Genomic DNA, 115,343 nt, shown 5'->3' with positions numbered 1-115,343 from the left:
ATTCCATTAACACGCTTAAATGAAACAGAATCAGAACGTCTGTTGAACTTAGAAGACACATTGCATAAACGTGTCATCGGTCAAAAAGATGCTGTGACATCTATCAGTAAAGCAGTACGTCGTGCACGTGCAGGCTTGAAAGACCCTAAACGTCCAATCGGAAGCTTTATCTTCTTAGGACCAACAGGTGTAGGTAAAACAGAATTAGCACGCGCATTAGCTGAATCAATGTTCGGCGATGAAGATGCGATGATTCGTGTAGACATGAGTGAGTTCATGGAAAAACACGCAGTGAGCCGTTTAGTCGGAGCGCCTCCAGGCTATGTAGGTCATGATGACGGTGGTCAATTGACTGAAAAAGTAAGACGTAAACCTTACTCAGTTATTCTATTCGACGAAGTAGAAAAAGCACATCCTGATGTCTTCAACATTATGTTGCAAGTCTTAGATGATGGTTTCTTAACTGATACAAAAGGTCGTCGTGTAGACTTCCGTAACACAGTCATTATCATGACTTCAAACGTCGGTGCACAAGAATTACAAGATCAACGCTTTGCTGGTTTCGGCGGCGGCAGCGACGAAGGTGCAGATTACGAAACAATTCGCAGTACAATGATGAAAGAATTGAAAAATGCATTCCGTCCTGAATTCTTAAACCGTGTTGATGATATTATTGTCTTCCACAAATTGGATAAAGCTGAATTGAAAGAAATCGTAACAAAAATGGTCAGCAACCTTACTGATCGTCTATCTGAACAAGATATTAATATCGAAGTGACAGAAGCTGCGAAAGAAAAAATCGCAGAAGAAGGTTACGATCCTCAATATGGTGCACGTCCACTTATCAGAGCAATTCAAAAAACAGTTGAGGATAACTTAAGTGAGTTAATCCTAGACGGTAACCAATTAGAAGGTAAAGACGTAGTTGTGGATCACAATGGCGACAAATTTGAATACAAAATCAATGATCGCCAAACAAAAGAAACTGAAGAAACAAAAACAAAAGCGTAATAAACGTAATGGTTAAACCAGATAAATAGATCAAGACTCCTTTTTAAGCAGTATTTATAACATGGCTGCTTAAAAGGAGTCTTTTTATATATTGTGATTTTGATATTTTAAAGAGAATATAATATGTAGTTTTAAAGAAATTTGGTATGATGTGGTTAAAGATGAGAGTTAGATGATTGTATGAAATGTGTTTTCAGGTTTAGAATAAGAAAGAATCAATGATAGCTTTTAAACCCTAGAGGGTGTAAAATAGATATGTTTTTCACGAAAAAATAGGTGGTGTAAATTTGGCAAAAAAGAAAGTGACATTTGAATGTATGGCATGTGGTTATCAATCACCGAAATGGATGGGGAAATGTCCGAATTGTGGTGCTTGGAACCAAATGGAAGAAGTTATGACGCAAAAAGAAGCTCCAAGTGGTAGAGGGATGCGTACAAGAGAACAAACAGCTAAAGTAACAAAGTTAAATGATGTCCAACATGAATCTACACCGCGTATCCATACAAGTTCGAGAGAATTTGATCGTGTCTTAGGTGGCGGTATTGTCCAAGGTTCGCTTGTGTTAATCGGTGGGGACCCTGGTATTGGTAAATCGACATTATTACTTCAAATTTGTTCTGCGTTATCTCAAAATAAAAAAGTACTTTATATTACAGGTGAGGAATCACTGAATCAAACGAAATTGCGAGCAGATCGTTTAGAAGAAGATTCAAGTCAATTAAACGTGTTTGCGGAAACAGATTTAGAAGTTATTAAAGAAGCTGTTAAACAAACACAACCAGACTTAGTGGTGGTAGACTCGATTCAAACAGTGTATCATCCGGAAATCAGTTCAGCGCCTGGTTCTGTCTCACAAGTACGAGAAAGTACGCAAATTCTGATGGGGATTGCGAAACAAATGAATATCGCAACCTTTATCGTCGGTCATGTGACGAAAGAAGGACAAATTGCAGGTCCACGTTTATTAGAACATATGGTAGATACGGTACTATATTTCGAAGGGGACGAACACCATGCATATAGAATTCTGCGTGCAGTGAAGAACCGTTTCGGTTCAACGAATGAAATGGGAATCTTCGAAATGAAACATAGCGGTTTGAAAGGAGTTAAGAACCCTTCAGAGATGTTCTTAGAAGAACGTTCAACGAATGTAGCTGGCTCTACAATTGTTCCGACAATGGAAGGTACACGTCCTTTATTAATTGAAGTGCAAGCATTAGTGACACCGACAACATTTAATAACCCAAGACGTATGGCGACTGGTATCGATCATAACCGCTTAAATTTATTAATGGCAGTGTTAGAGAAGAAAGAAAGTTACTTGCTACAGCAACAAGATGCTTATGTCAAAGTTGCAGGCGGCGTGCGTTTAACAGAACCAGCTGTTGATTTAGCAATTATCGCAGCGGTTGCTTCTAGTTTTAAAGACCAACCTATCAACGGCATGGATTGTTTCGTCGGTGAAGTAGGTCTGACAGGAGAAGTACGACGTGTCTCACGTATTGAACAACGTGTTCAAGAAGCAGCGAAATTAGGTTTCAAACGTGTGATTATTCCTAAAACCAATATAGGAGGTTGGGACTTCCCAGATAATATTCAAGTTATCGGTGTAACCAGTGTGCATGAAGCACTGAACTTTGCATTGATGAAAAGCTGATACCACAGAGAGAAAGGAGGCTATCAGATGAATATTGTAAAGACAATTGTCATCATCAGTTATATGATTTTAGGTATCAGTTTGGGGATATTAATCATACCTGATATTGCGCGCGATACAGGTTTTGCAGATACTTATGTATGGCTGACTAATAAATATATTGCTGGCATCATTGGTATGATTATATTCTTTGTTTTATTTGGTTTGTTGATTCCTAAAATCACCAGAGCTTTGCGTAAATTAGAAGGTTTTATTATGCGACACAGCGCAATTGAAATCCTCTTTGCAGCCATAGGTTTGATTATGGGACTTTTTATTTCTGTAATGATCGCATTTATTTTAAATATTATCGGATCATCTTTATTCCTTCATGTTCTTCCTATTATCATTACAGTATTCTTAAGTTATTTAGGTTTTCAATTTGGTTTGAAGAAACGTGATGAAATGTTGGCTTTCTTACCAGAGAAAATGGCACGTTCTGCCTCAACCAATGCTTTACGTGCGAACCCTAAAATTTTAGATACGAGCGCAGTCATTGACGGTCGGATTTTAGAGATAATCAAATGCGGCTTTCTAGATGGAGAGATTTTGATTCCACAAGGTGTAATCAATGAACTGCAAGTGGTCGCAGACTCGACAGATAGTGTGAAAAGAGAAAAAGGACAACGTGGCTTGGATATTTTAAACCAAATTCATGATGCAGATCATCCTTCTCGCATTGTCCATCCGCAGAAGTCTTATAATCATATCGATGCGCTATTGATTAAACTTGCGCATAAATATAAAGCTGATTTAATTACGACCGATTTCAACTTGAATAAGATTTCACGTGTACAAGGTATTAAAGTGTTGAATGTGAATGATTTGTCTGAAGCGGTAAAACCAGCTGTGCGCCAAGGCGACCATATGAATTTATTAATTACTAAGATGGGTAAAGAACCTGGACAAGGTGTCGGCTATTTAGAAGATGGCACTATGGTAGTCATTGATGATGCGAAATCCTTAGTTGGCCAACATGTCAAAATTGAAATTACTAGTATTTTACAAACATCATCTGGACGAATTGTCTTTGCGAAATTAATTCAACAGTGAGCATCCCTTGTTTCACATGGAACAGAAGGGTAAACAGAGTTGATTCGTGTAAGCAAATGGGCTTACCAAATAAGGCTTGTAATGCTACAATAAGTAAGAATGGGTACAGAACTGCCTGGCTATTTATGTCAGTCAAACAGATAGGTCTTATCACTGCTTTTGACCTTGGTTTATCATGAATAATCAAGCACATTCTGAAGTATCACTGTCTCTGAATTATTAGAGATAGTTGAGTTCTCGAACTTTCTTTAATCAATAATCTAAAAATACAGGAGTGAACGAAATAATGAGTGAACGCGTAAGAGTCAGATATGCACCTAGTCCGACTGGTTATTTGCATATCGGAAACGCTAGAACAGCACTATTCAACTATTTATTTGCTAAACACTATGATGGGGACTTTGTCGTACGTATTGAGGATACGGATAAGAAACGTAACTTAGAAGACGGCGAATCTTCTCAATTCAGCAACCTGAAATGGTTAGGTCTTGATTGGGATGAATCTGTAGATAAAGACGGAGGTTATGGTCCGTATCGTCAATCTGAACGTGGTAAATTCTATGATCCTTTAGTAGAACAATTATTAGCAGAAGATAAAGCGTATAAATGTTACATGACTGAAGAAGAATTAGAAGCAGAACGTGAAGGTCAAATCGCACGTGGTGAAACACCTCGTTATGGTGGTAAACACGCACATTTAACAAAAGAAGAACAAGAAGCGTTTGAAGCAGAAGGACGCAAACCTTCAATTCGTTTCCGTGTGCCTAAAGGCAAAGTGTATAAATTTGATGACATGGTTAAAGGTGAAGTGTCATTCGAATCTGATAACATCGGCGACTGGGTTATTGTGAAAAAAGACGGTGTACCGACTTATAACTTTGCGGTAGCTGCAGATGACCATTATATGGAAATCTCAGATGTTATCCGTGGTGATGACCATGTATCAAATACACCAAAACAATTAATGATTTATGAAGCATTCGGTTGGGAACCTCCACGTTTCGGACATATTTCATTGATTGTCAACGAACAACGTAAAAAATTAAGTAAACGTGATGGCCAAATCTTACAATTCATCGAGCAATACCGTGACTTAGGTTACTTGCCAGAAGCATTGTTCAACTTCATCACATTACTTGGTTGGTCACCAGAAGGTGAAGAAGAAATCTTCTCTAAAGAAGAATTCATTAAATTATTCGATGAAAATCGTTTACAAAAATCACCAGCATTCTTCGATAAGAAAAAACTAGCTTGGGTAAACAACCAATATATGAAACAAAAAGACTCAGAAACTGTCTTTGAATTAGCGTTACCTCACTTAATCAATGCAGGGTTGATTCCAGAATCACCTTCAGAAGAAGATTTAGATTGGGGTCGCAAGTTAATTGGTTTATACCAAAAAGAAATGAGTTATGCCGGTGAAATCGTACCGCTTTCTGAAATTTTCTTCAGAGATGAAGTTGCATTAAATGAAGAAGAACAAGAAGTCATCAATGGGGAACAAGTACCAGAATTAATGGAACACTTATATGGCAAACTAGAAGAATTAGAGCCATTTGAAGCGGCTGAAATTAAGAAAACAATTAAAGCTGTACAAAAAGAAACAGGTATCAAAGGTAAACAATTATTTATGCCGATTCGTGTTGCGGTAACAGGCGAAATGCATGGACCGGAATTACCGAATACAATGGAAGTATTAGGTAAAGAAAAGGTATTAAAACGTTTGAAAAAATATCTATAATTTTAGTGGGTAACCTTGCTTGAATTTTCAGCATAAACCACCTATTATTAAAAGTAATTACTACTAAGGATTAGTAGATAATGGTTCAAGTCCAGAGAGTGTGCGGTTGCTGTGAGCACATCTTGAACATTATTGAATGCACCTTGGTTCAGACAATGATAAATACGGGATTTGAGAGAGTATATAAAAATAGTTTTTTGTATGCTGAAGAAGAGTGGAACCGTGCGAAGCACCTCTGACATTAAGTTGTTAGAGGTGCTTTCGTTATAAATAGGAGGGGAATAACTTGTTTAAAAGAATGAGAGACGATATAAAAATGGTATTCGAACAAGATCCTGCAGCTAAGACATCATTTGAGGTAGTAACAACGTATGCAGGATTGCATGCAGTATGGAATCACTTGCTTGCACATAAACTTTATAATAAAAAGCACTACGTGGCTGCACGTATTATTTCGCAAATATCACGCTTTTTCACTGGTATTGAAATTCATCCAGGTGCTAAAATCGGCAAACGTTTATTTATCGATCACGGCATGGGTGTGGTCATTGGTGAAACTTGTACGATTGGCGATAACGTTACAATTTATCAAGGTGTCACACTTGGCGGTACTGGCAAAGAAAAAGGTAAACGTCACCCTGACATTGGCGATAATGTCTTAATTGCGGCAGGTTCAAAGATTTTAGGTAATATCAAAGTAGACTCTAATGTCAATATTGGTGCGAACTCAGTTGTATTAACTAATGTACCAAGCTATTCTACAGTTGTCGGTATTCCTGGCCATATTGTGAAACAACATGGTAAACGTATCGGTAAAAACTTTGATCATCTCAACTTACCAGACCCGATTTACGAACAAATGAAACAATTAGAAAAGCAACTAGAGCAAGTGAAGAATGGAGAGATTCAAGATGATTACATTATATAATACATTGACGAGACAGAAAGAACCGTTTAAGCCGATAGAAGAAGGCAAGGTTAAGATGTATGTCTGCGGTCCAACAGTTTATAACTATATTCATATCGGTAATGCACGTCCAGCTATCAACTATGATGTTGTACGTCGTTATTTTGAATATAAAGGTTATGACGTTAATTATGTATCTAACTTTACGGACGTGGATGATAAATTAATCAAACGTTCAAAAGAGTTGAATGAAAGTGTGCAAGAAATCGCTGACCGTTACATTCAAGCTTTCTATGAAGATACAGGTGCGTTGAATGTCAAAAAAGCAACATCTAATCCACGTGTTATGAACCATATGGATGATATCATCGCATTTATCCAAAACCTAGTAGAACAAGGTTATGCTTATGAAAGTGAAGGCGATGTTTATTTCAGAACACGTAAGTTTGAAGGATATGGTAAATTAAGTCATCAATCTATTGATGATTTAAAAGTCGGTGCACGTATTGAATCAGGCGAACAAAAAGAAGATGCATTAGACTTCACGTTATGGAAAAAAGCGAAACCTGGAGAAATCAGCTGGGACAGCCCATTCGGCAAAGGACGTCCAGGCTGGCATATCGAGTGCTCAGTGATGGCATATCATGAATTAGGTGAAACGATTGATATCCACGCAGGCGGCAGTGACTTACAATTCCCACACCATGAAAACGAAATTGCACAATCAGAAGCGCATAACCATGCGACATTTGCGAATTACTGGATGCATAATGGTTTCATTAATATCAATAATGAAAAAATGAGTAAGTCATTAGGCAACTTCGTACTTGTACATGACATTATTAAAGAAGTAGACCCTGATGTATTACGTTTCTTTATGATCAGCGTACACTACCGCAGTCCAATCAACTACAACATGGAATTAGTCGAATCTGCGAAAGCCGGTTTAGAACGTATCCGTAATAGTTATCAAGCGATTGAAGAAAGAGAAGCGATTGCTTCAGATATCGAAGATCAATCAGATTATATTGAACAAATTGATGCATTGTTAAAACAATTTGAAACGGTTATGGATGATGACTTCAATACTGCTAATGCGATTACAACTTGGTATGATTTAGCGAAACTTGCGAATAAATATGTGATGGAAAACACAACATCTAAAAAAGTGATTGAACGCTTTAAAGAAGTATTCCAAATCTTCAGCGACGTTTTAGGAGTTCCATTAAAAGGCAAACAACATGATGAATTGTTAGATGAAGACATTGAAGCCTTGATTGAAGAGCGTAATCAAGCGCGTAAAAATAAAGATTATGCACGTGCGGATGAAATCCGTGATGAATTAAAAGCACAAAATATTATCCTTGAAGATACACCGCAAGGCGTGAGATTCAAACGTGGATAATCAAGAAAATATCAAACTGCTGAACCCATTATCTTTAGCATATATGGGGGATGCAGTTTTAGATCAATATGTCAGAACGCATATCATTTTGAAATTGCGTGCAAAACCGAATCGTCTGCATCAACAAGCAAAACGTTTTGTGTCTGCGAAAAGCCAGGCTATTACGTTGGAAAGTTTGATGCAGTCGGATTGGTTTACAGAAGAAGAATTAGAAATTGTGCGCAGAGGGCGTAATGCGAAAAGCCATACAAAAGCGAAAAATACTGACATTCAGACGTATCGTAAAAGCTCTGGTTTGGAAGCGGTGATTGGTTTCTTATATTTAGATCATCAATCAGACCGATTGGAATCATTGCTTGAGCGTATTGTGACTGAAGTCGAAGAAAGGGAGTGAGGATGTGGAAGATTCAGTAATTGTAGGGAGACATGCCGTGAAAGAAGCAATTACTTCTGGGCATCCCATCAACAAGATTTTGATTCAAGATGGCGTGAAAAAGCAACAACTTGATGAAATCTTAAAAAATGCAAAAAAGCAAAAATTGATTGTGCAGACCGTCCCAAAAACGAAATTAGACGGATTAGCTGAAGCACCGCACCAAGGTGTCACAGCGTTGGTTGCGCCATATGAATATGTAGAGCTAGATGATTTGCTTGCGAAACTTAAAGCACAAGATCATTTACCAACATTAATGTTACTGGATGGTCTAGAAGACCCGCACAACCTAGGTTCCATTTTGAGAACTGCGGATGCAGCAGGTGTAGATGGTGTCATTATACCGAAACGTCGTTCTGTTGCTTTAACACAAACAGTTGCTAAAGCGTCTGCAGGTGCGATTCAACACATTCCGGTAACACGTGTAACAAACTTATCTCAAACGATGGATAAGTTAAAAGAAGAAGGTTATTGGATTGCAGGGACTGCAGCTGATAACGCAACAGATTACCGTCAAATGAGTGCAGATATGCCACTTGCCATTGTTATCGGTAACGAAGGACATGGTATGAGCCGACTTGTTAAAGAGAAGTGTGATTTTTATATAAAAATCCCTATGGTCGGTCATATTAACAGTTTGAATGCATCTGTTGCCGCAAGCTTAATGATGTATGAAATTTATCGAAAACGTCACCCGGTTGGAGAATAAGCTATGAAGCACAAGGATCGGTATTTAATCATCGACGGTTACAATATGATTGGTCATAGTCGTGCTTTATCAGAATTGGCTAAAGAGAATTTAGAAGAAGCCAGAGAAAAGTTGTTGCTGGCTATCGGCAACTATAAAGCAACTGTGGCAGACGATGTGATATGTGTGTTTGACGCTTATGAACAAGAAGGTAATGAAAGTGAATTTTATTACCACGGGGTACGAACGATTTTCACAAAAGAACATGAAACAGCTGACAGCTTTATAGAACGATTTGTATATGGGTTATATGACAAACATACAACCCATATTGCTGTTGTTACGAGTGATATGAGTGAACAGCACGCTATCTTCGGTACGGGTGCTTATCGTATTTCGTCTCGAGAAATGTGGCAGAACATTAAGTTGAATGAAGCGAGTGTTGAGTCATCAATGAAAACGTTCAATAATAATAAACCTCGAACACGTATCCAACTCACAGATGAAGTATTATCAGAATTTGAAAAAATCAGAAGAGGCGACCAAGAAAAATAAGATTTCTGTACATTGCTTATTTCATCAGCATTCCGCTATGATAAGTTCACTTTTATGAAAGGATCGAACTTACGTAATGCAGAAAACTTCCATACCTCAAGATATTGTCTCTCTTATACATCTTGCACAAATGCATGACGATCACGCGATGCATCAATTACTAGAAGTGTTGCAGCCGTTTATACGCAGTCGGCTGATTCATCCTTCGATTGCACCGCATGATTGTGATGACTTGATACAAGACATCTCCTTAAGAATCAGCAGAAATATTTATCATTTTAAAACGATAGAAACGATTCCGTTTGAACATTATTTCAATCGCTTAGTCAGCACTTCTAAATACGATTATTACAGAAGACAGAAGCGGCTGAGATTACAACAAGATTGTCTTGTTCAAGAAGCGGAGTGTAGTTATCGTACGCAATTGCCATCTGTCGAAGCACAACTCATTTTAAAAGAACGTTCGGAAATTCTGCTTAATTGTTGTAAGAAATTAAGCAAATTAGAGCGAGAAGTAGTACAATATATATTGGATGATTATTCCCCAAGTGAAACAGCACAAGCGATGGATTTAAGTGAAAAGGCGGTTTATAATGCCCTTCATCGTAGTAAAGTGAAGTTACGTAAAATGCAGGAATTATTGGATGCATAATTGCGTTTCGTTACACTTATAGATACAACTTACAATTCACTAGACGTTTGACAATTTGAGGGTTTCTTATGTATAGTTAGTGAGTATTTAATATAGGTAAGGTGAAGGTATTATGAAGAAAGTCCCGCTTAACTGTGAAATTTGCGGCAATAGAAACTATACCGTACCAAAGAACAGCAACCTTGCAGAAAGACTCGTGTTGAAGAAGTATTGCAAAAAGTGCAATGCGCATACAGTACACAAGGAATCGAAGTAATTGCTAAAGGCCAAGATGAAATTATTGATTAATTGGAGGTACGACAATGGCTGAAGATAAAAACAAAAAATCAAAAGCACCAAAAGAGAGTTTCTTCAAAGGCGTTATATCTGAGATGGAGAAAACGAGCTGGCCGACTGGTCAAGAACTCGTGAAATACACAACAATTGTAATTGTTACAGTGTTATTTTTCTTAATCTTCTTCTATGCCTTAGATTTGGGAATCGGTAGATTAATAGAATTAATTAGTTAATGAGGAGTGACAGCATGTCTGAAGAAGTTGGAGCAAAGCGTTGGTATGCCGTGCATACTTACTCTGGCTATGAAAATAAAGTTAAGAAAAATTTAGAAAAACGTGTTGAATCAATGAATATGACAGAACAGATTTTCAGAGTTGTCATACCTGAAGAAGAGGAAACACAAGTTAAAGACGGTAAAGCGAAGAAAATCACGAAAAAAACTTTCCCTGGCTATGTCTTGGTAGAGTTAGTCATGACAGATGAGTCATGGTATGTAGTACGTAATACACCAGGTGTAACAGGATTTGTTGGTTCAGCAGGTGCTGGATCAAAACCTAACCCGCTGTTGCCGGATGAAGTCCGCTTTATTTTAAAACAAATGGGAATGAAAGAAAAAACAATTGATGTTGAAGTCGAAGTTGGAGAACAAGTTCGTATCAAGTCTGGCCCATTTGCCAACCAAGTCGGTGAAGTACAAGAAATCGAAGCAGATAAATTCAAGCTTACAGTATTAGTAGATATGTTTGGCAGAGAAACTCCGGTTGAAGTTGAGTTTGATCAAATCGAAAAATTGTAATTCGAATAGGTGTTGATTTTACAATTTTTCAATGATATAATACTATGGTCGTCCTTTGGAAGAAGGAGGCCATTTCGTCACGAAATGTTTTAAGAGTGGGAGGGCAAAATTGAGCCCTGTGACCACATCACGATATCAAGGAGGTGCACATCGTGGCTAAAAAAGTAGAAAAAGTAGTTAAATTGCAAATTCCTGCAGGTAAAGCGAACCCAGCACCACCAGTTGGTCCAGCATTAGGTCAAGCAGGTGTGAACATTATGGGATTCTGTAAAGAATTCAACGCGAGAACACAAGAACAAGCAGGTTTAATCATTCCGGTAGAAATCAGTGTGTATGAGGATCGCTCATTTACATTCATCACTAAAACTCCACCGGCTCCAGTACTACTTAAAAAAGCAGCTGGCGTTGACAAAGGTTCTGGTGAACCTAACAAAAACAAAGTTGCTACAGTAACTAAAGATCAAGTACGTGAAATCGCTGAAACTAAAATGCCTGATTTAAACGCAGCAGACATCGAAGCAGCAATGCGTATTGTTGAAGGTACTGCTCGTAGTATGGGTATCACTGTAGAATAATAGCGTAAAGATGAGTTTGCTCATCTAACGAAACGAATAACAATCAGAAACGTGAAACAAACATGGCAGATGACAGTAAAGTTAATCCAATGAATAAAAATTGCGAACAGCTCACAAGGTCATCTGCTCTTAACTTGCATAAGCAAGTAATGTGGGAGGACATTCCGCTAAAACCACTAAAGGAGGAAATATAAATGGCTAAAAAAGGTAAAAAGTATCTAGATGCTGCTAAAAAAGTTGACCGTAATACTTATTACGCTGTTGAAGAAGCAATCAGCTTAGCTAAAGAAACTAGCGTTGCAAACTTCGACGCTTCTGTAGAAGTAGCATTCCGTTTAGGTATCGATACTCGTAAAAATGACCAGCAAATCCGTGGTGCAGTAGTATTACCACACGGTACTGGTAAAACACAACGTGTATTAGTATTCGCGAAAGGTGACAAAGCTGCTGAAGCAGAAGCAGCTGGCGCTGATTACGTAGGCGAATCAGAATACGCTAACAAAATCCAACAAGGCTGGTTCGACTTCGATGTAGTTGTAGCTACACCGGACATGATGGGCGAAGTTGGTAAATTAGGTCGTGTATTAGGACCTAAAGGTTTAATGCCTAACCCTAAAACTGGCACAGTAACTATGGATGTTAAAAAAGCGGTTGAAGAAATCAAAGCAGGTAAAGTAGAATACCGTGCTGAGAAAGCTGGTATCGTCCACGCTTCAATCGGTAAAGTATCATTCAGTACTGAGGATTTAGTTGATAACTTCAACACTATCCAAGATGTATTAGCAAAAGCTAAACCAGCTTCAGCTAAAGGTACTTACTTCAAGTCTGTTGCAGTTTCAACTACAATGGGTCCTGGTGTTAAAGTAGATACTTCAAACTTCAAACTATAATATAAATGAAATTTAAGAACTAGAGAAAATGTAAAAGTTGCAAAGTGCCAATCGTATCGATTCATATCTGAGACAGCTGAAAATATTTTCTCTAGTTTTTTAATTACTTATTGACATATCACATTGAAACAGTTATATTGATAAATGTGATTATTTTACCTAAGACAGTAGGAGTTAGAGATAACTTAAAACTTGATCCTACCGAGGCTAAAATTGACTTGAACGTGAACTATGAAACTTTCAAGCACTTTTTGCCGTAGGGTGAAAGTGCTTTTTTTATTGGGTAAAGCTCAAAAAAAGCACCGAACAAAATATGTATGGAGGTGTCTAAATGTCTGGAATTATTGAAGCGAAAAAACAATTAGTTGAACAAATCGCTGATCAACTTAAAAATTCTGTTTCAACAGTAATCGTAGATTACCGTGGTTTAACAGTAGAAGAAGTAACAGAATTACGTAAACAATTACGTGAAGCTGGTGTTGAGTACAAAGTTTACAAAAACACTATGTTACGTCGTGCTGCTGAACAAGCGGGAATCGAAGGTCTTGACGAATTCTTAACAGGTCCAACAGCTGTTGCAACAACTACTGATGATGTAGTTGCTCCTGCAAAAGTTATCGCTGGATTTGCTAAAGATCACGAAGCTTTAGAAATTAAAACAGGCGTAATGGAAGGTAGCGTTATCTCAGCAGAAGAAGTTAAAACTGTTGGTTCATTACCATCACACGACGGTCTTGTTTCTATGTTACTTTCTGTATTACAAGCTCCTGTACGCAACTTCGCTTATGCGGTTAAAGCAGTTGGAGAATCTAAAGAAGAAGAAAGTGCTGAATAATCAGTACACACAATTAATTATTTAAAAAATGGAGGAAATATATAATGGCTAATCAAGAACAAATCATTGAAGCAATTAAAGAAATGTCAGTATTAGAATTAAATGACTTAGTAAAAGCAATCGAAGAAGAATTTGGTGTAACTGCAGCAGCTCCAGTAGCAGCAGCAGGTGCAGCAGGCGGCGGAGACGCAGCAGCAGAAAAAACTGAATTTGACGTTGAGTTAACTTCAGCTGGTTCATCTAAAATCAAAGTTGTTAAAGCTGTTAAAGACGCAACTGGTTTAGGATTGAAAGACGCTAAAGAATTAGTAGACAACGCTCCTAAAGTAATCAAAGAAGCTTTACCTAAAGAAGAAGCTGAAAAACTTAAAGAAACATTAGAAGAAGTTGGCGCAACTGTAGAATTAAAATAATTCTATTGCCACAGCCAATAACTAAATGAAAAGAGAACGAGGCTAATAACCATTGTTAATGTGTGAAACTTAGTTTCACAGCCTGAATTCTTTGAGAAATGAAAACCCCGTTATTGAGTTAACGGGGTTTTTCTAATGAGTACAACTCATTTTAGAACGAAAGGTATTTATAGCAAATGACTGATGAAATGTGTATCCTTAAAGTAAAGGGTAGACTTGTCTTTGTTGAAATGGAAGAGTATACTCGAACAGCTTCTAATGTAAAGTAATGAGGTGTAAGCATGAGTCATTATTATGACAAAGATCCTAAAGTTGAAAGTCATAAAGAGACATTTAAATACCATTATCATCAAAATGAATTGAATCTAGTGACTGATGCAGGTGTATTTTCTAAAGGGAAAATAGACTTTGGCTCAGATTTATTAGTTCGTACATTTTTAAAAGAACATCCACCAGGACCTAAGAAGACGATTGTTGATGTGGGTTGCGGTTATGGACCGATTGGTTTGATGATTGCGAAAGTATCTCCGCATCACCATGTTATTATGTTGGATGTGAACCACCGAGCACTAGATTTAGCAAAAGAAAATAGTGAGAAAAACCATATTGAAAATGTCACTGTAAAAGAGAGTGATGGTTTAGCTGAAGTTCCGGATAATTCTTGTGACATGATCGTGACGAACCCGCCAATCAGGGCAGGGAAGTCAGTGGTTCATGGCATTTTAGAAGACGCACATGAGAAGTTGAGAGCTGAAGGTGAATTATACGTTGTAATTCAGAAAAAGCAAGGTATGCCTTCGGCGAAAAAGAAGATGGAAGCTGTTTTTGGTAATGTAGAAACCTTAACCAAAGAGAAAGGGTATTACATTTTGAAAAGCAAGCGTTAACCATTGACAACCATATTAATTTCTGATATAGTTATAGAATGTAAAAATTTATGTTCAAGAAGTGTGTACTTTTACGTATAAAATAACAAAGTAAATCTTTAATAACGCAGAATAGAAAATGGTGTCATCGGGTGTGCTGCCGTTTTCTTTTTGTCTTGTTACCGTTTTGTTTATTTTAATATGTAAGAGACATTCGAACAATTTTTGAGGGGTGAATCTGTTTGGCAGGTAAATTTGTCCAATATGGAAGACATCGTAAACGTAGAAATTACGCGAGAATTTCTGAGGTTTTAGAATTACCAAACCTTATTGAAATTCAAACTAAATCTTATGAATGGTTCTTAAAAGAAGGCTTATTAGAAATGTTCCGTGACATTTCTCCAATCGAAGACTTCACAGGCAACCTTTCTTTAGAATTTGTAGATTATAGATTGGGTGAACCGAAATACGATTTAGAGGAATCTAAGAACCGCGACGCAACTTATGCTGCACCTCTTCGTGTCAAAGTGCGTCTTATTAACAAAGAAACAGGAGAAGTGAAAGACCAAGAAGTCTTCATGGGTGATTTCCCATTAATGACTGATACAGGTACTTTCGTGATCAATGGTGCTGAGCGTGTTATTGTATCACAATTAGTTCGTTCTCCATCCGTATACTTCAATGAAAAAATCGATAAAAATGGTCGTGAAAACTATGATGCGACAGTAATTCCTAACCGTGGTGCTTGGTTAGAATTCGAAACTGATGCGAAAGACATCGTTTATGTTCGTATCGATAGAACAAGAAAATTACCATTAACTGTATTATTACGTGCTTTAGGTTATTCAACTGATCAATCAATTATTGATTTATTAGGTGACAACGAATACCTACGTAACACTTTAGAAAAAGATGGTACTGAAAATACAGATCAAGCACTATTAGAAATTTATGAACGTTTACGCCCTGGCGAACCACCTACAGTAGAAAACGCGAAAAGCTTGCTTTACTCTCGTTTCTTCGATCCGAAACGTTATGACTTAGCAAGTGTTGGTCGCTATAAAATGAACAAAAAACTTCATTTGAAACATCGTTTATTCAAACAAAAATTGGCTGAACCGATTGTTAATACTGAAACAGGTGAAATTGTTGCTGAAGAAGGCACAGTTTTAGACCGTCGTAAACTAGACGAAATTATGGATGTTTTAGAATCTAACGCAAACATCGAAGTGGATGAGTTAGATGACAGCATCGTAAACGAACCTGTTGAAACACAATCAATTAAAATTTATGTACCAAATGATGAAGAAGGCCGTACAACAACAGTTATCGGTAATGCATTCCCTGATTCAGAAGTGAAATGTATTACACCAGCTGACATTGTTGCGTCAATGTCTTACTTCTTCAACTTATTGTATGGTGTAGGTCAAACAGATGATATTGACCACTTAGGTAACCGTCGTTTACGTTCAGTAGGCGAATTACTTCAAAACCAATTCAGAATCGGTTTATCAAGAATGGAACGTGTCGTTCGTGAAAGAATGTCTATTCAAGATACAGATTCTATTACACCACAACAACTTATCAACATTCGTCCAGTGATTGCATCTATCAAAGAATTCTTTGGTAGCTCTCAATTATCACAATTCATGGACCAAGCGAACCCATTAGCAGAGTTGACACATAAACGTCGTCTATCTGCACTTGGACCTGGTGGTTTAACACGTGAACGTGCACAAATGGAAGTACGTGACGTGCATTACTCTCACTATGGCCGTATGTGTCCAATCGAGACACCAGAGGGTCCGAACATCGGTTTAATCAACTCATTATCAAGTTATGCGCGTGTTAATGAATTTGGTTTCATTGAAACACCATATCGTAAAGTTGACCATGAGAAAAATGCGGTAACAGATCAAATCGATTACCTTACTGCAGACGAAGAAGACAGCTATGTTGTTGCGCAAGCGAACTCACGTTTAGATGACGAAGGTCGTTTTTTAGACGAAGAAATCGTTTGTCGTTTCCGTGGTAACAACACAACTATGGATAGAGAGAAAATGGACTATATGGACGTTTCTCCTAAACAAGTTGTATCTGCAGCGACAGCATGTATCCCATTCTTAGAAAACGATGACTCTAACCGTGCGTTAATGGGTGCGAACATGCAACGTCAAGCAGTACCATTGATGAACCCTGAATCTCCATTCGTAGGTACAGGTATGGAACATGTGGCTGCACGTGACTCAGGTGCTGCTGTAATCAACAAGCATTTTGGTCGTGTAGAACATGTAGAATCTAATGAAATTAAAGTACGTCGTATTATTGAAGAAGATGGTCAAGAATACGAAGGCGAAGTAGATGCGTATAGATTAGCTAAATTTAAACGTTCTAACTCAGGTACTTGTTACAACCAACGCCCAATTGTTAAAGTCGGCGACGTTGTATCTCAAGGTGAAATCTTAGCAGATGGTCCTTCAATGGAACTTGGTGAGATGGCACTTGGACGTAACGTAGTAGTCGGATTCATGACTTGGGACGGTTATAACTATGAGGATGCTGTTATCATGAGTGAACGTCTTGTTAAAGATGACGTTTATACTTCTATTCATATTGAAGAATATGAATCTGAAGCACGTGATACAAAACTTGGACCTGAAGAAATTACACGTGACATTCCTAACGTTGCTGAAAGCGCACTTAAAAACTTAGATGAACGCGGTATCGTTTATGTAGGTGCAGAAGTGAAAGATGGCGACATCTTAGTTGGTAAAGTAACACCTAAAGGTGTAACTGAATTAACTGCTGAGGAACGTTTATTACACGCAATCTTCGGTGAAAAAGCACGTGAAGTTCGTGATACGTCATTACGTGTACCACATGGTGCAGGCGGTATCGTACTAGATGTCAAAGTCTTCAATCGTGAAGATGGCGATGATTCATTATCTCCAGGTGTAAACCAATTAGTACGTGTTTACATCGTTCAAAAACGTAAAATCCACGTTGGGGATAAAATGTGCGGTCGTCACGGTAACAAAGGGGTTATCTCTAAGATTGTTCCTGAAGAAGATATGCCTTACTTACCAGACGGCACACCAATCGATATCATGTTAAACCCACTAGGTGTACCATCACGTATGAACATCGGACAAGTACTTGAATTACACTTAGGTATGGCGGCTAAAAACTTAGGAATCCATGTAGCTTCACCAGTATTCGATGGTGCCAACGATGATGATGTATGGTCTACGATCGAAGAAGCAGGTATGGCAAGAGATGGTAAAACTGTATTATATGATGGACGTACAGGTGAACCATTCGATAACCGTATCTCTGTTGGTGTAATGTACATGTTGAAACTTGCACACATGGTTGACGACAAATTACATGCGCGTTCAACTGGACCATACTCACTTGTTACACAACAACCACTTGGTGGTAAAGCACAATTCGGTGGACAACGTTTCGGTGAGATGGAGGTATGGGCACTTGAAGCTTATGGTGCTGCATACACATTGCAAGAAATCCTAACTTATAAATCTGATGACACTGTAGGTCGTGTAAAAACTTATGAAGCGATCGTTAAAGGTGAAAACATCTCTAGACCAAGTGTTCCGGAATCATTCCGCGTATTGATGAAAGAATTACAAAGTTTAGGTCTTGATGTTAAAGTCATGGATGAAAATGATAAAGAAATTGAAATGTCAGATATGGATGAAGACGATGTGCACGATCATAAAGTAAACATCCAACAATCTTCAATTCCTGAATCACAAAAAGAAACAACTGACTAATTCATTTCGGTGTTCAATAAGCAAATAGCGTAATGTTAAAAATTCAAATATTGTAAGGCTGCATTAGGCAATGTACTGCATTGCCTTTATGCACCTTTAATATTTTTCAATTTATTGATCATTTATCAATCAAATAGCACAGCTAATCTAAATTGAAGGAGGTAGGCTCCTTGATTGATGTAAATAATTTCCATTATATGAAAATCGGCCTTGCTTCACCTGAAAAGATTCGTTCATGGTCATACGGTGAAGTTAAGAAACCTGAAACAATCAACTATCGTACTTTGAAACCTGAAAAAGATGGTTTATTCTGTGAAAGAATTTTCGGACCTACAAAAGACTGGGAATGTAGTTGCGGTAAGTACAAACGTGTACGTTATAAAGGCATGGTTTGTGACCGTTGCGGCGTTGAAGTAACGAAATCAAAAGTACGTCGTGAAAGAATGGGCCACATTGAACTTGCGGCACCAGTTTCACACATTTGGTACTTCAAAGGTATCCCAAGTCGTATGGGTCTACTATTAGATATGTCTCCAAGATCACTTGAAGAAGTTATCTACTTCGCATCATATGTTGTGGTTGATCCAGGCCCAACAGGTCTTGAGAAAAAATCATTACTTTCTGAAGCAGAATTCAGAGACTATTATGATAAATTCCCTGGTCAATTCGTAGCGAAAATGGGTGCTGAAGGTATTAAAGACCTATTATCTGAAATTGACTTAGATGAAGAGTTGAAAGACTTACGTACTGAATTAGAATCAGCAACTGGACAAAGATTGACTCGTGCAATCAAACGTTTAGAAGTTGTTGAATCATTCAGAAACTCTGGTAACGAACCTTCATGGATGATTTTGGATGTACTTCCAATTATCCCACCAGAAATCCGTCCGATGGTTCAATTAGACGGCGGACGTTTTGCGACAAGTGACTTGAACGACTTATACCGTCGTGTTATCAACCGTAATAACCGTTTGAAACGTTTATTAGACTTAGGTGCGCCTGGTATTATCGTTCAAAACGAAAAACGTATGTTGCAAGAAGCAGTAGACGCATTAATCGATAATGGTCGTCGTGGCCGTCCAGTAACTGGTCCAGGTAACCGTCCATTAAAATCACTTTCACATATGTTGAAAGGTAAACAAGGTCGTTTCCGTCAAAACTTATTAGGTAAACGTGTTGACTACTCTGGTCGTTCTGTTATCGCAGTAGGTCCAGGACTTAAAATGTATCAATGTGGTCTACCTAAAGAAATGGCGTTAGAATTATTCAAACCTTTCGTAATGAAAGAATTAGTTCAACGCGAAATTGCGACAAACATCAAAAATGCGAAAAGCAAAATTGAACGTATGGAAGATGAAGTATGGGATGTTTTAGAAGACGTTATCAAAGAACATCCAGTACTCCTTAACCGTGCTCCAACATTGCACAGACTAGGTATCCAAGCGTTCGAACCAACATTAGTTGAAGGCCGTGCGATTCGTTTACATCCATTGGTAACAACAGCTTATAACGCTGACTTCGATGGTGACCAAATGGCCGTTCACGTACCTTTATCTAAAGAAGCACAAGCAGAAGCACGTATGTTAATGCTTGCAGCTCAAAACATCTTGAACCCTAAAGATGGTAAACCAGTTGTTACACCATCACAAGATATGGTACTTGGTAACTATTACCTTACTTTAGAACGTAAAGATGCAGTGAATACAGGTGCAATCTTTAACGATGCAAATGAAGTATTGAAAGCATACCAAAATGGTTATGTACACTTGCATACACGTATTGGTGTACATGCAGGTTCATTCAATAACCCTACATTCACTGAAGAACAAAATCGTAAGATCTTGACGACAACTGTCGGTAAAGTAATCTTTAACGAAATCATTCCGGATTCATTTGCTTATATTAATGAACCGTCTCAAACAAACTTAGAAGATAAAACACCTGATAAATACTTCGTCAGCGCAAGCGAATTAGGCGAAGGCGGCTTAAAAGCATACTTTGAAGACCAAGAACTTGTTGAACCATTCAACAAAAAATTCTTAGGAAATATCATTGCAGAAGTGTTCAATCGCTTCAGCATTACTGATACATCAATGATGCTTGACCGTATGAAAGATTTAGGTTTCAAATACTCTTCTAAAGCAGGTATCACTGTTGGTGTATCTGACATCGTGGTATTACCTGATAAACAAGAAATCTTAGATGAACACGAAAAATTAGTTGAACGTGTTCAAAAACAATATAACCGTGGTTTAATCACTGAAGAAGAACGTTACAATGCTGTCGTTGAAATTTGGACAGATGCTAAGGATGAAATTCAAGGTAAATTGATGAAATCCCTAGAAAAAACGAACCCAATCTTCATGATGAGTGACTCTGGTGCCCGTGGTAACGCATCTAACTTTACTCAGTTAGCTGGTATGCGTGGTCTGATGGCCGCACCATCTGGTAAAATCATCGAGTTACCAATCACATCTTCATTCCGTGAAGGTTTAACAGTGTTAGAGTACTTCATCTCTACTCACGGTGCGCGTAAAGGTCTTGCCGATACAGCACTTAAAACTGCCGATTCAGGTTACCTTACTCGTCGTCTTGTTGACGTTGCGCAAGATGTTATCGTTCGTGAAGAAGATTGCGGAACTGACCGTGGTCTACTTGTATCTGACATCAAAGAAGGTACAGAAATGATCGAACCATTCATCGAACGTATTGAAGGCCGTTACTCTAAAGAAACGGTACGTCATCCAGAAACTGATGAAGTTCTTGTGAAACCAGATCAATTGATTACACCAGAAATCGCAAAACGCATCACTGATGCAGGCATTGAACAAATGTACATCCGTTCAGCATTTACATGTAATACACGTCATGGTGTATGTGAAAAATGTTACGGTAAAAACCTTGCGACTGGTGAAAAAGTTGAAGTGGGTGAAGCGGTTGGTACAATCGCAGCACAATCTATCGGTGAACCAGGTACACAGCTTACAATGCGTACCTTCCATACAGGTGGGGTAGCCGGAAGCGATATCACTCAAGGTCTTCCACGTATCCAAGAGATCTTCGAAGCACGTAACCCTAAAGGTCAAGCAGTTATTACTGACATTGAAGGTACAGTCGAAGACATCAAACTTGCGAAAGACCGTCAACAAGAAATCGTGATCAAAGGTGCTAACGAAACAAGATCTTATCTTGCTTCAGGTACTTCACGTCTTAAAGTTGAAAAAGGCCAACACGTTGAACGCGGTGAAGTCTTAACTGAAGGTTCTATCGAACCTAAGAACTACTTATCAGTAGCAGGCTTAAATGCGACAGAAAGCTACTTGCTTAAAGAAGTTCAAAAAGTTTACCGTATGCAAGGTGTAGAAATCGACGATAAACACGTTGAGGTTATGGTTCGTCAAATGTTACGTAAAGTACGTATCATTGAAGCTGGTGATACAAAACTATTACCAGGTTCATTAGTAGACATCCACAACTTTACAGATGCAAACAGAGAAGCATTCAAAGACCGCAAACGTCCAGCAACTGCAAAACCAGTATTGCTTGGTATTACGAAAGCGTCTCTTGAAACAGAAAGCTTCTTATCAGCAGCATCATTCCAAGAAACAACTCGTGTCCTTACAGATGCAGCTATCAAAGGTAAACGCGATGACTTACTTGGTCTTAAAGAGAACGTTATTATCGGTAAATTGATTCCTGCAGGTACAGGTATGAGACGTTATAGCGAAGCTAAATACGAAAAACATATCGATCCTCAAGTGAAAGAAGCAGTTGAGGAACTTGCAGCGGATACAAATACACCGCAATAATAAACTTTAGATTATAAATCAGCCAATACCACTTTCTGAATTAGAAAGCCGGTATTGGCTTTTCTATTCTTTGAAATACAGAGAGGATTAAGGATATCTGTTGAAATTTTCACCGAATTTGTTATCATTAAAAAAGTCAGCATTATATTAAATAATTGTGTTGACGCAACCTATGGAAAGTGTTACTATTATAAAGGTTGATGCAAGCAGAACTTTGGAGGATAATCAATGTCTAATGAAAAAGTTGCACGCTTAAACAAACACCATAAGGTTGTTGGTTTGAAAGAGACGCTCAAAGCACTCAAGAAGAACCAAGTTACATCATTGATTATTGCTCAAGACGTTGAAGTTTATTTGCTGTCAGACGTGTTAAGTAAGATCAATCATAGCGATATTCCTGTTTCATTTTTCGAAAGTAAAAAAGCTTTAGGAGAATATGCAGGTATCAACGTAGATGCAGCAGTCGTTGCTCTATTGAAATGAGAATTAGTAAGTAATTGCGCTTACTAAATTTTATTTAACCTAAAAATGAACCACCTGGATGTGTGGGATTATAAAACAGGAGAGGAGGACATCTTAAATGCCTACTATTAACCAATTAGTACGTAAACCAAGAAAAAGCAAAGCTAAGAAATCAGATTCACCAGCTTTGAACAAAGGTTTTAACAGTATGAGAAAACAATTTACTGACTTGAACTCACCACAAAAACGTGGCGTATGTACTCGTGTTGGTACAATGACACCTAAAAAACCTAACTCAGCGTTACGTAAATATGCTCGTGTTCGTTTATCAAACAACATCGAAGTAAACGCATATATCCCTGGTATCGGCCATAACTTACAAGAACACAGTGTTGTACTTGTACGTGGAGGTCGTGTTAAAGACTTACCTGGTGTGCGTTACCATATCGTTCGTGGTGCACTTGATACTTCAGGTGTAGAAGGTCGTATGCAAAGCCGTTCATTATACGGTACAAAACGTCCTAAAAAATAAGTTTAAGATTACGTAAATTTTCGAGATAAATTTTGAGATTATACTATAATATGAAGGGAGGACTCTGATTATGCCTCGTAAAGGATCAGTACCAAAAAGAGACGTCTTACCAGATCCAATTCACAACTCTAAGTTAGTGACTAAATTGATTAACAAAATCATGTTAGATGGTAAGCGCGGAACAGCTCAAAGAATTCTTTATTCAGCATTTGACCTTGTACAAGAACGCAGTGGTCGTGATGCAATGGAAGTATTCGATGAAGCAATTAACAATATCATGCCAGTATTAGAAGTTAAAGCACGCCGTGTAGGTGGCTCTAACTATCAAGTACCTGTAGAAGTACGTCCAGAGCGTCGTACGACTTTAGGTTTACGTTGGTTAGTTAACTATTCACGTCTTCGTGGTGAAAAAACTATGGAAGAACGTTTAGCTAACGAAATCTTAGATGCAGCTAACAATACAGGTGGCGCAGTTAAGAAACGTGAAGATGTACACAAAATGGCTGAAGCGAACAAAGCATTCGCTCATTACCGCTGGTAAGATTCAAGGTTTAACCCTGAGCGTGTTCAAATGGTATATTCCAAGGCATGCTTAGGGCATCGCCATATTCAAAGTATTTACTCAAGTAATTACTGGAAGGAGAAAAAATACAATGGCTAGAGACTTTTCTTTGGAAAAAACTCGTAACATTGGTATCATGGCCCACATTGACGCTGGTAAAACAACTACAACTGAACGTATCTTGTTTTACACAGGTCGTATCCACAAAATTGGTGAAACTCACGATGGTGGGGCACAAATGGACTGGATGGAACAAGAACAAGACCGTGGTATCACAATCACATCAGCAGCAACAACTGCACAATGGCATGATTACCGTGTCAACATTATCGATACACCAGGACACGTAGACTTCACAGTTGAGGTTGAACGTTCATTACGTGTACTTGACGGTGCGGTTACAGTACTTGATGCTCAATCAGGTGTTGAACCACAAACTGAAACAGTTTGGCGTCAAGCTACAACTTATGGAGTTCCTCGTATCGTATTCGTAAACAAAATGGACAAAATCGGTGCGAACTTCGAATACGCAGTAAGCACTTTACATGATCGTTTGGATGCAAACGCTCAAGCTGTTCAATTACCAATCGGTGCTGAAGACGAATTCGAAGCAATCATTGACTTAGTTACAATGAAATGTTTCCAATACAATGGTGAATTCGGTGAAGAAGTCGTAGAAATCGAAATTCCAGAAGACTACAAAGCGAAAGCAGCTGAAGCTCGCGAAACATTAATCGAATCAGTTGCAGAAGTTAACGAAGACTTAATGGAAAAATATCTTGAAGGTGAAGAAATTTCAGTTGACGAATTGAAAGCAGCAATCCGTCAAGCTACTTTAGATATCGAATTCTACCCAGTACTTTGCGGTACTGCATTCAAAAACAAAGGTGTTCAATTAATGCTTGACGCTGTAATTGATTACCTACCATCACCATTAGATGTTAAACCAATCATTGGTCACCGTGCTAGCAATCCTGATGAAGAAATCGTTGCTAGAGCAGATGATGATGCAGAATTCGCTGCATTAGCATTCAAAGTTATGACTGACCCTTACGTTGGTAAATTAACATTCTTCCGTGTGTACTCAGGTACTATGAACTCTGGTTCATACGTGAAAAACTCTACTAAAGACAAACGTGAACGTGTAGGTCGTTTACTACAAATGCACGCGAACACTCGTAAAGAAATCAGCACAGTTTACTCAGGCGATATCGCAGCTGCGGTAGGTCTTAAAGAAACTGGTACTGGTGACACTTTATGTGGTGAGAAAAATGACATTATCTTGGAATCAATGGAATTCCCAGAACCTGTTATTCACTTGTCAGTAGAACCAAAATCTAAAGCTGACCAAGATAAAATGACTCAAGCTTTAGTTAAATTACAAGAAGAAGACCCAACATTCCATGCACACACTGATGAAGAAACTGGACAAGTTATCATCGGCGGTATGGGTGAGCTTCACTTAGACATTCTTGTAGACCGTATGAAAAAAGAATTTAACGTTGAAGCTAACGTTGGTGCGCCAATGGTTTCATACCGTGAAACATTCAAAACACCAGCTAAAGTTCAAGGTAAATTCTCTCGTCAATCTGGTGGTCGTGGTCAATACGGTGATGTTCACATTGAATTCACACCAAACGAAGTTGGCGCAGGATTCGAATTCGAAAACGCTATCGTTGGTGGTGTAGTTCCACGTGAATACATTCCATCAGTTGAAGCTGGTCTTAAAGATGCTATGGAAAACGGTGTATTAGCTGGTTATCCATTAATCGACGTTAAAGCTAAACTTTACGATGGTTCTTACCATGATGTCGATTCATCTGAAATGGCCTTCAAAATCGCTGCTTCATTAGCACTTAAAGAAGCTGCTAAAGTTGCAGATCCAGTAATCTTAGAACCAATGATGAAAGTTGAAATCTTAATGCCTGAAGAATACATGGGTGACATCATGGGTGACGTAACAGCTCGTCGTGGACGTGTTGATGGTATGGAACCTCGTGGTAACGCTCAAATGGTTCGTGCATTCGTACCACTTTCAGAAATGTTCGGTTACGCAACTTCATTACGTTCTAACACTCAAGGTCGCGGTACTTACACTATGTACTTCGATCACTATGAAGAAGTACCTAAATCAATTTCTGAAGAAATCATCAAGAAAAATAAAGGTGAATAATTAAATTCCCTTTAGGAACTTGCACAAGAACTGACTTGACAGGTCTCCTGAATTGATTTTTTGCGGAAAATGCTTTATAAAGGAATTAGTCCTTTATACAACTTAACAATAAAGCTCTCATGATGGTGAGAAACTATCATGAGAGATAATTTAAATAACTTTTTAACAAGAAGAGGAGAGATTTCATAATGGCTAAAGAAAAATTCGATCGCTCAAAAGAACATGCCAATATTGGTACTATCGGTCACGTTGACCATGGTAAAACAACATTAACAGCTGCAATCGCAACTGTATTAGCAAAAAATGGTGACACTGTAGCACAATCATACGACATGATTGACAACGCTCCAGAAGAAAAAGAACGTGGTATTACAATCAATACTTCACACATCGAGTATCAAACTGACAAACGTCACTATGCTCACGTTGACTGCCCAGGACACGCTGACTATGTTAAAAACATGATCACTGGTGCTGCTCAAATGGACGGCGGTATCTTAGTAGTATCTGCTGCAGATGGTCCAATGCCACAAACTCGTGAACACATCTTATTATCACGTAACGTTGGTGTACCAGCTTTAGTTGTATTCTTAAACAAAGCTGACATGGTTGACGACGAAGAATTATTAGAATTAGTTGAAATGGAAGTTCGTGACTTATTATCTGAATACGACTTCCCTGGTGACGATGTACCAGTTATCGTTGGTTCTGCATTAAAAGCTTTAGAAGGCGACCCAGAATACGAACAAAAAATCTTAGACTTAATGCAAGCTGTAGATGACTACATCCCAACTCCAGAACGTGACTCTGATAAACCATTCATGATGCCAGTTGAGGACGTATTCTCAATCACTGGTCGTGGTACTGTAGCAACAGGCCGTGTTGAACGTGGTCAAATCAAAGTCGGTGAAGAAGTTGAAATCATCGGTATCACTGAAGAAAGCAAGAAAACAACAGTTACAGGTGTAGAAATGTTCCGTAAATTATTAGACTACGCTGAAGCTGGTGACAACATCGGTGCTTTATTACGTGGTGTTGCACGTGAAGACGTACAACGTGGACAAGTATTAGCAGCTCCTGGCTCTATTACTCCACACACAAAATTCAAAGCTGATGTTTACGTTTTATCTAAAGAAGAAGGTGGACGTCATACTCCATTCTTCACTAACTACCGCCCACAATTCTACTTCCGTACTACTGACGTAACTGGCGTTGTTCACTTACCAGAAGGTACTGAAATGGTTATGCCTGGCGATAACGTAGAAATGACTGTTGAATTAATCGCTCCAATCGCGATTGAAGACGGTACTCGTTTCTCTATCCGTGAAGGTGGACGTACTGTAGGATCAGGCGTTGTTACTGAAATCCAAGCATAATTTCGACTTAACTTAAGTTGATTTTTAATAGAGAGCTCCTCTTGTGAGGGGCTCTTTTTTTACATATTTTTCTATTGATACGCTCAGTCGTGTGTTGTTTAACATAAAAAATGCGTACACATCATTTCTACATGTGTACGCATTTTTGTTTTGATTTAAAGACGTTCAGAAGATAAAACATTTTCTAATTCTAATATTTTTAAGAACTCGGCAGCTGCGTATTTCAATGCAGCTTCATCAATATCAAAGTAAGGATTATGGTGAGGGTAGTCTGTACCTTTTTGCGCATTACCACATCCTGTTAGAAAGAAAGCGCCAGGTCTCACACGTTGATAAGCTGAGAAATCTTCGCCCACCATCATCATATCTGCTTCAGTAAAGCGTAAATTCATATCATGAGCGGCTTGCTTAACTGTTTCATAAGCTTGTTCATTATTATGCACAGGGACATAGCCACGTTCATAATCCATTGTGTATTCAATATCATTCGCAAGCGCAAGCCCTTGTAGAAGCTTATCAAGTTTATTCATGATATGTGTTTGGAGCTCAGAATCAAATGTGCGCACTGTACCGCGACACATCGCAGAGTCGGGGATCACACTATCTGATGAACCGGCTTGAATCATTCCGAAAGTAACTACAGCTTGTTTAATCGGATCGACCGTACGTGAAACGATTTTTTGTGCGCTTAGAATAAATTCAGCTAATATCACAATCGGGTCAATCGTTTCATGCGGTTTAGCACCGTGACCGCCTTGACCTTGAATGGTAACGGTAAATTCATCAGGTGAAGCCATCATGGCGCCTGGACGTGAATAAATGATGCCTGTGGGATAACCACTCCATAGGTGGTTGCCGTAAACACTGTCTACACCTTCTAAAGCACCATCATCAATCATTTGTTGGGCGCCGCCAGGAACAATTTCTTCACCATATTGAAAGATTAATACAACGTTGCCTTTTAAATGTGCTAAATGTTCATTAATAATTTGAGCAACGCCTAAGAGAATCGCAGTATGGCCATCGTGACCACACGCATGCATACACCCTTCATTTTTAGAACGATAAGGTTTGTCGTTCAGTTCAGTAATTGGAAGGGCATCGAAGTCAGCACGTAAGGCGACTGTCGGGCCTTCGCCTTGGCCTTTAAATGTTGCGACAATACCGTTTTTTCCTACAGGTCTACGAATCGTACAGTCTAATTGTTCGAGCTGATTAACAATATAGTCGTGGGTGTTATGTTCTTCAAATGATAACTCAGGATATTGATGGAGATGTCTTCTGAGTTGAATCATAGTTTTTTCTTTATCGTGCGCAAGTTGATACCAATTCAACATGGTATTCACCTCTTCTGTAATTAATATAGATGTCCTTATTATAGCACGCGTTCCACAGAATAAACTTAAAACGTTCATGTTAAAATAACGCGTCATTTCGACCTTTTAATATACAAAATTTTGTTTTTTCAAAATAACTAATCAGTGTTAACTTTTCTATTATAATAAAATACGTTATGATATATGTAATCTAACACAAGGGGGATAATCAACCAATGGTTCAATCATTACATGGTTTTTTAGACGAAAACATTCAATATTTAAAGGATAATGGATTATACAACGAGATTGATATTGTCGAAGGGGCAAATGGACCGGAAATTACAATCAACGGCGAAAAGTATATCAATCTTTCTTCAAACAACTACTTAGGTTTAGCAACAGACGAAGACTTGAAAAAAGTTGCGAAAGAAGCAATCAATCATTATGGTGTCGGTGCAGGTGCAGTACGTACAATCAACGGTACACTAGATGTTCATGAAACTTTAGAAAACACATTAGCTGAATTTAAAGGAACAGAAGCAGCGATTGCATATCAATCTGGTTTTAATTGTAATATGGCAGCGATTTCTGCGGTTATGAATAAAAATGATGCGATTCTTTCAGATGAGTTAAACCATGCCTCTATTATCGATGGTTGCCGCTTATCTAAAGCTAAAATTATTCGCGTAAATCATTCAGATATGGACGACTTACGTCAAAAAGCGAAAGAAGCTGTAGAATCAGGTCAATACAATAAAGTGATGTATATCACTGATGGTGTGTTCAGTATGGATGGTGACGTAGCGAAGTTACCTGAAATCGTTGAGATTGCGGAAGAGTTTGACTTAATCACTTATGTCGATGATGCGCACGGATCAGGTGTTATGGGTAAAGGTGCTGGCACAGTAAAACACTTCGGTTTACAAGATAAAATCGATTTCCAAATCGGTACATTATCTAAAGCAATTGGTGTGGTCGGCGGTTATGTCGCTGGGACACAAGAGTTAATCGACTGGTTGAAAGTACAATCACGTCCATTCTTATTTTCAACATCTTTAACACCAGAATCTTCAGCAGCGATTACTGCCGCTGTACGTAAACTTATGGATTCTACAGAACTGCATGACAAACTTTGGGAAAATGCGAATTATCTTAAAGACGGCTTAAAAGAACTAGGTTATGATATTGGTGAATCAGAAACACCAATCACACCTGTAATTATTGGTGATGAAAAACAAACACAAGAATTCAGTAAACGTCTAAAAGACGAAGGAGTTTATGTGAAATCTATCGTCTTCCCAACAGTACCACGTGGTACAGGACGTGTACGTAATATGCCTACAGCTGCACATACTAAAGAAATGTTAGATGAAGCACTTAAGGCGTATAAAAAAGTAGGTAAAGAACTAGGCGTAATCTAAGTAGCTTTATAGAAACAATGAAGCGGAACTGTTCAGTTAATTGAACGGTTCCGCTTTTATTTTAGAAATCAGTGTATTAGATACTTAGCTGAGTCATTTCTTTTATTGTTTAAGTGATATATCTATGATCAAGATAAAACTTCTCTAATGGTTCGTTATCTTTGATACATTGTTCAATACGTTCTAATGATTCTTCAAGTGTCATTTGTCTCAAAAACATTCTGCCTGGTGGTTCTCCAAATTTTTTCTCATAAGCTTTTTCAGCAGCTTCATAGGCATCAATCAATTTGTCATCATACATAGTTTTTCATTCCTTTGTGGTTGATTCAGAGGTGTCGTATATATTCATTTTATCCGTTGAGTGAATACATGAACGTACTTAACTCAAGTAGTGATTATCTAAATAAAACTTTTCCAATGGTTCGTTATCTTTCACACAGTCTTTCATAAGTTCCAAAGCATCTTCAGCAGGCATACCCCGTAAAAGCATTCTACTAGGAGCTTCTTTAAACTTTTTAGTATAAGCACATACAGCAGCTTGATACTCTTTTTTAAATTGTTCATCATACATATTAATCTACTCCTTCATCATGGTGTGAATCGTGTTGTGACAGGGTGATATCTTTTAAATTTAATTGTGGCTTAATTTCATATGTTTTCTCTTCTTTTGAATCTAGTAAGACGTCTGTCAGTTGAATCGTATAAATATCTGAGCTGTTATAGTCTTTATAATAATACGTTAAGTGTTCACAATCGAGTATACATTGATATTGCGTATAATGAGGCTGCCCTTCGTGGAGTACGATGCCTCTCGGAATACTGACAGTGTCTAATAATTTGAATAGGTTATTTAAGCGCATCGTGTCGTCTACAGTATCTTCAATCATTTGACGGAAATAAGCAGTTTTAACGAAACGTGCTGGCGAGGTATAACCTCCAGGCAATATTTCAGTATTTGTTTCGACATGAATTGGATCTACTTGTTTATCACCAAGTGTGATGGATACTGATGAATCAGTATTAAAAGCTGTGTACTGTTGTAAATTCTGGTAGTGCCATTCTAAATCAGGGTGATTAGTCAGAACTTGTACCGGATTATCTTTCAAAATCAGTTTACCACCATTTGGTACAAGAACAATACTTTGACCTGTTTGATCAGTGACGATGAAATGAAAGGCAGGTGTTTTACCAAGTACAGGGTTTTGTTCATCAATCAACCTCACATTACCAATCGTTTCTTTTAAATGTGAAATGGATGCGTTCGAACCTAAAAGCCACATAATGAATGATTCTGGACCTAAATTAATATGATGTGAAGCGGGTGCAGGCTTATATGTCGCAAAGCCATTGTTGTTTAAAATTGCGATAGAAAGGCCTTTTTCATTGATGCCATCTGCGAACATCACATCGTCTATTTTCATCGCACTGCCCACAAAACCATAGTCAAAAGTGAAGGTTTGTCCATAAGTTGTTTCCCACTGATAGTTTTTTGGGATAACTTTAGGAAAAGCTTTCAGTTCAAACGCAAAGTCCATGGTCCGTGCTAAGTAAGTTGTGTTGTATTGTGAAGTAAAGGTAAAGCTCGTACACATATGTATCAGCCCCTTAATACCATTAAAAGTTATAATCAAATTGATAATACCATATGGATATAGAAAAAACGGAGCAGCTTCTCTATGTGCTTCTCCGTTTAGTTCTATTTACTGATGGTCTGAAGATTCTTCAGTTAAATCAATCAGATTTAATTTAGGTTTTACTGTATAAGTAATCGCATCACTTGCGTTTAAAATCTCATCAGTTAGTTTGATTTGATATACATCTGAACCGTTATAGTCTTTAAAGTAATAAGTGAGATGGTGTGTATCGACGATAGCTTGGTATTGTGTGTAATAAATCGTACCTTCGTCTAAAACGACACCTCTTGGAATACTGACAGTATCGAGTAATTTAAATAAGTTGTTGAGTCGTTTATTCTCATCTTCCGCATCTTCGATAAATTGACGGAAATAAGCCATTTTAATGAAACGAGATGGGGAAGTATAACCGCCCGGCAGAACTTCAGTACCAGATTCAACACCAAAGGGTTTTACACTCTCAATGCCTAAGAGTGACGGTGAGGGCGCTTCGATATTGAAGTGTGTATACTGTCTGACATTTTGATAATGCCATTCTAAGTTAGGGTTATTCGTTAATACACGAATGGGATTCTCTTTAATAATCAGTTGACCGTCTGAAGGAATCACAACGATACTTTGACCAGATTGATCTGTAATCATAAAGTGTAGTGGTGGAACGCTGTCTAATGCGGGATTTACTTGTTTAAGTAAACGAACATTATCTGCTTGTTCTTTAAAGTCTCTGATAGATTCATTCATGCCTAAAAACCACATAATGAATTCTTCAGGTTCTAGATTGATATTGTCATTAGAAGTAGAAGTCGCATAAGAAGCTTCTCCTTGATAATATAACACAGCAATGGATAATCCTTTTTCGTTTATGCCATCTCCGAATACCACACCATTGACTGTCATTGCAGTTCCTACAAAGCCGTAATTTAATTTAAAGTCACGACCATTGTTGCTTGTCCATTCATAATTTCTAGGAATAGCTTTCGGGAAAGAATTCAAACTAAATGAGAAATCCATGGTGCGTGCTAAATAGTTCGCATCATATTGAGATGTAAATGCAAAACTCGTACACATAAATGTGCCTCCTTAAAAACAGTAATCAGTACAAAAAAACGTTACAATAATCATAACATGACGCAAGTCAAGACTTCGAATAAAGTAATGCCAATAAGGTGTTGAGAGTGAGGGATACTGTTGGAAATTAAAATATGTGAGGATGCAGCTTTATTAGCACGTTTAAATCAAACTGTCCATGACATACATCATCAAGCCTACCCAGATATTTTTAAGCCTTATCATTATTTGGATACGCTAGATCTATTTCAAAAGCTCATGCATCAACCTGAGCATTATTTATTAGTCATTGAAACGGATAAAGGAGTAGCTGCTGGGTACTTGTGGGCGCAATTGGTAACGTTATATGAAACGCCATTTCGTTATGGGCAGAAGACGTTGTATATTCATCAAATCAGTATTGAACCAGAATTTCAGCATAAAGGTTATGGGCATGCACTCATGCAGTATATAGAAGAGGTAGCAGAAAAAGAGCGGTGTGACACAGTAGAATTGGATTATTGGGGGAAAAATAACGCGGCTGTTGATTTCTATGAGAAAGAAGGTTATGAATTTCTTCAAAAGCATTGCCGTAAAAATATTTGATGGTTTTTCTAAATGATGCGTCTTTGAAATAAATAGAAAAGTATAATTTTGCTCTTTTCAAATGTAAGCGCTTTACTTATTTTTGTACGTATGGTATATACATTAATAAGCATTTATAAAAATATAGTGTTAAATAACAAGAGAATGTACACCTCAGAAATACTACAGTTCTTTAGCGCACTTTTCAAAGGGGAGAGAGAAATATGAAAAGAATTATGATTACTGGCGCACTAGGGCAAATCGGGACTGAACTTGTATTAAAATGTCGTGAGATTTATGGAACAGATAATGTTTTAGCAACGGATATTAGAGAACCAGAAGCGGATTCTCTAATCAAAGACGGACCGTTTGCGATATTAGATGTAACAGATGCAGCACGCATGAATGAGGTTGTAGAGGAATTTCAACCAGATGCTTTAATGCATATGGCCGCATTATTGTCTGCGACAGCTGAGAAAGATCCAATGCTGGCATGGAATATTAATATGGGTGGTTTAGTCAATGCGTTAGAAGCGGCACGCCATCATAATGTACAGTTCTTTACACCAAGTTCTATCGGGGCATTCGGGCCAACAACACCTAAACGTGATACACCTGCGTTAACGATTCAACGACCAACATCTATGTACGGTGTAAACAAAGTATCAGGTGAGTTATTATGCGAGTATTACCATACTAAGTTTGGTGTAGATACACGAAGCGTACGTTTCCCTGGCTTAATTTCATTTGTGAAAGAACCAGGCGGCGGTACAACAGATTACGCTTGTGAGATTTATTTTGAGGCGGTACGTAAAGGTGAGTATACAAGCTTTATCGGTAAAGATACTTACATGGATATGATGTTTATGGATGATGCGATCGACGCAATTATTAAATTGATGGAAGCACCAGAAGAAAATATTGAAAATCGTTGTGCCTTTAACTTAAGCGGTATGAGTTTCGAGCCAGAAGAAATTGCCGCATCTATTCGTAAACAAATTCCAGAATTCAAAATGCACTATGAAGTAGATCCAGTCAGACAAGGTATTGCAGATAGCTGGCCAGATGCGATTGATACAAGTTGTGCAAGAAATGAATGGGGCTTCTCACCTAAATATGATTTAGACAAGATGACAGAAGCTATGTTGCAAGGGGTTAGAGAGAAAGAAGCAGCAACACAAAAATAATATAAGTATATGAATTAAATCAACAGGGCTGAATGTTTTCTAGGACCTATAGAAAATGTTCGTCCTGTTAATTATTATGTATAACGGCAGTAGACTAATGTTAAGTGGGTGACGATTAGATGACAACATCATCAAGAGATAGAAGCGTTATGGTTAAAAATTTTGCGAGAACAAAACCTAGAACATAAAATTGTCATCGCTAATAGCAGCTTTGGCCATAATGAACCAAAGTGTATCTTGCCATATGGAGTCAGTGCGACATTAGATGCTGATAAAGGAAGTTTTGAAATTAATGAAAGCGGATGTTCTTAATGAATAGAACGTCCATGCAAAGTGAAAATGAGATTGCTCACAGTTGCATTCAGAAATAGACTGTACAATAATGGAAGTGTAAGGAATATAGCAACTTTTAATTTGTATCAATGTGGAAATGTTAAAGAGAGATATAAATAACTGTGTTCAATAGAGGATTTGATTAGGGGCGTATTTTTTAAATTTTCTAAAAACTCATTGAATACACAGGCTTAGATTGCTATAATTTTAGTATTATCTTATTTATAAGCACAATTTTAGGAGGCAGAAATCATGTCAGAAAATGTTAAATTCGAGAAACGTGAAGAGCTTAAACAAAAACCAGATCCAAGTAACTTAGGGTTCGGTCAACACTTCACTGATTACATGTTAAGTTATGACTACGATGAAGATAAAGGTGGTTGGCATGATTTGAAGATTACTCCTTATGCACCGATCGAACTTGATCCCGCTGCACAAGGACTTCATTATGGCCAAGCAGTCTTTGAAGGATTAAAAGCATACAAACATAATGGAGAGGTTGATTTATTCAGACCTGACCAAAACTTCAAACGTATTAATCAATCATTAGCACGCTTAGAAATGCCGCAAATTGATGAAGAGTTATTATTAGAAGGATTAAAAGAACTTGTGAATGTTGAACGTGACTGGGTACCTGAAGGGGAAGGTCAATCATTATACATTCGTCCATTCGTCTTTGCGACTGAAGCAGGTTTAGGTGTGCATCCAGCATCTCACTACAAATTATTAATTATCTTATCTCCTTCTGGTTCATACTATGGCGGAGACGCATTAAAACCAACACGTATTTATGTAGAAGATAAATACGTTCGTGCCGTACGTGGTGGTGTTGGATTTGCGAAAGTAGCTGGTAACTACGCAGCAAGCTTATTAGCACAATCTAACGCAAACAAAGAAGGTTATGACCAAGTATTATGGTTAGACGGTGTAGAACAAAAATACATCGAAGAAGTCGGAAGCATGAACATCTTCTTCGTTGAAAATGGTACACTTGTTACACCTGAATTAAACGGTAGTATCTTACCAGGTATTACACGTAAAACAGTAATCGAATTAGCTAAAGAACTTGGCTATAAAGTAGAAGAACGTCGTGTATCTGTAGATGAATTATTCGAAGCGTATGATAAAGGTGAATTAGATGAAGTCTTCGGTACAGGTACAGCTGCAGTTATTTCACCTGTAGGTGTCTTAAAATACGAAGACCGCGAAATCGTTATCAATAATAACGAAACAGGTAAAATCACTCAACACTTATATGACCAATATACTGGTATCCAAAGTGGTAAATTAGAAGACAAACACGGCTGGAGAGTTGTAGTTCCTAAAAAATAATTCGAATAAGAATTATAAATAGTGAAAAAACAGGTCAGAAGCACAGATAACAGTGTGTTTCTGACCTGTTTTGTCATTAATATAATTAAAGGTTTTTGCCGAGTGCTTTATAACTTCATATGTAAAATAGGATAATTTCTACCTTGGGCGTCTGTTTGAGAGGTTTTATAAACTTCAAAGCCATTTTTAAGATAGAATTCTATTGCGCGTTCATTATCCTTGTTAACATCCACATAACTTACTTTTCCTTGCTGGATTAAATATTGCAAGATTTCTGAACCATAACCTTGATTAAAGTGTTTTGGGTCTATAAAAAGCATTTCTAAGTTGTGATCGTGGGTTCCAGAAAAGCCGATCGCTTCTTGTTCATCAAACCACAAATAGGCTTCAACTTGTTGGAAGTAAGTAGGAATCTCTTGTTTTAAAGTGATTCTATCTTCTTCTTTTAAAAAGTTATGTGTCGCGATGACAGAGCTTTCCCAAATATCTAATGCTTTTGGAAAGTTGGCTTCTTGAAGCTTCATTTTATGTAATCTCATATAGGTTTCTCCTTAAGATTTTGACATACAAACTATCCTACAGAAAGTGCTAACTAAACTCAAGGTAGATAAAAGTAATAAGCAAACATATTATTGTTTACTAGTCTGTATTCTATTGTATAATTGAAAATGATTATCGGTAGAGGTGCTTTTATGAGATATATTTTAATTACGATAGGTTTAATTTCAGCTATCGTTGGTTTTATAGGAATCGTTGTACCTTTGTTGCCAACTACACCTTTTTTACTTTTAGCAGCTGTTTGTTTTTCAAGAAGTTCTGAAAGATTTAATCGTTGGTTAGTGAGTACAAAGGTTTACGGTGAATATGTGGAAAGCTTCAAAAGAGATAGAGGCTTTACTTTAAAGAAGAAGTTCAAAATTTTATTGAGTTTATATATTGTTATCGCATTTTCGCTTTATATGCTAGATAACTTCTATATCAGAATTGGTTTATTGATTATGGTGACCTTCCAAACGATTGTATTGTTTACGTTAGTCAAGACGTTACCAGAACCATCAAAGGACCGTCAAAACTGTGAGAAAGATTAATCGTTGATGCATTTTGTGCTTACATCCAATATAAAGGGTGTAAGCCTTTTTTAATTTCCTTCTTAATTCATAAATTGATAAAATGAAATAAAAGTATAAAGAAAGAAGCGTGGAAACTGATGACAATTAAATGGATCTTATTTGATAAAGATGGCACACTCATTGATTTTGATATGAGTTGGATGAAGATTGGTATTCAAATGGTAGATCAGTTTGTGGAACGTTTTATTTCAGAAGAAGATCAAGCACATGCTTACCAGACTTTAGGTGTGAATAAAGAAAAGAATCAAATAGAACCTGGTACACCGATGGCCTGTGGTTCGCTAGATGAAATTATTCAGAATTTCAATGCGTTAGCTGGAGAAGATGTGGGCGAGTGGACACGCAAGACGAGTCAATATCTCATTGACCATAGAGTTCCTGAAATTAAATGGATTGATGGGATGGTGGAAGCGTTAGAAACATTAAAGGCAGATGGATATCATATTGGAATTATTACGAGTGATACGAAGAAAGGCACAGATCAATTTATTGAATCTACAGATACAGAAGCGTTCTTTGATTTAGTCATCTCTACTGAATCTAATGCGGCTGAAAAGCCAGACCCAGCTGTATTAAAGCCGCTCTTTGCGCAAGAGAAGGGGCTTAAAGCGGAAGAAATCGCAATTGTAGGCGATACACCTAATGATATACAAACCGCTGTTAACGCTGGCTTAGGACTGTCTGTAGCTGTATTGACGGGCGTAGGTCAAGCACATGAATTTAAACATGCGGATTATGTCGTAGAGAAAGCTCCAGAAATTGTTTCTATTTTAAAGGGTGAAGATACAGAATCCTAAGTTATCGTCACACATTAAATGAGGTGAAAATCATGAAAGAACAACATACAGTATTAGATGGACGTTATGCAGAATATCAAGGAGAAGTGTTTCGCGTCTTAAATGACTTTGGCAAGACTTTGCATTTGGTCACAGAGGATGCCGGAGCGAAGTCTTTAGGTTTTGAAGCGAAAACAACAAAATATTCGAGCCATACATTGTTTTATAAAGACGTCAAACGTCAAGAAGTCGATGCATTATATGATTTGAAACATGAAGCACGTTATGGCGGTACGCTCTTTGATTTGTTTTTTGATGCGAAAGGTCAAAGTTATATTGGCACAAGTGAAGCGGATAAGGCCGAAGCCTTTGGTTTAAAAGAAACAGATGAAGGTTATTATAGTAAAGCTATCAATGATGACGATTATGAACCTGTGATTTACCGCGAAGAGTTAGAATTATAACCAAAGTTGGAGGGATGATATGATGCGTCAATTAATTTTATTTGATTTTGACGAAACGTATTATAAGCATCAAACCACGAAAGAAGATATTCCTGAACTACGTGAACTTGAATCGACACTGAAACAAGCTGAAGAAAAGCACCAAGTGATTACTGCAGTGTTATCAGGCAGTATCTTTGAAAGTATTATGGAGAAAATGAAACATGCGGAAATGGAATATAAACCAGACTTTATCTTTTCTGACTTATGTTCCAAATTATTTGAACTAGATGATAAAGGCGAATATCAACGTTCTAAAGATTATGAAGAAGCTGTTTCAGAAACAACGTTCACTAAAGAAAAAGTTGATGAAATTATCGACAGCTTCGAGTCAGAACACCAAGTTGAACTTCATCCGCAAAGAGAATTCAGAGATGAAGAAACATTGTATGAATATTACTATTATGCACAAGGCGATGAAGAAAAAGACGAGCAGAATTTAAAAGATTTACAAGATAAAGCAGCGGCTTATGACTATGCGGTACATTATAATAAAACGAATCCTAAAGCAGGTGACCCTGAAGATGCGTATGATGTACATTTTACACCTAAAAACGCTGGCAAGTTATTCGCTGTGCGCTACCTGTTAGATATGTATGATCTTGATTCAGAAGGTGTACTAGGTTTCGGTGACAGTGGTAATGATGAGATTTATTTAAGTCATATCGGTCATCCGTTTGTGATGCATAATAGCACAGATGATGATATGAAAGATAAATTCCCAGTTACACGTTATGATTACTATAAAGGTTTGAATGATGAAATAAAACGTTTCTTTGATAAATAACTTCATACAAGTTTATTCAGAGTAAAAGAAAATCATGTATCTCGCTCAGTTAAGAGCAGAGATACATGATTTTTTGTTTGCTTATTATTTTCTAGTATCTACATTACGATAGACATCAATCACATGCGCAATTTTATCTAACACTGGATCTAGTGTGTCTAAACTTTCATGCAGATCATATTCATTAATGTTCACGCGTACGACAGGGCAGGCATTGAAGCTTGAAATCCATTCTTCGTAACGACGGAATAATTTTTTCCAGTATTCTGGATCTGTATCAATTTCCATTTGGCGACCGCGTTGTTTGATGCGCTCAATCACTTCATCGTAATCACATTCTAAATAAATTAAAACGTCTGGTTTTGGGAAGTAAGGTGTCATGACCATCGCTTCAAATAATTCTGAGTATGTTTTGAAGTCTTCAGGTGTCATCGTCCCTTGTTCTTCATGCATTTTTGCGAAGATATCAACGTCTTCATAAATAGAACGGTCTTGGATAAAGCCCCCGCCATATTCAAACATGCGTTTTTGTTCTTTAAAGCGTTCCGCAAGGAAATAGATTTGAAGGTGGAAACTCCAACGTTCAAAGTTATCATAGAATTTATCTAGATAAGGATTATGGTCCACATTCTCGAAAGAAGTGCGGAAGTTTAATTTTTTAGCTAAGGCACGTGTTAAGCTCGATTTACCGACGCCTACAGTACCTGCGATTGTAATCACCGCATCTTGAGGGATACCGTAATTATTCATGCGTGTTGCCTCCTATCATTGATTGTACAATGTTTAATAGATACTCGTAATCGTCAGCGTGATTGACGAAATCCAAGTTTGTTGTATCGATGCGTTTCACCATTTTGCCTTCGGCTTCTAAAGATTCATAGAAGTGATGATAAGCTTCTTTTAAATTTAAAAGATAATCATCTTCAATTTGTGCTTCGAAGCTGCGATTGCGTTTGGCGATACGTTGTTTTAATACTTCTAAATCTGCATCGAGGAAGATTACGATGTCCGGCATCATAAGATCCTCAGTCAGAATATCGTAAATACGGTCAAACTTGTTGTATTCTGTATCTGTCAGTGTTTGACGCGCAAAGATTTTGTTTTTATAAACATGATAGTCACTGACAATACCGTTATGTAGTTGTTCTAGATCTTGAACCTGTTTGTAACGGTTACATAAAAAGAACATTTCAGTCTGGAAACTCCATTTTGAAATGTCGTCATAGAAATCAGATAAAAATGGATTTTCATCCACGATTTCTTGTGCTTCATGATAATCAAGAGATTGACTTAAGCAATGTGCTAAAGAGGATTTGCCTACTCCTATAGGCCCTTCAATAGCGATATAAGGTTGATTCATAAACAACACTCCAAGTGTTAAAATAGACAATAGTAATTGTATCACATGGTAAGGGATTGAACATATGACAATAGATGAAAAATATATGAAACTTGCATTAGATGAAGCCAAAAAAGCTGAAGCTATCGGTGAAGTACCGATTGGCGCACTCATTGTTAAAGACGATGAAATTATAGCACGTGCACATAATTTAAGAGAAACGATTCAACTTCCGACAGCCCATGCGGAACATATTGCGATAGAAAAAGCAGCTGAAGCAGTAGGGAGTTGGCGATTAGAAGATTGTACTTTATATGTCACTTTAGAACCTTGTGTGATGTGTTCTGGTGCGATTGTTATGAGCCGTATTCCACGCGTTGTTTATGGCGCTGCTGATCCAAAGGGCGGTTGTAGCGGCAGTTTAATGGATTTACTTCAAGAATCGCGTTTCAACCATCGTGCAGAAGTTGTGAGTGGTGTTTTAGAAGAAGAATGCGGTGATATGTTGCGGAACTTCTTCAAGCAATTAAGAAACAAGAAGAAACAAGCTAAGCAATCGCAAGAGGCTAATGACTTGAACAGTTAAAACAACTTTAGAAGAATGAAGATGTCTGCTTTTAAGAAGTGGACATCTTTTTGTTTGAAAAGCGTTAAAAAGTAAGAGATAGTTAAGAATGAGTAATGCCGATAGTTTCTACCCTCATAAATCGTACAAACAGACGATAGAAGTCTGTTATCAAAATTTGATAGAATGAGGTTAGACTTTGTTGTGAAAAGTAATTTTACGACACTACGGCTAAGACAAAAGAAACGAGGTTAATTCATGATTAAACTAATTGCGACAGATATGGACGGAACATTATTAAATGCAGCACATGAAATTTCAGAGGAAAATATTAAAGCGATTAAAGCAGCGCAGGCACAAGGGATTACGGTCGTGATTGCGACAGGTCGTGCTTTCTATGAAGCCAATGCGCCTGTGGAACCGACTGGATTGAAAGTCCCATATATTTGTTTGAATGGTGCAGAGGTTCGTGATGAATCATTCGATATTATGCATACATCAAGCTTGAATCATGAAATGATTGAACAAATTACACATGTTCTAGATCGAGAGGATATTTATTACCAAGTCTATACTAACCTTGGTATTTATACTGAAGATCCTCAAAGAGATTTAGATATTTATATTGATATTGCAGAACATGCAGGTCAAAAAGCAGATGTAGAAAAAATACATCGTCATATTCAACATCGTATTGATCAAGGCACATTAAAAGTAGTTGATAATTATGATCAAATCAGTGAAAGACCTGGTGAAATTGTGATGAAAATTTTAGCGTTTGACAGTGATATCGGTAAAATTGATCGTGTCAGTGCAGAACTTGCGAAACACACAAACTTAGCAATTTCATCATCAGCACGAGGTAATATCGAAATCACAAACGCTTATGCGCAAAAAGGGATTGCGTTAGAAGAAATCGCAAACCAACTCGGTATCAATATGGAAGATGTCATGGCAATTGGTGATAACATGAATGACGTATCGATGCTTGAAAAAGCGGGTTATCCTGTCGCAATGGAAAATGCGATGCCTGAAGTGAAAGAATACGCAAAATATGTGACAGATAATAACCAAAACAGCGGTGTCGGTAAAGCAATCAACAAAATGCTGGAAGAGCAATCAAAATAAATTAACTGGGGTGACTATTGAATGAAAGGTGTCATTATCGTAGGCAGTGCGCGTATTGATTCGCACACAAAAGCACTGGCACAATACTTAAAGGGACAATTCAATGAAAAGGATGTTGAAGCGGAAATTTTTGATTTAGCTGAGCGTCCAATCCATACATTAGATGTTTCTGGCGCAAGTAATCCGCCAGATGATTATCAAGCTAATGTGAAAGATTTACAAGAGAAGGCGAGAGAAGCGGACTTTATTATTTTAGGTACACCGAACTATCATGGTTCATATTCTGGTATCTTAAAGAACGCTTTAGATCATCTGACAATGGATGACTTCAAAATGAAACCAGTCGGCTTAATGGGGAACAGCGGCGGTATTGTAAGTGCAGAACCACTTTCTCACTTACGCTTAATTGTACGTACCTTATTAGGTATCGCAGTGCCTACCCAAATTGCGACACATGATTCAGATTACGGCAAATTAGATGATGGTACATTCTTCTTACAAGACGAAGAATTCCAATTACGTTCTCGTTTATTCGTTGAACAAATTGTATCATTCGCAGAAAGCCGTCCTTATGAACATTTAAAATAAAAGGATGCAAGCGTGTTAGTTCAGCTGATAAAATATCCTGTTTGATAATCTCTGCTTAGTGGTGGTGCAAGGTGATTTTACTTTGTGGACTATTTAAGCAGAGGTTTTTTATGAAGAGGTAAAATAGTTAAGTTATATGGTTACTAAAAAGCATAAAGAAAAGGCCTGTAAGTTAAAGAGATAAACTCAAAAGCTTACAGGCCTTTAATGTGATTTATTCTAAATTCGCATGATTTTGTTGCATCGTAGTTTCATCAATATTGAAGTCTTTCATGAAATCTAATACAACAGCATCTAAGAATAATTGTGCAGCTTGTTCGAATAAACTGCCTAAAGGTTGTGCTGAACCTTCAGCATCATGTTTTGTTCCGGCAGGCAATTCGATTGTGACATCTGCCAATTCACCGATTTTAGAATCAGGTTTTGTTGTGACTAACGCCACTTGTGCACCTTGATCTTTAGCTTTTTCAGCTAATAGGCGTAAGTGTTCTGTACTGCCTGAACCTGAAATGACAATAAACAAGTCGCCTTCATGGATAGAAGGTGTTGTAATACCGCCAATGATAAATGCAGGTTGTTCAAGCTGATTCAAGCGCATTGTAAATCCATTTGCGACGAATCCAGAACGACCTTTACCTGCTACGAAAATATTTTTGGCATCTTTGATTGCTTGTTCAAAGTTTTCAACATCTTGATCTTTAACATTAGATAACGTCGTTTTCAGTTCATCTAAAATCAATTGATATTGTAGTTTTGCCATAGCTTATTTCCCTTCAACTGCGTCGCGGCAAGCTTTTGCTGCTTCTACTGGGTCGTCGGCATTTGCGATACCGCCACCAACAATCACTAAGTCTGGTTCTTCAGCTACGATATCTTTGATTGTATCTGGTTTGATACCGCCAGCAACGGCAACTTTAGAATTTTTGATAACAGATTTAACTGTGTGTAAATCATCTAATGGAGATTTACCTTCAGCTTGTAAGTCATAACCAATGTGTACTGCGATATAATCAGCACCCATTTCATCTAATTCTTTAGCGCGTTGTTTAATGTCTTGAACAGCAATCATATCTACTAATAATTGTTTGTCATTTTTGTGTGCTTCTTCGACAGCAGCTTTGATAGAAGCGTCTTCAGCAACACCTAAGATTGTTACAACGTCAGCACCGAATTTAACTGCTTGGCTGACTTCATAGTCTGCAGCGTCCATAATTTTCATATCTGCTAGAACTTTAACACCATCGATGTTTTCATCCATATATTGAACGGCAGGCAGACCTTCGTTATATATGATAGGAGTACCGATTTCTACGATATCGACATAATCTTTCACTTTGTTAGCTAACTCTGCAGCGTCTTCTTTATTTAATAAATCAATTGCTAATTGTAGTTCCAAAATGATTCATCCTTTCATAATGTATGTGTTGTAACTTTTGCTTTACTTAGATTATTTACCCTTTTTAGTTTTTGACAAACAACAGTGAATTTTACTGTTCGGGTGCAGCTGCGTTATCTACGTAAACCTCTACATTAGGATGATCGTATAAAACTGTTGCTGGGACATCTTTGTCTTGAATGCCGCTCGCAAGTTTTGTAATCGCATCTTTCTTTTTCTCGCCAAACGCTAATAAGATAATACGTTTTGCAGATAAAATTGTAGAAAGACCCATTGAAATAGCTTGTTTCGGCACATCTTCTTCGTTATCGAAGTAACGGCTATTGGCTTGAATCGTACTTTCAGTTAAATCTACGACACGTGTAATACTGTCTTTTTCTGTACCTGGTTCATTGAACCCGATATGACCATTTTCCCCGATACCTAAAATTTGGATATCTGCAGGCCCTTTATCCTTAACCAGTTGTTCGTATCTTGCAGTTTCAGCGTTTAAATCTTTCGCATCACCGATTGGTAAATGCACATTTTCTTCTTTGAAGTGTGGATAGCGATCGAATAGCACTTCATGCATATAATGATGATAACTTTCTGGATGATCGGCTGATAAACCGACATATTCATCTAAGTTGAATGTTTCTACATTAGAAACATCTAAGTCATTTAATTCCATCAGTTTAACTAAGTCAGAATAAACATCTACCATTGTACCTCCTGTTGCTAGACCTAGTTTACTTTCAGGATTCTCGTTCATTTGGTTGAACAGCTCGTAAGCTGTGTAGAATGATGCTTTCTCTTTATCCCCTAAATTAATAATTTTCACGTTGTGTGACCTCCTTATTTGTATCTATATATGAAGACATACATGTCCATTATAACGAGGTGAAGTTTAAACAGATAGTAAATCCCCCTCAAATTATAGGAATATTTCAATAACCTCTTTAGAAAGTGGAGGAACAGTTATATAATGTAAATATTGTTTCTAATTTAAGAATTGATAACCGAGAAAACCTATCGTTAATTCAAGAATGAGCAGTAGGTTATATTTATTGACGAGGATTTAGTACAATTAAATGATAAAGAGATTGATAAATAAATCAAGAATAACACGATATAGATGGGGTTCAACATTTGATTTTGCTTAGTGTAAGGGAGTGAGCAGCTTGGAGCCGATAGAATATGAGAAAGTACAAACGTTACTGGCATCTTATGTAGATCAACCTGTATACCTGCATGTTGAAACAACAAATGGTGCGTATGCGAACCATTTTGATCAACGTGTCTTTAATGCTGGAACGTTTTTAAGAAATATCAAAGTAGTCTTTGAACATGCCAAACTTAAGGGCGGTGGCAAAGAACCATTCAGAGTGGGTTTGAAACTACAAGATAATGGATGGGTTTATGTACAAGGACTGACACATTATGAAGTGAACGAGGATAATGAATTCTTGCTCGCTGGTTTTAATTATGAAGGGCAATTAGCGGCAGCGCTTGAAATCAGTGCTGTACCGTTTGAAATATAAGGAGGACGTATCATGTCAGAGGAAAGTCATGTATTAGTTATATTTCCGCATCCTGATGATGAGACGTTCTCATCAGCAGGAACATTAGCACGTTATATTGATGAAGGTGTTCCAGTTACGTATGCTTGTTTGACTTTAGGTCAAATGGCACGTAATTTAGGAAATCCGCCATTTGCGACACGTGAATCTCTGCCGAAAATCAGAGAGCGCGAGTTGGAAGACGCAGCAAAAGCGATTGGTATTAAAGATTTAAGAAAGATGGGTTACCGTGATAAAACAGTGGAATTCGAACCACATGAAAAAATGGACGGGATGGTTAAAAGTCTGATTGATGAATTGCATCCTTCAGTAATCATTTCATTCTATCCAGGTTATGCGGTACACCCAGATCATGAAGCAACAGCAGAAGCGGTAGTTAGAACAGTAGGACGTATGCCTAAAACAGAACGTCCACGTTTACAATTAGTTGCTTTTAGCAATGATGCGATTGATGAGTTAGGTATGCCTGATATCATTAACGATATTACTGATTATAGAGAAGTAAAATTAGATGCATTCAAAGCACATGCATCTCAATCTGGACCATTCTTGCATCAGTTAGCTGAACCGCAAGTTCCAGATACAGCCAAAAGTTTCTTAGAACAAGAAACATATTGGACTTACAATTTTGAATCATGAGTGGAGGGGCACACAGATGACTGAATTTGATTTATCGACACGAGAAGGTCGTTGGAAACACTTCGGTTCTGTTGATCCTATTAAAGGTACAAAACCAACAGTAAAAGAAGAAATGACAGATCTACAAAGCACGCACAAAGATTTTTTATTTGAAATTGAAGAAGTCGGGATTAAAAACTTAGTATATCCCGTGATTATAGATGAATATCAAACGGCAGGTACTTTCGCATTTTCAACTAGCTTAACGAGAGAAGAAAAAGGTATTAATATGAGCCGTATCTTAGAAAGTGTTGAGAAACATTATGATAACGGTGTAGCATTAACATTTGATAATCTGCATACGGTATTAGATACACTTCAAAAACACATGAAACAAACTTCAGCAGGGGTAGATGTTTCAGGTAAGTGGTTCTTTAATCGCTATAGTCCCGTTACGAACTTAAAAGCTGTCGGCAATGCGGATGTAACGTATGGCATGGCAGTTGAAGGGGATAAAGTGACACGTAAAGAGCTGGCAATGGAAGCGAAAGTAACTACTTTATGTCCATGTTCAAAAGAAATCAGTGAGTATTCTGCGCATAACCAACGCGGAGTAATTACTGTAAAAACGTACTTGAATCGTGAAGCGACACTACCGTCTGACTATAAAGAAGTAATTTTAGATGCGATGGAAGCTAACGCAAGTTCAATTCTTTACCCAATCTTAAAACGTCCAGATGAAAAACGCGTTACAGAACGTGCTTATGAAAACCCTCGTTTTGTGGAAGATTTAATCCGTTTAATCGCTGCAGACTTAGTAGAAGTGGATTGGATTGAAGGTTTTGACATTGAATGTCGTAATGAAGAATCTATTCATCAACACGATGCTTTTGCGAAGTTGAAATATAGAAAATAATAGAATGAAACAAGGCCTTCTTAAGTAATGGTATGACATTGCTTGGGAAGGTCTTTTAATATGTAGAAAATGAGCGTGAGTTTAAAAGTTCACTGAATTCATGATAAATATCGCAAATAAAAATAGAGCACTGCATCTAACCTGTTGGGACTTCAGGTTGATTGTGAGGAGGGACAACCTCGTAAGCTAAGCAGTGCTCTATTTTTTAGGGTGATCGACAATTTACGTCAGGGGAAACATACTTGTCGATTTTAAATTCAATGATTAGATTAACTGTTAATGCCGTCGCATGCATATTTTAGGATATGTTCTATGATTAATTTAGGAGGTTAGTTGCGACTTTAAGCATTGTTTATGTCGGTGTAGAGGAAACGTCTGTCCTTTTGTTTGGGTGGGTAGAAAGGTGTAACGATTATTTATAGAATATGCTTTTAGGATTGATTTAGGATGCATACATTACTTGCGTTTCCTCTACATTGATTATTGTATGATATCTCTACATAAAATACATGAGGCTATGGTATCAACTTTATCTAGGACTAATTGCCGAGAGCGTTACAATTGATTTTTGAGATTGAGTTGTTCAATAAAATGACTCAACAAAGCGATTAGACGATTTTTTCACGTACTTTACCTGAAATATAATCCACAATACCGACCATAATGACTAAACCGATTAAGATAATGCCGACACGGTCCCATGAACGTGTTTGTAAGGCGAAGATTAACGGTGTGCCGATACCGCCTGCACCAATCAAACCTAAAATGGAAGCGGAACGCAAATTCAACTCAAAGCGATATAAAATCAAGGATAAGAATGTCGGTAAGATTTGTGGGACGACCGCAAAGACTAACGTCTTCATTTTATTCGCACCGCTCGCTTTTAATGACTCAGTAGCACTTAAATCGATGTTTTCAATATCTTCTGCGAATAATTTACCAAGCATACCTACTGAGTGAATACCTAGTGCGAGTACACCAGAGAATGACCCTGGTCCAACAGCTTTTATAAAAATCAAAGCCATCACAATCTCTGGAAAGACACGAATGATACTTAAAATAAATTTACTGACGCCTGATATAGGTCTGAAACGTATAATATTTCTAGCACCTAAGAAGGCTAAAGGAATACAAATGACCGCTGCGATAATGGTACCTACAACCGCAATCGCAAAGGTTTCTAATAATCCGCGTAATAAATCTTCACCACCAGGCTGATAGACAAATCCCCAATCTGGATGTGTTAAACCATGCATAATGGACCCAAGGATTTGTTGCGACTTTTGTTTGATTTCTAAGGCGGGAATACCCGCAAAGGCCCAAACCAATAAGGCTATTATTACCACGGAAATAATGCCATACTTTAACTTTGTGCGAGGACTGCCATAATGTTTTAATAATTCTGCTTTAGATTGTGTCATGTGAGTTGTTCCCTCACTTTCGAACTGATGTAATCAATAATCACCACAATGACCAATGTAAATAAAATAATCATAGCCGTACGGTCATACTGGAATAATCCCAGCGTCTGATCGTAAAACAATCCGATACCTCCGGCACCGACTAAACCTAACACTGCAGCGGCTCGAATATTGATTTCGAACGCAAAGAGTACGTAAGAAACATAAGAAGCTAAAGCTTGCGGTACAACACCGAATATAATCCACTTTGTTTTATTCGCACCGACAGCCGTCATCGCTTCAAGTGGTCCAGGTTCAATAGCTTCTAGTACTTCATATAATAATTTCGCGACAATACTGATTGTTAAAACAATCACTGCTAATACCCCGGGGATTTGGCCGATACCAAAGACTGCTACAAAGATAGCGGCTAATAATAAATCGGGGATAGTACGCACGATATTTAAGATGAAACGTGCTGGCATCGCAATCCATTTAGAACGTGAAATATTTTTTGCACACAATAAGGCAATAGGTACTGCGATGATAGAACCGATAAATGTCCCGACAATTGCCATTCTGATTGTATCTAACATGGGATTAAGTATCTGTTCAAGATAACTCCAGTCAGGTGGAAACATTTGAGTGAATAGGGTCCCGATTTGCGGTAAACCATAAATCAAATCACTAAAGCTGAATCCCGTATATAAGACACTCCAAAACACTAAAAACAATACTAATATAGTGGTCATCGCTGTTTTAAACGACATTTTATGATTCAGCATTTCTGCATAATTTTTGTGGGGTGTCATATTAATTTACCCCTAACTTCTCATCATCATTAATCGAACGTCCATAAATTTTATTGAATGCTTCATCTGTTGCTTCATCGACTGCACCGTCAAAGACTAATTTACCGTCACGTAAGCCAATAATACGTGTACCATATTCGCGTGCTAAGTCCACAAAGTGCAAGTTAATGATGATGGTGATTCCTAATTCTTCATTAATACGTTTCAAATCATCCATGACTTGTTTAGTTGTTAAGGGGTCTAATGAAGCCACAGGCTCATCTGCCAGAATAATAGAAGGTTCTTGGCAGAGTGCACGAGCAATAGAAATACGCTGTTGTTGACCACCTGATAATTCATCTGAACGTGATTTATATTTATCTAAAATGTTTACACGGTCTAAAGCCTCTAATGCTTTGATTTTATCTTCTTTAGGGAAAAGACCTAAGACCATTTTCCAAGTAGGGTGATAGCCGACTCTGCCACTCAGCACATTACGCATTACAGAAGAACGTTTCACCAAATTAAAGTTTTGGAAAATCATGCCGATATTACGACGCATTTCTAATAATTTCTTACCTGATGCTTTGGAGATGGATGTTCCATCAATCACAATATCGCCTTCGGTAATATCATGCAGACGGTTAATCGACCGTAATAAGGTTGATTTACCAGCACCCGATAGCCCGACGATAACCGCAAAATCACCTTTTTCAATATTTAAGTTGATATGGTCTAAACCGACATGGCCATTATCATATACTTTACTTACATCTCTGAATTCAATCTGACTCATAATAGTAGTCCTTTCTAAATTAAGTATCGAGATAAAAACATAAGCGCACTCAAAAGATTAACTTCTGCACATACTTGCTAACAGAGTTCAATCTTGCTGAGATACGCTTAGGTTCAGTCAGTTTTTCTTAACTTGAATTATTTCATTTCTTTAACTTTTTTGTCGTACTCTCTTACTGTATCGAAGTTAGAATCTTTACTGTCTGTATAGCCTTCATGTGAATAAACATCACTGATCACTTGATGTCCTTCTTTTGTTTTAGCAATGTCTTTAAAGGCTTTTTTCAATTTGTCTCTCCATTTTTGATCCATGTCGCTACGTACTGAAATCGTGTCATTTGGAATGTCTTTTGTTAATTTCAATACTTTTGTATCTTTGTAGACATTAGGTTCATCTTTTTTCACAATTTTACGTGCATCTTGGAATACAGCAGCCGCATCTACATCGCCATTCATTAATGAGATAATCGCTTGGTCATGACCTTTCATGTTAACGACTTTCATATCTTTAAGGACGTTCACGCCTTCTTTATCCATTTCAACGGCAGGGAATGTATAACCCGCTGTAGAAGTAACATCTTGTAATGCGATTTTCTTACCTTTTAAATCTTTCACGCTGTTAATGCCTGAATCCTTTTTCACTAAAATTTCTGATTTGTATTTGTCTGTTAATTCTTTAGAATCAGAACCATCTTTGTTTACACCGAAACGTTGTGCTTGTAGTAATACATCAGCAGCTTTTTGATCATGCGCTAATGTATATGCAGTAGGAGGTAAGAAACCAACATCTACTTTTTTAGATTTCATCGCTTCTACAATTGTGTTGTAGTTTGTAGAAACAGAAACTTTTACTGGGATGCCTAATTCTTTAGATAATAATTTTTCTAAAGGTTTCGCTTTCGCTTCTAACTTATCCGCGTTTTGTGAAGGTACAAACTGTACAGTTAATTCTTTAGGTTTGTAATCTCCGCCTTTACTGTCGCTTTCTTTCTTGTTGTCTAACGAACTTCCTTTGCCACATGCTGAAACAAATAAAATAACTGCCATCATCAAAATAAGTAATGCCTTAAAAGATAAACGTGCTTTCATTACGTTGTTAACCCCTTCCATATGTATAAAATTTGATACAGGTTCATTATATACACGGTGTAAATATGATACAATATATTAATTGTTAAGTTTAGGTAAATATTTAATATAATCAATTCTTTAGTTTAATATTGTTAAATCTAAATTTAGTTATTGTAAATTTTCGTTCATCTTATGTCTCTAAACTATGACAGGTTCTATAATAAAGACAGAATTTACATTTGGAGGTATTTTAAAAGTGAGAAAATTAAACAAATTTTTTGCAGCTTTAGCTATTTCTACAATTTCCATCACTACTGTTCCAATTGATACATACTCAAATGCTGCACAAGCAGCACCGGCTATCGGTACGAACCAAAAAGGAGAAGTAGTATTTGATAATTCACACGGACAAACTGCAGGAGCAGCAGACTGGACGATTGATGGCGGCTTCTCAGATTATGCAAACAGTATTGTGAAACAAGGGTATAAGGTGACAGAACTGCGCGGGGAATCTAATATCACACCACAAGCCTTAAAAGGTAAAAAGATATTGGTTATTCCAGAAGCAAACATTCCTTTTAAAACCTCAGAACAAAAAGCAATGACTGATTTCACACAACAAGGAGGCAGTATTCTATTTATTTCTGATCACTATAACGCCGATCGCAACTTAAACCGAATTGATTCATCAGAAGCGATGAATGGTTATCGCAGAGGCGCATATTCAGATATGACAAAAGGTATGACGGACGGGGAACGTAAATCTAAAGCGATGCAAGATGTTCAAAGTACAGACTGGTTAGCACAAACATTTGGCGTACGCTTTAGATATAACGCTTTAAATAATTTAACAACCTCTCATATGTTACAAGGGAAAGAAGGTTTAGGAATCACAGACAATGTCAAAAGTGTCACAATGCATGCAGGTTCTACACTTGCGATTACAAATCCTGATAAAGCTAAAGGAATTGTTTTTACACCTGAGGGTCTGACTGCTAAGCAAAAATGGGGACATGCGGTAGACGAAGGTGTTTATAATGGCGGCGGTCAAGCAGAGGGACCTTATATTGCGGTTTCAAAAGTCGGAAAAGGTAAAGCAGCCTTTATTGGAGATTCTTCATTAGTAGAAGATAGTTCTCCTAAATATAAACGTGAAGATAACGGTCAAGCTAAGAAGACATATGATGGGTTTAAAGAAGCAGACAACGCACAATTGCTTAAAAATCTTACGACATGGTTAGGTAAATCAGAAAATGCAGATTCAATTACAGGATTAGGTGTTTCAAAAGATAAAGCCACTGCACTAAAAGATTTTGAGCAACCTGAAAATTCTACAGAACCGCAACAAGAACCTTGGAATACACCACCAAGCCATTATAAGTGGTATGACCGTTCTACTTTTGCGGCAGGCAGCTTTGGTGCAAAAGAAAATAAGGATGATACTGTAAAACCAGAACAACCAGAAGACAATCAAGAGCCGGATGGCAACACATCTAATACGAAATTAAACAGCAGCGGGGTGTCTTTCGAATTACCAAGTAATTTAGAGGCGGGCAGTACATTTTCAGTTAAAGTAACATTAAAGCATCAACCGAAAAATCAAACACTCTCTAATATACGTCTAGGTATTTATGCAGAAGGCGGTCAACAATTAGGTATATTTGGAGAAAATACAACGCCAGGTTACAGTACACCGCAACAAGTGAAAACAGATAGTCAAGGCAATGCTGTATTAACATTCGAAGGTAAAACAGCTTCTGATTTTAAAGGTGACGCAAATGTAAGGTTAAAACAAGGCGATACAACGATTAAGACACAACCTATTCAAATCAATTAACGTATTTCAGGAGGAATCACAGTGACACAGATAGCTTTTTACATCGTCAGTGATGTGCATGGATATATTTTCCCGACGAATTATCAAGAAAGACAACAACAATTGCCGATGGGTTTATTACATGCGGAACAACTCATCAATCAGGATAAAGTCAATTACCCGCTTCACGTTCTCATTGACAACGGTGACTTCTTACAAGGTTCTCCGCTGGGTCATTATCTAGCCAAAGAACTTGGTTCAGCAAAACAATTAGCGTATATTTATAACCATTTCAAATTCGATGCAGGTGTAATCGGCAACCATGAATTCAACTTCGGTATGTCGTATTTAAACCAGACACTAGAGGCACTCAATTATCCTGTACTGTCTGCTAATATTTTAAAAGATGGCGAACCGTTCACAGGCCACGATGTACGCTATATTGAACGCGGCGGGTTGATTATCGGAATCATCGGATTAACGACACAATATATTCCTCATTGGGAACAAGCAGCACATATTGAAGGTCTTACCTTCGAAAGTGCAGCAACCGCTTTAGAACGTTGGCTGCCAGAAGTGAAAGCGCATGCGGATATCATTGCGGTTTGTTATCACGGTGGTTTTGAATGTGATTTAACAACAGGCGAACCGACGGAAGACCTGACAGGAGAAAACGAAGGTTATGCGATGTTGAAACAGTTCCATCAAGATATTGACTTACTCATCACAGGACATCAACATCGTGAAATTGCGGAAATTGTTTATGATATCCCAGTCATCCAGCCCGGTGCGAAAGGTGAGAAGGTAGGAAGAATCATCATAGACGTTGAAAGAGGCAAAATACAAAATGCGGAAGTCAGTCTGCTTAGTAATGAAACATTAACACCTGCTTCTGATACAGAGCCTGAATTCGCACAAAAAATGGCCGCATTTGATGCGGAAGTGGATGCTTGGCTAGATGTGCCGATTGCGCGATTAGAGGAGACGATGATTGTAGATGATGCATTTGTCGCCCGCACAACACCGCATCCTTACATTAATTTCTTAAATTACATCTTAATGGATGTGAGCGGTGCTGATATTGCAGCATCTGCGTTGTTTGATTTGTCTAGTGGATTCGGAAACGAAGTGACTATGCGGGATGTCTTAAATAATTATCCATTTCCTAATACGTTCAATGTACTTGAACTGACAGGACAGGATATTAAAGATGCGATTGAATTAACTGCAGAATATTTTTCTGTCAAGGATGGCCAAGTCACTGTGAACCCAGAATTCATTTATCCCAAGCCGCAACATTACAATTATGATATTTACTCAGGTATCAGTTATACCATTAAAGTCAGCAACCCTGTCGGTTCACGTGTCGTGCAATTAGATTATCAAGGGAATCCGATCCATATGAAAGAGACTTATAAGGTTGTCTTAAATAACTATCGTGCAGTAGGCGGGGGGAATTATCCGATGTTCAGTGCGGATAAAATTGTTGAAGATATTCAAACTGAAGGAGCACAACTGATTATTGATTATCTGCAAGCGCACCCAGAACTTAAGATTCCAAATGTTACTGATTTCAAAGTGGAAGTATAACTAGGTGTGTATTTATATGAATAGTACCAATTGGATTCATCAAAATAATAAAGCCAAAGAAAAGATCTAGATTTTCCTTGGCTTTGAAACACAAACGTGTATTAGAAGGTTTATTAAATTGTAAAAGGACGATTTTCATTTTGCGAAAATCGTCCTTTTGAATATTGGAACATTTATATTCTGACATTCATTTTATTGATTATTAGATTAAACTTCTTGAACGTCTACATCGATTTTTTCGATACGGTTATAAGCACCGTGGTCTACAGGACCTACGAAGTCGTTCATTTTCCAACCATTTTTAATTGCAGATGCGACGAATGCTTTTGCGTTAACAACTGCATCTTTAGGTGATTGGCCGTTTGCTAGGTTAGCAGTTGTGGCTGCTGCGAACGTACAACCAGCACCATGGTTATAACTTTGTTGGAACATATCTGTTGTTAATTGATAGAATTTATCGCCGTCGTAGTATAAGTCATAAGATTTTTCTTGATCTAATGCTTTACCACCTTTGATGACTACATTTTGTGCACCTTGATCATAAATGATTTTAGCTGCTTTTTTCATATCATCGATAGATTTTAATGTACCTAATCCAGATAATTGACCAGCTTCAAATAGGTTAGGTGTTGTAACTGTTGCTTTAGGTAATAGATATTTAATCATTGCATCTGTATTACCTGGGTTGAGTACTTCATCTTCACCTTTACAAACCATAACTGGGTCAACAACGAAGTATTTCGCACCTGACTCTTCAAATGCTTCTCCTGCACGTTTGATGACTTCTTCAGTACCTAACATACCTGTTTTGACAGCGTCTGGTCCAATAGAGATTGCTGTTTCTAATTGTTTGTTAAATACATCGAAAGGAATTGGTGTTACATCGTGTGACCATGTTTCTTTGTCCATTGTCACGATTGCTGCTAAAGCAACCATTCCATAAGTGTCTAATTCTTGGAATGTTTTTAAATCTGCTTGCATGCCAGCTCCTGCACTTGTATCTGAGCCTGCAATTGTTAATACTTTTTTCAATGCCATATGTTCATACACTCCCTAACGTTTCTTTTACTCTATAATAACATGTTTACAAGGGTGGATTGAACTTTTTGATATATCGTGTGTTATCATAGTTTTGAGGTGATACCATGGAGTGGTCTGAAGTATTTCATGATATAACAAATCGTCATGATTTCAAAGCAATGCATGATTTTTTAGAAAAAGAATATACGACAAAAATAGTTTATCCTGATAGAGAAAATATATATCAAGCGTTTGATTTAACGCCTTTTGATAAAGTAAAGGTCGTTATCTTAGGTCAAGACCCATATCACGGCCCTAAACAAGCGCATGGACTAGCATTCTCTGTTCAGCCAGAAGGAAAGTTTCCACCTTCTTTACGCAATATGTATAAAGAACTAGAAGATGATATCGGCTGCAAGAGAACAGTATCTCACTTGCAAGATTGGGCGAAAGAAGGCGTGTTATTATTAAATACTGTCTTAACTGTGCGTAAAGGTGAAGCTCATTCACACCGTGGTATCGGTTGGGAAATCTTTACGGATGAGATTATTAAAACCGTTTCTGATCAGCGTGACCATGTGGTCTTTATTTTGTGGGGTAAACCTGCACAACAAAAAGAGAAGTTAATAGATACGTCTAAACATGATGTGATTAAGTCAGTACATCCAAGTCCATTATCAGCGTATCGCGGTTTCTTTGGATCTAAGCCGTATTCTCAAGCGAATGCTTATTTAGAAGCACATCATCAAACACCAATAAATTGGTGTGGTGAGGAGGCTATGGATGAATAAAGAGAAGTTAATTGCGTTAATTGAACGTGAATTAGTACAAGCGGATGAAGCGGCGAGTGAAGCGGAATTCAGCAAGCATATGTATGCGATTCATACACTGACTTCACTGTATACAGATAGTGATTCAAGTGACGTGCCTGCACGTTCATCAAAACAAACAAGTATGACGTATCAGCAAGCGCCTTCAGTGACGTCTCCAAGTTATACGACAAGTTCACATTCACAAGTATCAGCGGCAGAAATTAAAGCGATGGGTGGGAAAGTGTCATCACAACAGAACTCATCGAATTTATCGACACCACCGGGGAACTCTAATAAAATGGTAACTGATGACGAATTAGGAAATGGCGATTCTATTTTTGACTTTTAATGACAAAGGAGAGACTTTATATGAACTTTAAAACGATGAAAACGTTCGTAGCAATCGGTGCTGGGTGTGCAGCACTTTCAGTTGCGACTGGTGCGTTTGGTGCACACGCATTAGCAGATAAATTATCACCGCATTATTTAGATGTGTGGAACAAAGCAACAACGTATGAAATGTATCACAGCTTAGGTTTAATCGGTATTGGTATCTTAAGCGGTACAACTAAATTGAACTTAAAAGCTGCAGGCTGGATGATGCTTGGCGGTATTGTTATCTTCAGTGGCTCATTATACACTTTATCATTAACACAAATTAAACCGTTAGGTGCAATTACACCAATCGGCGGAGTGTTATTTATCGCTTCTTGGGTAACTTTACTCGTACAAACACTAAAATTAAAAAAATAAACTAATAAACGGTTCAAAAATTCACCTCACAGGGTATAATGTATCGAATGAGGTGAATTTTTATTATGGGAAAAATAGAGAAAAGACACCATAAAAAAGTAGACCGAGGAGATTTACAACAAAACCTATCTGAGAAATTTGTATGGGCCATTGCCTATGGTTCATGTATAGGTTGGGGGTCATTTATTTTACCAGGGGACTGGATCAGTCAATCTGGTTCTATCGCAGCAGCAATCGGGATTACAATTGGTGCATTACTAATGATTATTATTGGCGTGAGTTATGGCGCATTAGTGAAACACTTCCCAGTATCTGGGGGTGCATTTGCGTTCAGTTATTTAAGCTTCGGGAGGTATGTCAGCTTCTTCTCATCATGGTTCCTGACATTCGGTTATATTTGTGTGGTCGCATTGAATGCCACTGCGTTTAGCTTACTCTTGAAGTTTATGATGCCGGGCGTACTTGAACACGGTAAGCTATATACCATCGCTGGATGGGATGTTTACATTACCGAAATTATTATCGCAACAGCTTTACTTTTACTCTTTACATTTATTACCATTCGTGGTGCACAAGTTTCAGGTAGTCTGCAGTATTACTTCTGTATCGCAATGGTAGTCGTTGTTTTATTAATGTTTTTCGGATCATTTTTCGGCAGTGGTTTCTCATTGAGCAACTTACAACCTTTAGCTGAGGAGAAAAAAGGATGGTTTACATCAATTATTATGATTGTAGCTGTCGCACCTTGGGCGTATGTCGGATTTGATAATATTCCACAGACCGCGGAAGAATTCGACTTTGCGCCGAATAAAACATTTAAATTGATTGTTTATAGCTTGCTTGCGGCAGCTGGCACATACGTTTTAATGATTTTATATACGGGCTGGTTAAGCAGTCGTGGCGCAGAAAACAGCGACTTATGGGTAACAGGTGCTGTGACACAACAATCCTTTGGCTATATTGGTTTATTTGTCTTAGCTGTAGCAATTACTATGGGGATTTTCACAGGACTTAATGGTTTCTTAATGAGTTCAAGTCGTTTGTTATTCTCAATGGGACGTTCAGGTATTATGCCTGGTGTTTTCAGTAAAATCCACCCAAGATTTAAGACGCCATATGTCGCAATCTTATTCTTAGGTGCTTTAACATTAATCGCACCTTGGTTAGGACGTACTGCATTGACATGGATTGTAGATATGTCTTCAACAGGTGTATCTGTCGCATATCTTGTGACATGTTTATCAGCAACGAAATTATTCAGTTATAATAAAGAAAGTAATACTTACGCACCGATTTATAAAACATTTGCGATTGTCGGTTCAATCTTTGCGTTTATTTTCTTAGGATTACTTTTAATCCCAGGATCACCAGCCGCTTTATCAACACCATCTTATATTGCGTTGATTGTATGGTTAGTTCTAGGCTTAGCATTCTTCGTTGTACGTTATCCAAAATTAAAAAATATGGATAAAGACGAACTGAGTCGACTAATCTTAGATACAAGTCAACAAAAAGTGGATGAAATCTTAGATGAACCAGACTCTGAACCTACTCAAACAAAAGCATAAATTATATATTAAGAGCGATAGGCTTGAAAGATAAGTCATCGCTCTTTGTTTATAAAATAATGGATATTTAGTGGTTTAAGATGTTTTTAAAAAATGAGATTATTTATGATATGATAAAGAAAATATCGAAAATCAATAAAGGGGATTGGATATGTATAAAAAAATATTATTATTTTTACTTCTTCCTTTATTTTTAGTTGCATGTAATTCTGCACACTCAAAGGTGGAAGGTAAATGGAAATATTTATATGACAAATATACTCCTTTATATCTTATTGTGGAAGACGATCAGATGTTTGTTGAAGCTGAAGGAGTACAAGTAGAAGTTTACGAATTGAAAAAGTCAACTGACAATGAATTGTATTTTGTTTACGAGGGAGAGGACGATAACAACTCTATTTTTATCGTTCATGCTGATTCTGATAACTCTATTTCTGTCGAACCTATATCAGAAAATCAGATGTCATTAGCTAGAGCCGTAGTGACACCACAAAAATTGAGCAAAAAAGCAAAAAACGAATCGACAATTACAATGAAAAAAGTAGAATAACATAATTAAAGGTTAAAGAGCATATACTGGTATGTATTCTTTAATTTAGTGAAGTTCGTAACGCAGATGCACTAAGTATATAAAAGACAAATCTATTCATTTTAATTTTAATAATTAACAATCATTTTCTTGCCAACTATAGAATAAATTTTTCATAAGTGAAAATGGCACACTGGATAAAAAGAACAGAGTATACTTATAATTACTTGCATTAACTAAAGGAATAATATAAGTTATTAAAAACAAATAAAATGGAGATTCCATGGTATTTGTTGAAAATCCACTTAGGAGGAACGATATGGAAAAGATGGTCGAGCAGTTTATCGATCAATTTGGTTACCTCGGTGTATTCTTATTAATCGCATTAGAAAACATTTTTCCACCCATTCCATCAGAATTGATTTTAACTTTCAGCGGTTTCTTGACGTTACATTCTGATATGAATATCGTAGGTGTAATTATTGCGGCAACATTAGGTTCTGTATTCGGAGCAATTGTACTTTACTTTGTTGGTCGTTTATTATCTACAGAACGTTTACAGAAATTAGCGAATGGTAAAACTGGAAAAATTCTGCGTTTTAAAGCGAGTGATATCGAAAAGGCAGATGACTGGTTCGATAATCACGGTAAAAAGATTGTTTTCTTTGCGCGATTTATTCCTGTCATTAGAAGTTTGATTTCTATACCAGCAGGAACGACCAATATGCCTTTAACATCGTTTATTATACTTACCACACTTGGTACATTAATATGGAATACAGTGCTCGTAATTTTAGGTCAACAAGCTGGAGAAGCATGGCCGAAAATTTCAGCCGCATTTGATTCTTTCTCAAATATCGTACTTATTGTCTTAGTTATTTTACTTATTATTGCGATTATCTATTTTGTGAAGAATCGTTTTAAAAACTCAAAATCAGATGAATAATCAATCGCCGTTATTTCCTCAGTAGTAAAAAGGGATAACGGCGATTTTTATATTATAATATGTATGAATATGTAGTTTGATGTCGTTATTTTAAGACTGAAAAGAAAGGCACTATTTTGTCTGAAGAAATAGTGAGGTGACACCATGAATATCACAAAATTAGTTGTAATCACTGTAATAATTGGAGTAATACTTGCGGTGAACTATAAGCTGGATATCTTTGAGCCTATCCCATTGATACTTGGAGCAGCTTGTGTAATGGTATTTAATATCGTTATGAAACGATTTAAGTCGAAAGATAAGTAAAATAAATACGCATACCTTCTAAACGATGAAAGTATGCGTATTTATTTTATGGTTTTAGTTATGTTTATTTGCCTTTCTGATTTGAATCAAATATAAGACAATAAAAGTAATGACACCATACTCTAGTAAATCGATACAGTTATTTTTGTCTAGTAATGCAGGACTATGTGATAAGTAGTTGGTTATTATCAAATAGCCCCGCATATTAGAATAATAATAAGCGTAATTAAAAATATTGAACGTGCTTCCAATTCATGATGTTAAGTGTCTAGAAATGCATATAGACAGGGAATAAGTCCCATTGTGAATATACAAAAATGTGATCTGGTTGAATATTTAAGGTGTGGCTTAAGGTGTTGATAAGTATTTCTTTTGGCTGTTTACTATATAAATTATAATAATATTTTCCGTTTTTCTCAGTCACAAAACGCCAAGCCCCTAAATGTTGCAGGGGTTGAATATCAGGCTTTCCATCCATTGATTGTATAGATACTGAATAGCTGAGATAAATTTCATCTACTTGAGTCGGACAAGTCGTTTTAATACGATAGTTGATGATAAATGTGAGTATGAATAATCCTAATAAAATAAGCAACATAAACTTTAACGGTACAGCAGCAATAGAATTTTTATAGCTTTGTTGAATCAAATACATCCATAAACCAAGGCATATAAACATGATGGCCATGGTGATGCCTAAGAATATATTTTGAAGATGTTTTAAATAAAGATTCTCTGTCATTCGAGTATCCGTACTGTTATAAATCGGGTTGTCTTTATCTTTTAAATACGTATAGACAATGGCGTATCGGGATAAGTCGAGCTTTTTAGTAGTAATCGCAAAGAATGGAGAAGTATCTTTAATGTTATGTTCATTTTTAAGATGCTTAGTTTCTATAAAGTGCGTTTGAAGCTGAGTGTCTTTAACTTTCGGATTGTGCTTAAATGTATAAACACCATTAATGACACCTGTTAAATAATAACCTTCTGCTTTTTTCTGTTCTAGAAATTTCTTCTCAGAAAGCGAACCTTTAAAAACAAGTTTGAACTTTTTCATGATGTTATCCTTCTTCCTGATGTTATGTATGCCTTTATTTACATTTTAAATTTTCAGATAATTCAATGCAAGCGCTTTTATATTATTTTTATGTAGAACAAGTTTGTTTTGATACTTAAATTAATTATTTTGAAGTGGGAGAGACGTAGAAACAACCCCTTATAAAGCACATTTCACAATAGCTTTTATAAGGGGTTGTGATAGATTAGTGTTTTGTTTTAGGCGTTAGCTTGCTTTTGCTTGTAATGACTAAGCGTGCAATCTGATCGGCAAACAGTAAGCCCATTGCGATAGCGCCAGCAATTAATGTAACCTCAAGCATAGTTGGAACAGCTTTGCTGAATTGTAATATAATCAAGCTTTTGGTTGTATCAAAGGCTAAGCCTCCAGGTACTAATGGAATAATACCAGGAATCATAAAAATAATGACAGGTTCTTTCTTTAAACGTGCCATAATATGACTGATTAAGCCGAGTGTGAGACTTGAAAAGAAAGAGGCGTAAATAGTATGGATATGGAGTCCGGAATATAAAATAATATAGACCGTCCAACCACATGCACCTACAAAACCTGCATAAAAGTACATGCGTTTCGGTGCATCGAATATAATACAGAAGAACAGTGACGCAATATAACTAAAGAAAAAATGTGAAATCCAAAATAGCATCTTGTCATCACCCTCCTAAAATATTAATAGCATTGTGCCGACACCGGCGCCTATGCCGAATGAAGTCACTAATGCTTCTAAAGATTTGGTTGTAAACATCATCATATGACCACCGAATAAATCTTGAATCGCATTCGTAATCAAGACTCCAGGTACAATTGGCATGACGGCCGCGATGATAATCGCAGAAAGCGATCCGTCTGGTACTAAGTTATGACCGAGTATCGCAATGCCTCCAATGACAACAGAGCCTAAAAACTCTGGGATAAATAAAGTTTTTAAGTTCGCACGATATAACATTTCGACTAACAAATAACCCAAGCTTCCAGCAAAAATAGTAGCAACAATATCTACAAAATTACCAGTCTGTAAATATAAGAAGCTGATTGAAATAATTGCGGCTGCGATGCCTTTATAAATTAAATCATGGGTTTGTTTGGCATCATAAATCCTTTTTAAAGTCTCATAGGCTTCTTCTAGGTCAATTTTTCCTGCCGAAAGCTTACGAGAAACAGAGTTTGTCTGTGAAATTTTGATTAGATTGGTATCACGTGACTCAATACGATACATGCGTGGTGTCGTTTGATTATCTAATAAAAAATTGATAACTGTATTTGTGACGAAGCTGTTGCTTTCGTAAAAACCAAGTGTTTCGGCAATACGTGTCATTGTTCCCTCTACACGTGTGCCTTCAGCGCCGGACTCTAATAAAATACGTCCTGCTAACATGATAGTATCTTTCGCAAGGCGTTCTTTCGGGGTATCTTCTATATAACTTATTCTATTATCTAGTTCCATAACATCACTCATTTTCCTTTGTTGTATATGTAATATTAAACTTTTTAGAAAATTCAATTAGTATACCTATTATGTCGGAAAATACATAGAGAAACAACCTAAGATTTCGTTTCGATTATGTAAACTTTTTTCAAGAACAGTGACATAGGAGAGTGGAAAGAGGTTAAAATGATATATATAAACAATAAATGATAAATGTAAAATATTATGTGTATAATTTCTAATTAGGTATCATAATATGCTTGCATACTATATCTAATGTTTCAAATATTTCAAAACGGTTAAAGTTATAATGGTTAGCTGTTAAAGCATGTTAACTGAGTAGCGACAGTGGCTGCTTATCAGTTAACCAGCTAAACAAGTAGTGGCAGAGTTCTCCAAGGACACTACACGAGGGATGAGCGGCACTGTATTTCAAGCCATACATGTGTACGCTTAGACGGCAGAAGCTACCGACATTAAGAGTGGATGATGCCGAGAAGAACGTGCCGCTAACGTACAGGCTGTGTCGACAGCGTACATGTGGTACATAGGTGTCGTTCAATTCTTAATGCTGGTCTAGTCTTCTGCTTTAATTAATGAATAACACCATTACTATAGATTACTTGAAGAGAACTTACAGCGAGAGGGGCGTTGTAGAGTTCTCTTCCATCTTAATAACGTACGTTATCTTGTAGCCCTTGGAGAAGTTTATACATAGAAGTGCACCTGTTCTTTGATTTTAGAGCAGGTGCTATTTATATATGAAAGAAGGGACTGATATTGATGTCAGTCCCTTAGTTTCGTTATATTATTTTGTGTAGCGTTATTTAAATACTGAAGAATTTTTCTAGACTGTCTTCAGGTAATCTATGGCCGATAAAGAAGCTACCGAATTCTCCATAACGTGCTGTTGTTTCATCGAAACGCATTTCATAAACGATTTTTTTGAATTGCAGTACATCATCAGAGAATAGTGTAACGCCCCATTCGTAATCATCAAAGCCGACTGATCCTGTGATGAATTGTTTGATTTTACCTGCATATTTACGTCCGATCATACCGTGGTCATACATCAATTTTTGACGTTCTTCCATTGAAAGCATGTACCAGTTATATGTTTCGTTACGACGTTTATTCATTGGGTAGAAGCAAATATATTCTTTTTCTGGTAATTCAGGGTAAAGACGTGCTTTTACATGAGGGTTCTCATATGGGTCTTCGTCTGATTTTCCAGCAAGATAGTTACTTAATTCAATGACAGAAACATATGAGTATGTCGGGATTAAGTAATCTGCGATACGTAATTTGTTCAATGCTAGTTCTATTGCATTCAATTCTTGCATTTCAGGACGTAATACCCAAAGTAAAATGTCAGCTTTTTGACCTGTTACGTTATAAAGTACATGGTCACCGTTATGATGCTCACGTACTGAACCTAATTTTTCTAAGAAATCTTGGAATTCTTTGACAATTTCTTGACGGTCTTCATTAGGTACAAGACGTAATGTCGGCCAATCGATTGCATATAATAAATGGAGGCTGTACCAACCATCTAATGTTTCTGCTGCTTGACTCATTAATATCGCTCCTTTTGAAATATCTTTTAATTCAATTCAAATTTTATCATAAAGACAGAGACAAAGCATACAAATCGATTAAAGGTCGGAACGTGGAAATTACTTCGTAAATGGCGTATAATTATGGATGAAAAAATATTAAAAAGCGAGATTTTCAAGGAGGATATTATGCCTAGTTTATTAGATGTATTGAAAGACAAACTTTCAGGAAAGAATGTACGTATTGTATTACCTGAAGGTGAAGACGAACGTGTATTGACTGCAGCAACAAAATTACAAGCTTCAGATTTCGTAACACCTGTTGTATTAGGTGACCAAGACAAAATTGAAGCATTAGCGAAAGACAAAGGTTTAGATATTTCAGGTATTGAAATCATCACACCTTCAACAAGCGACTTGAAACCAGAATTAGTAGAAGCATTTGTAGAACGTCGTAAAGGCAAAGCGACAAAAGAACAAGCTGAAGATATGCTTAACAATGTAAACTACTTCGGTACAATGCTTGTTTATGCAGGTAAAGCTGAAGGACTAGTCAGCGGTGCTGCACATTCAACAGGCGATACAGTTCGTCCAGCACTACAAATCATCAAAACTAAACCAGGTGTTGCGAAAACATCAGGTGTGTTCTTCATGATTAAAGGCGAAGAACAATATGTTTTCGGTGATTGTGCAATCAACCCTACATTAGAAGCAACAGACTTAGCTGAAATTGCGGTAGAAAGTGCAAAAACAGCGAAAAGCTTCGGCATGGATCCTAAAGTAGCATTATTAAGCTTCTCAACAAAAGGTTCAGCAAAATCAGACGATGTTGAAAAAGTAGCGGAAGCAACAAAAGCTGCACAAGAAAAAGCTGAATCAGAAGGCTTAAAAGATGTTGTTATCGATGGTGAATTCCAATTCGACGCAGCAATCGTTCCAGAAGTGGCGGCTAAAAAAGCACCAGATGCACAAATTAAAGGTGACGCAAATGTATTCGTATTCCCAAGCTTAGAAGCAGGTAACATCGGTTACAAAATTGCGCAACGTTTAGGCGGATATGAAGCAATCGGACCTGTTTTACAAGGTTTAAATTCTCCAGTAAACGACTTAAGCCGTGGTTGCTCAACTGAAGATGTATACAACTTATCAATCATCACTGCAGCGCAAACATTACAATAATGGATTTAGCTGAACGTTATTTTGACGGTAAAGATTGGCGCTATGTAGACCATTCAACAGGGTTTGCGCCTATGCAATCTTTTGCGTTTGATGACACATTTTCAGAAAGTGTGGGCAAGGATTTATCTTGCAGTGTAGTCCGCACTTGGATTCATCAACATACCGTTATTTTAGGTACACATGATGCACGTCTGCCACATCTGAAAGAAGGCATTCGTTATTTAGTCGATGAACGCGGCTATAATGTGATTGTCCGTAATTCTGGTGGATTAGGTGTTGTATTAGATCAAGGTATTTTAAACTTTTCGTTGATTTTTAAAGGAAAGACAGAAATTTCCATTGATGAAGCATTTAATTTAATGTATTTAGTTGTAAATAAAATGTTCGAAGATGAACATGTAACGATTGAAACGAAAGAAATTGAACGCTCCTATTGCCCGGGAAAATTTGATTTAAGTATCAATGATAAGAAATTCGCGGGTATTTCACAACGCAGAGTCAGAGGCGGCATTGCCGTTCAAGTGTACTTATGTGTGGAAGGTTCAGGTGAAGAACGTGCTGAAATGATGAAGGCTTTCTATGACAAAGCTCTACAAGGCGAAGAAACAAAATTTAAATATCCAGATATCGATCCATCTTGTATGGCTTCGCTTGAAACGTTGTTCGGACATGAACTGACAGTTCAAGATGTGATGTTTAAACTACTCTATGCCATCAAAGATTTAGGTGGAACATTGAATATGGAGCCTATCAGTGAAGAAGAGTGGGAACGCTTTGAGAAATATTTCGAACGTATGATTGCACGTAATGCTAAAATCAACGCTAAAATGGACGATTAAGCACAAAGGGATGTAAATAGCTGAGAAGCTAGGTGCATCCCTTTTATATTGTGCACCTTGAAAAATATTCTTGTAATTTACCCATGAAAGTGAAAATTATGACCGATATATGAACAAATCGTTTAAATCATCATCAATTTTCGGTAAAATGGGGAAGTAGTTTAATATCAGGTATTAATTTTACAACCTAGGTATGATAAAACAATGCAAAAAATAGGGTATAATAAAACGGTGTTTGAATAAATATATCAAAAAAGAACAAGCTAATTGATAAAAATTAGAATGTCGGAAATAAATTATGGATATATCAATGACAAAAAGACGCAGACAGCATCTTTTAATCCTGTCATTTTCTATCAACCCAGATAAAGAGAGTGACTGGATGTTTTAACATGCAGAGAAACAGGGTGGAATATAGATATACCATGACAAACTAGGAAAGTGCTAAAGGTGATGCGATATGACACGAACAGGCTACGGAGAATCTAATGGGAAAATAATATTAGTAGGGGAACATGCGGTAACATTTGGTCAACCTGCAATTGCGATGCCATTTTCTTCTGGAAAAGTGACAGTAACAATTGAAGAAATGCCAGAATTGGCAGTGTCAACGATGATCAGTGATGTATTCGAAGGTGAAATTGCAGATGCCCCTGAACATTTACATGCTTTAATCAGCAGATTCGAAGAAGAAAATCATATTGAATCACCTGTGATGATAAAAATTGATGCACAATTACCGCCTTCAAGAGGTTTAGGTTCTAGCGCTGCAGTAGCGGTTGCTTTTACGAGAGCAGCATTTGATTTTATGGATCAGCCGCTATCTGATGAAACATTAATTGAACATGTAAACTGGGCGGAAATGATCGCACATGGTAAACCAAGTGGCATTGATGCACAAACGATTGTTTCTAATAAACCGACTTGGTTCCAAGAAGGTGTCTTTACGCCTTTAAAAACTTTGAATGTGGCAGGTTATATGGTCGTTTTAGATACAGGCATAAAAGGGAATACCAAAGAAGCTGTCAGCGATGTGCATGAATTAGTGAAAAACAATCAAGAAAATATGGCGTTTATAGAACGCATTGGACGTCTGGTGCATAAAGCAAATCAAGCGATTAATACACATAACTTTGAATCTTTAGCAGAGATTTTTAATGAGTGTCAAACATACTTATCTACATTGACTGTCAGTCATCCGAAGATTGACCGTTTACTGCAAGTGGCGAAACAAGCAGGTGCAGTAGCTGGAAAATTGACAGGAAGCGGACGTGGCGGCAGTGTGATTACTTTAGTGAAAGATTATGCGACAGCGAAAAAAGTCGCTCAAGCAGTTAAAGAAGCAGGCGCGCAACATACATGGATTGAGAATTTAGGAGGTTAATTCAATTGGTGAAGACGGGCAAAGCGAGAGCGCATACGAATATTGCGCTGATTAAGTATTGGGGGAAAGCTGACGAAGCATTGATTATTCCGATGAATAACAGCCTATCGTTAACTTTAGATAAATTTTATACAGAAACACGCGCAACATTTGATGCGCAATTAGATCGAGACTACTTCTACTTAAATGGTGAAGAAGTGGATGAAAAAGAAACTCAAAAGATTTCAGCATACTTAGATCTTGTTAGAGAACGTGCAGGAACAGCGTTGCACGCACGTATCGATAGTACAAACTTTGTACCGACAGCAGCTGGTTTAGCTTCTTCAGCGAGTGCTTTTGCGGCTTTAGCTGCTGCATGTAATGAAGCGTTAGAAATGAATCTTTCTGATAAAGACTTATCACGCTTGGCACGTCGTGGTTCAGGCTCAGCAAGCCGCAGTATCTTTGGCGGATTCGTGGAATGGGAAAAAGGACATGATGATGAATCCTCTTATGCACACGCGATTGATGCAGATCATTGGGAAGATGACTTAGCGATGATTTTTGTAGTCATTAATCAAAAATCTAAAAAGGTTAAAAGTCGTGCAGGGATGTCATTGACTAGAAATACATCACGTTTCTATCAGTATTGGTTAGATCATGTAGAAGCGGACATCGCTGAAGCAAAAGCTGCCATTGCCGATAAAGATTTTGACCGCTTAGGTCGTGTCTTTGAAGAAAATGGTTTACGTATGCATGCGACAAATCTAGGTGCACAACCGCCATTTACATATTTAGTACCTGAAAGTTATGATGCGATGGCTTTAGTGCATGAATGTCGTGAAGCAGGTCTGCCCGCATACTTTACTATGGATGCAGGACCTAATGTAAAAGTGTTAGTACAAAAACAACATCAACAAGCTGTGATTGATAAATTAACAACGTATTTTGATTCAGACCAGATCATCGCAAGTGATATCGGTACAGGCGTTGAAATTATAAATGAGGAAGATGAGCTATGATTCAAGTCAAAGCCCCAGGTAAACTTTATATTGCAGGTGAATATGCGGTAACAGAACCCGGATATAAATCCGTGTTAATAGCAGTAAATCGTTTCGTTACTGCCAGCATTGAAGCTTCTGGAGACAATGGTGGTTCTATTCATTCTAAAACATTACACCATGAACCGATTACCTTCCAAAGAGAAGGTGATAAGATTTCTGTATCTGATGCAGATGCGGCGAAACAACTAGCTTACGTCATTACGGCAGTAGAAGTGTTTGAACAATACGCTAAAAGCTGTGGTAAAACCTTAAGACACTTTAATTTAGTGATTGATAGTAACTTAGACGATGCTTCAGGCCATAAATATGGCTTAGGCTCAAGTGCTGCAGTATTGGTTTCAGTGGTTAAAGCTTTAAATGAATTTTATGAGTTAGACTTAGCTAATCTGAATATTTATAAATTAGCGGTCATTGCGAATATGAAACTACAAAGTTTAAGTTCATGCGGTGATATTGCAGTCAGTGTTTTCACAGGTTGGCTTGCTTATAGTACGTTTGATCATGACTGGGTCATGCAGCAGATTGAAACGTCATCTGTCGCAGAAGTTGTGAAGAAAAACTGGCCAGGTCTTTATACAGAACCGCTTCAAGCCCCAGAAAACATGGAAGTCTTAATTGGCTGGACCGGCTCACCAGCCTCTTCTCCTTACTTAGTCAGTGAAGTGAAGCGTCTCAAATCAGATCCTGATTTCTACAGCCGCTTCCTGGAACAATCGCAATCTTGTGTAGAACGTCTTATCTACGCATTCAAAACCAACAACCTAAAAGGTGTGCAAGCGATGATCAGACGCAACCGTTCAATCATCCAAATGATGGATAAACAAGCGATTGTAGACATCGAAACACCACAATTAAAATTACTATGTGATATCGCAGAAACCTACGGCGCAGCTGCCAAAACATCAGGTGCAGGCGGCGGAGATTGCGGAATTGCGATTATCGGCGACTCAAAACATCGCCAGTCTATTTATGAAAGCTGGAAAGCCTCTCGGATTAAGCCTTTACCTTTCCACGTTTATCAAGGACAATAAGACATCAGGCTGTCTCACCGGTCAACTTTACGGTGCGGCAGTTTTTTGATGTTTAAAGCGGTCACAAAATCGTTGCTTGAAAAATTACGGAAAAAGAGTAAAATAGATAAAGTTGAAATAGTTTAAAACAAATTATAGAGATAAAGTGAGGTGGACAGAGCAGTGAAAAACAAATTTTTGATTTGTGATGATTGCCAAGCCGTAAATTGCAAATCCTTGGAAAGAAAATTAAAGAAACTAGATCCAGATGCTGAAATAGAGGTGGGCTGCCAATCATACTGCGGTCCAGGTCGCAGAAAGACATTTGCTTTCGTGAATAACCGTCCATTAGCCGCATTGACGGAAGATGAATTGATGGAAAAAGTTGAGAAGCAACTTCAAAAACCTCGCGACCCTGAAGAGGAAGAACGTTTACGTAAACGTAATGAAGAACGTAAACGCAGAAAAGAAGAACAAGATCGAAAATTAAAAGAAAAATTAGCCAAACGTAAACAAGCAAAATAATGATACAAAGTATATAAAAAAACAGGCCCGTATGACTGGTGTGCTACCAGACAACGGGCCTACTTTCTTATCGTTATAACTATCGCGAGATTCGTTTTTATATTGACTGTTTAATGAACATGATGTGACTGCACTCGTGATGTTTGATTCTTTTAGTAAACTTCCACATAAGATCTGCACGCATTTAAGACATCTTTAGTATAGAAGTGACGTAAATTATCTTTAGTATAAGACGGGATTAATTCTTTACGTTTCACCCATTTATCAATCAGTGAAGGTGGAATACCATCTACCACCATTTCTGATTCATCTGTAACTAAAGTGTCCCAATCTAACGTAACAGGTTGTGAGTCAATATAAATGTTACCAAAGCTCGTATCATCCATATTTTAATCACCTTTTATTGAATTTTTAGTCCCTTAAGCATAATTAGATAGGGTACCTTGAGTTTCTTCTTGCAAAATTCATATACCCCGCTTATATATGAGTTATTCATCTTTTTTACAAAAACTTTACTTTTTGTTCAATTTTAGTGTAAATAGGGCGGAATTAATACACGATATGGGTTAGAGCACCTTCATGAATTTTGCTTAATACGTAAATATCGAGCAAAGAGGTTTTAAGTATAATAAAAATTAGAGTATGAAAAAAGGGTTTTAAATGTAAAAGTTAAAGACAATGAAAAAACAGGGTAAAGATGATAAGTACAAGGTAAAATGAGAGTGCGTTTTACCACAATTTGAGAAACTATATGATATAATTAATTTATTCATTTTGAAAGTTGAACTATGTAAGGAGACGTGATTAACGATGCGTACAGTGAGAGAAGCAACACCAGCAGATGTTGTCGGCATCAGAGATGTGGCAACAAAAGCATGGTATGACACGTATTTAAATATTTATGCTGCGACAACAGTGAATGAATTGCTTACAGCAGCTTATAACGAGCAGCATTTACTTAAACGATTAAAAGAACAATTATTTTTAGTGGCAGAAGAAGAAGGCGAAATTGTCGGGTTTGCGAACTTTATTAACGGCAGCGAACTTTTCTTATCTGCACATTATATTCACCCTAAAGCACAACGTAAAGGTTATGGTACAGCGTTGCTTGAGAAAGGGTTAGAACACTTTAAAGGACAATATGATGCAGTGTATCTTGAAGTGGATAACCAAAACGAAGAGGGTGTTGAATATTACCGTCAACAAGGATTTGAAATGGTGCGTGCGTATAACCGTGAAGTATACGGTGAAGTAATGGACCTTGCCTTGATGAATAAAGCATTTTAATGAAAATAATGCTAACACGATGGAGGGATACTCATGGCTGAGACAGATTACGGTACTCAAAAATTATATGAAGAGAAAGTATTCAAAGATCCGATTCATCGCTATATTCATGTCAAAGACCAAGTGATTTGGGATTTGGTGAAAACAAAAGAGTTCCAACGCTTGCGTCGTATCAAACAACTCGGTACGTTGTATTTATCTTTCCATACAGCAGAACATAGCCGCTTCGGCCATTCATTAGGCGTCTATGAAATTGTACGTCGCATCATCGATGAATCATTTGCGGGACGTGAAGCATGGAATAATGATGATCGTCTGTTGGCATTATGTGCAGCACTCCTTCATGATTTAGGCCATGGTCCGTTTTCTCATAGTTTTGAGAAAATCTTCAATACCGATCACGAGGCATTTACACAAGCGATTATTACAGGGGATACAGAAGTTAATGCGGTATTAAGTAAAGTATCACCGGATTTTCCGAAAGCTGTTGCTGATGTCATCAATAAAACACATCCGAATAAGCTGGTGATTTCTATGATTTCATCACAAATTGACGCAGACCGTATGGATTATTTACAACGCGATGCTTATTTTACAGGAGTCTCTTATGGGATGTTTGATATGGAACGTATTTTAAGATTAATGCGTCCAACTAAAGATGAAGTGTTGATTAAAGAAAGCGGGATGCATGCAGTAGAGAACTTTATTATGAGCCGTTACCAAATGTATTGGCAGATTTATTTCCATCCGGTAAGTCGAGCTGGAGAAGTGATTTTAAACAATTGTTTAAAACGTGCGAAGGAATTATATCAATCAGGTTATCAATTTAAATTGTTCCCTAAAGACTTTATTCCGTTCTTTGAAGGAACGATGACGATTGAACAGTATGTAGAGTTGGATGAAGCGGTCGTACTTTATTATTTGAAAGCTTGGGTTAAAGAAGATGATGCGATTTTAAGCGACTTAGCACGCCGTTTTATTAACCGTGATTTATTTAAACATCTGCCGTTTGACGGCTCGATTATTACGATGAATGAATTAAGAGAGCTGTTTGAAGCAGGCGGTATTAATCCAGATTATTACTTCGTCAGTGAATCTTTCTCTGATTTGCCTTATGATTATGACCGCCCGGGGTCTAATCGCCAACCGATTCATCTACTGCAACGTAATGGCAATATTAGAGAAATCAGCAGTCAATCTATGATTATTCAAAGTATTACAGGCATTAATCGCCAAGATTATAAATTATATTATCCTAAAGAACTGGTGCATCACATTGAAGATGACAAAGTTCGTGAACGTATTCTCAGTATTTTGAACGAATTGAATTGATAGTCAAACGATTGTGTTCGAAAAGTATCAGATGATACGGTAAAATAGATAAAGGTAATTAAAAATGGAGGTGTGGCTTGTGGCAGAGAATAAGGGTTTTCAATTCAATATTATTAAAAATGACCCGTTAGATGGCCATAAAGGAACGAATATCGGGGCAATCAGTTTGGATAACGTTGCACCTGTATTTATAGATTTACAAGAGAAAGAAGCATTTATTGATATTGGTGCGATGCATGCACGTGCAGATGTTGAAAAGGGTGTTAAATGGATTACAAATAAAGAAACTGTTGAAGGCCCTGAAGCAAAAGCTTATTGGTTATGCTGGGTGACAACTGAACGTGGTGAACAAGGTGCTTACTATGCTGGATTGACTGCTTGTTATTTATTAGTGAACAAGAAAATCCGCAGAGGTTATAAGAGTATGCCTGAACATGTCAACATGATGGATAAATCTATGAAACATAAAATTGTCATTGATCATATCGGTGATGAAAATATTGAGATTATCCGTGATTTCTTAAAAAATCATGATAAAGACATGTGGGATAACTCAAGTGATGAATTAAAAGAAGCACTACACGATAAATAAAAGCAATCATTAAAGGCAGAAATCACGTCATGTGGTTTCTGTTTTTCTTTCTTAATACTAAGTTATTTTTATACTTAAAAAGGATAAGTATGTTAGAGTGTAAGTATTATATTTTGAATAATCACAATAGTTAAATAATAAAAGGGGAGAGGGCATATGAGTTCAGAATTAATCAAACGTTTACAAGAGAAAGAAGAACGTATGGTCGAAATCAGACGGTATTTACATGCACATCCGGAGTTATCATTTAAAGAAGTAGAAACGCCAAAGTATATTGCGGATTTCTATAAAGATAAGGATTGTTTAGTAGAAACAAACGTCGGTGACAATGGGGTGAAAGTCACTATAGATAGCGGTAAACCAGGGAAAACGATTGCGATTCGTGCTGACTTTGATGCTTTACCGATTGAAGAGGCAACAGGACTGCCATTTGCGTCAGAGAATCCAGGCGTGATGCATGCGTGCGGGCATGATGCACATACGGCGTATATGTTGATTTTGGCTGAAACGTTGATTGAAATGAAAGAACAATTTTCTGGGAAAGTGGTCGTGATTCACCAACCAGCTGAAGAAATGCCGCCAGGTGGTGCCATCGGTATGATTAAAGATGGTGTGCTAGAGGGTGTAGACCATGTCTTAGGTGTACACGTTATGAGTAATGGTGAACGTGGTACGATTTATTATCGTGAAGGCAACGTACAAACTGCACGTGGTTACTTTAAATTAGTCATTCACGGTAAAGGCGGACACGGTTCTTCTCCACATGACGCAAATGATGCGATTGTAGCGGGTGCGAACTTTGTGACAACGGTACAAAGTGTAGTCTCAAGACGTATCAGCCCATTTGAAACGGGTGTCGTTTCAATCGGTTCTTTCGATGCGAAAGGTCAGTTTAATATTATTAAAGATAAAGTGGAAATCGAAGGTGACGTGCGTGGCCTGCATGATGAAACGAAAGATAAAATCGCACAAGAGTTACAACGTGTCGTCGATGGTTTAGAAACAACGTTCGGTGTGCCTTGCGACTATGAGTATCTAGATGATTATCCAGCAGTATACAATGACCCAGACTTTACAGAGTACGTAGCTGAGACCTTGAATAACGCAGAGCGTTCTGCGATTCAAAAAGTAGAACGTTGTGATCCATGGCCACCTTCAGAAGACTTTGCGTACTATGCGAAAGAAGTACCAAGTGTATTCATTTATGCAGGAGCAGCACCTGAAGAAGGTGAAGTTTATCCGCATCATCATCCTAAATTTAATATCAGTGAATCTTCAATGATGACAGCGGCTGAAGCTGTCGGTACGGTTGTATTAGATTATTTGAAGGATGAATCTTAATAAGTAGAAAAATTTAATTGATTTTATGATGTACAGCACATACAGTGTGAATTTAGTCACTGTGTGTGCTGTATCTTTATGTTATAATTTGGTATATTAATGAATAATTCAGAATAGGGTGAGCGCGTCTTTGAATCAAAACATTCGTATCCAAACATTACAGACGATTGAACGCGATGATGAGTTTGATGAATTTGAATTTGAAACAGATGGCACTTGGCAAGAGAAGCGGAATGCTGAATTTATCCGCTATGATGAACAAGTTGAAGACTTGACGGTGCATATTACATTGAAAATTCAAGAAGATGAAGTTAGATTAATGCGCAGCGGGAATATTAAACAGAACCTGCATTTTGTTGAAGGAAAAGACACCGTATCTTTATACGAGATACCGACAGGCAAAATTCCTTTAACTATTCGTACTTTAAGCATTCATCATTACGTACAACCAGACCAATCAAAACTTAAAATTCGTTATGAACTCTTCCAAAACGAAGAGAAGATGGGCACATACCTTTACCAAATTACCTATAAGGAGCTGAAGTAAGTGAATATTATTGATCAAGTCAAACAAACATTAATTGAAGAAATAACAGCAAGTGTTAAAGCCGCTGGACTTGCAGAAGAAGTTCCTGAAGTCAAAGTGGAAATTCCGAAAGACCCAAAAAATGGGGATTACTCTACAAACATTGCGATGGTGCTAACAAAAATCGCAAAACGTAATCCACGTGAAATTGCGCAAGCTATCGTGGACCATTTAGATAAATCTAAAGCGAATGTTGAGAACATCGAAATTGCAGGACCTGGTTTTATCAACTTCTATTTAAATAACCAATACTTAACTGCGATTATCCCTGAAGCTTTAGAAAAAGATACAGATTTTGGTCGCTCTGAAAAGAAAAAGAACCAAAAAATCTTAGTGGAGTATGTTTCTGCGAACCCAACAGGTGATTTGCATATCGGACATGCGCGTAATGCGGCAGTCGGTGATACGTTATGTAATATCTTAGATGCGGCTGGTTATGATGTTACACGTGAATATTACATCAACGATGCCGGTAACCAAATTACGAATTTAGCACGTTCTATCGAAGCACGTTACTATCAAGCTTTAGGTAAAGAAGCAGAATTACCTGAAGATGGCTACCATGGTAAAGATATCGTGAATATCGGTAAAGATTTAGCGGAAAAACGCCCTGATCTACAAGAACTCCCTGATGATGAGCGCTTAAAAGTGTTCAGACAATTAGGCGTCGATTATGAAATGGAAAAACTTAAAAAAGACTTAGCTGATTTCAATACACACTTTGATGATTGGTTCAGTGAAACAACGTTATATGATTCAGGCGAAATCAAACGTGTCTTAGAGTTAATGAAAGAAAATGGTCATACGTATGAAGCGGATGGTGCGACTTGGTTACGTACAACGGACTTTAATGATGATAAAGACCGCGTATTAATCAAAAAAGATGGCACATACACTTACTTCTTACCAGATGTGGCATATCACTATGACAAATTCCACCGTGACGGCGGCCAAGATATCTTGATCAACTTATTCGGCGCAGACCATCATGGTTATATTAACCGTCTGAAAGCATCTGTTGAAACATACGGTATTGATGCAGAACGTCTTGAAATTCAAATCATGCAGATGGTGCGTTTAATGCAAGATGGCGAAGAAGTTAAAATGAGTAAACGTACGGGTAACGCGATTACATTACGTGAAATCATGGATGAAGTCGGTATTGACGCGGCACGTTACTTCTTAACAATGCGTAGTCCAGATACGCACTTTGATTTTGATATGGAACTTGCGAAAGAAAACTCAGCTGAAAACCCTGTTTATTATGCACAATATGCACATGCGCGTATTTCATCTATCTTAAAACAAGCGGGTGAACGTGGCGTAGTGCCATCTGAAAATGCAGATTTCAGTGTTATTAAAAATGATAAAGCGATTGATTTATTGAAGAAAGTTGCAGAATTTGAACCGATGATTGAAAGTGCTGCAGAACAACGTGCACCACATCGTGTAACCAACTATATTCAAGAATTAGCAGCAGCTTTCCATAAATTCTACAACGCTGATAAAGTCTTAACAGACGATGAAGCTAAAACACAAGCTTACGTTTCTATGATTGCGGCAGTACAAATTACATTACGCAATGCCTTGGCATTAGTAGGTGTAACTGCTCCTCATACGATGTAAGATTATATAAAGAAGCATTCTTGACGGGTGCTTCTTTTTTTATTTTTAAACTTGTAAAATTTTTGTAAGATTCATCTTTTCAGCCCGCGTAAATATGCTAAAATGAGATTTACAATACAAGTATGAGGAGAAATTGATGAAACAGAAATTATGGGTGTTTTTAATCTTAATTATCTTAGTTGCGGCTGGGTGTTCAGCACCGAGTAATAAAGAGAAAGCAGACAACAAAAACCAATCAGAAGAAAAGACAAAACAAACGCAAAAATATCATCGTATTATCTCGTTGATGCCAAGTAACACTGAAATACTCTATCAACTCGGTTTAGGTAAAGAAGTTATAGGAGTGTCTACAGTGGATGACTATCCGAAGAGTGTTAAACATAAACAGAAGTTTGATGCGATGAAACTCAATAAAGAGCAGTTATTAAAAGCAAAGCCAGATTTGATTTTGGCGCATGAATCACAAAAAGGTATGGGTGATAAAGTATTAGGCGATTTAGAGAAAAAAGGCATTAAAGTCGTCTACATACCTGAAGCACATAACTTTGACGAAATTTATGGTACGTTCAAACAAATCGGTAAAATCACAGGTCGTGAATCACAAGCTGACACATTAGTTTATGATACAAAACATCGTGTTGACGCTGTGTTGAAAGATGTGCCGAAGCATGAAAAAGCACCGACTGTCTTTTTAGAAGTCTCACATGAACCAGAGATTTATACAGCCGGAAAAAATACATTCTTCAACTATATGATTGAAGAACTGCATGCGAAAAATAGTTTCGCAGATCTGGAAGGCTGGAAGAAAGTCAGCAAGGAAAGTATTATTAAACAAGACCCAAATGTTTTAATTACGACAGAAGGTATCACACGTTCGGATTACTTGAAAATTATTCGTAAACGTGGCGGCTTTGAGAATTTAGAAGCTGTGAAGAAAGGCCGAATTGAAGCGGTAGATGGTGATACGATTTCAAGACCAGGCCCTCGTATCGACCAAGGCCTTAAAGCATTAAGAGATGCGATTTACCGCGATGAAAAATAATATGAAACAAACCACTATTATTATAGGATGGTGTCTCGCGTTAATCGTGAGTATCGCAATCAGCTTGTTTTGGAATTTAGGCAGCTGGTCGGACCCCTTAAATCATAGTATTTTGTTTGAAGTGCGCTTACCGAGAGTGTTCGAGGCATTGTTGGCTGGTATCGGTTTATCGATAGCCGGCCAGATGTTTCAAACCGTTTTGAATAATCCGCTTGCAGATAGCCTGACTTTAGGCTTAGCGAGCGGTTCTGTTTTAGGTAGCGGTTTAGCTGTATTTATCGGTTTAAGCAGTTTATGGATTCCGTTCGCTTCAATTGTTGCAAGTATGTTAACTTTAGCTATTGTTTTAGGGGTGACTGCCGCAATTTCAAAAGGTTATATGATGCGCGCGTTGATATTATCAGGTATCATGATAGGTGCATTATTCAATGCGTTTTTATATCTATTGATTCTACTTGATGAACGCAGAATGAAAAGTATTGTGATGTATATGTTCGGCGGTTTTTCTAATGCAGAATTGCATGAAGTATACGTGATTGCACCCATTATGATGTTATGTATCGTGCTACTAGGCTTACTGCTGCCGAAGGTAAAGTTACTGCAAGTCGGAACGTTGAAAGCACGTTCTTTAAGTTTGAATGTCAGACAAATGATGTTTATGGTGTTAACTTTATCATCTATCATGACAGCTATTATTGTCTCGTATACCGGCATTATTGGTTTCATCGGTATGATTGTGCCACAGCTGATTAGAAGAACGACGCAGACTACATTAGGTGTACAAATGTTGCTGAACGGCGTTGTCGGCGGTACAGTGATGGTCTTTGCGGACACGTTAGGTGCACAATTATGGAATCCGATTGAAATTCCAGCAAGTATCATTCTTGCTTTATTAGGAATACCTGTACTCGGGTATTTAATCGCAACCCAGAAACACTCGTATGAATAATCTGATGAATAAAGAAATAATCACAGATGCCAAATAGGCATTTATAGGAGAGAAGCTTATGAATTTAGAGGGGATTAAGGCAGTCGTATTCGATTTAGAAGGCACGCTGTTGGATCGTAATAAATCAAGAGAGAAGTTTATTGAAGAACAATATGAACGATTTCATGATTATTTAGTTCATGTTCAAGCGCGTGATTTTAAAAAACAGTTTATTGAATTAGACGATGACGAAGATCATGATAAGCCTGAACTGTATAAAGCGATTATCAAACGATTTCATGTCGATCGTTTAACATGGAAAGATTTGTTCCGCGATTTTGAAACACATTTTTATCGTTACGTGTTCCCTTACCATGATACACAATATACACTAGAGCGTTTAATCCAAAGAGGTTATTTGACAGGTGTGATTGCGAATGGTAAATCTAAAATTAAACAATACCGTTTAGAAAACTTAGGTATCTTATCCTATATTCATTTTTTATCTACTTCTGAAATGGTAGGGTTTAGAAAGCCGCATCCTAAAATCTTTGAAGATATCATGGATCAATTAGATGTTAAGCCTGAAGAAGTGATGTACGTCGGTGATGATGCCTTAAATGATGTTGCACCGGCCCGTGCAATGGGTATGGTCAGTGTATGGTTCAATCATGAAGATGATGAAGTAGAATTGGCACCAGAACCTGAAGAGATGGACTTTGAAATTGCAACTTTGGAAGAATTGCTAGAGATATTACCAAAAATCGCCCCACATTCTAAGGAGAGTGAAAAAGCAGATGGAACTATTTACGACGAAGGATAATACGACGTTAAATTATATAACAAAGGGAAGCGGACAACCTGTTGTGTTGATTCATTCCGCTTTTGAGAACTATTCGATTTTCGATGATATTGCGACGCAATTATCATATGATTACCAAGTCGTCAGCGTAGATTTACGTGGACATGGTTATTCAGATAAACCTTTAAATATTGATTTTGCAGATTATATAGAAGATATTAAAGACTTGTTAGATTACTTATATATCAAACATGCATTCTTTATCGGTCAAGAACTGGGTGCGACGATTGCGGCAGATTTTGCGTCTAAATACGCTGAGTATAGTGATGGTATTATTTTAATCAACCCAGCAACATTACAAGCAGAATTGCCAGAAGCGCGTTTATACAGAAAGTACGCAGATCAAATCAGGACGTTAGAAGAAAACAAACAACAAAAATTCTTAGATAAACATACGTATGGTTCACCGAAAAAAGCAGGGAAAATGTTGAAACACTTTTCTGATACACTGACATTAATGACAAGACTTGAAAAAGAAGCGGTAACAAAATCATTTGAACAAACTGAAATTGATTTAGACTTACATCAAATTAAAGCACCGGCATTAATTATCGTCGGAAAATATGATGAACGTTTAACACCACAAGAGTTAGATACTTATACAAAAGGAATCGCTCAAGCACAAGTTGAAACGTTTGAACATTCAGGATTGTATCCGATGGGTGAAGAAAAGAAAGCTTTCTTAGAAACTGTAACAGCATTTATCAATGTGAATGAAGTATTAGAAGATGAGCAGAAACGCGTAACTACGCAACAGTAAAGTTTTTAATCATTAATATTAGCAATTAAACTCCAATATATTATACAATATTACAAAAGATTACATCTAGAGACTGATTACATCAAGGGTAATTAGGGGTATAGTGTAATAAGCGCAGAAAAAGTTACAAGAAATTTACAAAAAGAGAGCAAAGGAGTTATTGCTTATGAAAAAATTACTTTCAGCGGCTATTGTTTCTGCAACAGTGGTAACTGGACTAGGCATCTCTCAAGCAGATGCAGCGTCTGGAAATACGATTCAAACCGTTCAACAAATCCACCACGGAGATACTTCTCTAGAAGGCGTTAAGCTAGGTCAAAACATCCAAGATGTTTTGAAATCACAAAAACTCACAGGGTACTCTTATAAACCTGATAAAACAAAACATTATTATGAGTTTAACTCTGACAAAGGCTTATTGATTGTGACTGCTGATGGTCAAAAAGACCACGGCAAGGTAACACACGTTACAATGAAATACAACAAAGCAGATGGCCCAAGCTTTAATACTGTACGTAAACAGTTAGGCAATACGGTCACTTGGAGATATAACTATAATGAAGTTACAGGAAACTTCGGTTACATTAAAGATAAAGATACTTCTTATCAATTTACAAGCCAATCACCAAAAGATAAAAACTTAAAACTTTATCGCATTGATATTGGTAAATAAGTATACATGAAATAAAGGCAGGGGTGTTGTACACTCCTGTCTTCTTTATATTGATTGAACTAAGCAATTGTGCCATGATAAATTAGTAAGGATAGTAAATTTAAAGGAGTCACATCATGCGACCGAATGACAAAATTTTATTAGAAAATATCAGTGATTACTTCAACTATAAAGGGATTGCGCCAAACATGATTGACGATATTAAAGAGAAAATTCGTCAAGATTTACCGAAATCTGAAGCGCATGACGTCGATTATATCGAATATCGTAAAAAGGCACCGGCAGAGATTATTTTAACCATTCAAAGGAACTTATTTGGTTTACAGCTGAATCCGATTCTCTTTTTCATTATCAATTTCTTATTAATCTCTTACCTGTACGATAAACAGTTCGTGCCATTTCAGGCTGCGACAGGATTATCACTTATCTATTGTTTGATCATTTTTCCAATTACTGTTTTTGTATATTTCAGGATTGTGCGAAAGAATTATTTATATAGCAATAAAGCTGAAGTGATGATAGGGATAGGCATTGTGATTGTGGCGGCTATTTTAGTGGCACTGCATGGTTTGAATATTGATCTTGGTGTTATAGTCGTAACGAAATATGCGCATATTTTTGTGTTCTTTTTCGGCTTAATTATGGCTGGTTTAGGCCTGTATTATAAGCGTTTTGAATTTACAGGTGTAGGTTTATTGTTAGCACAAAAAACGATTGACGCAGTTATTTTAGACCCTAATATAGCGCAAATCGGTACGATTATCATTTGGGTATTAATCTTGGCGGTTATTATCTTTTATTCAATCAAGTTATCTACACGAGGGAAATAATAAGAGTTGTCCAAATAAAATACAAAATGACAATAAAATACGTATTTTCGTTGTAAACAAAAAGCGTGGTGCTTTGAATGTATGTCATTCTAAGCATCACGCTTTTTGTATTATCCTTTATAATCTATCGTCAGCTGATCAGATTTTGATTTCTTTGTTTGCAGTTAAGATACGCTCGTTAATACGATTTAATAATTCATTGATTTTTTCACGTTGTTTAGAATTTACTAAGATTAAAACAGTTCTTTCATCTTGTTCGTTACGTTTTTTATCGAAGTAATCTTCTTGTGATAAATTTTTAACAGCTTTAACAACTTGTGGTTGTTTGTAGTTTAAGTGATTAATAATATCTTTTAAGAAATATTCCTCGTCATCTGATTGACTAAGGAAAGTTAACACTGCAAACTCTTCGAAGCTGATTGTAAACTCTTTTTTAATAATGCTTTTCATCTTGTCAGCATATGTCACCATTGCTAAAAGATCAGATGAATTTTTAATTTTTGATACTGCCATTTGTATTTCCTCCCTTGACATTCCCATTATCGTAGTATTATTGGCAAATAGACTAATATTAACATTAATTTCATAATTGGGACTAGATGCTATTGCATCAAAATATTCCTGCCCCTATTATTTATTTAATTATAACTAAATAAAAATGAAATGTAAACAAAAAAACATTATAAAACAATGGCTATTTCAAACAAATGATACTTTCAAAAAATTACCCAATGAACCCAGAAAATTTATTGAACATCATTTGAATTACACATTATAAATTAAGATAATGTCTATTTTTTCTATTTAGCCTTTTGATATGGGTTAATTATATAAGAACTCTAGTTTAATGTGAAGTTTTTGGGTTGAGCAATAACTTTTTCTCCCGGTAATAAACCTTCACTAATAATAACCATACCCGATTTTTCATGGTATTTAATAATTCTTTTAACCATTTGTTCATTTCTTTTAATTAATATTGCGTTTTTATCATATAGTACGTCCTTTGGAAGGGCAATTAAGTGCGTAGGAATCGTAATTTGAAAGTGAGTTCCTACCGGTATAACACCATTAGTAGAAATTTGAACTTCATAATAAGATTTATTTGTTTCACTTTTTGTAACATCAGGATAATGACTAATACTCAAAATTTTGCCTTTAAACTGTTCCGTTGTTTTTGTTTTAATTTCAACAGATTGGTTAAGTTTCACTTGTTTGAGTTCAGTCTCAGAAATATAAGCTTTAATTATACGCTTTGAACTGTGAATTTGCGCAAATAATTGATTTTTCTTACTTGGATGCTTATCAATAATATGGACAATGCCTTCTGACATACTGAAGACTTGTGTTCTGAGTCCAAGCTGAATACGATCATATTCTTGTTCCAAATAGGTATGCATATTTAGGAAGTTTTGACGATGCTGATGACTATCTAAAGTATTCAAATGCTTACGTACTGCAGTTAATTGTTGTTCAAGTGTTTTATTGTAGTATTCGAACAATGGCTGATCTTTTTTTATCATTTTACCTTCAGCACTATACCAGTCATGGATGCTTCCCATACGAGCATCATAGTAAAAGGATTGTGTTGTTTCAGCAGATTGAATACCAGAAAATTGAATCGGTCGGTTATAGGTTGCGGTGTACGTTTTAACGTTTTGAGTTGCCTGAAGTGTGTAATGTCGGAATGCGGCATATAATCCGACGGCAGTTGCGCTTAAAAGGAGAAGGAGTATTAAGGCAATCAACCAGGGGTGTTTAAACAAAATTAAGCTCACCTCATCTTATTTAATTTCTTAGTTATTATACAATGTAAATAATGGTTGGTGCAACGCCTAAATTAATTATCTTGTCGCATATTTTTAATAAATATAAAAAAAGTAGAAAAATAACACAAATGCACTGAAAAACGACGAATATCAACTTAATCTCGTTATGCTCTGTGTTAAGTAATAGGTAAATTGTGTCACTTTTTATTTGTAAATTGTAAAAGTTGTAGATTTTTTTGAAATATCAATATATAATTTGTTGAAACGAGATGTTTTACATAAAGCGATTTATGAAAAGTGGGAAAAGGGGGGCGCATCATGACAAAAATGACTATTATTCGGGTGTTAGACGAGGAAACATTTTTTATAGATGCAGGACATAGTGCTTGTATTAAACAGCACCAATTTATAGAAGTATTGAACGCTAAGCATTCATATAAAAATTTAGCTCAAGTCGTGGATGTTTATGATGATTATGCTTTATGTAGAAAGTTAGGTAGTAAACGCGTGTTTTTCGGAGATGTAATTCAACCGAGGCAATAATCAAAAAATAGCCGAGTTTACTCAAATGTTGAGCAAACTCGGCTATATTTAATTAGAAGATAACATGTGTTTCTTTTTCTACGATTTGTGCTCCTTTAATCGCAATGATTTTACCTGATGGAGGATTTAATACATTGCTTTCTAACAAAGTGCTCATCGCATTACGGATAGATTCTTCAGATACTTGTTGTTTAATATCTGGAACTTGGAATTTGACCGGTTTGTGTGCTTCATTAATATAAATCAATTCTAGTGATTTTGTCATAATCTGATTCTCCTCTTATAAAGTTTCTACTGTTGTGACTTCGATGTTGTCGTATGTTTCACCTGTTAATTTTTCAATAGCTGATTTGAAGCTGTTTAATTGTGCTTCAGTGCTTTGTGGGTTTAAACGGGCAAATCTACGACGTTTGATAACTGGTTTTGCTTCTTTTTTGTCTTCGACACGAATAAGTGTCACTGCAAGATCTTTGATTGTTTTCATTTCTGTTCACCTCCTTGCTCACTCTATATATCGAAATTTCTAGAAAAAAAGCACACCCTTTTGTAAAATTAATTTCAAAAACTTTTGAAGGAGTGTGTGACGGGGTAATTAAACAGGTATATAAAGCTTCTTCTCTAAGGTAGATGAATCATCGCAATATCTATAAGATGATGAAGTTTTTAGAATAGATTTCACACAATTGATTATAGTATTATTAAACATAGACACTTGATATATGGTCGGAATCTTCAATGATATTGAAGAAAGATATATGAAGTATATACAACAAAGAAAGAGGTGACGCTGTGGAAATTATTGAAGGTCTTTTGGTCTTTATAGCAGCAATTATTTTAAGTTCATTAATCCATTCATTATTTCTCCCTAAAGTACCACTAGCGTTTATCCAAATCATTTTAGGAGCGCTGATCTTTTTAACACCAATTCCGGTAAACTTTAGATTTGATACAGAAGTTTTTATGGTTGCGTTGATCGCACCCTTACTATTCATTGAAGGTGTTAATGTATCGCGTGTGAGTTTGAAGCGCTACATAAAACCAGTAATGATGATGGCGTTAGGTTTAGTATTTACAACTGTCATAGGGGTAGGGTTCTTTATTCATTGGGTATGGCCAAGCTTACCCATGCCAGCCGGCTTTGCGTTAGCTGCTGTTTTATGTCCGACAGATGCGGTAGCTGTGTCGGCAATTACGAAAGGGAAAATTCTACCAAAAGGTTCTATGACAATCTTAGAAGGGGAGTCATTGTTAAATGATGCGGCAGGTATCATTTCATTCAAAATTGCTGTCGCAGCACTGATTACAGGCGCATTTTCTATTACGGATGCGATTGGTCAGTTCTTAATTACTTCAATCGGCGGTTTAGTTATTGGTCTGCTTGTCGGTATTATCTTAGTTCGTTTACGCATTGTATTGGCACGTAAAGGTGTAGAAAGCAATAATATGTTTGTATTCATTCAGTTATTGACACCATTTGTGTCATATCTTGCGGCAGAAGTCTTCCATGCTTCAGGTATTATCGCGGCAGTGATTTCAGGACTAGTTCATGGTTTTGAGCGTGATCGGATTAATCAAATCAGTAACCAGTTGAAATTGAGTTATACACAAACATGGAACTTATTGAGTTATGTATTAAATGGCTTTGTATTCGTAATTTTAGGCTATATTGTACCTGAAACTGTTAAAAACATTATTAAAACAGAGCCGCAGAACCTAGTCTTCTTACTTGGAATTACAGGTTTGATTGCCTTAGCGGTATATGTATTTCGTTTCTTATGGGTGTATGTTTTATATCCGTATTTCTACTTACCGGTCAGTCCATTCCAACGCGCAATGAATGATGGTGAGAATAAAGAACAAGGAGAAACGAAACCTAAACGTAGTAAATACGCGATGATTATGACTTTATGCGGAGTACATGGAACGATTTCATTAGCCATTGCTTTGACGTTTCCTTATATGCTTGGAGAACATACATCATTTGTTTATCGTAATGACTTACTCTTTATTTCTGCAGGTATGGTGGTATTAAGTTTGGTAATTGCTCAAGTTTTATTACCGTTAATTACGCCAGTCATGAAGAAGGTCGAAGTGGAAGGTATGAGTTTCAGAGAAGCTCGTATCTATATTCTTGAACAGACAATTGACTACTTAAGAAGACATGCGACGCCTGAAACTTCATTCAATTACGGTAATGTCATTAAAATTTATCATGATCGTATTGCTTTTATGAAAGTGATTGACGATGATGATGAAAACTCTAGAGAACTTGAACGCTTACAAGGGATTGCGATTGATACAGAGACAGAAACATTAAACGAGCTCGTGAAAGAAGGCAGAATTACACAAAGTGATTTTGATAACTATATGCGCTATGCCGAACGTACACAAGTGTATCGTCAAGCTTCATTGATCCGCAGAATTATTATGCGCATTAAAGTAGCTATTTTAAGACGTCGTGTGCGTGTACAAACAAACGCATCTTCCTCATTAGATGTGCAACAGAACTTAAAAGAAATCTCAAATATCATGCGCATTGTCCACTATAATGTGGTCAGACGTTTAACAAAAGAAGCCAATGCTGATAACAAATTAGAAATCGGCACAATTTGTGATAGTTATTTAATGCGTTCAGATAATCTGACAGCGGCTAATATCTTCTCAAATAAAACGGGTCATCGTAATAATGTAGCTAGAATCAAGCTCAATGCTTTACGTGAACAACGACATATTTTGAATGAATTGGTCGAAGATGAAGAAATCAGTGAAAAAACAGCTTTAAAATTACGTGAAGCGATTAACTATGATGAAATGGTCTTAGTGGACCGTTTAACATAATTATAAATAGAGCACAGCCTGCATAACAAACAGGCTGTGCTTTTTCATATAGTAAAATAAAAGAAAGAACTATTATAAATTGTTAGATAGTTGATAATTGTTAACTTTTATCTATTTAACAATTGATAAATCTTGTAAAAGAAAGGTTTAATCGGTTTAATAAAGTCGCCGACATATTCTTCAACATGGGCATTAAAGCCTTCTTTGAATTTTTGAACACCGAAATCTTCAGCATCTTCACTGAAATCTCCTGTAATACCGTAAAAATTATAGCGATCAATACCTTTATTTTTCGCAAATTGAATCATTTCCCATTGGAGTCTGTACGCACCCATATAGGCATTGTATTTAGGGTTTGAACCGCTGGATAGGTAGTAAACTTCATGAGGGTTATAGATATAGTAAGCTGCAGCTAAGTCTAATACAGGTCCATCTGTTTCTATCAATTTTTTCGTTTCAGTAATTTTTCGTTCTTGTGCTGCTAATTGCTTTTGGTATTGCGCATATTTATTTTTGTTTTTCTTAGAATTAGGGTTTTCTTTTAATGCCGCTTGAACATTTTCAATATCTGTATTTAACTCAGCGACTTTCGCATTTTGTGCCTCTAATAATTCTTCTAAATCGATGTAAGCCAGCTTTAACATACTGTTATCAGCGTATGTTTTCTGCATTCTTTCAAAATAACTTTGTTCTCTGAATTTGAAGCCGTGTTTTTCTTCAGCCATTTTAAATAATTTAAAAAATCGATCTGTTTCATCAATTGATAAATCACGGACTTTCACCTGCATTTCATAGGTTTTCTTAATATTACGGCGTGTTTGATAATCCATTTCTTTTAACAATTGTTTTTCATCTTTGTTTTCTAGGTTTAAGACAGACAACCATCTGATCTGACTTGTTTGAGAATAACCTGTAGTAAACCCTTGATGACGGTAACCTAATAAATTCATCACATTCATAAAAGTTTCGTTATCATAAGATTCAAGGATTTCTCCGTCACAACTTCGAATATTTTCTAACAGGTAAGGGTCAGTTAAAATATATAAGCAGTTTTGCTTTTTTAGATAGGTCGTTAAGTTTTTATAAAAAAATCTGACTAACTCATGGTCTTTAAAGTTCATGACTGGACCGCGATGTGTATAGAAATATTTAAAGAACTTTAAACAACGTGCCTCAGTCAGTAAACAAGCAGCTAATACATCACCTGTTTCATTTTTTACGCCGACTAAATGTACATTATTTTGATGCTCATTTTGATAATTGAAGTGTGAGGATGATTGGGTATAATGTGATGCATTTTCATTAACAAAATTTTCAAATTCTTGAATGTTTAACTTAGAAAAATTCAAAAAAAGACCTACTTTCATATAGAATTTTTTAACATTGATTAGATATACACAAAAAAATCGATTGATTAAGTAACCGCAATTGTTAACTTATCAACCGATATCAATATTGTTTAAAACTAAGCGGAGGGAGAAGGATTCGAACCAACGCAAGCACTGACGTGCTCCTAATTAATAAATAAATATTAACCCCCTTAAACCAGACTTGGGTATCCCTCCATGAATAACTAAATTAATCATAACTTTAGTTTTTCTAAAAGTAAAGGAAATTTATAAATATTTTGTAGATAAACAATTGAAGATATTTAAAGAAATATAATAAATGACTAAATTTTTGTTGTTTGTATTTAAAAGGGTAAAGATGTGATCTTGTGATGAAAGATTGAGTGAATTAAACACAAAAAAAGCGACAGCTCTTGAGGGGAACTGTCGCTTCGAAAATCGATGTCATCGCAAGCACCGATTTTCTTAAAGTGGTGTGTGGTCCAGTGGGAGGAAAGACCACAGCTTATTTATGTTTAGGATAGATTATTTATGGATTAGCGGAAATGGAATGGACATACTAGGAGGTCTTTTTCCGCTAATTGAAAGGATAAATTGTTTACTTCATGCTTTGATGAACGGTTTCAATGTTAGATTCCATCATTTTGTAGTAGGAATCTCCTTTACTGCCTTTTTTGCCAATAGAGTCTGTGTAGACTTCTCCTGAAATCGGAACGCCTGTTTCTTCACTCAAGCTCTTCATGCTTTTATGATCGACACTTGTTTCGACTAATAGATTTTTCAAGTTGTGATCTTTAACGAATTTAATTGCTTGTTTCATTTGTTCAGGTGTTCCTTGTTTTTCAGTGTTAATTTCCCAAATATAGCCGGGAGTGATGCTATATTGTTTTGAGAAATATTTAAATGCGCCTTCACTTGTGATCATAGCGCGTTGATCTTTAGGAATGTCATCGAACTTGTCGTGACTGTCTTTATTTAACTTTTCAAGCTTGTTGATATAAGCATCACCTCGTTTTTCGTAGTCTGCTTTGTGTGCTTTATCATGATTGATTGCAGCTTGCTGAATTGTTTTTACATATTTGATGCCGTTCTCTAGACTTAACCAAGCGTGAGGATCTTGTTTTGTCTCATCGCCTTCAGCACCGTTCAGGTAAATTGGTTTTACATCTTTAGAAACGCGTACGACACTATCATCTTTAGTTGTTTTGCCAGCTTGGTCTAAAGCATTTTTAAACCAACCATTACCTGTCTCCAGATTCAACCCGTTATAAAGGATGATATCTGCGTCTGTTAAGGCTTTGATGTCTTTAGGTTTGACCTCATATTCATGAGGATCTTGGCCGATAGGAACTATGCTATGTATATCCGCATGGTCCCCGACTACGTTGTCGGCCATGTCATATAGTATTGAATTGGTTGTGACGATTTTAAGTTTATGATTATCAGAGGCTGTTGAGTTTGAATCTTTGCCTCCGCCGCATGCTGCTAACAGTAATAACATGATAGCTAATAATGGTACTAATTTTTTCATGATGTAACTCCTTTTTTGATTTTGAGAGTCAATTTAGAATAGATAAATGTACCGACATAAATAGCAAACGCACACAAGACAATTGTTGCACCACTAGGGATGTTATAAATGTAGCTGAAATACATACCGATTATTGAACTGATTACACTGATCAGACTGGCTACAATCATCATAGACCATAATTTCTTGGTGATGAGAAAAGCTGCTGAAGCGGGTGTAATCAACAGTGCAACAACGAGTATAATACCCACAGTTTGAATGCTTGCAACTGTCACAAGTGACAAGAGCAGCATCACAAAGTAGTGGATGGCTGTTGTGTTTAAACCGCTCATTCTACTAAAGGTTGGATCGAAAGTAGAAATCATTAATGGGCGGTAAAAAATGATGATAAGCAAGAGTACTATTATGCTGACCACAATCGTCGACCAGTATGCACTATTGGTAATCGCTAGCAAATTACCGAATAGAATATGATACAAGTTCGTCGTACTATTGATCAAGCTGATAATAATAACTCCGGTAGCTAAGAATGCTGTGAAGCTGATGCCGATGGCTGCGTCTTGTTTAGTTTTACTTCGTTCAGAAATAAAACCGATGAATAGACTGGCTAGCATTCCAGTAACTAAAGCTCCGACAAACATCGGAATTTTGAAGAGGAATGATAGTGCAACCCCTGGCAATACAGCATGGCTCATCGCATCACCCATGAGTGACAACCCTCTTAAAACAATCAGGCTGCCGACTGTTCCGCACACAATGCCGACACAAATGGAAATAATCAGAGCGCGGTTTAAAAATTGATATTGTGTGAGTTGTTGTATAAATTCGTACATAAATTTGACTCTCTTTCTAATTCTTTAATGGCGCTGTGGTTGATTCATGAATGTCTCGTTTAATCGTTCTGTGATCATTGCTTCTTCGCTTGGTCCGAAATAACGTAAAGTTTGATTGAGCAGAATGACACGATCGAAATAAGTAGTTGCTTTTGATAGATCATGATGCACGATTAAAATTAATTTGCCTTCGGCCTTTAAGCCTTCTATTTTACGCATAATTAATTGTTCACTCGTAAAATCAATTCCTACAAAAGGTTCGTCTAATAAGTAAAGTTCGCTCGTCGACATCAAGGCGCGTGCAACTAATACACGTTGCAGCTGTCCACCGCTTAATTGAGAAATTTGGCGTTTACGTAAATGTGTTAATTCCATTTCTTCTAATAATTGAGTTAAGCGTTGTTTAATTTGTGCAGAAGGGCGTTTAAACCACCCAATCTCTTTATAAGCGCCTGATAGTACGACGTTTTCAACATCAATTGGAAAATCTAAATCTAAGTAGGCTTTTTGCGGTATGTATGTGATGTTCTTAAGTTGTGATTCGACTGGTTGATTGTTCAACAATTGGACACCTTGTGATTTAAACTCTCCGATTAACGCTTTGATTAATGAGGATTTTCCTGCACCGTTCGGACCCATAATACCGATAATTTCACCGTGAACAGGAATAGACAAGTTGATGTTTCGCAAGACATGCTTATTGCCTAAATACAAATCCAAATTCTCAATTTCTAACAATATCACACCTCCTAAAAGAACTTTTAGGGTAACCTAATTTATTTCATCATAAGACATGAATTTTCGCGTGTCAAGTCTTTTCGTGATACAATAAAGTGAATCTGGATGGAAGGAACGGTGACAAGATGTTAACGGAAGAAAAAGAAGATTACCTCAAAGCGATTTTGAATAATGGCGGCGCAACTTCATTCGTTACAAATAAAAAACTTTCTCAATACTTAAATATTAAACCCCCATCCGTGAGTGAGATGGTCAATCGTTTAGAAAAAGCGGGCTATGTAACTACCAAACCTTATAAGGGTGTCAAATTATCCGAAGAAGGTTTCAACCATACATTAGAAATTATTAAGCGTCATCGCTTATTAGAACTTTTCTTAATCGAGATATTGAAATACAACTGGGAAGAAGTGCACCAAGAAGCAGAAGTGCTTGAACATAGAGTGTCTGATTTGTTTGTCGAACGTTTAGACTCATTGTTGAATTATCCGACGACATGCCCACATGGTGGTATCATCCCAAGAGATGGTAAATTTGAAGAAATTTACAATGAATCCTTAAAAACATTCCAAGCAGGAGATCAAATCGTGATTCGTCGTGTACGAGACCGTACGAAATTATTAATTTATCTTTCTAGTAAATTTATTTCAATCGGGGATGCGGTGACGGTGATATCTCGTGATGATACTAACGAAGTTATTGCTATTCAAAAAGGGGATGACCCATTAATTATTTTAAGTTATGAAAACGCAGCACATATTTTTGGGGAATTAGCGGACGTATAAATAGAATAGGAATCAGAGTGGTTCATCATTGGCGTAATCTATTTAGGTTACGTCTTTTTTGTCGTTCTAATTAATGAGATGTATATCATTCTTTGTACCTATGGATAATTCAAAAAATCGTCATATAATAATAAAAAAGATAAAAGAGGTATAAGGATGAAGGAGAATACAGCACATCAATCAGAAAAAATAGTGTTAGTTGTCAGCTTACTGATCTTTTTGTTTATAATGATTGGGAATTATTTAAAGTTAGATTTTTTACGATATATGGATCAAACGACATTACGATGGTTTATTCAAACGTTTGGTGAACCGAAAATGCAGTTTGGTCATGGCTTTCTTAATGATTATATGAATGCACTGGCTACATATGGAGATGTTTTAACCTTTGTAGTGATGTCTATTGTCATTGCGATTATTTTATTATTCAAGCGTTACTATGTATTAAGTTTATGGTTGTTAAGCACAGTGGCTTCAGGAGGTATCTTAGGTATTATTTTTAAGGATGTCATTCATCGTCATCGTCCGTATGACCATTTGTTAGCAGACACAGGTTTTTCTTTTCCAAGCGGGCATTCATTATCTAGTACGCTGATTGTGATCATTATATTTGCGGTGTTTTTACCGAAAGTGAAACATCATGCAATTCAAGTGACAATTGCTGGTTTGCTTTCAGTGTTATGGGCAAGTATTTTATTTTCAAGAATGTACTTTCACGCACACTTTTTAACTGATGTGATAGGCGGTGTCTCTTTAGGTATCGTTTGGGTAATGGGTGCTATATTGATATATCGCTTGTTATTAACGAAGTTGCCTCAAATCAATTTACTGCGAAAAGGTAAGATGTTTTATATAAAATAGTAAAATAAAGAAGCTTTGCGGTGTCGCAAAGCTTCTTTTGTTCATCTATTCATCTCTATTAAATTTGTTTGCCCCAAATATTTAAGTCTAAGCGTTGATTATCGATGTGTGCGATTTGCGGCATTTCTCCCCAAAGAACGTAGCCTTGTTTTTCAAATAATTTATTACATGGTATGTTTTGTGCGAAAACATAGCCAGTTAAGAAGCGAATCCCTAACGCTTTGGCTTCTTGTTCTAGACGTTGCATCACTTTAGTACCAATACCTTTCCCACTAATCTGTTGATCCAAATAGATACTGACTTCTGCAGTTTCATCATAAGCAGGTCTGCCGTAAAAGTAATTCAGACTCGCAAAACCAATTGGGCGCATTTCTTCATCGTATACTGTAAACAATGGACGCATGGCATCGTGTTTATCAAAGACGTGTGCCATTTCTTGTTCTGTCATTTCATCAATATCTGCTGTGATGTTACGTGCAGCGATGGCTTGATTATAAACTTTTGTAAATAAAGATAAATCGACTTGTGTTGCTGGACGAAGCTTTACCATTTTTATCACCTTAATTCTGTAAAAGTAGAATAGTGATAATAGCGTACACGATATAAACGTTAAAGGCAATCCATAACAAACTGAAAATTACGACAGGGATGCCGGTTAATTGACGTAAAGCTAAACCATCCCAGTCGATAACATGTTTCGTAAAAGTCAAAGTAATAATCGTCCAAGTCGATTGTAGCAACTCTCCGAACAGCACACCTAAAATAAAGTGGTAAATCAATGATAAGATAATGACAATGAATTCAGGTTGACCGTTTTGAACTAAACCATAAATCATGACACCTAATAAGAGCGTGAGTAAAATAGGGATACCTTTTCTTGAAGTAATCAGCACAAAATAAATAAAGATAGCTAGATAGCTGAATACGAAGAGTGAAGGATAATGATAATAACCTGCAAAGAGTCCGACTGCCAACATCAACGGAGGCATCACATAACCGCCAAGTGTCGTAATTATCATCGTCACTCTACTTCTAGCTCTGGTGACCGCAAAGCCTTGTCGCGAGGTCTGTATACGTTCTCTAGGAGAAGTAACAATCACTAAATCCTCGGTATGACCGCCACTGATTTTGTTAAATAGAATATGACCGAATTCATGTGTCAGTACCGGAATGTAATTTAATATAATGTCTAGAATCGCAAAACTTGGTTTATGACGATTGCGATGCACGAATAGATAAGCAATGGCGATTAATACCACCCAATATAAATGGAGCGTCATAGAAGTGCTCAGAATATCTTTAATCAACTGCATAATTTAACCTCTTCTTGAATTAGAAAAAGTTGAGATACATGACCTCAACTTATGATTTATCTTCATTGTATGAATTTTTAGCATTTACGTCTTGCGTCTTCGGACCTATTTTAATCATTCGGCACATCTTTGATGTAACGTGCTGGATTACCTGCGACAACTTGATTTGTGGATACATCTTTAGTGACGACGCTGCCTGCGCCGACAACAACATTATCGCCAATGGTAATACCTGGCAAAATAATCGCACCTGCGCCAATCCAAACATGATTACCGATTGTTATAGGGTAGCCTAACTCTAGTCCAGCGGCACGTGTTTTAGGATTTAAAGGGTGAGTTGCGGTAATCAACTGAACGTTAGGACCTAAGAGTACGTGATTGCCAATCGTAATTTTTGCGATATCTAACATCGTCGCATTAAAGTTCGCATAGAAATGGTCTCCAATTGTAATGTTATAACCATAGTCAAAGTGGATATCTGGCTCAATGAAGACTTCTTCACCGCAAGCCCCTACACTTTGGCGGAATAAATGCATACGTTCTTTAATAGAAAAGGCATTGTTGATTGCTTTTGTTGCGTGGCGTGCTTTATGACGTTCCTTTACTAACTCAGGATCTCTTGAGTCATAGAGCTGACCGCTCAACATTTTGTCTTTTTCACTTGTCATAGTATCTAACCTCTTTGATTCTCATAATAAATTCAGATTACCACTTATAGTGAGGAATGCAATCAATTCAACTGGCGTGTATAATAAGATGAAATGAACTTTTATTAATCAGAGGTGCAAGTTAGGAGTTTGAAGCGATGAGTATTCAACATAAGCATAAACAGAATAAAGTAGATATTTTGTCTGTTCAATTTGATAACGTCACAATGGATGAGATGAAAGAAGCGGTCATGCATTTTAGAGAAACAGATACAACTGATAACATGTTTGTTGTGACTGCAAATCCTGAAATTGTAGATTACGCATTAGATGATCGAAGTTATTATAATTTAATCAGTGAAGCAGATTATATCATTCCAGATGGATCAGGGATTATTCAAGCAGGCAGAATATTAGGTACCCCGTTAAAAGAACGTGTGCCAGGTATCGAATTTATGGCAACGTGTTTAGAAATTGCTGAGCGTTATCATCAGCGTGTCTTCTTATTAGGTGCATCTGAAGCTGTAGTCGCAAAAGCCAAACAAGAGCTACAACATCGATATCCTCATGTGACTTTCGATGCACATCACGGTTATATTGATTTAAAAGATGAACAAGTGGTTCGTAAAGTAAGTAAATTTAATCCAGATTATGTTTTTGTCGGTATGGGTTATCCTAAACAAGAACAATGGATTAAACAACACCGTCATCGCCTTCAACATACATTACTGATGGGTGTCGGCGGATCCATTGAGATTTATAGCGGTACAAAAAAGCGTGCACCTCTATTCTTCCGTAAAACGAATCTTGAATGGTTCTATCGCTTGATTACAGATTGGAAACGTATGGCAAGAATGCGCAGATTACCTAGATTTGTATCCAAAGTTTTCCGTAAACGTTTGAAGCGTAAATAATATTTAAATGAGCCTTCTCTAACAATACAGGAAAGTTAGAGCAGGCTTTTTTATGAACAAAATATGATATCTACATAATGTGTATAGAATATTTAGAAAAATAAAGTAATATTGTATCATTCACATATGAAGTGTCTTGATAAGCATGATTGAGACATGATTTGTGACAATCATTTCTTTAAGAGCATAAACAACAAACATCAAGAGGTGACAACATGAAAAAAGGGATTCTATTATTGATTTTCGATTTAGTTTCGACCTTTGGTTCGGAAATCTTTTTCTTTGCTTGTTCGTTTTATATTTTAAGAGAAACAAGCAATGGTGCATTATACGGTTTTGTTATAGGTATGATGGCTGTAGTTCAAATTGTGTTAGGTCCAATTATGGGGAACCTAGCCGATTATAAAAGTAATCGAAAGATGATCTTCATTGCGCAATTATTAAGCGTGCTATCCATCACTGTGTTTTTAGTGGGGTATCAAAATCATTTATGGGCACTGGTTATTTTAATGATGATGCTTACTGCGACTGATGTGCCAGTAGGTTTAATCATTGAATCTAATTTAGCGAAGATAACAGGGGAGCAATTAGAGCGCTTTGTGTCTTTAAGGAATATTGTAATTATGGCCACATCATTCTTAGCGCCAGTAATCGGCGGTATTGTGGTAGGATTCCTTTCTATTGAACAAATGGGATATGTGATTTTAGTGACTGAATCACTCGCCATGTTGACGATAGCATTTATACCTTTAAACAGACATGTGGAAAAAGAGAACCAAGCTTTCATCAATAATTTCAAAAAAGGTTTTCACTACATATGGGCTAAAAAGGATTTAGCGACGATGGTGGTTTATTTGGCAGTGATTAATATTATTTTGTATGCGATACCGATTGGCATTTCAATGTTAGCCATTCAAAAGATGCATGTATCTTCAAGTGCATTTGGATGAGAGGCTTCTTTAACAATCAGCATGGCGTTAGGCAGTATCATTCTTGCGATTTTCCCGCCTAAACAAAATTTACGTTTATATTTAATTGGATCGAGCTACACGATTGCGATGATTTTCTTTGCGTTGGCATTGATTACGATGATGGCAATGGGAAATTTAGCTGGGGTGTTAGCGTTAATTGGCGTTTATATTGTATTAGGTTTCAGCGCACAATACAGTAATATTCCACTTCAAATCTACTTCCAAAAACGTATCGAGGAAAGTTATAAAGCAAGGGTCTTCTCTGTCAGCTTTGCGCTCAGTCAATTCACCAAACCTTTAAGTATTATGTTCTTCAGCTTTATTCTTGGTTTCAATTACACGCTTGTATTTCTGATTACAGGATTAGTTTTCGTCATGATAGTAGTTGTATTTACTAAAATTGTGCCAAAAGATGTTTTTGATAACGGCATCAACATGCCATCAAAAGAAGGGGTATAATAGAAATAAATACAAGCAGAGGAGTGACATGCGTGGCAAGACATAAAATTTATGATATGGCATTCGCAAGTGTTTATCCGCATTATGTGACAAAGGTTGAGAAAAAAGGGCGTACAAAAGATGAATTGCATGAAGTAATCACTTGGTTAACAGGATATGATGAAGCAGGTTTACAACAAGTATTAGATGAGCGAGTACCGTTTGAAGATTTCTTTGCGCAAGCACCTGACTTAAATCCGAACCGCAAGTTAATTACGGGTGTCATTTGCGGCATTCGTGTTGAAAACATTGAAGCACCTTTAATGCAGGAAATTCGCTATTTAGATAAGATCGTAGATGAGCTCGCAAAAGGTAAGCCATTAAATAAAATAATGAGGAAATGATTTAAAGAATAAAACGTTTTCAAGTTTTACAAAATGATGAACTTATAAAAAATATATTGCAGAATCGTAATCGTTACGATACAATGTACTTAATTTAAAAACGGATTCGATGAAAAAGATATGAAATACAAGATTTAAGTCAGAGATAGAAAGTCAGCGGCTGGAAGCTTTCTAATTACTTAAACTGTGTTTTACTCCTTTTGAGATGTATGTGAAAGCATACCGACTAATGGCATGTTACGCCATTCTAATGAGGAAGCAAGTTGAGACTTCTAGGAGAGCAACTCTTATTTTAAGTCTTATTTAAGTACTTGTTTCGAATGTGGGTGGTACCACGAGCATAAACTGCACTCGTCCCTGTTATCAGAGGATAAGTGCAGTTTTTTTATTGAATAAAATCAACCATTAGAATTTAAGGAGGCAATAATTATGGCAGAACAAGTTATCGTTACTTTACCAGATCAACGCAAATTGGAGGTGGCACAAGGCACAACACTTTACCAAGTTGCGCAACAAATCGGCAGTTCTTTTGCGAAAAAAGTTGCGGTTGCGAATGTGGATGGCACATTTTATGGTTTGAACGAATACATCGGAGAAGATTGCCAAGTTGAATTCTTGACATATGAAGATGAAAAAGGGTTAGAAGCCATTCGTTATACTTTAGGTTATTTAGCAGGAGAAGTGCTTGAGAAACATGGCGCAAAAGTTGCGGGATTCGGTGTAAACAAAGAACAATTCTTTGTAGACTTCAAACCTGAAGAAAACTTGAAAGCAGCGGATTTAGAAAAAGTTTCTAAAGACATTCAAAAAGCAGTAAGCGCCAATCATCCAATTGAAGTTCGTGAATTATCAAAATTAGACGCATTAGACCAATTTAATGAAAATGCTTTTATGCAACATCATATTGAACAAGCCTCAGAGCCTGTGAAAGTTGCGGTTCATGGAGACTATGCAGCAGTCATCGACCAACCTTTAGTGCATAATTTATCTAAAGTGAAAAACTTCAGTTTGCAAGCCGTATCTGCGACTAACTGGTTAAGAGATGTGAACAACGAAGCATTACAACGTGTATCTGGTTTTGCATTCGCAGATGCGAAAGCCTTAGAAGACCATCAAGCGTTTATTGATAAATATGAACAAGTGAACCATCGTCGTTTAGGTAAAGAACTAGATATCTTCTCATTCTCAGAATTTGCACCAGGTATGCCATTCTATGCGCATAACGGCCAAGTGATTCGTTTGGAATTACAAAATATGTTGAGACAATTACAGTTTGAAGCGGATTATGAAGAAGTCTATACTCCATTTATCATGGACGAAACTTTATGGAAAAACAGTGGACACTGGGATCACTACCAAGACAATATGTACTTCACTGAAGTTGATGAACAAACTTATGCGTTAAAACCAATGAACTGTCCTGGACATATGTTGATTTACAAAAATCATTTACATTCATATCGTGATTTACCAATTCGTATGGCTGAGTTCGGACAAGTACACCGTCATGAATTAAGCGGTTCTTTAAATGGTTTATTCCGTGTAAGAACATTCAACCAAGATGATGCACATATCTTTGTACGTCGTGACCAAATCGAATCAGAAATCTTAGATGTCTTAGGTTTGATTCATAAAGTATATAGTGTCTTCGGCTTCGATTACAGTATTGAACTTTCTACTCGTCCAGATGACTTTATGGGTGAAATCGAACTTTGGGATTTCGCTGAACAATCATTAGAAAATGTATTGAATCAACATGGTTTTGAATATACAGTCAATGAAAAAGACGGCGCGTTCTATGGTCCTAAAATTGATATTCACATCAAAGATGCATTAGGACGTAGTCACCAATGCGGTACTGTACAACTAGATTTCCAAATGCCTGAAAAATTCGATTTAACTTTCGTTAATAAAGACGGAGAAAAAGAACGTCCAGTGGTTATCCACCGTGCAATTTACGGTTCAAGCGATCGTTTCATCGGTATCTTACTTGAACACTTTGGCGGAAACTTACCATTATGGTTAGCACCTGTACAATTAGAAGTGATTCCTGTCAATGCAGACTTGCATTTAGATGCGGTAAAAGGCTTGAAACGTCAATTGAAAGCTGAAGGCTTCAGAGTAGATCTAGATCTTTCAGACGAAAAAATGGGTTATAAAATCCGTCAAGCACACTTAAGAAAAGTACCATATACACTTGTTGTGGGAGATAACGAAGTAGAAAATGGTACAGTTGCGGTAAGAAAACGCGGTGCTTCTGAAGAAACTAGCGTAGATGTGAAAGACTTCATCGAACAATTGAAAGTAGAAAGAGATGTTTTAAACTCAGTAGAGTAAGTTTAAAACGATAATTGAATATAAAAAATACGCATTGCAGTAGAAAGGGTAGCTGCAATGCGTTTTATTTTTAAGGGTTATTATTTTATAGTTTCATGTGTTTCAATTAAGTAGTTGAGGGAGCTTAATTGAACACAGGTTTTTTGACATTTTTATTAATGAGGGTAGGATTCAGAATGCAGGGCTAATCACGTTCTGAATCGTCGTGTGATTTTCAAGATTGAGTTTAAACGTTTTGTTTGGGCTCATTTCCATATAACAGGTGTGCGTTTGATCGATGATTATCATTCAGAGCGACTTAAACTCTGTTTTATTTGAGTAAGGGTTGTGTTGTAAGTTTGAAATAGTAACGTGAAGCATAAGAAAGTTGAGGGCACTGCTGGTGGTGATGAATTGTGGGAATTCAATCAGCAGAATATATGCATTGTTACCTTATTTCAATACTTAGCGCGTTTTAAATTTTAACGCAGATTTATTTTAACCATCAATTGCTGTTATAGGCATACTGATTACTATTTGGCACTTAATTTGAACTTACCGGTTGTTGTTAGGGTTATTGTGTAGCTATGACAGCATCTTGCAATGTTTATGATTAGCTTTTTCAATCAAACATTTTAAAACAGGAGGTTGCAAGAGAATTGCTGTTGTATCAGCTTTGTGCGTATAGAATGGGCTGTTTTCTTATACGTAAAGCACATTGTTATAATTGGGCTGGTTTCAATAGACTACTATAGTGGTGAGTGTAGCGTATTGAAAATTTTTATAGAAATGAATGGTTGTTTAATAAGGTAAGTTCAATTTAATGTTATAGGGAAATAAAAAAACTCGCTCCTGTTTACATGCATCACCTCCTTGAAAAGTCTTTACGAGTTTCAAAGTAGGTTAGTAAACAGCACCGAGTATCTTACACCAATCCTAATATATTCTATTACGATTCAATATTGCGATCGAACACGAATATTGAAATGACTTCATCATCTTCTAAATTAACATCTGTAAATAGTTTTACAAATTTCGCGCCTACCAATTCTTCCATTTCTGTAGGTGGATGTTGGTTGTAAAGTTGTTTAATTTCTTCTGTACGTCCAAATTTAAGCATTCTTTCGAATTCCTTACTTTGAGTATTACGCAAATAGAAGTTTTCAACTTTACTTAGGCTTCCTGTCATATGGGCAACCGCCCAGTTATCTTTGAAAAACACTTTGATTTGTTCGGGACCTTTGCCGATGTGTTCTTTACGATACGCACGGACAAGGTTCGCAAATGCTTGTGTCTTATTTTGTTTAGCTATATCAATCACCTGCTTACTTGAGAAATGATATGACATATTGAAGTTCAGGCTGATTAGATTTCAATATTTTGATACACCTTCACTTTAAAGAAAATGAAGTGTGCAGCAAGACTATTGAAATGATTACTTGTATCAAAATGTCATTGTATGAGAGCATCCGACATTAATCAAGTGTGCAATATTATTTTGCCTGTTGTTAATACACTTGTACTTAATGATAATACTTTTTTTCTTTGATTTAAAGAGGTTTGCTTAAAGTTTTTTAAGTAAAAAGATTCAGAAATATCAATATCGCTTTAAAAGAGTGAAGTAGAAGAGGAAAAGAAAAAGCAGTTTATACTGCGATTTCTTTTACAGCTTCAATTGTTTATTTCATTACAAATCTTTCTTCGTCTAAGTTTTTACGGAAAGCTTTTTGGTCTGCTTTAGATTTCTTTTTAAAGTCTTTAAGGAATTGTTCGTACTTAGGCAATACTTCCTCAACTTCGCCGAATTGTTTCAAGCGTCCGCCTTCAATCCAAGCGATTTTTGTACAGAATTGACGGACTTGGCCGATGTTATGGCTGACGAAGAAAATCGTTTTGCCTGCTTCTTTAAATTCGTGGATTTTGTCTAATGATTTTTGCGTGAATGTTTGGTCTCCGACAGACAACGCTTCGTCAATCACTAAAATATCCGGATCAATCGTGACGTTGATAGAGAAACCAAGTTTAGCACGCATACCACTTGAATACTTTTTAACGGGTTGGTAAATAAACTCTCCCAGTTCACTGAATTCAACGATTTTAGGTGTGAGCTTTTTAATTTCTTTACGTGTAAAGCCCATGCACAACATTTTAAATTCAATATTTTCTAATCCTGTTAATTGTGCGTTAAGCCCTGCATTGATCGCAATAACACTGACTTCACCATTTTTTTCAATTGAACCTGCAGTGTTGGATAAAGATCCGCCGATAATATTGCTGAGGGTTGATTTGCCTGAACCGTTGATGCCGACTAAACCGATAATATCACCTTTATACGCTGTCATTGAGACATCTTTTAACGCGTAAAATGTTTTGTTCTTATGATTAGGAATGAGCGCATCTTTGATTCGTTCTTTGTTATTACGATAGATACGATATTCTTTTGTAATATTATCCATCTTTACAGATACATCTTTCATTGTATAACCTCTTCCTTAACCTCTATTTACTCTATTATAGTACATATTGCGATGCCGAGCGGTCAAAACGCATATGAATTCTTCAACGCTATAAATTTTACCATTTCTTGAAGAATTGGTCATTATTTTCGTCGTTAAAGTCATTTCTTTGCCATTAGTAATGAAAATTATTCCATTCTATATTATAATTACGTATAATGTTGAGATGGATATATTTCAAGCATAGAGAAAAAATTACATAAGCATATGTAATGAAATGCGCAAATCGTTTGAAAGCGTGGTTTGAACATGGGAGCATTAATAACTGTTCTGAAAGAACATATTAAAGGATTTTATTTGATCCACAGGTTAGCACAATTTGAGTTGAAAATTGCTAACCATAATAACTACTTAGGTATGGCGTGGGAGTTAATTAACCCGCTTATCCAAATTTTAGTCTACTGGTTCGTGTTCGGATTCGGGATTCGTACAAACGCACCGGTTGATGGGATACCCTTCATCTTCTGGATGCTTGTCGGTATCAGTATGTGGTTCTTTATCAACCAAGGAATATTAGATGGGACACGCTCGATTGTATCGAAATATAATCAAGTGGCGAAAATGAATTTCCCGTTATCGATTATTCCGACGTATACCGTAACTGCAAAATTATATGGACATTTAGCATTACTCGGGATTATTATTATTTTCTGTATCGCTTCAGGTATTTATCCGACGATACATATTATTCAGTTATTCTTATACGTACCATTTGCGTACATTGCTACAAGTGCTGTCGCAATCTTAACTTCGACTCTAGGTGTATTAATTCGTGATACACAAATGATGATGCAAGCGTTAATGCGTGTATTATTCTATGCATCACCAATTTTATGGGTCGCTAAGCCAGGTTCGATTGTACAAAAGATTCTGATGTTGAATCCGATTTATTTCATCGCAGAATCATACCGTGCAGCAGTACTGTATCATAACTGGTATTTTATTGATCATTGGCAATTAGCACTTTACAACGTATTTATTGTCGTATTTATATTCTTTGTAGGTTCGATTCTGCACATGCGCTACAGAGATCAATTTGCAGACTTTATGTAAGATTATTTAAGAGTAAACTCCAAGCATGTTTTAGCGTGTTTGGAGTTTTTTTAAAATAAGCAGAGGTGAAAAACATGAGACAAGTCATCAAGAAGCTGTATTTAACCATTATCAATGTATTTAATACATTATGGTTCAATAAAAAAATCGATACGCATCATATTGTGTTGTTTATGAGCTTTAAAGAAGATATATGGCCTTTAGTTCAAAGGTTTCATAATGAAGGTTACCGTTTAACTATCATCGGTAAAGAAAAAGATAAAAAACAAGTTGCACAATTATCAGGTGTTGATTATGTCATCAACAGTAATAAAAACGTTATTGCGCAATTAAAAGCATTAGCCACTGCTAAAGTTATTTTTGTAGATAATTACTATTTGTTAATGGGAGGTTATCGCAAGAAAAAAGGGCAGACTGTCATTCAAACATGGCATGCGGCAGGCGCTTTAAAGTACTTCGGCCTAAAAGATCATGCGGTCGATTTGTCTAACAAGAAAATGGTAGATCAGTATTTGAAAGTATATCATGCGACAGATTACTATCTCATAGGTGGCGACCCAATGGAAATTTGTTTTAGAAATGCTTTTAGTGCAACACCTGAACAAATGTTACGCTTTGGTTTGCCTAGAATGCAACAGTACTTTACAGTTAACTTAGAACAACAAAAAGAAAAGTTGAAACAACAGTATGGGATTAAAGATAAGCTTGCAGTATATGTACCGACATACAGAGAACATCAAGCAGCAAACAGAACGATTGATGCACAACATTTTGAACAGGAGTTGCCAGGCTATACCATTATCAATAAATTACATCCAGCTGTAAGACAAGGGTCTACATCTGATATTGAGACACAACACTTGTTCTTGATGGCAGATGTCATCATTACAGATTATAGTTCACTTGCGATTGAAGCGAGTTTATTGAATAAACCTGCCTTATTTTATGTTTACGATCAAGCGGAATATGAAGCGGATCGGGGTTTGAATCATTACTATTGGCAAATTCCTGAAAACTATAAAGCATATAATGAAGCAGAGTTGCTGCATAAATTAAAAGAAGGTTTAGAACATTATCCGCCGCTCTTTAATGAATGGCATGATTACAATACGGATGAAACTTTAAATCAGATATCAAATTATATAAAAGAATTGGTGAAACGATGAAAATTTCTATTATTATTCCAGTTTATAACTCAGAAGAAGTCATTAAGAAAGCAGTCAGTTCCATTGATACGAAATACGATCATGAAATTATTTGTATTAATGATGGTTCTACAGATGGCACACTTGAAGCACTTGAAACAATTCAAAAAGAAAATAAGCACGTCAAAATTATCAGTCAATCTAACAAAGGCGCAGCGGCTAGTCGTAATGTCGGCTTATCTCATATTACAGGCGATGTCTTCATGTTTTTAGATGCTGATGATGAATTTTTACCGAGCCGTATCGATGTGATGGCACGTCGTTATGAACAAAATGACGATGTTGAAATCGTGATTGGACAAACAGGACGTGATTATCATGGTGAATGGCGTACTTTCCCGACACATGAAGAAATTAAAAAAGATGAAGTTGTGAATTTAGCGCAATGCCCAGCGATGCTGCAATCTATCGGACCAAGAGATAAGATGTTCAGCGCACGTTTCAAAGATTTACGTTTTGATGAAGACATTGTTTTTTGTGAAGAACATACATTTATGGCACATGCATTTAATCAAGCACATGATATTCAATTGTTACCAGATATTATTGCGGGCTATAATGTACGTGAGAACTCGATTACAGCACGCAGTGTTGAGCGTTTCTTTGATTATATGCACGATGCTTATATTGTACGTGGCCGCGTGATGGATTACTTGAGACTTCGTAATGTACAACAATATTATAGCTATCGTATGGATGAATTGATTGTCAGTTATATGCTTCAAGCTTATGTGACAGAAAAACCAAAAGTGACACAAGAATTATTAGATACAGTTATCCAATACATTGAAGGTATGCAAAAGACGCATTATGATGGCGATGCATTATTTAGAATTGTCAAAGTGATGGAAGGCGGCTGTAAAGGTTGGACGTTGCATTATTATCGTCAATGGCGTGTAGCGTTGAACAAAGTAGGCATCGGACGTCCGAACTATTTAGCGTTCAAAGCACAATTAGTGCCTAAACAATCAGCTTTTAGAGGGCGTGCTGCTTTAAAAAGCGCGTTAAAAAAATAAGCGAACTTACAATTTTAATATGAATTGAAGAGTGAAATGTGTTATTTTTTTACAGTAACTAAAATTGTGAAGGAGGGTTTAAATTTGAAGAGAGTTATTACGTACGGTACATATGACTTATTGCATTATGGTCATATTGAATTACTGAGAAGAGCGAGAGAAATGGGAGATTACCTGATTGTGGCACTCTCTACAGATGAATTTAACCGCATTAAAAATAAAAAATCTTACTACAATTATGAACAACGAAAAATGATGTTGGAATCTATTCGTTATGTAGACTTAGTCATTCCTGAGGATGATTGGGGTCAAAAAGAACGTGATGTGGAACGTTATGATGTAGATACTTTTGTCATGGGTCATGATTGGGAAGGCGAATTCGACTTCTTAAAAGACAAATGCGAAGTGATTTACTTAAAACGTACAGAAGGTATTTCTACGACACAAATCAAAAAAGAATTATATGGTAAAGATGCCAGATAAAATAAAAACAGAGGTATAATCGCCAAGGCTTGGCAGTTATACCTCTGTTTTTGATTTGTATTTAAAATTTCAACATTATTTCTTACGTCCGAATGATGAAATAATCATATAAACGACGATGGCTAGTGCTGCGACAATAAATGCAACGCCAAGGCTCGTTAGAATCGGATGTGTACTCCAAGAAGATTCTGCGAATGTTGTTGCTTTTCGCATCAATGGACGTTGAACATCTACTGATGGCGGGCCATAATCTTTTGAGATAAATTGTCGGTCATAGTCTAGATGAAGCTTGCCATCTTCTACGACGAATTTATAATCTTCTTTTTTAAGATTGCTTGGAACAACATCGTATAAATCTTTTTTCACGTAATAGGTTTTATTATTGATTTTGTGTTGTCCTTTAGACATAACTTTAACGTATTTATATTGTTCAAATGAACGATTGATTAAACTGTTGCCCATTTTATTACGTTCTTTATCTCCGCCTAGATGTTCGAAGTCACCTGCACCCATCATAGCTTGATCAATACGGAAGCCATCACGCTTAGTACTTAATGTGTGGTTGTAATCAGCGATGTCGCTTGATCCGGTTTTTAAACCATCTGTACCAGGTAAGCTCAATTCAGAACCTTCAAGCGACCAGTTGAACGTATAATATGTTACACCGTGTTGAGTTGGTGAGATTGCTTTAGTAAATTTAAGCACTTTAGGTGTATCTTGCACGACACGTTGTGATAAAATCGCGAAATCTCTTGCGGTTGATATACTAGACATTTCATCTTTATAACGTTTTGGCGCAAAACTTTTTAATAAGTTATTTTCAGCGCCTGTCGGATTTACAAAGTGTGTATGGTTCATCCCGATTTCTTTAGCTTTTTCGTTCATCTTGTCGGTAAAATCAGAAGTGGAATCAGAAACTTCATTTGCTAAAATCAATGCAGCCGCATTACTAGAGGCTGAAACCGTAATTTGAAGCAATTCACTGATGGTATAAGTTTCACCAGGATATAATTTGGTATTACTTAACTCTGGAAGGGTAGACATCGCATAATGTTTATCAGTGATTTTCACTTTGTCATCTAACGATAATTTACCTTCTTTAACAGCTTCTAACGTCAGGTACATTGTCATCAATTTCGTCATTGAAGCGGGGTACCATTTCTTATCCATATGATAGCTGTAGAGTACTTGCCCGGTTTGACTAATGTTCACAGCACTTTCTGGTTCAAAACCTTCTCCGATATTTTGACCGCGTTCATTAGCGATTTGGACAGGTGATTTGGTTTCAGTGTCCGCATCAGAAAATGGTGTTATAATGGTACTTACGAAGAATATTAACAGTGTCAGTATTACTATCTTTTTCATTATGTATGTTTCAGTCCTTCAACAATAATAGTTTCACAGTAAAACTATTTTATCATAAAAGTAGTTTGATACAAGGGAACAATAAATATATGAAAATTATGCCTATTTTAGACGTCAGTCTGACGGTTGTCTGACCGAAGGGTGCCCGGACGTCTAAAATCATGTGAAAAGTCGGGACTATGCATCATAATTTAAGAAGAAACATAAAACTATAATTGAGGTAAGCGTGAAAAATGAAACAGACTAACAAAACATCTAATCCACTCTTATTCTTATTGAAGAAACTGACATGGCCAGTCGGCTTGATTGCGATTGCAGTATCTATTTCTTCCTTAGGGAGCATCAGTGGTTTAATTGTCCCTTTATTTACTGGAAGAATGGTTGATAAATTTACTGGCGAATCCTTCAACATGCAGTTTATTTTAATTTTTATTGCTGTGTTTGCGTTGAATGCAGTCTTAAGCGGTATCGGCTTATACTTATTAAGTAAAATCGGTGAAAAAATTATTTATGCGATTCGTACTGTTGTATGGGAACACATCATTCGTTTAAGAATGCGTTTCTTTGATGTGAATGAAAGTGGACAGTTAATGAGTCGTTTAACAGATGACACTAAAGTGATTAACGAATTTGTTTCTCAAAAATTACCGAATGTGCTGCCTTCTATTATCACATTAATCGGTTCATTGATTATGTTGTTTATTATGGATTGGCAGATGACGCTATTAACTTTTATTACGATTCCTTTATTTGTGATTATTATGATCCCTTTAGGACGTGTCATGCAGAAAATTTCTACACGTACACAAGCAGAAATTGCGAACTTCAGTGGTTTGCTTGGACGTGTATTAACGGAAATGCGTTTAGTTAAAGTTGCCAATACGGAACAAGTTGAACTAGATAAAGCACATATAAATTTAAAAGAAATTTATAAGCTGGGTCTGAAACAAGCGAAAATTGCGGCAGTCATCCAACCGATTTCCGGTTTGATCATGTTGTTAACAATCGGGATAATTCTTGGTTTCGGAGGTATCCTTATTTCATCAGGCGCAATTACTGCAGGAACACTTGTTGCGATGATTTTTTATGTTATTCAAATGTCGATGCCGCTTGTGAACTTGTCGACATTGATGACAGATTATAAGAAAGCAGTCGGAGCAAGCAGCCGTATTCATGAAATCATGCAAGAACCGTTAGAAGAAGTCTACATGCCTACGGGTCAATCTTTAGGTAATGGTGACATCGCATTTAAAGAAGTTTCATTTGGTTATGATACAAAAGAAGTCTTACATGATTTGAATTTTAATATTCCAAAGGGTAAAGTAACTGCATTTGTAGGGCCATCAGGATCAGGAAAAAGTACGATTTTCAATTTAATAGAACGAATGTATGACGTGACACACGGAGACATCCTTTATAATGATGTTTCTATCTATCAATTACCGCTATCGGATTGGCGTAATAAAATTGGTTATGTCATGCAGTCTAATGCGATGATGAGTGGTACAATTCGAGATAATATCTTATATGGTATCAACCGAAAAGTGACAGATGCTGAATTAATGCAGTATACACAATTAGCGAACTGTCACGAATTCATTACAGATTTTGATGAGGGATACGATACCTTAGTCGGTGAACGCGGATTGAAACTTTCTGGTGGTCAACGTCAGCGTATTGATATTGCGCGCAGCTTTGTGAAAAATCCTGATATTTTATTATTAGATGAAGCGACCGCAAATTTAGATAGTGAAAGTGAAAGAAAAATTCAAGAATCATTAGAAACATTAATGAAGGAACGTACAACTGTGGTAATCGCACACCGTCTTTCTACCATTATGAAAGCTGATCAAATTATCTTCTTAGATGGTGGACGTGTGACGGGTATTGGTAAGCATCATGAGTTAATGCAGTCGCATGAAAAGTATAAAGAATTTGTGATGACACAAAAACTGACAGATTAATGATAAAGGTTGAGACAAGAAGAAAAGTCTCAACCTTATTTTTATAACAAAAAAGATATATAGACGAATTATGACAATCATATTTATTGCAAGAATTTTTGTTTCATTTCTCAAAAATCTAATTCAAAGGTAACAACCAACATGATATACTAAAAAAGCACTTAAATTTTTTACAATTTGTAAATACGAAATATCTCAAGTAACAGGCGGACATTGTAAGGATTATAGGGAATTCAATCGGGAGGTTATGATTCTGTCAGTGTAGACTTGTACATAATAAAATAATAGAAATGGTGGGTGTAAAATGTATTTACTTATCAACATTGTTGGTTTGATTGTATTTTTAGGTATTGCAGTGCTCTTCTCTAGAAATAGAAAAGCGATCCAATGGAAATCAATTGGTATCTTAGTCATTGTAAACTTATTCTTAGCATGGTTCTTTGTCTTCTTCCCATGGGGAAATGCGGCAGTTTCTAAAATGGCAGATGGTATTGCATGGCTGATTGAATCAGCGAACGCTGGTACAGGGTTTGCGTTCAAAAGCTTTGTAGATACGAAAGAAATAGATATGGCGGTTGCAGCCTTATTCCCAATTTTACTCGTAGTACCTTTATTCGATATTTTAATGTACTTTAATGTTTTACCTAAAGTTATCGGTTGGATTGGTTGGGCGTTAGCTAAAATTACACGTCAACCAAAATTCGAATCATTCTTCGGTATCGAAATGATGTTCTTAGGGAACACAGAAGCATTAGCTGTTTCAAGTGAACAGTTAAAACGTATGAATGAAATGCGTGTACTAACAATTGCGATGATGTCTATGAGTTCAGTATCTGGTGCAATTGTCGGTGCGTATGTAACGATGATTCCAGGCGAACTTGTTTTAACAGCAATTCCATTAAACATTATCAATGCGATTATTGTTACTTCTATCTTAAACCCAGTAACAGTTGAAGAACGTGAAGATGTGATTTACCACATCCAACAAGAAGGTGTAGAACGTCAACCGTTCTTCTCATTCCTTGGAGACTCAGTTATCAACGCTGGTAAATTAGTATTGATTATTATCGCATTCGTAATCAGTTTCGTAGCATTAGCAGACTTAATTGACCGTTTACTTCACGTACTTTCAGGTACAGTAATTGGTTGGTTCAATGTCAAATTCAGCTTTGGCTTAGACCAAATTTTAGGTGTCATCATGGTACCTTTCTCATTATTACTTGGTCTACCTTGGAGCGAAGCATGGCCAGTTGCGCAACAAATGGCTAAGAAGATTGTCACAAACGAATTCGTAGTCATGGGACAAATTTCTGATGCGGTTAAATCATATGATCCGCATAGACGTGCAGTTATTTCTACTTTCTTAGTATCATTTGCGAACTTCTCAACAATCGGTATGATTATCGGGACATTAAAAGGTATTGTTGATAAGAAAACATCTGATTTCGTTTCGAAATATGTACCTATGATGTTATTGTCTGGTATTTTAGTTTCATTACTAACAGCAGCATTCGTAGGATTATTCGCTTGGTAAGCGTATAGATAGAAGCATTGTATTCGGTAGTTGTTACTGAATATGATGCTTTTCTTTTTTAAGCAAAATGAAAACAGGTGAATGAATGTGGGGAGACACAAACATTACCTGCTTTCAACGGGAAATGAATTTGATGCACGTAATCAGTAAGGACTAGGTACTGATGGTGCATTCGAGCGAAAATTTTGCTTGTTTATTGTAAACAACACAAAGGAGATAACTTCCTTAATCTCTTGATTAAGGAAGTTGAAATTTATTATAGCAAAGCTTCAACACAAAGTAAACAAAATTTTCAGAATAATTAATTTAATATTAATAAACACTGTGATTCAGGGGTTTCACATTGTTGGTTAAGAGCGCCTGTGCTAGTATTTATCTTATCTACACAATTTAATAAGGGGGCGATTGGATTTGAAACGAAGAACGTGGCGTGACCTCGCACTCGTAGTATTTGGTTCATTTATGTTCTCTGCAGGGGTCAATACATTCATTATTTCCGCACAATTAGGGGAAGGCGGCGTAACGGGACTATCCATTGTATTTTATTATGCTTTTCACATTTCGCCAGCTATCACCAACTTTGTGATGAATGCGATTTTAATTGCGATTGGTTATAAGTTCTTAAGTAAGCGAAGTACGTATTTAACCATTCTTGCAACAGTGTTAATTTCAGTCTTTTTAGGACTGACTGAATCTTGGCATGTTGAAACTGGCAACATTATTGTGAATGCCATTTTCGGGGGTGCTTCAGTCGGATTAGGTATTGGCGTTATTGTACTTGCTGGGGGAACGACAGCAGGTACAACGATTTTAGCGCGTTTAGCACATAAATACTTAGACGTCAGCACATCTTACGCGTTGCTATTTTTCGACTTAATCGTTGTGGCGATTTCATTTACTGTGATTCCAGTCAATAAGTTATTGGTAACGATTATTTCACTTTATATTGGTACGAAAGTTATGGAATTCGTTATTGAAGGTTTAAATACGAAGAAGGCGATGACTGTAATTTCAAGCCGACCTGATGAAGTGGCGAAAGTTATTGACCAAAAAATCGGACGAGGGGTTACGATTATAGATGGTCGCGGTTATTACTCAAAAGAAGACAAAGAAATTTTATATGTGGTTATCAGTAAAACACAAGTTTCAAAAGCGAAACGCTTAATTCGAAAAATTGATGAGAATGCCTTTTTAGTCATCCACGATGTGCGTGATGTGTATGGTAATGGCTTCTTAGTAGATGAATAAAGGATGAGAAATCGAGGCGATAGTCTCGATTTCTTGCGTTTTAGTACATAAGAATTGTTAGGAAATCGCTCCAAAAAATGTTATAATATAGCCTATGATAATGATTATCAATTACAAGACTGTAGTTGATAAAAGTATGAAAGCTTTCACGATAATCTTTACAGGTCATAATTATAAATAAATGCAATGAGATAAGAAATAGAAATAAATTCTGCGGCAGACCTTGAAAAGAGACAGGTGTTTCGGCAACTGTATTTAAGGTTCATGTCGTATCCAATGGAGGATGAAGTATATTGGCAAATCGTTTAAATGGTCAGCACGTAACAATCGGATATGGGGATCATGTGATTGTTGATAACCTAGATGTAGAAATCCCTGACGGCAAAGTTACGTCTATTATCGGACCTAACGGTTGCGGTAAATCAACATTACTAAAAGCATTATCTCGTCTTTTATCCGTTAAAGGCGGAGAAATCACATTAGATGGTAAAAATATTCATACACAATCTACGAAAGAAATTGCGAAGAAAATCGCCATTTTACCACAATCACCAGATGTAGCAAATGGTTTAACAGCAGGCGAATTGGTTTCATACGGCAGATTTCCACACCAAAAAGGTTTTGGCCGCTTAAGCGCTGAAGATAAAGCTGAAATCGATTGGGCGCTTAAAGTAACAGGTACGTATGATTTTAAACACAGAGCTATTAATGATTTAAGTGGCGGTCAAAGACAACGTGTATGGATTGCGATGGCTTTAGCACAAAAAACAGATATTATTTTCTTAGACGAGCCAACAACGTATTTAGATATCAGTCACCAATTAGAAATTCTTGAATTAGTTCAAGAATTGAACCGTGAACAAGGTTGTACCATTGTAATGGTGTTACATGATATCAACCAAGCGATTCGTTTCTCAGATCATCTGATTGCGATGAAAGCAGGCGAAATTGTTTCAAGCGGTGAAACACAAGAAGTCTTAACGAAAGATATTTTAGAAAGATGCTTCAATATAGATGCAGAATTAAGTACAGATCCACGTACAGGTAAACCGATGTTAGTCACATATGATTTATTGTGTAAACATTATTCGAAAGTATGAGGCACGGTAAATGAGTGATAAAGAGAGAAAAGAGAAGTATCCCAGATTTATATTGTTATTACTTTTATCATGTGTGATGTTAGGGACAATGTTGGTGCTCTCCATTTTATATGGAGATGCGCCCATTCGTCTTGGGACGATTTATGAAGCGGTTTTCCATTATAACCCTATGAATGAACAGCACAACATTATCAGTGAAATTAGAATACCTAGAGACTTAGGTGCAATACTTGTAGGTATGGCGCTTGCGGTGGCTGGGGCAGTTGTTCAAGGTGTGACTAAAAATGGTTTGGCAGACCCAAGCTTAATCGGCTTGAATGCTGGTGCCAGTTTTATGCTCGCTTTAACATATGCCTTTGTACCGCAAGCTTCTTTTAGTTTATTGATGCTTGCAGGATTTATCGGTTCAATATTAGGCGGTACAATCGTATTGATGATGGGCCGTTCTAGAACTGATGGGTTCAATCCTATCCGTATTATTTTAGCAGGTGCTGCTGTCAGTGCATTCTTGACGGCTTTAAGCCAAGGCATTGCATTAACTTTTAAATTGAATCAAGACATCAATTTTTGGAGCATGGGCGGTGTTTCTGGCACAACTTGGGTTCAATTGAAATGGAGTACCCCTGTTATTTTAGTGACGATCGTTTTGTTAATC

Annotated in this window: 119 protein-coding genes, 1 pseudogene and 1 other annotated feature (2 of these 121 running past the window's edge); of the genes and pseudogenes, 84 read left to right on the top strand and 36 right to left on the bottom strand. The window is 36.8% G+C overall.

Annotated features, from left to right (window positions below):
• From HMPREF3031_RS01980 to tuf, 25 genes are all read left to right on the top strand, one after another.
• Nucleotides 1–1,011, top strand: partial view of an ATP-dependent Clp protease ATP-binding subunit gene (locus HMPREF3031_RS01980; RefSeq protein WP_002481314.1) — the 3' portion only. The gene continues 1,455 nt to the left of window position 1, outside the view; the window shows 1,011 of its 2,466 coding nt (coding positions 1,456–2,466); its start codon lies off the left edge, out of view; its stop codon occupies nucleotides 1,009–1,011.
• Between the two features lie 287 nt (nucleotides 1,012–1,298).
• On the top strand, nucleotides 1,299–2,669 hold the full coding sequence (gene radA / locus HMPREF3031_RS01975) for a DNA repair protein RadA (RefSeq protein ID WP_002481315.1): 1,371 nt from the start codon (nucleotides 1,299–1,301) through the stop codon (nucleotides 2,667–2,669).
• Nucleotides 2,670–2,696: 27 nt separating this feature from the next.
• A complete protein-coding gene (locus HMPREF3031_RS01970; protein ID WP_002481316.1) occupies nucleotides 2,697–3,761 on the top strand; it encodes a PIN/TRAM domain-containing protein in 1,065 nt (354 codons plus the stop codon).
• Nucleotides 3,762–4,047: 286 nt separating this feature from the next.
• The gene (gltX, locus tag HMPREF3031_RS01965; protein ID WP_002481317.1) at nucleotides 4,048–5,502 is read left to right on the top strand and encodes a glutamate--tRNA ligase; all 1,455 of its coding nucleotides are present in this window, start codon (nucleotides 4,048–4,050) and stop codon (nucleotides 5,500–5,502) included.
• A gap of 298 nt (nucleotides 5,503–5,800) precedes the next feature.
• Nucleotides 5,801–6,430 carry a serine O-acetyltransferase gene (gene cysE, locus HMPREF3031_RS01960; RefSeq protein WP_172954255.1) on the top strand — a complete coding sequence of 210 codons (630 nt, stop codon included), beginning with the start codon at nucleotides 5,801–5,803 and terminating at the stop codon, nucleotides 6,428–6,430.
• Entirely contained in the window at nucleotides 6,414–7,814 is a 1,401-nt protein-coding gene (gene cysS, locus HMPREF3031_RS01955) for a cysteine--tRNA ligase (RefSeq protein ID WP_002481319.1), read from the top strand. The genes cysE and cysS overlap by 17 nt, the downstream gene beginning before the upstream one ends.
• Entirely contained in the window at nucleotides 7,807–8,208 is a 402-nt protein-coding gene (locus tag HMPREF3031_RS01950) for a Mini-ribonuclease 3 (protein ID WP_002481320.1), read from the top strand. Before cysS ends, HMPREF3031_RS01950 begins: the two co-directional genes overlap by 8 nt.
• 4 nt (nucleotides 8,209–8,212) lie before the next feature.
• Nucleotides 8,213–8,956 (top strand): 23S rRNA (guanosine(2251)-2'-O)-methyltransferase RlmB, encoded by a 744-nt coding sequence (gene rlmB, locus HMPREF3031_RS01945; protein WP_070724565.1) that lies wholly within the window; start codon nucleotides 8,213–8,215, stop codon nucleotides 8,954–8,956.
• Between the two features lie 3 nt (nucleotides 8,957–8,959).
• A complete protein-coding gene (locus HMPREF3031_RS01940) occupies nucleotides 8,960–9,490 on the top strand; it encodes an NYN domain-containing protein (RefSeq protein WP_002481322.1) in 531 nt (176 codons plus the stop codon).
• A gap of 76 nt (nucleotides 9,491–9,566) precedes the next feature.
• Nucleotides 9,567–10,142: an RNA polymerase sigma factor gene (locus tag HMPREF3031_RS01935; protein WP_002481323.1), complete on the top strand. Its 576-nt coding sequence runs from the start codon at nucleotides 9,567–9,569 to the stop codon at nucleotides 10,140–10,142.
• A 112-nt stretch (nucleotides 10,143–10,254) separates the two neighbouring features.
• Nucleotides 10,255–10,398 (top strand): 50S ribosomal protein L33, encoded by a 144-nt coding sequence (rpmG, locus tag HMPREF3031_RS12935; RefSeq protein ID WP_081600403.1) that lies wholly within the window; start codon nucleotides 10,255–10,257, stop codon nucleotides 10,396–10,398.
• A 46-nt stretch (nucleotides 10,399–10,444) separates the two neighbouring features.
• Nucleotides 10,445–10,651 carry a preprotein translocase subunit SecE gene (gene secE, locus HMPREF3031_RS01930; protein ID WP_023016303.1) on the top strand — a complete coding sequence of 69 codons (207 nt, stop codon included), beginning with the start codon at nucleotides 10,445–10,447 and terminating at the stop codon, nucleotides 10,649–10,651.
• Between the two features lie 14 nt (nucleotides 10,652–10,665).
• A complete protein-coding gene (gene nusG / locus HMPREF3031_RS01925) occupies nucleotides 10,666–11,214 on the top strand; it encodes a transcription termination/antitermination protein NusG (RefSeq protein WP_002481325.1) in 549 nt (182 codons plus the stop codon).
• A 152-nt stretch (nucleotides 11,215–11,366) separates the two neighbouring features.
• Nucleotides 11,367–11,789 carry a 50S ribosomal protein L11 gene (gene rplK, locus HMPREF3031_RS01920; protein WP_002481326.1) on the top strand — a complete coding sequence of 141 codons (423 nt, stop codon included), beginning with the start codon at nucleotides 11,367–11,369 and terminating at the stop codon, nucleotides 11,787–11,789.
• A gap of 194 nt (nucleotides 11,790–11,983) precedes the next feature.
• Nucleotides 11,984–12,679, top strand: coding sequence for a 50S ribosomal protein L1 (gene rplA / locus HMPREF3031_RS01915; protein ID WP_002481327.1), 696 nt, complete (start codon nucleotides 11,984–11,986; stop codon nucleotides 12,677–12,679).
• A 140-nt stretch (nucleotides 12,680–12,819) separates the two neighbouring features.
• Nucleotides 12,820–12,965, top strand: a sequence feature (ribosomal protein L10 leader region).
• A 45-nt stretch (nucleotides 12,966–13,010) separates the two neighbouring features.
• Nucleotides 13,011–13,514 carry a 50S ribosomal protein L10 gene (gene rplJ / locus HMPREF3031_RS01910; RefSeq protein ID WP_002481328.1) on the top strand — a complete coding sequence of 168 codons (504 nt, stop codon included), beginning with the start codon at nucleotides 13,011–13,013 and terminating at the stop codon, nucleotides 13,512–13,514.
• A 44-nt stretch (nucleotides 13,515–13,558) separates the two neighbouring features.
• Nucleotides 13,559–13,927: a 50S ribosomal protein L7/L12 gene (gene rplL / locus HMPREF3031_RS01905; RefSeq protein WP_002481329.1), complete on the top strand. Its 369-nt coding sequence runs from the start codon at nucleotides 13,559–13,561 to the stop codon at nucleotides 13,925–13,927.
• A gap of 281 nt (nucleotides 13,928–14,208) precedes the next feature.
• Complete coding sequence (locus HMPREF3031_RS01900; protein WP_002481330.1) at nucleotides 14,209–14,814, top strand: class I SAM-dependent methyltransferase; 606 nt, start codon at nucleotides 14,209–14,211, stop codon at nucleotides 14,812–14,814.
• Between the two features lie 221 nt (nucleotides 14,815–15,035).
• Nucleotides 15,036–18,587 (top strand): DNA-directed RNA polymerase subunit beta, encoded by a 3,552-nt coding sequence (rpoB, locus tag HMPREF3031_RS01895; RefSeq protein ID WP_070724563.1) that lies wholly within the window; start codon nucleotides 15,036–15,038, stop codon nucleotides 18,585–18,587.
• Nucleotides 18,588–18,784: 197 nt separating this feature from the next.
• The gene (rpoC, locus tag HMPREF3031_RS01890; RefSeq protein ID WP_226956325.1) at nucleotides 18,785–22,396 is read left to right on the top strand and encodes a DNA-directed RNA polymerase subunit beta'; all 3,612 of its coding nucleotides are present in this window, start codon (nucleotides 18,785–18,787) and stop codon (nucleotides 22,394–22,396) included.
• A gap of 228 nt (nucleotides 22,397–22,624) precedes the next feature.
• Nucleotides 22,625–22,879: a ribosomal L7Ae/L30e/S12e/Gadd45 family protein gene (locus HMPREF3031_RS01885; RefSeq protein WP_002481333.1), complete on the top strand. Its 255-nt coding sequence runs from the start codon at nucleotides 22,625–22,627 to the stop codon at nucleotides 22,877–22,879.
• 97 nt (nucleotides 22,880–22,976) lie between these two features.
• Complete coding sequence (gene rpsL, locus HMPREF3031_RS01880; protein ID WP_002481334.1) at nucleotides 22,977–23,390, top strand: 30S ribosomal protein S12; 414 nt, start codon at nucleotides 22,977–22,979, stop codon at nucleotides 23,388–23,390.
• 70 nt (nucleotides 23,391–23,460) lie between these two features.
• Nucleotides 23,461–23,931 carry a 30S ribosomal protein S7 gene (gene rpsG / locus HMPREF3031_RS01875; protein ID WP_002481335.1) on the top strand — a complete coding sequence of 157 codons (471 nt, stop codon included), beginning with the start codon at nucleotides 23,461–23,463 and terminating at the stop codon, nucleotides 23,929–23,931.
• Nucleotides 23,932–24,043: 112 nt separating this feature from the next.
• On the top strand, nucleotides 24,044–26,125 hold the full coding sequence (gene fusA, locus HMPREF3031_RS01870) for an elongation factor G (protein WP_002481336.1): 2,082 nt from the start codon (nucleotides 24,044–24,046) through the stop codon (nucleotides 26,123–26,125).
• A 188-nt stretch (nucleotides 26,126–26,313) separates the two neighbouring features.
• Nucleotides 26,314–27,501: an elongation factor Tu gene (gene tuf / locus HMPREF3031_RS01865; RefSeq protein WP_002481337.1), complete on the top strand. Its 1,188-nt coding sequence runs from the start codon at nucleotides 26,314–26,316 to the stop codon at nucleotides 27,499–27,501.
• Between the two features lie 155 nt (nucleotides 27,502–27,656).
• Here tuf and HMPREF3031_RS01860 read toward each other — a convergent pair whose 3' ends face one another.
• On the bottom strand, nucleotides 27,657–28,838 hold the full coding sequence (locus HMPREF3031_RS01860; protein WP_002481338.1) for a M20 family metallopeptidase: 1,182 nt from the start codon (nucleotides 28,836–28,838) through the stop codon (nucleotides 27,657–27,659).
• 215 nt (nucleotides 28,839–29,053) lie between these two features.
• Between HMPREF3031_RS01860 and HMPREF3031_RS01855 the strand changes: the two genes are divergently transcribed.
• Complete coding sequence (locus tag HMPREF3031_RS01855; RefSeq protein ID WP_002481339.1) at nucleotides 29,054–30,241, top strand: glycine C-acetyltransferase; 1,188 nt, start codon at nucleotides 29,054–29,056, stop codon at nucleotides 30,239–30,241.
• 109 nt (nucleotides 30,242–30,350) lie between these two features.
• Here HMPREF3031_RS01855 and HMPREF3031_RS01850 read toward each other — a convergent pair whose 3' ends face one another.
• The 4 genes from HMPREF3031_RS01850 to HMPREF3031_RS01835 form a co-directional block, all read right to left on the bottom strand.
• Nucleotides 30,351–30,542, bottom strand: coding sequence for a hypothetical protein (locus HMPREF3031_RS01850; protein ID WP_002481340.1), 192 nt, complete (start codon nucleotides 30,540–30,542; stop codon nucleotides 30,351–30,353).
• A gap of 78 nt (nucleotides 30,543–30,620) precedes the next feature.
• Nucleotides 30,621–30,812, bottom strand: a complete 192-nt coding sequence (locus HMPREF3031_RS01845; protein WP_002481341.1) for a hypothetical protein — start codon at nucleotides 30,810–30,812, stop codon at nucleotides 30,621–30,623.
• Between the two features lies 1 nt (nucleotide 30,813).
• Nucleotides 30,814–31,833 (bottom strand): choloylglycine hydrolase family protein, encoded by a 1,020-nt coding sequence (locus HMPREF3031_RS01840; RefSeq protein WP_002481342.1) that lies wholly within the window; start codon nucleotides 31,831–31,833, stop codon nucleotides 30,814–30,816.
• Nucleotides 31,834–31,941: 108 nt separating this feature from the next.
• Nucleotides 31,942–32,943: a choloylglycine hydrolase family protein gene (locus tag HMPREF3031_RS01835; RefSeq protein WP_070724562.1), complete on the bottom strand. Its 1,002-nt coding sequence runs from the start codon at nucleotides 32,941–32,943 to the stop codon at nucleotides 31,942–31,944.
• 120 nt (nucleotides 32,944–33,063) lie between these two features.
• On the opposite strand from HMPREF3031_RS01835, the gene HMPREF3031_RS01830 reads away from it, so the two are divergent.
• From HMPREF3031_RS01830 to HMPREF3031_RS01820, 4 genes are all read left to right on the top strand, one after another.
• Nucleotides 33,064–33,528, top strand: coding sequence for a GNAT family N-acetyltransferase (locus HMPREF3031_RS01830; RefSeq protein ID WP_002481344.1), 465 nt, complete (start codon nucleotides 33,064–33,066; stop codon nucleotides 33,526–33,528).
• A gap of 203 nt (nucleotides 33,529–33,731) precedes the next feature.
• A complete protein-coding gene (locus tag HMPREF3031_RS01825; RefSeq protein ID WP_002481345.1) occupies nucleotides 33,732–34,694 on the top strand; it encodes an L-threonine 3-dehydrogenase in 963 nt (320 codons plus the stop codon).
• Between the two features lie 138 nt (nucleotides 34,695–34,832).
• Entirely contained in the window at nucleotides 34,833–35,006 is a 174-nt protein-coding gene (locus HMPREF3031_RS13805; protein ID WP_158257833.1) for a hypothetical protein, read from the top strand.
• Nucleotides 35,007–35,279: 273 nt separating this feature from the next.
• Nucleotides 35,280–36,359: a branched-chain amino acid aminotransferase gene (locus HMPREF3031_RS01820; RefSeq protein WP_002481346.1), complete on the top strand. Its 1,080-nt coding sequence runs from the start codon at nucleotides 35,280–35,282 to the stop codon at nucleotides 36,357–36,359.
• Nucleotides 36,360–36,466: 107 nt separating this feature from the next.
• On the opposite strand, the gene HMPREF3031_RS01815 is transcribed toward HMPREF3031_RS01820, so the two are convergent.
• Complete coding sequence (locus HMPREF3031_RS01815) at nucleotides 36,467–36,898, bottom strand: GNAT family N-acetyltransferase (protein WP_002481347.1); 432 nt, start codon at nucleotides 36,896–36,898, stop codon at nucleotides 36,467–36,469.
• 153 nt (nucleotides 36,899–37,051) lie between these two features.
• Here HMPREF3031_RS01815 and HMPREF3031_RS01810 point away from each other — a divergent pair, with 153 nt between their 5' ends.
• The 4 genes from HMPREF3031_RS01810 to HMPREF3031_RS01795 all read left to right on the top strand — a co-directional run bounded on the left by HMPREF3031_RS01810 (nucleotide 37,052) and on the right by HMPREF3031_RS01795 (nucleotide 39,555).
• On the top strand, nucleotides 37,052–37,447 hold the full coding sequence (locus tag HMPREF3031_RS01810) for a YbaN family protein (protein ID WP_002481348.1): 396 nt from the start codon (nucleotides 37,052–37,054) through the stop codon (nucleotides 37,445–37,447).
• 125 nt (nucleotides 37,448–37,572) lie between these two features.
• Nucleotides 37,573–38,286: an HAD family hydrolase gene (locus HMPREF3031_RS01805; protein WP_031262637.1), complete on the top strand. Its 714-nt coding sequence runs from the start codon at nucleotides 37,573–37,575 to the stop codon at nucleotides 38,284–38,286.
• A gap of 32 nt (nucleotides 38,287–38,318) precedes the next feature.
• On the top strand, nucleotides 38,319–38,729 hold the full coding sequence (locus HMPREF3031_RS01800) for a hypothetical protein (RefSeq protein WP_002481350.1): 411 nt from the start codon (nucleotides 38,319–38,321) through the stop codon (nucleotides 38,727–38,729).
• Nucleotides 38,730–38,751: 22 nt separating this feature from the next.
• The gene (locus HMPREF3031_RS01795) at nucleotides 38,752–39,555 is read left to right on the top strand and encodes an HAD-IIB family hydrolase (RefSeq protein WP_231291632.1); all 804 of its coding nucleotides are present in this window, start codon (nucleotides 38,752–38,754) and stop codon (nucleotides 39,553–39,555) included.
• Nucleotides 39,556–39,639: 84 nt separating this feature from the next.
• Here HMPREF3031_RS01795 and HMPREF3031_RS01790 read toward each other — a convergent pair whose 3' ends face one another.
• Together HMPREF3031_RS01790 and HMPREF3031_RS01785 are read right to left on the bottom strand one after the other, a co-directional pair.
• Complete coding sequence (locus HMPREF3031_RS01790; protein WP_002481352.1) at nucleotides 39,640–40,305, bottom strand: deoxynucleoside kinase; 666 nt, start codon at nucleotides 40,303–40,305, stop codon at nucleotides 39,640–39,642.
• Entirely contained in the window at nucleotides 40,298–40,915 is a 618-nt protein-coding gene (locus HMPREF3031_RS01785; protein ID WP_002481353.1) for a deoxynucleoside kinase, read from the bottom strand. Before HMPREF3031_RS01785 ends, HMPREF3031_RS01790 begins: the two co-directional genes overlap by 8 nt.
• A 64-nt stretch (nucleotides 40,916–40,979) precedes the next feature.
• Between HMPREF3031_RS01785 and tadA the strand changes: the two genes are divergently transcribed.
• The 3 genes from tadA (at nucleotide 40,980) to HMPREF3031_RS01770 (ending at nucleotide 43,175) form a co-directional block, all read left to right on the top strand.
• Nucleotides 40,980–41,480 (top strand): tRNA adenosine(34) deaminase TadA, encoded by a 501-nt coding sequence (gene tadA / locus HMPREF3031_RS01780; protein ID WP_002481354.1) that lies wholly within the window; start codon nucleotides 40,980–40,982, stop codon nucleotides 41,478–41,480.
• Between the two features lie 237 nt (nucleotides 41,481–41,717).
• Nucleotides 41,718–42,587 (top strand): Cof-type HAD-IIB family hydrolase, encoded by an 870-nt coding sequence (locus HMPREF3031_RS01775; RefSeq protein ID WP_002481355.1) that lies wholly within the window; start codon nucleotides 41,718–41,720, stop codon nucleotides 42,585–42,587.
• Between the two features lie 21 nt (nucleotides 42,588–42,608).
• The gene (locus HMPREF3031_RS01770) at nucleotides 42,609–43,175 is read left to right on the top strand and encodes an NADPH-dependent FMN reductase (RefSeq protein ID WP_002481356.1); all 567 of its coding nucleotides are present in this window, start codon (nucleotides 42,609–42,611) and stop codon (nucleotides 43,173–43,175) included.
• A 214-nt stretch (nucleotides 43,176–43,389) separates the two neighbouring features.
• Here HMPREF3031_RS01770 and hxlB read toward each other — a convergent pair whose 3' ends face one another.
• The 3 genes from hxlB to nagB form a co-directional block, all read right to left on the bottom strand.
• On the bottom strand, nucleotides 43,390–43,935 hold the full coding sequence (gene hxlB / locus HMPREF3031_RS01765; protein ID WP_002481357.1) for a 6-phospho-3-hexuloisomerase: 546 nt from the start codon (nucleotides 43,933–43,935) through the stop codon (nucleotides 43,390–43,392).
• Between the two features lie 3 nt (nucleotides 43,936–43,938).
• Nucleotides 43,939–44,571 carry a 3-hexulose-6-phosphate synthase gene (hxlA, locus tag HMPREF3031_RS01760; protein ID WP_002481358.1) on the bottom strand — a complete coding sequence of 211 codons (633 nt, stop codon included), beginning with the start codon at nucleotides 44,569–44,571 and terminating at the stop codon, nucleotides 43,939–43,941.
• 91 nt (nucleotides 44,572–44,662) lie between these two features.
• Nucleotides 44,663–45,391, bottom strand: coding sequence for a glucosamine-6-phosphate deaminase (gene nagB, locus HMPREF3031_RS01755; protein WP_002481359.1), 729 nt, complete (start codon nucleotides 45,389–45,391; stop codon nucleotides 44,663–44,665).
• A 340-nt stretch (nucleotides 45,392–45,731) separates the two neighbouring features.
• Here nagB and HMPREF3031_RS01750 point away from each other — a divergent pair, with 340 nt between their 5' ends.
• The 3 genes from HMPREF3031_RS01750 to folE2 are packed head-to-tail and all read left to right on the top strand — an operon-like array spanning nucleotide 45,732 to nucleotide 47,664.
• The gene (locus tag HMPREF3031_RS01750) at nucleotides 45,732–46,091 is read left to right on the top strand and encodes a YojF family protein (RefSeq protein WP_002481360.1); all 360 of its coding nucleotides are present in this window, start codon (nucleotides 45,732–45,734) and stop codon (nucleotides 46,089–46,091) included.
• A gap of 12 nt (nucleotides 46,092–46,103) precedes the next feature.
• On the top strand, nucleotides 46,104–46,769 hold the full coding sequence (bshB2, locus tag HMPREF3031_RS01745) for a bacillithiol biosynthesis deacetylase BshB2 (RefSeq protein ID WP_002481361.1): 666 nt from the start codon (nucleotides 46,104–46,106) through the stop codon (nucleotides 46,767–46,769).
• Nucleotides 46,770–46,785: 16 nt separating this feature from the next.
• Nucleotides 46,786–47,664 carry a GTP cyclohydrolase FolE2 gene (folE2, locus tag HMPREF3031_RS01740; protein WP_070684310.1) on the top strand — a complete coding sequence of 293 codons (879 nt, stop codon included), beginning with the start codon at nucleotides 46,786–46,788 and terminating at the stop codon, nucleotides 47,662–47,664.
• Between the two features lie 608 nt (nucleotides 47,665–48,272).
• Here the strand turns inward: folE2 and phnE (HMPREF3031_RS01735) are convergent.
• The 4 genes from phnE (HMPREF3031_RS01735) to HMPREF3031_RS01720 form a co-directional block, all read right to left on the bottom strand.
• Nucleotides 48,273–49,085, bottom strand: coding sequence for a phosphonate ABC transporter, permease protein PhnE (gene phnE / locus HMPREF3031_RS01735; RefSeq protein ID WP_002481363.1), 813 nt, complete (start codon nucleotides 49,083–49,085; stop codon nucleotides 48,273–48,275).
• Nucleotides 49,082–49,876 (bottom strand): phosphonate ABC transporter, permease protein PhnE, encoded by a 795-nt coding sequence (gene phnE / locus HMPREF3031_RS01730; protein ID WP_002481364.1) that lies wholly within the window; start codon nucleotides 49,874–49,876, stop codon nucleotides 49,082–49,084. The genes phnE (HMPREF3031_RS01735) and phnE (HMPREF3031_RS01730) overlap by 4 nt, the downstream gene beginning before the upstream one ends.
• A 1-nt stretch (nucleotide 49,877) precedes the next feature.
• Nucleotides 49,878–50,651, bottom strand: coding sequence for a phosphonate ABC transporter ATP-binding protein (gene phnC / locus HMPREF3031_RS01725; protein WP_023015481.1), 774 nt, complete (start codon nucleotides 50,649–50,651; stop codon nucleotides 49,878–49,880).
• 137 nt (nucleotides 50,652–50,788) lie between these two features.
• Nucleotides 50,789–51,739, bottom strand: coding sequence for a phosphate/phosphite/phosphonate ABC transporter substrate-binding protein (locus tag HMPREF3031_RS01720; RefSeq protein WP_002481366.1), 951 nt, complete (start codon nucleotides 51,737–51,739; stop codon nucleotides 50,789–50,791).
• 238 nt (nucleotides 51,740–51,977) lie between these two features.
• Here HMPREF3031_RS01720 and HMPREF3031_RS01715 point away from each other — a divergent pair, with 238 nt between their 5' ends.
• Together HMPREF3031_RS01715 and HMPREF3031_RS01710 are read left to right on the top strand one after the other, a co-directional pair.
• Nucleotides 51,978–53,558, top strand: coding sequence for a hypothetical protein (locus HMPREF3031_RS01715; protein ID WP_002481367.1), 1,581 nt, complete (start codon nucleotides 51,978–51,980; stop codon nucleotides 53,556–53,558).
• Between the two features lie 21 nt (nucleotides 53,559–53,579).
• Nucleotides 53,580–55,127, top strand: coding sequence for a bifunctional metallophosphatase/5'-nucleotidase (locus HMPREF3031_RS01710; RefSeq protein WP_002481368.1), 1,548 nt, complete (start codon nucleotides 53,580–53,582; stop codon nucleotides 55,125–55,127).
• Nucleotides 55,128–55,334: 207 nt separating this feature from the next.
• On the opposite strand, the gene thiD is transcribed toward HMPREF3031_RS01710, so the two are convergent.
• Nucleotides 55,335–56,165, bottom strand: a complete 831-nt coding sequence (gene thiD / locus HMPREF3031_RS01705; RefSeq protein ID WP_023015477.1) for a bifunctional hydroxymethylpyrimidine kinase/phosphomethylpyrimidine kinase — start codon at nucleotides 56,163–56,165, stop codon at nucleotides 55,335–55,337.
• Between the two features lie 107 nt (nucleotides 56,166–56,272).
• Between thiD and HMPREF3031_RS01700 the strand changes: the two genes are divergently transcribed.
• The 6 genes from HMPREF3031_RS01700 to HMPREF3031_RS01675 all read left to right on the top strand — a co-directional run bounded on the left by HMPREF3031_RS01700 (nucleotide 56,273) and on the right by HMPREF3031_RS01675 (nucleotide 60,755).
• Nucleotides 56,273–56,938: a uracil-DNA glycosylase gene (locus HMPREF3031_RS01700; protein ID WP_002481370.1), complete on the top strand. Its 666-nt coding sequence runs from the start codon at nucleotides 56,273–56,275 to the stop codon at nucleotides 56,936–56,938.
• Nucleotides 56,931–57,308: a DUF5327 family protein gene (locus HMPREF3031_RS01695; protein ID WP_002481371.1), complete on the top strand. Its 378-nt coding sequence runs from the start codon at nucleotides 56,931–56,933 to the stop codon at nucleotides 57,306–57,308. Before HMPREF3031_RS01700 ends, HMPREF3031_RS01695 begins: the two co-directional genes overlap by 8 nt.
• Before the next feature lie 20 nt (nucleotides 57,309–57,328).
• The gene (locus HMPREF3031_RS01690; RefSeq protein WP_002481372.1) at nucleotides 57,329–57,712 is read left to right on the top strand and encodes a DUF423 domain-containing protein; all 384 of its coding nucleotides are present in this window, start codon (nucleotides 57,329–57,331) and stop codon (nucleotides 57,710–57,712) included.
• Between the two features lie 65 nt (nucleotides 57,713–57,777).
• Nucleotides 57,778–59,280: an APC family permease gene (locus HMPREF3031_RS01685; RefSeq protein ID WP_002481373.1), complete on the top strand. Its 1,503-nt coding sequence runs from the start codon at nucleotides 57,778–57,780 to the stop codon at nucleotides 59,278–59,280.
• Between the two features lie 151 nt (nucleotides 59,281–59,431).
• Nucleotides 59,432–59,830: a hypothetical protein gene (locus HMPREF3031_RS01680; protein ID WP_002481374.1), complete on the top strand. Its 399-nt coding sequence runs from the start codon at nucleotides 59,432–59,434 to the stop codon at nucleotides 59,828–59,830.
• A gap of 298 nt (nucleotides 59,831–60,128) precedes the next feature.
• Nucleotides 60,129–60,755, top strand: a complete 627-nt coding sequence (locus HMPREF3031_RS01675; protein WP_023015475.1) for a DedA family protein — start codon at nucleotides 60,129–60,131, stop codon at nucleotides 60,753–60,755.
• Nucleotides 60,756–61,329: 574 nt separating this feature from the next.
• On the opposite strand, the gene HMPREF3031_RS01670 is transcribed toward HMPREF3031_RS01675, so the two are convergent.
• The 4 genes from HMPREF3031_RS01670 to hemQ all read right to left on the bottom strand — a co-directional run bounded on the left by HMPREF3031_RS01670 (nucleotide 61,330) and on the right by hemQ (nucleotide 65,142).
• The gene (locus HMPREF3031_RS01670) at nucleotides 61,330–62,118 is read right to left on the bottom strand and encodes a hypothetical protein (RefSeq protein WP_002481377.1); all 789 of its coding nucleotides are present in this window, start codon (nucleotides 62,116–62,118) and stop codon (nucleotides 61,330–61,332) included.
• Nucleotides 62,119–62,323: 205 nt separating this feature from the next.
• Entirely contained in the window at nucleotides 62,324–62,785 is a 462-nt protein-coding gene (locus tag HMPREF3031_RS01665; RefSeq protein WP_002481378.1) for a threonine/serine exporter family protein, read from the bottom strand.
• A gap of 15 nt (nucleotides 62,786–62,800) precedes the next feature.
• On the bottom strand, nucleotides 62,801–63,583 hold the full coding sequence (locus HMPREF3031_RS01660; protein ID WP_002481379.1) for a threonine/serine exporter family protein: 783 nt from the start codon (nucleotides 63,581–63,583) through the stop codon (nucleotides 62,801–62,803).
• Nucleotides 63,584–64,392: 809 nt separating this feature from the next.
• Nucleotides 64,393–65,142: a hydrogen peroxide-dependent heme synthase gene (gene hemQ / locus HMPREF3031_RS01655; RefSeq protein ID WP_023015472.1), complete on the bottom strand. Its 750-nt coding sequence runs from the start codon at nucleotides 65,140–65,142 to the stop codon at nucleotides 64,393–64,395.
• A 168-nt stretch (nucleotides 65,143–65,310) separates the two neighbouring features.
• On the opposite strand from hemQ, the gene pta reads away from it, so the two are divergent.
• The 6 genes from pta (at nucleotide 65,311) to HMPREF3031_RS01625 (ending at nucleotide 71,101) form a co-directional block, all read left to right on the top strand.
• Nucleotides 65,311–66,300 (top strand): phosphate acetyltransferase, encoded by a 990-nt coding sequence (gene pta / locus HMPREF3031_RS01650; RefSeq protein ID WP_002481381.1) that lies wholly within the window; start codon nucleotides 65,311–65,313, stop codon nucleotides 66,298–66,300.
• The gene (locus tag HMPREF3031_RS01645; protein WP_002481382.1) at nucleotides 66,300–67,139 is read left to right on the top strand and encodes a lipoate--protein ligase family protein; all 840 of its coding nucleotides are present in this window, start codon (nucleotides 66,300–66,302) and stop codon (nucleotides 67,137–67,139) included. The genes pta and HMPREF3031_RS01645 overlap by 1 nt, the downstream gene beginning before the upstream one ends.
• Nucleotides 67,140–67,599: 460 nt before the next feature.
• Entirely contained in the window at nucleotides 67,600–68,523 is a 924-nt protein-coding gene (gene mvk, locus HMPREF3031_RS01640; protein WP_002481383.1) for a mevalonate kinase, read from the top strand.
• Nucleotides 68,524–68,528: 5 nt separating this feature from the next.
• A complete protein-coding gene (mvaD, locus tag HMPREF3031_RS01635) occupies nucleotides 68,529–69,524 on the top strand; it encodes a diphosphomevalonate decarboxylase (RefSeq protein WP_037556537.1) in 996 nt (331 codons plus the stop codon).
• Nucleotides 69,521–70,597 carry a phosphomevalonate kinase gene (locus HMPREF3031_RS01630; protein ID WP_060803732.1) on the top strand — a complete coding sequence of 359 codons (1,077 nt, stop codon included), beginning with the start codon at nucleotides 69,521–69,523 and terminating at the stop codon, nucleotides 70,595–70,597. Before mvaD ends, HMPREF3031_RS01630 begins: the two co-directional genes overlap by 4 nt.
• Before the next feature lie 162 nt (nucleotides 70,598–70,759).
• Entirely contained in the window at nucleotides 70,760–71,101 is a 342-nt protein-coding gene (locus tag HMPREF3031_RS01625) for a YuzB family protein (RefSeq protein WP_002481386.1), read from the top strand.
• Nucleotides 71,102–71,253: 152 nt separating this feature from the next.
• Here the strand turns inward: HMPREF3031_RS01625 and HMPREF3031_RS01620 are convergent, their stop codons facing one another.
• Nucleotides 71,254–71,487, bottom strand: coding sequence for a hypothetical protein (locus tag HMPREF3031_RS01620; RefSeq protein ID WP_002481387.1), 234 nt, complete (start codon nucleotides 71,485–71,487; stop codon nucleotides 71,254–71,256).
• A gap of 424 nt (nucleotides 71,488–71,911) precedes the next feature.
• On the opposite strand from HMPREF3031_RS01620, the gene HMPREF3031_RS01615 reads away from it, so the two are divergent.
• The 12 genes from HMPREF3031_RS01615 (at nucleotide 71,912) to HMPREF3031_RS01560 (ending at nucleotide 82,960) form a co-directional block, all read left to right on the top strand.
• Nucleotides 71,912–72,388: a GNAT family N-acetyltransferase gene (locus tag HMPREF3031_RS01615; protein ID WP_002481388.1), complete on the top strand. Its 477-nt coding sequence runs from the start codon at nucleotides 71,912–71,914 to the stop codon at nucleotides 72,386–72,388.
• A 33-nt stretch (nucleotides 72,389–72,421) separates the two neighbouring features.
• A complete protein-coding gene (locus tag HMPREF3031_RS01610; protein ID WP_002481389.1) occupies nucleotides 72,422–73,720 on the top strand; it encodes an HD domain-containing protein in 1,299 nt (432 codons plus the stop codon).
• Nucleotides 73,721–73,784: 64 nt separating this feature from the next.
• Nucleotides 73,785–74,312, top strand: a complete 528-nt coding sequence (locus tag HMPREF3031_RS01605) for a YwhD family protein (RefSeq protein WP_142351304.1) — start codon at nucleotides 73,785–73,787, stop codon at nucleotides 74,310–74,312.
• A gap of 156 nt (nucleotides 74,313–74,468) precedes the next feature.
• Nucleotides 74,469–75,653: an amidohydrolase gene (locus HMPREF3031_RS01600; RefSeq protein ID WP_002481391.1), complete on the top strand. Its 1,185-nt coding sequence runs from the start codon at nucleotides 74,469–74,471 to the stop codon at nucleotides 75,651–75,653.
• 130 nt (nucleotides 75,654–75,783) lie between these two features.
• Nucleotides 75,784–76,200 carry a YwiB family protein gene (locus HMPREF3031_RS01595; protein WP_002481392.1) on the top strand — a complete coding sequence of 139 codons (417 nt, stop codon included), beginning with the start codon at nucleotides 75,784–75,786 and terminating at the stop codon, nucleotides 76,198–76,200.
• Nucleotides 76,201–77,865, top strand: coding sequence for an arginine--tRNA ligase (gene argS, locus HMPREF3031_RS01590; protein ID WP_002481393.1), 1,665 nt, complete (start codon nucleotides 76,201–76,203; stop codon nucleotides 77,863–77,865).
• 136 nt (nucleotides 77,866–78,001) lie between these two features.
• Complete coding sequence (locus tag HMPREF3031_RS01585) at nucleotides 78,002–78,907, top strand: ABC transporter substrate-binding protein (RefSeq protein WP_002481394.1); 906 nt, start codon at nucleotides 78,002–78,004, stop codon at nucleotides 78,905–78,907.
• A 1-nt stretch (nucleotide 78,908) separates the two neighbouring features.
• The gene (locus HMPREF3031_RS01580) at nucleotides 78,909–79,856 is read left to right on the top strand and encodes a FecCD family ABC transporter permease (protein WP_037556572.1); all 948 of its coding nucleotides are present in this window, start codon (nucleotides 78,909–78,911) and stop codon (nucleotides 79,854–79,856) included.
• A 58-nt stretch (nucleotides 79,857–79,914) separates the two neighbouring features.
• Entirely contained in the window at nucleotides 79,915–80,658 is a 744-nt protein-coding gene (locus tag HMPREF3031_RS01575) for an HAD family hydrolase (protein ID WP_002481396.1), read from the top strand.
• Nucleotides 80,633–81,457 (top strand): alpha/beta fold hydrolase, encoded by an 825-nt coding sequence (locus HMPREF3031_RS01570; protein WP_002481397.1) that lies wholly within the window; start codon nucleotides 80,633–80,635, stop codon nucleotides 81,455–81,457. The genes HMPREF3031_RS01575 and HMPREF3031_RS01570 overlap by 26 nt, the downstream gene beginning before the upstream one ends.
• A 166-nt stretch (nucleotides 81,458–81,623) precedes the next feature.
• Nucleotides 81,624–82,130 carry an SA0570 family protein gene (locus HMPREF3031_RS01565; protein WP_002481398.1) on the top strand — a complete coding sequence of 169 codons (507 nt, stop codon included), beginning with the start codon at nucleotides 81,624–81,626 and terminating at the stop codon, nucleotides 82,128–82,130.
• A 116-nt stretch (nucleotides 82,131–82,246) separates the two neighbouring features.
• Nucleotides 82,247–82,960 (top strand): hypothetical protein, encoded by a 714-nt coding sequence (locus HMPREF3031_RS01560; protein ID WP_002481399.1) that lies wholly within the window; start codon nucleotides 82,247–82,249, stop codon nucleotides 82,958–82,960.
• A 138-nt stretch (nucleotides 82,961–83,098) separates the two neighbouring features.
• Here the strand turns inward: HMPREF3031_RS01560 and sarA are convergent, their stop codons facing one another.
• Nucleotides 83,099–83,473, bottom strand: a complete 375-nt coding sequence (sarA, locus tag HMPREF3031_RS01555) for a global transcriptional regulator SarA (RefSeq protein ID WP_002481400.1) — start codon at nucleotides 83,471–83,473, stop codon at nucleotides 83,099–83,101.
• Nucleotides 83,474–83,799: 326 nt separating this feature from the next.
• Complete coding sequence (locus HMPREF3031_RS01550) at nucleotides 83,800–84,723, bottom strand: efflux RND transporter periplasmic adaptor subunit (RefSeq protein WP_070684305.1); 924 nt, start codon at nucleotides 84,721–84,723, stop codon at nucleotides 83,800–83,802.
• 321 nt (nucleotides 84,724–85,044) lie between these two features.
• On the opposite strand from HMPREF3031_RS01550, the gene HMPREF3031_RS01545 reads away from it, so the two are divergent.
• Complete coding sequence (locus tag HMPREF3031_RS01545) at nucleotides 85,045–85,269, top strand: hypothetical protein (protein WP_002481402.1); 225 nt, start codon at nucleotides 85,045–85,047, stop codon at nucleotides 85,267–85,269.
• A gap of 52 nt (nucleotides 85,270–85,321) precedes the next feature.
• Here the strand turns inward: HMPREF3031_RS01545 and HMPREF3031_RS01540 are convergent, their stop codons facing one another.
• Both HMPREF3031_RS01540 and HMPREF3031_RS01535 read right to left on the bottom strand, forming a co-directional pair.
• Nucleotides 85,322–85,534, bottom strand: a complete 213-nt coding sequence (locus tag HMPREF3031_RS01540) for a DUF2922 domain-containing protein (protein ID WP_002481403.1) — start codon at nucleotides 85,532–85,534, stop codon at nucleotides 85,322–85,324.
• Nucleotides 85,535–85,549: 15 nt separating this feature from the next.
• Nucleotides 85,550–85,753 (bottom strand): DUF1659 domain-containing protein, encoded by a 204-nt coding sequence (locus tag HMPREF3031_RS01535; RefSeq protein WP_002481404.1) that lies wholly within the window; start codon nucleotides 85,751–85,753, stop codon nucleotides 85,550–85,552.
• Between the two features lie 305 nt (nucleotides 85,754–86,058).
• Between HMPREF3031_RS01535 and HMPREF3031_RS01530 the strand changes: the two genes are divergently transcribed.
• On the top strand, nucleotides 86,059–88,107 hold the full coding sequence (locus HMPREF3031_RS01530) for a cation:proton antiporter (protein WP_002481405.1): 2,049 nt from the start codon (nucleotides 86,059–86,061) through the stop codon (nucleotides 88,105–88,107).
• 107 nt (nucleotides 88,108–88,214) lie between these two features.
• Here the strand turns inward: HMPREF3031_RS01530 and lif are convergent, their stop codons facing one another.
• From lif to HMPREF3031_RS01510, 5 genes and pseudogenes are all read right to left on the bottom strand, one after another.
• On the bottom strand, nucleotides 88,215–89,456 hold the full coding sequence (gene lif, locus HMPREF3031_RS01525) for a lysostaphin resistance FemAB family serine transferase Lif (protein ID WP_002481406.1): 1,242 nt from the start codon (nucleotides 89,454–89,456) through the stop codon (nucleotides 88,215–88,217).
• A 121-nt stretch (nucleotides 89,457–89,577) separates the two neighbouring features.
• Nucleotides 89,578–89,672: pseudogene (locus HMPREF3031_RS13395) on the bottom strand.
• A 382-nt stretch (nucleotides 89,673–90,054) separates the two neighbouring features.
• Nucleotides 90,055–90,987, bottom strand: a complete 933-nt coding sequence (gene mntC, locus HMPREF3031_RS01520) for a manganese ABC transporter substrate-binding lipoprotein MntC (RefSeq protein ID WP_002481407.1) — start codon at nucleotides 90,985–90,987, stop codon at nucleotides 90,055–90,057.
• A complete protein-coding gene (locus tag HMPREF3031_RS01515; protein WP_002481408.1) occupies nucleotides 90,984–91,820 on the bottom strand; it encodes a metal ABC transporter permease in 837 nt (278 codons plus the stop codon). The genes mntC and HMPREF3031_RS01515 overlap by 4 nt, the downstream gene beginning before the upstream one ends.
• A gap of 24 nt (nucleotides 91,821–91,844) precedes the next feature.
• Entirely contained in the window at nucleotides 91,845–92,558 is a 714-nt protein-coding gene (locus HMPREF3031_RS01510) for a metal ABC transporter ATP-binding protein (RefSeq protein ID WP_002481409.1), read from the bottom strand.
• A gap of 125 nt (nucleotides 92,559–92,683) precedes the next feature.
• Here HMPREF3031_RS01510 and HMPREF3031_RS01505 point away from each other — a divergent pair, with 125 nt between their 5' ends.
• Entirely contained in the window at nucleotides 92,684–93,340 is a 657-nt protein-coding gene (locus HMPREF3031_RS01505) for a metal-dependent transcriptional regulator (protein ID WP_002481410.1), read from the top strand.
• Between the two features lie 156 nt (nucleotides 93,341–93,496).
• Nucleotides 93,497–94,201 (top strand): phosphatase PAP2 family protein, encoded by a 705-nt coding sequence (locus tag HMPREF3031_RS01500; protein ID WP_002481411.1) that lies wholly within the window; start codon nucleotides 93,497–93,499, stop codon nucleotides 94,199–94,201.
• A 58-nt stretch (nucleotides 94,202–94,259) separates the two neighbouring features.
• Here the strand turns inward: HMPREF3031_RS01500 and HMPREF3031_RS01495 are convergent, their stop codons facing one another.
• From HMPREF3031_RS01495 to HMPREF3031_RS01485, 3 genes are all read right to left on the bottom strand, one after another.
• The gene (locus HMPREF3031_RS01495) at nucleotides 94,260–94,751 is read right to left on the bottom strand and encodes a GNAT family N-acetyltransferase (protein WP_002481412.1); all 492 of its coding nucleotides are present in this window, start codon (nucleotides 94,749–94,751) and stop codon (nucleotides 94,260–94,262) included.
• Between the two features lie 10 nt (nucleotides 94,752–94,761).
• On the bottom strand, nucleotides 94,762–95,514 hold the full coding sequence (locus HMPREF3031_RS01490; RefSeq protein ID WP_002481413.1) for a M50 family metallopeptidase: 753 nt from the start codon (nucleotides 95,512–95,514) through the stop codon (nucleotides 94,762–94,764).
• A 110-nt stretch (nucleotides 95,515–95,624) separates the two neighbouring features.
• Complete coding sequence (locus tag HMPREF3031_RS01485) at nucleotides 95,625–96,182, bottom strand: sugar O-acetyltransferase (protein ID WP_070724560.1); 558 nt, start codon at nucleotides 96,180–96,182, stop codon at nucleotides 95,625–95,627.
• Nucleotides 96,183–96,319: 137 nt separating this feature from the next.
• Between HMPREF3031_RS01485 and tarA the strand changes: the two genes are divergently transcribed.
• The 5 genes from tarA (at nucleotide 96,320) to thrS (ending at nucleotide 101,225) form a co-directional block, all read left to right on the top strand.
• Nucleotides 96,320–97,075: an N-acetylglucosaminyldiphosphoundecaprenol N-acetyl-beta-D-mannosaminyltransferase TarA gene (gene tarA / locus HMPREF3031_RS01480; protein WP_002481415.1), complete on the top strand. Its 756-nt coding sequence runs from the start codon at nucleotides 96,320–96,322 to the stop codon at nucleotides 97,073–97,075.
• Nucleotides 97,076–97,290: 215 nt separating this feature from the next.
• Complete coding sequence (locus tag HMPREF3031_RS01475) at nucleotides 97,291–98,025, top strand: MFS transporter (protein WP_002481416.1); 735 nt, start codon at nucleotides 97,291–97,293, stop codon at nucleotides 98,023–98,025.
• Between the two features lie 21 nt (nucleotides 98,026–98,046).
• Nucleotides 98,047–98,505: an MFS transporter gene (locus HMPREF3031_RS01470; RefSeq protein WP_002481417.1), complete on the top strand. Its 459-nt coding sequence runs from the start codon at nucleotides 98,047–98,049 to the stop codon at nucleotides 98,503–98,505.
• A gap of 32 nt (nucleotides 98,506–98,537) precedes the next feature.
• A complete protein-coding gene (locus tag HMPREF3031_RS01465; RefSeq protein ID WP_023015450.1) occupies nucleotides 98,538–98,888 on the top strand; it encodes a DUF2200 domain-containing protein in 351 nt (116 codons plus the stop codon).
• 429 nt (nucleotides 98,889–99,317) lie between these two features.
• Nucleotides 99,318–101,225, top strand: a complete 1,908-nt coding sequence (gene thrS, locus HMPREF3031_RS01460) for a threonine--tRNA ligase (protein ID WP_002481419.1) — start codon at nucleotides 99,318–99,320, stop codon at nucleotides 101,223–101,225.
• A 928-nt stretch (nucleotides 101,226–102,153) separates the two neighbouring features.
• Here the strand turns inward: thrS and HMPREF3031_RS01455 are convergent.
• Nucleotides 102,154–102,525, bottom strand: a complete 372-nt coding sequence (locus HMPREF3031_RS01455; protein ID WP_023015448.1) for a Na-translocating system protein MpsC family protein — start codon at nucleotides 102,523–102,525, stop codon at nucleotides 102,154–102,156.
• Nucleotides 102,526–102,883: 358 nt separating this feature from the next.
• The gene (gene tagH, locus HMPREF3031_RS01450) at nucleotides 102,884–103,681 is read right to left on the bottom strand and encodes a teichoic acids export ABC transporter ATP-binding subunit TagH (RefSeq protein WP_002481421.1); all 798 of its coding nucleotides are present in this window, start codon (nucleotides 103,679–103,681) and stop codon (nucleotides 102,884–102,886) included.
• Between the two features lie 288 nt (nucleotides 103,682–103,969).
• Between tagH and HMPREF3031_RS01445 the strand changes: the two genes are divergently transcribed.
• The 4 genes from HMPREF3031_RS01445 (at nucleotide 103,970) to tagD (ending at nucleotide 107,477) form a co-directional block, all read left to right on the top strand.
• On the top strand, nucleotides 103,970–104,773 hold the full coding sequence (locus HMPREF3031_RS01445) for an ABC transporter permease (RefSeq protein ID WP_023015447.1): 804 nt from the start codon (nucleotides 103,970–103,972) through the stop codon (nucleotides 104,771–104,773).
• 74 nt (nucleotides 104,774–104,847) lie between these two features.
• Nucleotides 104,848–105,939: a teichoic acid glycerol-phosphate primase TarB gene (tarB, locus tag HMPREF3031_RS01440; RefSeq protein WP_002481423.1), complete on the top strand. Its 1,092-nt coding sequence runs from the start codon at nucleotides 104,848–104,850 to the stop codon at nucleotides 105,937–105,939.
• Nucleotides 105,936–106,994: a glycosyltransferase family 2 protein gene (locus tag HMPREF3031_RS01435; RefSeq protein ID WP_002481424.1), complete on the top strand. Its 1,059-nt coding sequence runs from the start codon at nucleotides 105,936–105,938 to the stop codon at nucleotides 106,992–106,994. The genes tarB and HMPREF3031_RS01435 overlap by 4 nt, the downstream gene beginning before the upstream one ends.
• A gap of 84 nt (nucleotides 106,995–107,078) precedes the next feature.
• Entirely contained in the window at nucleotides 107,079–107,477 is a 399-nt protein-coding gene (gene tagD, locus HMPREF3031_RS01430; protein WP_002481425.1) for a glycerol-3-phosphate cytidylyltransferase, read from the top strand.
• Between the two features lie 75 nt (nucleotides 107,478–107,552).
• Here the strand turns inward: tagD and pbp4 are convergent, their stop codons facing one another.
• Nucleotides 107,553–108,842 carry a penicillin-binding protein PBP4 gene (gene pbp4, locus HMPREF3031_RS01425; protein ID WP_002481426.1) on the bottom strand — a complete coding sequence of 430 codons (1,290 nt, stop codon included), beginning with the start codon at nucleotides 108,840–108,842 and terminating at the stop codon, nucleotides 107,553–107,555.
• 233 nt (nucleotides 108,843–109,075) lie between these two features.
• Here pbp4 and HMPREF3031_RS01420 point away from each other — a divergent pair, with 233 nt between their 5' ends.
• From HMPREF3031_RS01420 to HMPREF3031_RS01400, 5 genes are all read left to right on the top strand, one after another.
• Entirely contained in the window at nucleotides 109,076–110,806 is a 1,731-nt protein-coding gene (locus HMPREF3031_RS01420; RefSeq protein ID WP_002481427.1) for an ABC transporter ATP-binding protein, read from the top strand.
• A gap of 304 nt (nucleotides 110,807–111,110) precedes the next feature.
• Nucleotides 111,111–112,340 carry a NupC/NupG family nucleoside CNT transporter gene (locus tag HMPREF3031_RS01415; protein ID WP_002481428.1) on the top strand — a complete coding sequence of 410 codons (1,230 nt, stop codon included), beginning with the start codon at nucleotides 111,111–111,113 and terminating at the stop codon, nucleotides 112,338–112,340.
• A 411-nt stretch (nucleotides 112,341–112,751) separates the two neighbouring features.
• Nucleotides 112,752–113,588: a YitT family protein gene (locus tag HMPREF3031_RS01410; protein WP_002481429.1), complete on the top strand. Its 837-nt coding sequence runs from the start codon at nucleotides 112,752–112,754 to the stop codon at nucleotides 113,586–113,588.
• 293 nt (nucleotides 113,589–113,881) lie between these two features.
• Nucleotides 113,882–114,688: an ABC transporter ATP-binding protein gene (locus HMPREF3031_RS01405; RefSeq protein ID WP_002481430.1), complete on the top strand. Its 807-nt coding sequence runs from the start codon at nucleotides 113,882–113,884 to the stop codon at nucleotides 114,686–114,688.
• Nucleotides 114,689–114,698: 10 nt separating this feature from the next.
• Nucleotides 114,699–115,343: the 5' portion of a FecCD family ABC transporter permease gene (locus tag HMPREF3031_RS01400; protein ID WP_002481431.1), read on the top strand. The gene runs 363 nt beyond the window's last position; 645 of the gene's 1,008 nt are visible here — the first part of the coding sequence; its start codon is at nucleotides 114,699–114,701; its stop codon lies beyond the right edge, outside the window.

This window comes from Staphylococcus sp. HMSC072B07, assembly GCF_001815505.1.
Lineage (GTDB): Bacteria > Bacillota > Bacilli > Staphylococcales > Staphylococcaceae > Staphylococcus > Staphylococcus simulans.
The sequence above is the reverse complement of the archived record's forward strand: the minus strand, read 5'-3'. Positions and strand labels throughout refer to the sequence as shown.

What these genes read in the sequence shown, in the direction of transcription:
- fusA (WP_002481336.1), top strand. Translation starts at nt 24,044, where the DNA reads ATGGCTAGAGACTTTTCTTTGGAAAAAACTCGTAACATTGGTATCATG.
- HMPREF3031_RS01445 (WP_023015447.1), top strand. Translation starts at nt 103,970, where the DNA reads ATGGGAGCATTAATAACTGTTCTGAAAGAACATATTAAAGGATTTTAT.
- HMPREF3031_RS01970 (WP_002481316.1), top strand. Translation starts at nt 2,697, where the DNA reads ATGAATATTGTAAAGACAATTGTCATCATCAGTTATATGATTTTAGGT.
- HMPREF3031_RS01770 (WP_002481356.1), top strand. Translation starts at nt 42,609, where the DNA reads ATGAAAGGTGTCATTATCGTAGGCAGTGCGCGTATTGATTCGCACACA.
- bshB2 (WP_002481361.1), top strand. Translation starts at nt 46,104, where the DNA reads ATGTCAGAGGAAAGTCATGTATTAGTTATATTTCCGCATCCTGATGAT.
- pbp4 (WP_002481426.1), bottom strand. Translation starts at nt 108,842, where the DNA reads ATGAAAAAGATAGTAATACTGACACTGTTAATATTCTTCGTAAGTACC.
- HMPREF3031_RS01565 (WP_002481398.1), top strand. Translation starts at nt 81,624, where the DNA reads ATGAAAAAATTACTTTCAGCGGCTATTGTTTCTGCAACAGTGGTAACT.
- rplL (WP_002481329.1), top strand. Translation starts at nt 13,559, where the DNA reads ATGGCTAATCAAGAACAAATCATTGAAGCAATTAAAGAAATGTCAGTA.
- HMPREF3031_RS01600 (WP_002481391.1), top strand. Translation starts at nt 74,469, where the DNA reads ATGAGTTCAGAATTAATCAAACGTTTACAAGAGAAAGAAGAACGTATG.
- tuf (WP_002481337.1), top strand. Translation starts at nt 26,314, where the DNA reads ATGGCTAAAGAAAAATTCGATCGCTCAAAAGAACATGCCAATATTGGT.
- rpsG (WP_002481335.1), top strand. Translation starts at nt 23,461, where the DNA reads ATGCCTCGTAAAGGATCAGTACCAAAAAGAGACGTCTTACCAGATCCA.
- cysS (WP_002481319.1), top strand. Translation starts at nt 6,414, where the DNA reads ATGATTACATTATATAATACATTGACGAGACAGAAAGAACCGTTTAAG.
- HMPREF3031_RS01675 (WP_023015475.1), top strand. Translation starts at nt 60,129, where the DNA reads ATGGAAAAGATGGTCGAGCAGTTTATCGATCAATTTGGTTACCTCGGT.
- tarA (WP_002481415.1), top strand. Translation starts at nt 96,320, where the DNA reads ATGAGTATTCAACATAAGCATAAACAGAATAAAGTAGATATTTTGTCT.
- HMPREF3031_RS01415 (WP_002481428.1), top strand. Translation starts at nt 111,111, where the DNA reads ATGTATTTACTTATCAACATTGTTGGTTTGATTGTATTTTTAGGTATT.
- HMPREF3031_RS01575 (WP_002481396.1), top strand. Translation starts at nt 79,915, where the DNA reads ATGAATTTAGAGGGGATTAAGGCAGTCGTATTCGATTTAGAAGGCACG.
- HMPREF3031_RS01855 (WP_002481339.1), top strand. Translation starts at nt 29,054, where the DNA reads ATGGTTCAATCATTACATGGTTTTTTAGACGAAAACATTCAATATTTA.
- HMPREF3031_RS01835 (WP_070724562.1), bottom strand. Translation starts at nt 32,943, where the DNA reads ATGTGTACGAGTTTTGCATTTACATCTCAATATGATGCGAACTATTTA.
- HMPREF3031_RS01775 (WP_002481355.1), top strand. Translation starts at nt 41,718, where the DNA reads ATGATTAAACTAATTGCGACAGATATGGACGGAACATTATTAAATGCA.
- HMPREF3031_RS01690 (WP_002481372.1), top strand. Translation starts at nt 57,329, where the DNA reads ATGAACTTTAAAACGATGAAAACGTTCGTAGCAATCGGTGCTGGGTGT.
- HMPREF3031_RS01470 (WP_002481417.1), top strand. Translation starts at nt 98,047, where the DNA reads ATGGCGTTAGGCAGTATCATTCTTGCGATTTTCCCGCCTAAACAAAAT.
- hxlB (WP_002481357.1), bottom strand. Translation starts at nt 43,935, where the DNA reads ATGGCAAAACTACAATATCAATTGATTTTAGATGAACTGAAAACGACG.
- gltX (WP_002481317.1), top strand. Translation starts at nt 4,048, where the DNA reads ATGAGTGAACGCGTAAGAGTCAGATATGCACCTAGTCCGACTGGTTAT.
- HMPREF3031_RS01630 (WP_060803732.1), top strand. Translation starts at nt 69,521, where the DNA reads ATGATTCAAGTCAAAGCCCCAGGTAAACTTTATATTGCAGGTGAATAT.
- HMPREF3031_RS01660 (WP_002481379.1), bottom strand. Translation starts at nt 63,583, where the DNA reads ATGGAACTAGATAATAGAATAAGTTATATAGAAGATACCCCGAAAGAA.
- mntC (WP_002481407.1), bottom strand. Translation starts at nt 90,987, where the DNA reads ATGAAAAAATTAGTACCATTATTAGCTATCATGTTATTACTGTTAGCA.
- HMPREF3031_RS01810 (WP_002481348.1), top strand. Translation starts at nt 37,052, where the DNA reads ATGAGATATATTTTAATTACGATAGGTTTAATTTCAGCTATCGTTGGT.
- HMPREF3031_RS01815 (WP_002481347.1), bottom strand. Translation starts at nt 36,898, where the DNA reads ATGAGATTACATAAAATGAAGCTTCAAGAAGCCAACTTTCCAAAAGCA.
- HMPREF3031_RS01680 (WP_002481374.1), top strand. Translation starts at nt 59,432, where the DNA reads ATGTATAAAAAAATATTATTATTTTTACTTCTTCCTTTATTTTTAGTT.
- folE2 (WP_070684310.1), top strand. Translation starts at nt 46,786, where the DNA reads ATGACTGAATTTGATTTATCGACACGAGAAGGTCGTTGGAAACACTTC.
- rpmG (WP_081600403.1), top strand. Translation starts at nt 10,255, where the DNA reads ATGAAGAAAGTCCCGCTTAACTGTGAAATTTGCGGCAATAGAAACTAT.
- HMPREF3031_RS01485 (WP_070724560.1), bottom strand. Translation starts at nt 96,182, where the DNA reads ATGACAAGTGAAAAAGACAAAATGTTGAGCGGTCAGCTCTATGACTCA.
- phnC (WP_023015481.1), bottom strand. Translation starts at nt 50,651, where the DNA reads ATGAGTCAGATTGAATTCAGAGATGTAAGTAAAGTATATGATAATGGC.
- HMPREF3031_RS01820 (WP_002481346.1), top strand. Translation starts at nt 35,280, where the DNA reads ATGTCAGAAAATGTTAAATTCGAGAAACGTGAAGAGCTTAAACAAAAA.
- mvk (WP_002481383.1), top strand. Translation starts at nt 67,600, where the DNA reads ATGACACGAACAGGCTACGGAGAATCTAATGGGAAAATAATATTAGTA.
- HMPREF3031_RS01695 (WP_002481371.1), top strand. Translation starts at nt 56,931, where the DNA reads ATGAATAAAGAGAAGTTAATTGCGTTAATTGAACGTGAATTAGTACAA.
- HMPREF3031_RS01560 (WP_002481399.1), top strand. Translation starts at nt 82,247, where the DNA reads ATGCGACCGAATGACAAAATTTTATTAGAAAATATCAGTGATTACTTC.
- tadA (WP_002481354.1), top strand. Translation starts at nt 40,980, where the DNA reads ATGACAATAGATGAAAAATATATGAAACTTGCATTAGATGAAGCCAAA.
- pta (WP_002481381.1), top strand. Translation starts at nt 65,311, where the DNA reads ATGCCTAGTTTATTAGATGTATTGAAAGACAAACTTTCAGGAAAGAAT.
- HMPREF3031_RS01500 (WP_002481411.1), top strand. Translation starts at nt 93,497, where the DNA reads ATGAAGGAGAATACAGCACATCAATCAGAAAAAATAGTGTTAGTTGTC.
- HMPREF3031_RS01580 (WP_037556572.1), top strand. Translation starts at nt 78,909, where the DNA reads ATGAAACAAACCACTATTATTATAGGATGGTGTCTCGCGTTAATCGTG.
- HMPREF3031_RS01935 (WP_002481323.1), top strand. Translation starts at nt 9,567, where the DNA reads ATGCAGAAAACTTCCATACCTCAAGATATTGTCTCTCTTATACATCTT.
- HMPREF3031_RS01435 (WP_002481424.1), top strand. Translation starts at nt 105,936, where the DNA reads ATGAAAATTTCTATTATTATTCCAGTTTATAACTCAGAAGAAGTCATT.
- sarA (WP_002481400.1), bottom strand. Translation starts at nt 83,473, where the DNA reads ATGGCAGTATCAAAAATTAAAAATTCATCTGATCTTTTAGCAATGGTG.
- HMPREF3031_RS01615 (WP_002481388.1), top strand. Translation starts at nt 71,912, where the DNA reads ATGCGTACAGTGAGAGAAGCAACACCAGCAGATGTTGTCGGCATCAGA.
- HMPREF3031_RS01495 (WP_002481412.1), bottom strand. Translation starts at nt 94,751, where the DNA reads ATGGTAAAGCTTCGTCCAGCAACACAAGTCGATTTATCTTTATTTACA.
- HMPREF3031_RS01885 (WP_002481333.1), top strand. Translation starts at nt 22,625, where the DNA reads ATGTCTAATGAAAAAGTTGCACGCTTAAACAAACACCATAAGGTTGTT.
- HMPREF3031_RS01790 (WP_002481352.1), bottom strand. Translation starts at nt 40,305, where the DNA reads ATGAATAATTACGGTATCCCTCAAGATGCGGTGATTACAATCGCAGGT.
- HMPREF3031_RS01720 (WP_002481366.1), bottom strand. Translation starts at nt 51,739, where the DNA reads ATGAAAGCACGTTTATCTTTTAAGGCATTACTTATTTTGATGATGGCA.
- HMPREF3031_RS01665 (WP_002481378.1), bottom strand. Translation starts at nt 62,785, where the DNA reads ATGCTATTTTGGATTTCACATTTTTTCTTTAGTTATATTGCGTCACTG.
- HMPREF3031_RS01685 (WP_002481373.1), top strand. Translation starts at nt 57,778, where the DNA reads ATGGGAAAAATAGAGAAAAGACACCATAAAAAAGTAGACCGAGGAGAT.
- HMPREF3031_RS01785 (WP_002481353.1), bottom strand. Translation starts at nt 40,915, where the DNA reads ATGAATCAACCTTATATCGCTATTGAAGGGCCTATAGGAGTAGGCAAA.
- HMPREF3031_RS01845 (WP_002481341.1), bottom strand. Translation starts at nt 30,812, where the DNA reads ATGTATGATGAACAATTTAAAAAAGAGTATCAAGCTGCTGTATGTGCT.
- HMPREF3031_RS01540 (WP_002481403.1), bottom strand. Translation starts at nt 85,534, where the DNA reads ATGACAAAATCACTAGAATTGATTTATATTAATGAAGCACACAAACCG.
- HMPREF3031_RS01535 (WP_002481404.1), bottom strand. Translation starts at nt 85,753, where the DNA reads ATGAAAACAATCAAAGATCTTGCAGTGACACTTATTCGTGTCGAAGAC.
- HMPREF3031_RS01475 (WP_002481416.1), top strand. Translation starts at nt 97,291, where the DNA reads ATGAAAAAAGGGATTCTATTATTGATTTTCGATTTAGTTTCGACCTTT.
- HMPREF3031_RS01840 (WP_002481342.1), bottom strand. Translation starts at nt 31,833, where the DNA reads ATGTGTACGAGCTTTACCTTTACTTCACAATACAACACAACTTACTTA.
- HMPREF3031_RS01860 (WP_002481338.1), bottom strand. Translation starts at nt 28,838, where the DNA reads ATGTTGAATTGGTATCAACTTGCGCACGATAAAGAAAAAACTATGATT.
- HMPREF3031_RS01545 (WP_002481402.1), top strand. Translation starts at nt 85,045, where the DNA reads ATGACAAAAATGACTATTATTCGGGTGTTAGACGAGGAAACATTTTTT.
- HMPREF3031_RS01670 (WP_002481377.1), bottom strand. Translation starts at nt 62,118, where the DNA reads ATGAAAAAGTTCAAACTTGTTTTTAAAGGTTCGCTTTCTGAGAAGAAA.
- rplJ (WP_002481328.1), top strand. Translation starts at nt 13,011, where the DNA reads ATGTCTGGAATTATTGAAGCGAAAAAACAATTAGTTGAACAAATCGCT.
- HMPREF3031_RS01610 (WP_002481389.1), top strand. Translation starts at nt 72,422, where the DNA reads ATGGCTGAGACAGATTACGGTACTCAAAAATTATATGAAGAGAAAGTA.
- HMPREF3031_RS01900 (WP_002481330.1), top strand. Translation starts at nt 14,209, where the DNA reads ATGAGTCATTATTATGACAAAGATCCTAAAGTTGAAAGTCATAAAGAG.
- HMPREF3031_RS01850 (WP_002481340.1), bottom strand. Translation starts at nt 30,542, where the DNA reads ATGTATGATGACAAATTGATTGATGCCTATGAAGCTGCTGAAAAAGCT.
- rpoC (WP_226956325.1), top strand. Translation starts at nt 18,785, where the DNA reads ATGAAAATCGGCCTTGCTTCACCTGAAAAGATTCGTTCATGGTCATAC.
- HMPREF3031_RS01645 (WP_002481382.1), top strand. Translation starts at nt 66,300, where the DNA reads ATGGATTTAGCTGAACGTTATTTTGACGGTAAAGATTGGCGCTATGTA.
- rplA (WP_002481327.1), top strand. Translation starts at nt 11,984, where the DNA reads ATGGCTAAAAAAGGTAAAAAGTATCTAGATGCTGCTAAAAAAGTTGAC.
- hemQ (WP_023015472.1), bottom strand. Translation starts at nt 65,142, where the DNA reads ATGAGTCAAGCAGCAGAAACATTAGATGGTTGGTACAGCCTCCATTTA.
- tagH (WP_002481421.1), bottom strand. Translation starts at nt 103,681, where the DNA reads ATGAAAGATGTATCTGTAAAGATGGATAATATTACAAAAGAATATCGT.
- HMPREF3031_RS01505 (WP_002481410.1), top strand. Translation starts at nt 92,684, where the DNA reads ATGTTAACGGAAGAAAAAGAAGATTACCTCAAAGCGATTTTGAATAAT.
- thrS (WP_002481419.1), top strand. Translation starts at nt 99,318, where the DNA reads ATGGCAGAACAAGTTATCGTTACTTTACCAGATCAACGCAAATTGGAG.
- HMPREF3031_RS01825 (WP_002481345.1), top strand. Translation starts at nt 33,732, where the DNA reads ATGAAAAGAATTATGATTACTGGCGCACTAGGGCAAATCGGGACTGAA.
- HMPREF3031_RS01420 (WP_002481427.1), top strand. Translation starts at nt 109,076, where the DNA reads ATGAAACAGACTAACAAAACATCTAATCCACTCTTATTCTTATTGAAG.
- HMPREF3031_RS01795 (WP_231291632.1), top strand. Translation starts at nt 38,752, where the DNA reads ATGCGTCAATTAATTTTATTTGATTTTGACGAAACGTATTATAAGCAT.
- HMPREF3031_RS01585 (WP_002481394.1), top strand. Translation starts at nt 78,002, where the DNA reads ATGAAACAGAAATTATGGGTGTTTTTAATCTTAATTATCTTAGTTGCG.
- HMPREF3031_RS01490 (WP_002481413.1), bottom strand. Translation starts at nt 95,514, where the DNA reads ATGCAGTTGATTAAAGATATTCTGAGCACTTCTATGACGCTCCATTTA.
- HMPREF3031_RS01940 (WP_002481322.1), top strand. Translation starts at nt 8,960, where the DNA reads ATGAAGCACAAGGATCGGTATTTAATCATCGACGGTTACAATATGATT.
- tarB (WP_002481423.1), top strand. Translation starts at nt 104,848, where the DNA reads ATGAGACAAGTCATCAAGAAGCTGTATTTAACCATTATCAATGTATTT.
- secE (WP_023016303.1), top strand. Translation starts at nt 10,445, where the DNA reads ATGGCTGAAGATAAAAACAAAAAATCAAAAGCACCAAAAGAGAGTTTC.
- HMPREF3031_RS01700 (WP_002481370.1), top strand. Translation starts at nt 56,273, where the DNA reads ATGGAGTGGTCTGAAGTATTTCATGATATAACAAATCGTCATGATTTC.
- cysE (WP_172954255.1), top strand. Translation starts at nt 5,801, where the DNA reads ATGAGAGACGATATAAAAATGGTATTCGAACAAGATCCTGCAGCTAAG.
- phnE (WP_002481364.1), bottom strand. Translation starts at nt 49,876, where the DNA reads ATGACACCCCACAAAAATTATGCAGAAATGCTGAATCATAAAATGTCG.
- HMPREF3031_RS01605 (WP_142351304.1), top strand. Translation starts at nt 73,785, where the DNA reads ATGGAGGTGTGGCTTGTGGCAGAGAATAAGGGTTTTCAATTCAATATT.
- thiD (WP_023015477.1), bottom strand. Translation starts at nt 56,165, where the DNA reads ATGGCATTGAAAAAAGTATTAACAATTGCAGGCTCAGATACAAGTGCA.
- nusG (WP_002481325.1), top strand. Translation starts at nt 10,666, where the DNA reads ATGTCTGAAGAAGTTGGAGCAAAGCGTTGGTATGCCGTGCATACTTAC.
- rpsL (WP_002481334.1), top strand. Translation starts at nt 22,977, where the DNA reads ATGCCTACTATTAACCAATTAGTACGTAAACCAAGAAAAAGCAAAGCT.
- phnE (WP_002481363.1), bottom strand. Translation starts at nt 49,085, where the DNA reads ATGACACAATCTAAAGCAGAATTATTAAAACATTATGGCAGTCCTCGC.
- HMPREF3031_RS01800 (WP_002481350.1), top strand. Translation starts at nt 38,319, where the DNA reads ATGAAAGAACAACATACAGTATTAGATGGACGTTATGCAGAATATCAA.
- HMPREF3031_RS01515 (WP_002481408.1), bottom strand. Translation starts at nt 91,820, where the DNA reads ATGTACGAATTTATACAACAACTCACACAATATCAATTTTTAAACCGC.
- HMPREF3031_RS01570 (WP_002481397.1), top strand. Translation starts at nt 80,633, where the DNA reads ATGGAACTATTTACGACGAAGGATAATACGACGTTAAATTATATAACA.
- HMPREF3031_RS01620 (WP_002481387.1), bottom strand. Translation starts at nt 71,487, where the DNA reads ATGGATGATACGAGCTTTGGTAACATTTATATTGACTCACAACCTGTT.